The 115,343-nt window shown below is 52.3% G+C and carries 91 protein-coding genes (2 of these 91 cut by a window edge); 52 read left to right on the top strand and 39 right to left on the bottom strand.

Going from position 1 to position 115,343, the window contains the following annotated elements:
* Together tsgA (CWS43_RS05865) and xapA are read right to left on the bottom strand one after the other, a co-directional pair.
* A protein-coding gene (gene tsgA, locus CWS43_RS05865) for an MFS transporter TsgA (RefSeq protein ID WP_101075985.1) crosses the window boundary here: on the bottom strand, positions 1-284 show its 5' end (the start). It extends 913 nt beyond the left edge of the window; only the first 284 of its 1,197 coding nucleotides appear in the window; it begins with the start codon at positions 282-284; its stop codon lies off the left edge, out of view.
* Positions 285-293: 9 nt separating this feature from the next.
* Positions 294-1,127, bottom strand: coding sequence for a xanthosine phosphorylase (gene xapA / locus CWS43_RS05860; RefSeq protein WP_101075984.1), 834 nt, complete (start codon positions 1,125-1,127; stop codon positions 294-296).
* Positions 1,128-1,286: 159 nt separating this feature from the next.
* On the opposite strand from xapA, the gene CWS43_RS05855 reads away from it, so the two are divergent.
* On the top strand, positions 1,287-2,195 hold the full coding sequence (locus CWS43_RS05855; protein WP_101075983.1) for a LysR family transcriptional regulator: 909 nt from the start codon (positions 1,287-1,289) through the stop codon (positions 2,193-2,195).
* A gap of 83 nt (positions 2,196-2,278) precedes the next feature.
* Here the strand turns inward: CWS43_RS05855 and tsgA (CWS43_RS05850) are convergent, their stop codons facing one another.
* Positions 2,279-3,478, bottom strand: coding sequence for an MFS transporter TsgA (tsgA, locus tag CWS43_RS05850; RefSeq protein ID WP_101075982.1), 1,200 nt, complete (start codon positions 3,476-3,478; stop codon positions 2,279-2,281).
* A gap of 282 nt (positions 3,479-3,760) precedes the next feature.
* Between tsgA (CWS43_RS05850) and CWS43_RS05845 the strand changes: the two genes are divergently transcribed.
* The 6 genes from CWS43_RS05845 (at position 3,761) to CWS43_RS05820 (ending at position 11,150) form a co-directional block, all read left to right on the top strand.
* The gene (locus CWS43_RS05845; RefSeq protein WP_101075981.1) at positions 3,761-4,771 is read left to right on the top strand and encodes an isoaspartyl peptidase/L-asparaginase family protein; all 1,011 of its coding nucleotides are present in this window, start codon (positions 3,761-3,763) and stop codon (positions 4,769-4,771) included.
* The gene (gene gsiA, locus CWS43_RS05840; RefSeq protein WP_101075980.1) at positions 4,768-6,624 is read left to right on the top strand and encodes a glutathione ABC transporter ATP-binding protein GsiA; all 1,857 of its coding nucleotides are present in this window, start codon (positions 4,768-4,770) and stop codon (positions 6,622-6,624) included. The genes CWS43_RS05845 and gsiA overlap by 4 nt, the downstream gene beginning before the upstream one ends.
* 73 nt (positions 6,625-6,697) lie before the next feature.
* On the top strand, positions 6,698-8,254 hold the full coding sequence (gsiB, locus tag CWS43_RS05835) for a glutathione ABC transporter substrate-binding protein GsiB (RefSeq protein WP_101075979.1): 1,557 nt from the start codon (positions 6,698-6,700) through the stop codon (positions 8,252-8,254).
* Between the two features lie 109 nt (positions 8,255-8,363).
* On the top strand, positions 8,364-9,284 hold the full coding sequence (gene gsiC, locus CWS43_RS05830; RefSeq protein ID WP_101075978.1) for a glutathione ABC transporter permease GsiC: 921 nt from the start codon (positions 8,364-8,366) through the stop codon (positions 9,282-9,284).
* A gap of 8 nt (positions 9,285-9,292) precedes the next feature.
* Positions 9,293-10,207: a glutathione ABC transporter permease GsiD gene (gene gsiD / locus CWS43_RS05825; RefSeq protein ID WP_101075977.1), complete on the top strand. Its 915-nt coding sequence runs from the start codon at positions 9,293-9,295 to the stop codon at positions 10,205-10,207.
* Positions 10,208-10,697: 490 nt separating this feature from the next.
* On the top strand, positions 10,698-11,150 hold the full coding sequence (locus CWS43_RS05820; protein WP_101075976.1) for a type II toxin-antitoxin system PemK/MazF family toxin: 453 nt from the start codon (positions 10,698-10,700) through the stop codon (positions 11,148-11,150).
* Between the two features lie 491 nt (positions 11,151-11,641).
* Here CWS43_RS05820 and fghA read toward each other — a convergent pair whose 3' ends face one another.
* From fghA to CWS43_RS05805, 3 genes are read right to left on the bottom strand one after another with little or no spacing between them, the layout of a single operon-like run.
* A complete protein-coding gene (fghA, locus tag CWS43_RS05815; protein WP_101075975.1) occupies positions 11,642-12,499 on the bottom strand; it encodes an S-formylglutathione hydrolase in 858 nt (285 codons plus the stop codon).
* Between the two features lie 12 nt (positions 12,500-12,511).
* Complete coding sequence (locus tag CWS43_RS05810; RefSeq protein ID WP_101075974.1) at positions 12,512-13,636, bottom strand: S-(hydroxymethyl)glutathione dehydrogenase/class III alcohol dehydrogenase; 1,125 nt, start codon at positions 13,634-13,636, stop codon at positions 12,512-12,514.
* Between the two features lie 28 nt (positions 13,637-13,664).
* On the bottom strand, positions 13,665-14,594 hold the full coding sequence (locus tag CWS43_RS05805) for a LysR family transcriptional regulator (protein WP_101075973.1): 930 nt from the start codon (positions 14,592-14,594) through the stop codon (positions 13,665-13,667).
* A 200-nt stretch (positions 14,595-14,794) separates the two neighbouring features.
* Here CWS43_RS05805 and CWS43_RS05800 point away from each other — a divergent pair, with 200 nt between their 5' ends.
* From CWS43_RS05800 to mglC, 7 genes are all read left to right on the top strand, one after another.
* Positions 14,795-15,922, top strand: coding sequence for a YbfB/YjiJ family MFS transporter (locus CWS43_RS05800; protein ID WP_101075972.1), 1,128 nt, complete (start codon positions 14,795-14,797; stop codon positions 15,920-15,922).
* A 142-nt stretch (positions 15,923-16,064) separates the two neighbouring features.
* Positions 16,065-16,730, top strand: coding sequence for a GTP cyclohydrolase I FolE (gene folE, locus CWS43_RS05795; protein WP_101075971.1), 666 nt, complete (start codon positions 16,065-16,067; stop codon positions 16,728-16,730).
* Between the two features lie 112 nt (positions 16,731-16,842).
* Positions 16,843-17,997, top strand: a complete 1,155-nt coding sequence (yeiB, locus tag CWS43_RS05790; protein ID WP_101075970.1) for a DUF418 domain-containing protein YeiB — start codon at positions 16,843-16,845, stop codon at positions 17,995-17,997.
* Between the two features lie 270 nt (positions 17,998-18,267).
* Positions 18,268-19,299 carry an HTH-type transcriptional regulator GalS gene (gene galS / locus CWS43_RS05785; protein ID WP_101075969.1) on the top strand — a complete coding sequence of 344 codons (1,032 nt, stop codon included), beginning with the start codon at positions 18,268-18,270 and terminating at the stop codon, positions 19,297-19,299.
* A gap of 249 nt (positions 19,300-19,548) precedes the next feature.
* The gene (gene mglB, locus CWS43_RS05780) at positions 19,549-20,547 is read left to right on the top strand and encodes a galactose/glucose ABC transporter substrate-binding protein MglB (RefSeq protein WP_101075968.1); all 999 of its coding nucleotides are present in this window, start codon (positions 19,549-19,551) and stop codon (positions 20,545-20,547) included.
* Positions 20,548-20,771: 224 nt separating this feature from the next.
* Complete coding sequence (mglA, locus tag CWS43_RS05775) at positions 20,772-22,307, top strand: galactose/methyl galactoside ABC transporter ATP-binding protein MglA (RefSeq protein ID WP_101075967.1); 1,536 nt, start codon at positions 20,772-20,774, stop codon at positions 22,305-22,307.
* A gap of 18 nt (positions 22,308-22,325) precedes the next feature.
* Positions 22,326-23,336 (top strand): galactose/methyl galactoside ABC transporter permease MglC, encoded by a 1,011-nt coding sequence (gene mglC, locus CWS43_RS05770; protein WP_101075966.1) that lies wholly within the window; start codon positions 22,326-22,328, stop codon positions 23,334-23,336.
* A 65-nt stretch (positions 23,337-23,401) separates the two neighbouring features.
* Here mglC and sanA read toward each other — a convergent pair whose 3' ends face one another.
* The 9 genes from sanA to CWS43_RS05725 all read right to left on the bottom strand — a co-directional run bounded on the left by sanA (position 23,402) and on the right by CWS43_RS05725 (position 32,230).
* A complete protein-coding gene (gene sanA / locus CWS43_RS05765; RefSeq protein WP_101075965.1) occupies positions 23,402-24,331 on the bottom strand; it encodes an outer membrane permeability protein SanA in 930 nt (309 codons plus the stop codon).
* Between the two features lie 230 nt (positions 24,332-24,561).
* Positions 24,562-26,259 (bottom strand): NAD-dependent malic enzyme, encoded by a 1,698-nt coding sequence (locus tag CWS43_RS05760; protein WP_101075964.1) that lies wholly within the window; start codon positions 26,257-26,259, stop codon positions 24,562-24,564.
* Positions 26,260-26,418: 159 nt separating this feature from the next.
* Complete coding sequence (gene cdd, locus CWS43_RS05755) at positions 26,419-27,303, bottom strand: cytidine deaminase (RefSeq protein WP_101076458.1); 885 nt, start codon at positions 27,301-27,303, stop codon at positions 26,419-26,421.
* Positions 27,304-27,572: 269 nt separating this feature from the next.
* Positions 27,573-28,307 carry an arginine ABC transporter substrate-binding protein gene (locus CWS43_RS05750; RefSeq protein ID WP_101075963.1) on the bottom strand — a complete coding sequence of 245 codons (735 nt, stop codon included), beginning with the start codon at positions 28,305-28,307 and terminating at the stop codon, positions 27,573-27,575.
* Between the two features lie 224 nt (positions 28,308-28,531).
* Positions 28,532-29,200 carry an arginine ABC transporter permease ArtM gene (artM, locus tag CWS43_RS05745; RefSeq protein ID WP_101075962.1) on the bottom strand — a complete coding sequence of 223 codons (669 nt, stop codon included), beginning with the start codon at positions 29,198-29,200 and terminating at the stop codon, positions 28,532-28,534.
* Positions 29,200-29,916: an arginine ABC transporter permease ArtQ gene (gene artQ / locus CWS43_RS05740; RefSeq protein WP_101075961.1), complete on the bottom strand. Its 717-nt coding sequence runs from the start codon at positions 29,914-29,916 to the stop codon at positions 29,200-29,202. The genes artM and artQ overlap by 1 nt, the downstream gene beginning before the upstream one ends.
* 12 nt (positions 29,917-29,928) lie before the next feature.
* The gene (artJ, locus tag CWS43_RS05735) at positions 29,929-30,660 is read right to left on the bottom strand and encodes an arginine ABC transporter substrate-binding protein (protein WP_101075960.1); all 732 of its coding nucleotides are present in this window, start codon (positions 30,658-30,660) and stop codon (positions 29,929-29,931) included.
* A gap of 48 nt (positions 30,661-30,708) precedes the next feature.
* A complete protein-coding gene (artP, locus tag CWS43_RS05730) occupies positions 30,709-31,437 on the bottom strand; it encodes an arginine ABC transporter ATP-binding protein ArtP (RefSeq protein ID WP_101076457.1) in 729 nt (242 codons plus the stop codon).
* Positions 31,438-31,648: 211 nt separating this feature from the next.
* Complete coding sequence (locus CWS43_RS05725) at positions 31,649-32,230, bottom strand: lipoprotein (RefSeq protein WP_101075959.1); 582 nt, start codon at positions 32,228-32,230, stop codon at positions 31,649-31,651.
* A 177-nt stretch (positions 32,231-32,407) separates the two neighbouring features.
* On the opposite strand from CWS43_RS05725, the gene CWS43_RS05720 reads away from it, so the two are divergent.
* Positions 32,408-32,734 carry a heavy metal-binding domain-containing protein gene (locus tag CWS43_RS05720; protein ID WP_013574757.1) on the top strand — a complete coding sequence of 109 codons (327 nt, stop codon included), beginning with the start codon at positions 32,408-32,410 and terminating at the stop codon, positions 32,732-32,734.
* On the top strand, positions 32,731-33,579 hold the full coding sequence (locus tag CWS43_RS05715; protein WP_101075958.1) for an N-acetylmuramoyl-L-alanine amidase: 849 nt from the start codon (positions 32,731-32,733) through the stop codon (positions 33,577-33,579). The genes CWS43_RS05720 and CWS43_RS05715 overlap by 4 nt, the downstream gene beginning before the upstream one ends.
* A 20-nt stretch (positions 33,580-33,599) precedes the next feature.
* On the opposite strand, the gene CWS43_RS05710 is transcribed toward CWS43_RS05715, so the two are convergent.
* The 7 genes from CWS43_RS05710 to CWS43_RS05680 form a co-directional block, all read right to left on the bottom strand.
* The gene (locus tag CWS43_RS05710; RefSeq protein WP_101075957.1) at positions 33,600-34,634 is read right to left on the bottom strand and encodes an NAD(P)-dependent oxidoreductase; all 1,035 of its coding nucleotides are present in this window, start codon (positions 34,632-34,634) and stop codon (positions 33,600-33,602) included.
* Between the two features lie 267 nt (positions 34,635-34,901).
* Complete coding sequence (locus CWS43_RS05705) at positions 34,902-36,338, bottom strand: DUF2867 domain-containing protein (RefSeq protein WP_101075956.1); 1,437 nt, start codon at positions 36,336-36,338, stop codon at positions 34,902-34,904.
* Between the two features lie 79 nt (positions 36,339-36,417).
* Positions 36,418-37,431, bottom strand: a complete 1,014-nt coding sequence (ltaE, locus tag CWS43_RS05700; protein ID WP_101075955.1) for a low-specificity L-threonine aldolase — start codon at positions 37,429-37,431, stop codon at positions 36,418-36,420.
* An 89-nt stretch (positions 37,432-37,520) separates the two neighbouring features.
* Positions 37,521-39,242: a ubiquinone-dependent pyruvate dehydrogenase gene (gene poxB, locus CWS43_RS05695; protein ID WP_101075954.1), complete on the bottom strand. Its 1,722-nt coding sequence runs from the start codon at positions 39,240-39,242 to the stop codon at positions 37,521-37,523.
* Between the two features lie 180 nt (positions 39,243-39,422).
* Positions 39,423-40,436, bottom strand: a complete 1,014-nt coding sequence (gene hcr, locus CWS43_RS05690) for an NADH oxidoreductase (RefSeq protein ID WP_101075953.1) — start codon at positions 40,434-40,436, stop codon at positions 39,423-39,425.
* Positions 40,437-40,443: 7 nt separating this feature from the next.
* Positions 40,444-42,096, bottom strand: coding sequence for a hydroxylamine reductase (gene hcp / locus CWS43_RS05685; RefSeq protein ID WP_101075952.1), 1,653 nt, complete (start codon positions 42,094-42,096; stop codon positions 40,444-40,446).
* Positions 42,097-42,263: 167 nt separating this feature from the next.
* Positions 42,264-43,163 (bottom strand): lysine exporter LysO family protein, encoded by a 900-nt coding sequence (locus CWS43_RS05680; protein ID WP_101075951.1) that lies wholly within the window; start codon positions 43,161-43,163, stop codon positions 42,264-42,266.
* A gap of 189 nt (positions 43,164-43,352) precedes the next feature.
* On the opposite strand from CWS43_RS05680, the gene CWS43_RS05675 reads away from it, so the two are divergent.
* Complete coding sequence (locus CWS43_RS05675; protein ID WP_101075950.1) at positions 43,353-45,086, top strand: ATP-dependent endonuclease; 1,734 nt, start codon at positions 43,353-43,355, stop codon at positions 45,084-45,086.
* On the opposite strand, the gene CWS43_RS05670 is transcribed toward CWS43_RS05675, so the two are convergent.
* Positions 45,083-46,072 (bottom strand): VirK/YbjX family protein, encoded by a 990-nt coding sequence (locus tag CWS43_RS05670; RefSeq protein WP_101075949.1) that lies wholly within the window; start codon positions 46,070-46,072, stop codon positions 45,083-45,085. The two genes, CWS43_RS05675 and CWS43_RS05670, sit on opposite strands and share 4 nt — an antisense overlap.
* Before the next feature lie 292 nt (positions 46,073-46,364).
* Positions 46,365-46,586, bottom strand: a complete 222-nt coding sequence (gene cspD / locus CWS43_RS05665) for a cold shock-like protein CspD (RefSeq protein WP_015696601.1) — start codon at positions 46,584-46,586, stop codon at positions 46,365-46,367.
* A 395-nt stretch (positions 46,587-46,981) separates the two neighbouring features.
* Between cspD and clpS the strand changes: the two genes are divergently transcribed.
* Together clpS and clpA are read left to right on the top strand one after the other, a co-directional pair.
* Entirely contained in the window at positions 46,982-47,302 is a 321-nt protein-coding gene (gene clpS / locus CWS43_RS05660; protein ID WP_101075948.1) for an ATP-dependent Clp protease adapter ClpS, read from the top strand.
* A gap of 27 nt (positions 47,303-47,329) precedes the next feature.
* Positions 47,330-49,612, top strand: coding sequence for an ATP-dependent Clp protease ATP-binding subunit ClpA (gene clpA, locus CWS43_RS05655; protein WP_101075947.1), 2,283 nt, complete (start codon positions 47,330-47,332; stop codon positions 49,610-49,612).
* Positions 49,613-49,831: 219 nt separating this feature from the next.
* On the opposite strand, the gene infA is transcribed toward clpA, so the two are convergent.
* The 5 genes from infA to trxB form a co-directional block, all read right to left on the bottom strand.
* Positions 49,832-50,050, bottom strand: coding sequence for a translation initiation factor IF-1 (gene infA / locus CWS43_RS05650; protein ID WP_002211347.1), 219 nt, complete (start codon positions 50,048-50,050; stop codon positions 49,832-49,834).
* Between the two features lie 93 nt (positions 50,051-50,143).
* The gene (gene aat, locus CWS43_RS05645) at positions 50,144-50,878 is read right to left on the bottom strand and encodes a leucyl/phenylalanyl-tRNA--protein transferase (RefSeq protein ID WP_101075946.1); all 735 of its coding nucleotides are present in this window, start codon (positions 50,876-50,878) and stop codon (positions 50,144-50,146) included.
* A 50-nt stretch (positions 50,879-50,928) separates the two neighbouring features.
* Positions 50,929-52,650, bottom strand: a complete 1,722-nt coding sequence (cydC, locus tag CWS43_RS05640; protein WP_101075945.1) for a cysteine/glutathione ABC transporter ATP-binding protein/permease CydC — start codon at positions 52,648-52,650, stop codon at positions 50,929-50,931.
* A gap of 2 nt (positions 52,651-52,652) precedes the next feature.
* Positions 52,653-54,419 carry a cysteine/glutathione ABC transporter permease/ATP-binding protein CydD gene (cydD, locus tag CWS43_RS05635; protein ID WP_101075944.1) on the bottom strand — a complete coding sequence of 589 codons (1,767 nt, stop codon included), beginning with the start codon at positions 54,417-54,419 and terminating at the stop codon, positions 52,653-52,655.
* Between the two features lie 148 nt (positions 54,420-54,567).
* Entirely contained in the window at positions 54,568-55,536 is a 969-nt protein-coding gene (trxB, locus tag CWS43_RS05630; protein WP_015689578.1) for a thioredoxin-disulfide reductase, read from the bottom strand.
* Between the two features lie 732 nt (positions 55,537-56,268).
* On the opposite strand from trxB, the gene lrp reads away from it, so the two are divergent.
* The 12 genes from lrp to CWS43_RS05570 all read left to right on the top strand — a co-directional run bounded on the left by lrp (position 56,269) and on the right by CWS43_RS05570 (position 73,222).
* Positions 56,269-56,763 (top strand): leucine-responsive transcriptional regulator Lrp, encoded by a 495-nt coding sequence (lrp, locus tag CWS43_RS05625; protein WP_013574775.1) that lies wholly within the window; start codon positions 56,269-56,271, stop codon positions 56,761-56,763.
* Positions 56,764-56,883: 120 nt separating this feature from the next.
* Complete coding sequence (locus CWS43_RS05620; RefSeq protein WP_101075943.1) at positions 56,884-60,375, top strand: DNA translocase FtsK 4TM domain-containing protein; 3,492 nt, start codon at positions 56,884-56,886, stop codon at positions 60,373-60,375.
* Positions 60,376-60,571: 196 nt separating this feature from the next.
* Positions 60,572-61,183 carry an outer membrane lipoprotein chaperone LolA gene (gene lolA / locus CWS43_RS05615; protein WP_101075942.1) on the top strand — a complete coding sequence of 204 codons (612 nt, stop codon included), beginning with the start codon at positions 60,572-60,574 and terminating at the stop codon, positions 61,181-61,183.
* A 7-nt stretch (positions 61,184-61,190) separates the two neighbouring features.
* Positions 61,191-62,534, top strand: coding sequence for a replication-associated recombination protein A (locus CWS43_RS05610; RefSeq protein ID WP_101075941.1), 1,344 nt, complete (start codon positions 61,191-61,193; stop codon positions 62,532-62,534).
* 107 nt (positions 62,535-62,641) lie between these two features.
* Positions 62,642-63,934 (top strand): serine--tRNA ligase, encoded by a 1,293-nt coding sequence (gene serS, locus CWS43_RS05605; RefSeq protein ID WP_101075940.1) that lies wholly within the window; start codon positions 62,642-62,644, stop codon positions 63,932-63,934.
* Positions 63,935-64,224: 290 nt separating this feature from the next.
* Positions 64,225-66,681, top strand: coding sequence for a selenate/tellurate reductase subunit YnfE (gene ynfE / locus CWS43_RS05600; protein ID WP_101075939.1), 2,457 nt, complete (start codon positions 64,225-64,227; stop codon positions 66,679-66,681).
* 83 nt (positions 66,682-66,764) lie between these two features.
* Complete coding sequence (gene dmsA / locus CWS43_RS05595; protein WP_101075938.1) at positions 66,765-69,212, top strand: dimethylsulfoxide reductase subunit A; 2,448 nt, start codon at positions 66,765-66,767, stop codon at positions 69,210-69,212.
* Positions 69,213-69,223: 11 nt separating this feature from the next.
* Positions 69,224-69,841, top strand: a complete 618-nt coding sequence (locus tag CWS43_RS05590) for a DMSO/selenate family reductase complex B subunit (RefSeq protein ID WP_101075937.1) — start codon at positions 69,224-69,226, stop codon at positions 69,839-69,841.
* 1 nt (position 69,842) lies between these two features.
* Complete coding sequence (locus CWS43_RS05585; protein ID WP_101075936.1) at positions 69,843-70,700, top strand: dimethyl sulfoxide reductase anchor subunit family protein; 858 nt, start codon at positions 69,843-69,845, stop codon at positions 70,698-70,700.
* Between the two features lie 62 nt (positions 70,701-70,762).
* The gene (gene dmsD, locus CWS43_RS05580) at positions 70,763-71,374 is read left to right on the top strand and encodes a Tat proofreading chaperone DmsD (RefSeq protein ID WP_101075935.1); all 612 of its coding nucleotides are present in this window, start codon (positions 70,763-70,765) and stop codon (positions 71,372-71,374) included.
* Positions 71,374-71,943 (top strand): ferredoxin-type protein NapF, encoded by a 570-nt coding sequence (gene napF / locus CWS43_RS05575; RefSeq protein ID WP_101075934.1) that lies wholly within the window; start codon positions 71,374-71,376, stop codon positions 71,941-71,943. Before dmsD ends, napF begins: the two co-directional genes overlap by 1 nt.
* A gap of 133 nt (positions 71,944-72,076) precedes the next feature.
* On the top strand, positions 72,077-73,222 hold the full coding sequence (locus CWS43_RS05570; protein WP_101075933.1) for an MFS transporter: 1,146 nt from the start codon (positions 72,077-72,079) through the stop codon (positions 73,220-73,222).
* A 94-nt stretch (positions 73,223-73,316) separates the two neighbouring features.
* Here the strand turns inward: CWS43_RS05570 and pflA are convergent, their stop codons facing one another.
* The 4 genes from pflA to ycaO all read right to left on the bottom strand — a co-directional run bounded on the left by pflA (position 73,317) and on the right by ycaO (position 79,781).
* Positions 73,317-74,057 carry a pyruvate formate lyase 1-activating protein gene (pflA, locus tag CWS43_RS05565; RefSeq protein WP_101075932.1) on the bottom strand — a complete coding sequence of 247 codons (741 nt, stop codon included), beginning with the start codon at positions 74,055-74,057 and terminating at the stop codon, positions 73,317-73,319.
* Positions 74,058-74,325: 268 nt separating this feature from the next.
* Complete coding sequence (gene pflB, locus CWS43_RS05560) at positions 74,326-76,608, bottom strand: formate C-acetyltransferase (protein WP_101075931.1); 2,283 nt, start codon at positions 76,606-76,608, stop codon at positions 74,326-74,328.
* 75 nt (positions 76,609-76,683) lie between these two features.
* Positions 76,684-77,541 carry a formate transporter FocA gene (gene focA / locus CWS43_RS05555; protein ID WP_101075930.1) on the bottom strand — a complete coding sequence of 286 codons (858 nt, stop codon included), beginning with the start codon at positions 77,539-77,541 and terminating at the stop codon, positions 76,684-76,686.
* Between the two features lie 476 nt (positions 77,542-78,017).
* On the bottom strand, positions 78,018-79,781 hold the full coding sequence (ycaO, locus tag CWS43_RS05550; RefSeq protein WP_101076456.1) for a 30S ribosomal protein S12 methylthiotransferase accessory factor YcaO: 1,764 nt from the start codon (positions 79,779-79,781) through the stop codon (positions 78,018-78,020).
* Positions 79,782-80,133: 352 nt separating this feature from the next.
* Between ycaO and serC the strand changes: the two genes are divergently transcribed.
* From serC to CWS43_RS05480, 13 genes are all read left to right on the top strand, one after another.
* Positions 80,134-81,219 (top strand): 3-phosphoserine/phosphohydroxythreonine transaminase, encoded by a 1,086-nt coding sequence (gene serC / locus CWS43_RS05545; protein WP_101075929.1) that lies wholly within the window; start codon positions 80,134-80,136, stop codon positions 81,217-81,219.
* A 104-nt stretch (positions 81,220-81,323) separates the two neighbouring features.
* Positions 81,324-82,607 carry a 3-phosphoshikimate 1-carboxyvinyltransferase gene (aroA, locus tag CWS43_RS05540; RefSeq protein WP_101075928.1) on the top strand — a complete coding sequence of 428 codons (1,284 nt, stop codon included), beginning with the start codon at positions 81,324-81,326 and terminating at the stop codon, positions 82,605-82,607.
* 195 nt (positions 82,608-82,802) lie between these two features.
* Complete coding sequence (gene cmk, locus CWS43_RS05535) at positions 82,803-83,501, top strand: (d)CMP kinase (protein ID WP_101075927.1); 699 nt, start codon at positions 82,803-82,805, stop codon at positions 83,499-83,501.
* Positions 83,502-83,657: 156 nt separating this feature from the next.
* Positions 83,658-85,334 carry a 30S ribosomal protein S1 gene (gene rpsA, locus CWS43_RS05530; protein ID WP_101076455.1) on the top strand — a complete coding sequence of 559 codons (1,677 nt, stop codon included), beginning with the start codon at positions 83,658-83,660 and terminating at the stop codon, positions 85,332-85,334.
* A 60-nt stretch (positions 85,335-85,394) separates the two neighbouring features.
* Entirely contained in the window at positions 85,395-85,679 is a 285-nt protein-coding gene (ihfB, locus tag CWS43_RS05525) for an integration host factor subunit beta (protein ID WP_013574835.1), read from the top strand.
* A gap of 251 nt (positions 85,680-85,930) precedes the next feature.
* Complete coding sequence (locus CWS43_RS05515) at positions 85,931-88,204, top strand: DNA internalization-related competence protein ComEC/Rec2 (RefSeq protein ID WP_232776705.1); 2,274 nt, start codon at positions 85,931-85,933, stop codon at positions 88,202-88,204.
* A 38-nt stretch (positions 88,205-88,242) separates the two neighbouring features.
* A complete protein-coding gene (msbA, locus tag CWS43_RS05510) occupies positions 88,243-89,991 on the top strand; it encodes a lipid A ABC transporter ATP-binding protein/permease MsbA (RefSeq protein WP_101075925.1) in 1,749 nt (582 codons plus the stop codon).
* A complete protein-coding gene (lpxK, locus tag CWS43_RS05505; protein WP_101075924.1) occupies positions 89,988-90,977 on the top strand; it encodes a tetraacyldisaccharide 4'-kinase in 990 nt (329 codons plus the stop codon). Before msbA ends, lpxK begins: the two co-directional genes overlap by 4 nt.
* Positions 90,978-91,420: 443 nt before the next feature.
* Complete coding sequence (locus CWS43_RS05500; RefSeq protein WP_101075923.1) at positions 91,421-91,633, top strand: cold-shock protein; 213 nt, start codon at positions 91,421-91,423, stop codon at positions 91,631-91,633.
* A gap of 95 nt (positions 91,634-91,728) precedes the next feature.
* On the top strand, positions 91,729-92,952 hold the full coding sequence (locus CWS43_RS05495; RefSeq protein ID WP_101075922.1) for a winged helix-turn-helix domain-containing protein: 1,224 nt from the start codon (positions 91,729-91,731) through the stop codon (positions 92,950-92,952).
* A gap of 383 nt (positions 92,953-93,335) precedes the next feature.
* The gene (locus CWS43_RS05490) at positions 93,336-93,518 is read left to right on the top strand and encodes a Trm112 family protein (protein WP_056771818.1); all 183 of its coding nucleotides are present in this window, start codon (positions 93,336-93,338) and stop codon (positions 93,516-93,518) included.
* Positions 93,515-94,273 carry a 3-deoxy-manno-octulosonate cytidylyltransferase gene (gene kdsB, locus CWS43_RS05485; protein ID WP_101075921.1) on the top strand — a complete coding sequence of 253 codons (759 nt, stop codon included), beginning with the start codon at positions 93,515-93,517 and terminating at the stop codon, positions 94,271-94,273. The genes CWS43_RS05490 and kdsB overlap by 4 nt, the downstream gene beginning before the upstream one ends.
* Before the next feature lie 173 nt (positions 94,274-94,446).
* Positions 94,447-95,340: a YcbJ family phosphotransferase gene (locus CWS43_RS05480; RefSeq protein WP_101075920.1), complete on the top strand. Its 894-nt coding sequence runs from the start codon at positions 94,447-94,449 to the stop codon at positions 95,338-95,340.
* Position 95,341: 1 nt separating this feature from the next.
* On the opposite strand, the gene elyC is transcribed toward CWS43_RS05480, so the two are convergent.
* Complete coding sequence (gene elyC, locus CWS43_RS05475) at positions 95,342-96,121, bottom strand: envelope biogenesis factor ElyC (protein WP_101075919.1); 780 nt, start codon at positions 96,119-96,121, stop codon at positions 95,342-95,344.
* A 156-nt stretch (positions 96,122-96,277) separates the two neighbouring features.
* On the opposite strand from elyC, the gene cmoM reads away from it, so the two are divergent.
* The 7 genes from cmoM (at position 96,278) to CWS43_RS05440 (ending at position 107,222) form a co-directional block, all read left to right on the top strand.
* On the top strand, positions 96,278-97,063 hold the full coding sequence (gene cmoM / locus CWS43_RS05470; protein WP_101075918.1) for a tRNA uridine 5-oxyacetic acid(34) methyltransferase CmoM: 786 nt from the start codon (positions 96,278-96,280) through the stop codon (positions 97,061-97,063).
* Positions 97,060-98,382, top strand: coding sequence for a chromosome partition protein MukF (mukF, locus tag CWS43_RS05465; protein WP_101075917.1), 1,323 nt, complete (start codon positions 97,060-97,062; stop codon positions 98,380-98,382). Before cmoM ends, mukF begins: the two co-directional genes overlap by 4 nt.
* Entirely contained in the window at positions 98,363-99,094 is a 732-nt protein-coding gene (gene mukE / locus CWS43_RS05460) for a chromosome partition protein MukE (protein ID WP_101075916.1), read from the top strand. The genes mukF and mukE overlap by 20 nt, the downstream gene beginning before the upstream one ends.
* A complete protein-coding gene (mukB, locus tag CWS43_RS05455; protein WP_101075915.1) occupies positions 99,091-103,539 on the top strand; it encodes a chromosome partition protein MukB in 4,449 nt (1,482 codons plus the stop codon). The genes mukE and mukB overlap by 4 nt, the downstream gene beginning before the upstream one ends.
* Positions 103,540-103,942: 403 nt before the next feature.
* A complete protein-coding gene (ldtD, locus tag CWS43_RS05450; protein WP_101075914.1) occupies positions 103,943-105,793 on the top strand; it encodes a L,D-transpeptidase in 1,851 nt (616 codons plus the stop codon).
* Positions 105,794-105,971: 178 nt separating this feature from the next.
* Complete coding sequence (locus CWS43_RS05445) at positions 105,972-106,523, top strand: YcbK family protein (RefSeq protein ID WP_101075913.1); 552 nt, start codon at positions 105,972-105,974, stop codon at positions 106,521-106,523.
* A gap of 51 nt (positions 106,524-106,574) precedes the next feature.
* Complete coding sequence (locus CWS43_RS05440; RefSeq protein ID WP_101076453.1) at positions 106,575-107,222, top strand: MBL fold metallo-hydrolase; 648 nt, start codon at positions 106,575-106,577, stop codon at positions 107,220-107,222.
* Between the two features lie 80 nt (positions 107,223-107,302).
* On the opposite strand, the gene CWS43_RS05435 is transcribed toward CWS43_RS05440, so the two are convergent.
* The 5 genes from CWS43_RS05435 to CWS43_RS05415 form a co-directional block, all read right to left on the bottom strand.
* Complete coding sequence (locus CWS43_RS05435) at positions 107,303-108,493, bottom strand: amino acid aminotransferase (RefSeq protein ID WP_101075912.1); 1,191 nt, start codon at positions 108,491-108,493, stop codon at positions 107,303-107,305.
* Positions 108,494-108,734: 241 nt separating this feature from the next.
* Entirely contained in the window at positions 108,735-109,853 is a 1,119-nt protein-coding gene (ompC, locus tag CWS43_RS05430; protein WP_101075911.1) for a porin OmpC, read from the bottom strand.
* A 300-nt stretch (positions 109,854-110,153) separates the two neighbouring features.
* The gene (asnS, locus tag CWS43_RS05425; RefSeq protein WP_101075910.1) at positions 110,154-111,554 is read right to left on the bottom strand and encodes an asparagine--tRNA ligase; all 1,401 of its coding nucleotides are present in this window, start codon (positions 111,552-111,554) and stop codon (positions 110,154-110,156) included.
* Between the two features lie 257 nt (positions 111,555-111,811).
* Positions 111,812-113,017: a nicotinate phosphoribosyltransferase gene (gene pncB, locus CWS43_RS05420; RefSeq protein ID WP_101075909.1), complete on the bottom strand. Its 1,206-nt coding sequence runs from the start codon at positions 113,015-113,017 to the stop codon at positions 111,812-111,814.
* A 336-nt stretch (positions 113,018-113,353) separates the two neighbouring features.
* Positions 113,354-114,736, bottom strand: coding sequence for an MFS transporter (locus tag CWS43_RS05415; RefSeq protein ID WP_101075908.1), 1,383 nt, complete (start codon positions 114,734-114,736; stop codon positions 113,354-113,356).
* Positions 114,737-115,175: 439 nt separating this feature from the next.
* Between CWS43_RS05415 and pepN the strand changes: the two genes are divergently transcribed.
* Positions 115,176-115,343 carry the beginning of an aminopeptidase N gene (gene pepN / locus CWS43_RS05410; RefSeq protein ID WP_101075907.1) on the top strand. The gene runs 2,448 nt beyond the window's last position, so only the first 168 of its 2,616 coding nucleotides appear in the window; its start codon is at positions 115,176-115,178; its stop codon lies off the right edge, out of view.

Here is a 115,343-nt window from a genome sequence, read left to right as displayed (position 1 = left end):
GGCATCAGGAACAGCGCGATGCAGGTTAGCACTGACACCGTTGAGCCAGTAATCAGCTGCTTACCCAGATTGAATTTGCGCATCAGCACGCCGCTTATCATGATCGGCAGGAACAGGCCGATGTTCATCAGCGTAAACATCTGCCCGATAAATGCGGGGTCTTTGCCAAATGCCTGTGACACGGGGCCGATCACGATACCCAGCGTTGAAACCAGCGCGCCGGTGAAGAAATAGCTCAGCCAGGAAATCATATTGATTCGCTGGCGGTTGAATGCCTGTTCCATAGACGTCCCTTATTTTGCAGTCGCTGAAAGGTCAGCGAAGAAGGCGCGGATCAGCCGCGTGAAATCGCCCACCGCCAGTTTTGCGCAGCTCAGGGTTTGTTCGTGGGAAAGCGGTGTGTCGGATAAACCTTCAGCAAAGTTAGTCATGGCAGAAACCGCCAGCACTTTGAGGCCGCAGTGACGCGCTGAAATCACTTCCGGCACGATAGACATGCCGACGACGTCGCAGCCGAGAGTTTGCATCATGCGGATTTCCGCAGGTGTCTCGAAGTTCGGGCCGGTGTAGGCGGCGAATACGCCTTCTGCCACGTCGATGCCCAGTTTGCCGGCGACAGCGTGAAGCTGTGCGCGCAAATCTTTGTCATAAGCGTTTGCCAGGCTGAAAAAGCGCGGGCCGAAACGGTCGTCATTCGGGCCTGCCAGCGGGGATTCCGGCATAAAGCTGACGTGGTCGGTGAGCGCAACCAAACGGCCTGGTGCGACTTCTTTGCGCATGGAGCCGGCGGCGTTGGTTGCCAGCAGGAATTCACAGCCCAGCAGTTTGAAGGTGCGCACCGCACTGGTCATCACTGACATACCGTGGCCTTCATACATATGCCCCCGGCCTTTCATACACATCACCGGCACGCCTTCGAGATGGCCCAGAACCAGTTCACCGGCGTGGCCGACGACGCTGCTTTGCGGGAAGCCCGGCAGGTCGTGGTAAGGAAGGGTAATCGCGCCCTCCATATCGTCACACAGCGTGCCAAGGCCGGAACCTAAGATAAGCGCGGCGCGCGGAATAAAGCCCGGAGCACGCTGGCGGATAATTGCTGCACAGTCAAACGCGTTGTTATTGAGCATGATCACTTCTCTCATTATTGACAGTAGGGTTGAGTTGAAGGCAATGCTAGGGTGAGCGGCCTGTGGCGTCTAATACCGTTCGCCGCGGGGATTTATAGTCAAAATCTATAAATCCAATACGCTAATATTTAAGGGGAAATAAATGTTTCCGGAGAAAATGTGACGCGACCATTCACCGATTCAGTTTTCGATCTTGGCCAGATTAACCTCCGCCTGCTGCATTACTTCCGTGTCGTGGCCGAAGAACTGAGTTTCAGTAAAGCCGCGGTGCGGCTCAATATGTCGCAGCCGCCGCTGAGTCTGCATATCAAAGAGCTGGAATATCTGCTCGGTACGCCGCTGTTTCTGCGAACCACGCGTTCCGTGTCACTGACACCCGCCGGCGCGGCGCTGATGCGCGAAGCAGGGCTGATGCTCGACAGCATCAACCGTTCCTTGCATCAGGTGCGCAAAATCGGCCGGGGGGAAATCGGGCATATTCAGTTCGGTACGGTGGGCACCGCCGCCTGGGGGCCGCTGATGCCGGTGCTGAATAATTTCGGCAAACATGCGCCGGAAATCAGCTGGTCAATTACCGAACTGACGCCGGTTCAGCAAATTGACGCATTGCAGCTGCAAAGGATTGATATCGGTATCTGGCGCGAGGCAAAGCTGGCGCTGCCGCAGGGGTTATCGAGCAAGCTGATGGGGCGTGAGAACGTGGCCGTGGCACTGTCAGAAAACCATACGCTGGCGGCCAGAAATAGTGTGGCGCTCAGCCAGCTGGCGAATGAAGATTTCATTCTGATGCCGATGAACACGTCGAGTCTGGGCAGTTATTTGTATTCGATGTGCCGTCAGCACGGTTTTCTGCCGCAGGTGAAACAGCAGGTGAATGAGCCGCAGACCGCGCTGGCGCTGGTGGCGAACGGTTACGGGATTACGCTGTTGCCGGAAAGCTATGCGCGGATCCACTGGCCGGGAGTACGTTTTTGCGCACTGACGGAAATGCTGCCTGCCGATCTTTACGCCATTTATCAGGCGGATTCGGTGACACCGGCGGCGGCGCGTTTTCTTGATCTGCTCTGATCCATTTCGCTTCTGACAAATTACCGTCAATAAAAAAAGCCGCAGAAATTTTCCCGCGGCTTTTTAACAACTTAGTCTGGCATTCAGCCGGCAGACATTTCGCGATGAATCTTTTCTGCTTTGCTGCGGATACCGGCAATAATCACCGCCAGCACCAGAAGAACGTAAGAAACGGTAGCGATATTCAGCGCCCAGAACAGGCCGTATTCGCGGTAAATAAATGAAGAGAACGACGCGAAAATCAGCGTGCCAACTGACGCGGTGGTCAGCAGGGCAGAGGTCAGCGTTGGCGGTGAGTTTTTCACCTGCAGGCTGCCGTAACTCATCAGGCCGGAGAACATTCCGGAGTTACAGAAGCCGAACACGCCCACCGCGACCATGACCAGGCCCGCGTTTTCGCTGTGAGTTACCACGCACAGGCTGATTAAACCAATAACTGCAGAGACAAACAGGAACGTGCGCAGTTTGACGAAACGCACGGTGAACTGGTTGAGGAACAGGCCAATCGCTTTCACCATCCAGTAGGTGGTGATGTAAATCGCGGCGCGGTCAGTGTCCAGACCGAAGTGCTCATGCAGCCAGCTTGGCATCCACAGGGTGAAAACCAGTTCGCTGAAGACGAAGGCAAACAGCGCAAAACACAGTACATACGCGGCAAAGCCCCACGGCTCTTTCGCTTCACGATCCTGTTTTGCCACCGCTTCCGGTTTAGCGACAACCGGGAATTTCTGGCCCACGCACAGCAAAATCATCAGCACGCTCAGGGTGCCCATAATACCGTACATCGCCAGCCAGCTTGCGCCATGTTTGAACAGGAAACCGAGTACCAGCGACAGCGTCATGCCGGACAGCGCAAAGAAGAAGTCGGTGAAAATCAGGTTGGCAGAACGCTTTTTCGGATCATCGTTGATGCGCACAACCAGATAGCTGCCGATAGACATCATCAGGCCCGCCGTCGCACCAATCAGGAATACTCCGACGCCGAACAGTGTGATGGACGGCATCACGAACAGGGCGATACAGGTCAGAATGGTGATAATTGAACCGGTAATCAGCTGCTTACCGAGATCGAACTTACGCATCAGGATGCCGCTAATCATGATCGGCAGGAACAAACCGATGTTCATCAGTGAGAACATCAGGCCGATAAATGCAGGCTCTTTATTGAAAGCGGTCGCCACCGGGCCGATGACAATCCCTAAAGTGGAAACCAGCCCACCGGTAAAGAAGTAACTTAGCCACGAGATCACGTTGATCCGACGGCGGTTATAAACAGTTTCCATAACTGATTTCCTAAAAATAAAAAATATAAGAAGGCCACAGTAAGCTTTGCCAGAGGTGCTTATATCTGCGGTTAGGACGTTTATTATTCCTGTTCTTTAACGGTTTGTCTTGGACGTTTATTCAATCTTCGTATTTGATTTTCTTAAACAATCTAAGCAATTAGCGCGTTTTTGTAGTTTTACATTTCTGCTTTACATACTGTAGTGGGCTAAATATAGTCAAAAAACAGGGCAACATCACTTTCTGTATACATAAATACAACAACTCAGGGTGCAGTTCTAATGAGTTCTTCTACTGATAATTCAGCGAGTTCCGTTTCGGACAAGAAGCGTCCGGTCATTGCCATTCACGGTGGTGCCGGGGCGATTACCCGCGCAGCAATGAGTCGTGAAAAAGAACAACATTATTTAGCCGAGCTGGAACGTATTGTTGCCAGCGGGCAGGCCATTCTGGCGGCGGGCGGCAGCGCACTGGATGCGGTCACTGAAGCGGTGCGTTTACTGGAAGAATGCCCGTTATTTAATGCCGGAAAAGGTGCCGTTTTCACGCATCAGGGCACGCATGAGCTGGATGCCTGCATCATGGATGGCCGCACGCTGGATGCCGGTGCCATCAGCTGCGTTAATCATATCCGCAACCCGATTCTGACCGCGCGCAAGGTGCTGGAAAACAGCCCGCATGTCATGTTTACCGGCGCGGGTGCGGAAGCGTTTGCCCGCGAGCACGGGCAGGAAATGGTTGCGCCGGAATTCTTCTACACGCAGGAACGTTTCGAACAGTTGCAGCGCGCGATTGCGGCAGACGGCGGCGTGATGCTCGATCACGACGGGGCGTCCCTGAATGCTCAGCCGTCTGGCGACCCGATCGATCCGGAACATAAATTTGGTACCGTCGGTGCGGTGGCGATGGACGCGCAGGGCAACCTGGCAGCGGCGACATCCACCGGCGGCATGACCAACAAACAGGCCGGACGCGTCGGCGACAGCCCGATTATTGGCGCAGGCTGCTACGCCAGTAATAACTCCGTGGCGATTTCCAGCACCGGCACCGGCGAAGTCTTTATGCGCACGGTCGCGGCGTATGACGTCGCGGCATTGATTGAATATGCCGGTTTAACGCTCGAAGAAGCCACGCACAAAGTGGTGCAGGAAAAGCTGCTGCCGATGGGCGGGAGCGGCGGAATGATCGCCATCGACCGCTTTGGCAACGTCGTTTTGCCATTTAACAGCGAAGGCATGTACCGCGGATTTGCCCGCGTGGGTGACGCCCCCGTTGTCAGTATTTACCGATGAGCAGCCCGGTTATTTTGCCGCCCGACCATGTGCTGGCCGTCAGCCAGCTCAGCGTTCAGTTTTCGCATGAAGGGCAAATTATTCCGGCTGTGAATAATCTCAGCTTTCAGGTCAGGCGCGGCGAAACGCTGGCCATTGTCGGCGAGTCGGGTTCCGGTAAATCGGTGACGTCGCTGGCGCTGATGCGGCTGGTGGAGCAGGGCGGCGGGCAGATTTCTCAGGGCGACATGCTTTTTCGCCGCCGAAATGCCGAAGTTGTAGATTTAATGGCGGCGTCGCAATCGTCCATGCGCAGCCTGCGCGGTGCCGATATTGCGATGATTTTTCAGGAGCCGATGACCTCGCTCAATCCTGTGTTTCCGGTGGGCGAGCAAATCGCGGAATCCATCCGCCTGCATCAGAACAAAGACAGCCGGGCTGCGCGCGCCGAAGCGTTACGGATGCTGGATCTGGTGCGCATTCCTGAAGCCCGAAACATTCTCGACAGTTATCCGCATCAGCTTTCCGGCGGCATGCGCCAGCGGGTGATGATTGCGATGGCGCTGTCGTGCAAACCCGCGCTGCTGATTGCCGACGAACCGACAACGGCGCTGGATGTCACCATTCAGGCGCAGATTTTACAGCTCATCCGCGTTCTGCAAAAAGAGATGCAGATGGGCGTGATTTTTATCACTCACGATATGGGCGTGGTGGCTGAAATTGCCGACCGCGTGCTGGTCATGCATCAGGGCAATAGCGTGGAAACCGGCGACGTGGGCGCGATTTTCCGTGCGCCGCAACAGCCCTATACCCGCTCGCTGCTGGCGGCGGTGCCAAAATTAGGTTCGATGGCCGGTAAACCGTTGCCCGCGCGTTTCCCTGTGCAGGAGCAAAAAGAAAGTGACCCTGAACTGGTGCAGGACACCCTGACGCCGGGTGCGCCGCCGGTTTTGCAGGTTCGCGATCTCGTCACGCGTTTTGATCTGCGCAGTGGCATTTTCAACCGCGTGACACGCCGCGTTCATGCCGTGGAAAAAGTCAGCTTTGACTTACATCCGGGCGAAACGCTGGCGCTGGTGGGCGAGTCTGGCTGTGGGAAATCCACCACCGGTCGCTCGCTGCTGAAACTGGTGAAAAGTCAGGGCGGCACGATTACGTTTAACGGCCAGGTGCTGACCGATGTCAGCGGCAGTGCGCTGCAACACCTGCGGCGCGATATTCAGTTTATTTTTCAGGATCCGTATGCTTCGCTCGATCCGCGCCTGACGGTGGGTTATTCCATTATGGAACCGCTGCTGGTGCACAATGTGGCGAAAGGCGCAGAGGCCGAGGCGCGCGTCGCCTGGCTGCTGGAAAAAGTCGGGCTGCTGCCGGAACACGCGCAGCGCTATCCTCACGAATTTTCCGGCGGTCAGCGTCAGCGGATTTGTATTGCGCGCGCGCTCGCGCTCAATCCGAAAGTGGTGATTGCGGATGAATCCGTTTCCGCCCTCGATGTGTCTGTCCGCGCGCAAATCATTAATTTGCTGATGGATTTACAGAAAGAGTTCGGGCTGGCGTTTTTGTTTATTTCGCACGACATGGCGGTCGTCGAGCGTATCAGTCATCGCGTGGCGGTGATGTATCTCGGGCAAATCGTTGAAATCGGCACGCGGCGCGCGGTGTTTGAAAATCCGCAGCACGCGTATACCCGCAAACTGATGGCGGCGGTGCCCGTGGCCGATCCGGCGCATAAAAGAAAAGAACAGGCCTTGCTGGTGGATGAAATCCCCAGCCCGATCCGTGCGCTCAACGACGAGCCGCTGGTCGCCCCGCTGGTGCAGGTCGGCGAAGGGCATTTTGTCGCCCGGCACGCTATCGCGGGGCTTTACTGATTTTTGTGGTGGCTTGTTTTTTAAGCGCCAATTCTTTGTAAGACAAACGGGTAAGACAGGAAAAGGAACTGACATGAATCAGCAGAAACGTAAAGGTAAGAACGTGATCCGCCAGGCCGTGCTCGCTGCCGCTATTTTCGGTTCGCTGGCCTCAGCCTCCGCATGGGCGGCGAAAGACGTAGTCATCGCCGTAGGCTCTAATTTCACCTCGCTTGATCCTTATGATGCCAATGACACGTTGTCTCAGGCCGTGGCCAAATCCTTCTATCAGGGGCTGTTTGGCTTCGATAAAAACATGAAGCTGGAAAACGTGCTGGCAGACAGTTACACGGTCAGCAAGGACGGCCTGGTTTACACCATCAAGCTGCATCCTGGCGTGAAATTCCAGGACGGCACCGATTTCAACGCGGCGGCGGTCAAAGTTAACTTTGACCGCGCCAGCAATCCTGACAATCACCTCAAACGCTACAACCTGTTTAAAAATATCGCCAGCACGGAAGCGGTAGACGACACCACGGTGAAAATCACGCTGAAAGAACCGTTCTCGGCGTTCATTAATATTCTGGCGCACCCGTCGGCGGTGATTATTTCCCCTGCGGCGCTGACCAAATACGGCAAAGATATCGGTTTCCATCCGGTGGGCACCGGCCCGTATACGCTGGATCAGTGGAACCAGACCGATTTTGTGAAAGTGAAAAAATTCGACGGTTACTGGAAAAAAGGCGAACCTAAACTCGACACCATCACCTGGCGTCCGGTTGTCGATAACAACACCCGCGCTGCGATGCTGCAAACCGGTGAAGCCGATCTGGCGTTCCCGGTGCCGTACGAACAGGCAGCGCTGCTGGAGAAAAACCCGAAACTGGATCTGGTCGCCGCGCCGTCAATTTTGCATCGTTACATCAGCTTTAACGTCACGCAAAAACCGTTCGATAATGTGAAAGTGCGTGAGGCTATCAACTACGCCATCAACAAACAGGCGCTGATTAAAGTCGCGTTTGCCGGTTACGCCGTGCCTTCCGAAGGGCCATTGCCGCAGGGGATTGAGTACGCCGCGAAATTCAAACCATGGCCATACGATCCGGCAAAAGCCAAACAACTGCTGAAAGAAGTGGGTTATCCGGACGGCTTTACCACCACGCTGTGGTCTTCTCATAACAACAGCACCGCGCAGAAAGTGTTGCAGTTCACGCAACAGCAACTGGCGCAGGTGGGCATTAAAGTCACCGTAACCGCGATGGATGCCGCGCAGCGTGCGGCGCAGGTCGAAAACGTCGGGCAGAAAGACGCGGGGATCCGGATGTTCTATACCGGCTGGTCGGCGTCAACCGGCGAAGCTGACTGGGCGCTGTCGCCGCTGTTCTCAACCCAGGCTGCGCCACCGAAGCAGTTCAACACCGCGTTCTACAGCAATGCGCAGGTGGATAAAGATTTGTCCGACGCGCTGAAAACCACCGACAAAGCCGAGAAAGCCAAACTGTACGCCGATGCCCAGAAACAAATCTGGACCGACGCGCCGTGGGCATTCCTGGTGACTGAGCGTCTGGTTTCTGCCAACAACAAACGTCTGACAGGTTTCTATGTGATGCCGGATACGGCATTCAGCTTTGATGATGCAGATGTGAAATAATATGCGGTGAAGCTTTCAGGGCGCGGGGTTAACAGACTCCGCGCCCTGAACTCGTCTGTTCCGCCGCAGGAACAGGGATGTCATTCCGTGAAATCACAGACAGCGACTCATGCTTAATTATTTTCTGAAACGATTACTGGGGCTGATACCGACACTGCTGATTGTGGCGGTACTGGTGTTTTTATTTGTGCATCTTTTGCCGGGCGACCCGGCGCGGCTGATGGCCGGGCAGGACGCAGACGCCAGCGTCGTGGCGCTGGTTCGTCAGGATTTAGGGCTGGACAAGCCGCTCTATCAGCAATTCTTCACCTTTTTCGGCAACGCGCTGACCGGCGACTTCGGGCATTCGATGGTGTCGAAGCGTCCGGTGATCGACGAAATCAGCGCCCGTTTTATGCCGACGTTCTGGCTCACGTTAACCAGTATGTTGTGGTCGGTCATTTTCGGGCTGGTGATTGGCGTGGTGTCTGCCGTCTGGCGTAACCGCTGGCCGGATCGTCTGGGCATGGCGCTCGCCGTGTCCGGTATCTCCTTCCCGGCCTTTGCGCTGGGCATGTTGATGATGCAGGTTTTCTCCGTTGAGCTGGGCTGGTTGCCGACCGTCGGCGCTGACGGCTGGCGGCACTATATTCTGCCATCCATCACGCTGGGCGCGGCAGTGGCGGCTATTATGGCGCGCTTTACCCGGGCCTCTTTTGTCGAGGTCATGCAGGAAGATTACATGCGCACGGCGCGGGCGAAGGGCGTTCACGAAGCGGTTGTGGTGGTGAAACACGGGCTACGCAATGCCATGATCCCGGTTGTGACCATGATGGGATTACAGTTTGGTTTCCTGCTCGGAGGCTCGATTGTGGTCGAGAAAGTCTTCAACTGGCCGGGGTTAGGGCGGTTGCTGGTGGATTCCGTGGAGATGCGCGATTATCCGGTGATCCAGGCCGAAGTGCTGCTCTTCTCGCTCGAATTCATCCTCATCAATCTGCTGGTGGACATGCTGTACGCCGTGATTAACCCTTCTATCCGATACAAGTGAGCAAGCGCATGAAAAACTGGCGGAGAAATGCCGTACTGGCGAGCTTGCCGATAATCACATCCGAAACTCCGCAGGCGGTAAGAACCCCGTGGAAAGCGTTCTGGCGGCGTTTTCGCAGGCAACATATTGCGATGATTGCAGGCATTTTTATTCTTTTACTGATTGCCGCTGCGATCTTTGCGCCGTGGCTGGTGCCGTTTGATCCGGAAAATTACTTCGATTACGACCGTCTGAACGAAGGCCCGTCGCTGGTTCACTGGCTCGGCGTCGATTCGCTCGGGCGGGATATTTTTAGCCGTATCCTGACGGGCGCGCGCATTTCTCTCGCAGCCGGTGTGCTTTCCGTCGTTCTGGGTGCTGCTATCGGCACTGTTTTCGGCCTGTTAGCCGGATACTACGAAGGATGGTGGGATCGCATCACGATGCGCGTTTGCGACGTATTATTCGCTTTCCCCGGCATTTTGCTGGCGATTGCCGTGGTCGCCGTGATGGGCAACGGGATGTCGAACGTAATTATTGCCGTGGCGATATTCAGCATTCCGGCGTTCGCCCGTCTGGTGCGCGGCAACACGCTGGTGCTGAAACAGCAAACCTACATTGAGTCAGCGCGCAGCATCGGCGCATCGGACGCCACCATTTTGTTCCGCCACATTCTGCCCGGTACGCTGTCTTCCATCGTGGTGTATTTCACCATGCGCATAGGCACATCGATCATCACCGCCGCGAGTTTGTCATTCCTTGGCATGGGTGCGCAGCCCCCGACGCCGGAGTGGGGCGCGATGCTCAACGAAGCCCGCGCCGACATGGTGATGGCCCCGCACGTCGCGATATTCCCGAGCCTGGCGATATTCCTGACGGTGCTGGCATTTAATCTGCTGGGTGATGGGTTGAGAGATGCACTGGATCCGAAATTGAAAAATTAGTGTTTTTTTGGGGAGTATCCCCAAAGGCCCCTTTTTCGCTGATCGAGAAAATTTCGGTTTCTCAATGATGCTGGTCGCTCAGGTCAAGACCTTGGGTTGCCACCCAAACTGGCCTCAAGGAGCGCCTGTCGCCGCGCCCCTTGAGAATCCCGGGCTCTTTAACTGCGCGCTGCCGCTTGTTGGCCATGTTTCAGTTAACACTGTGACTGGCGCAAAAGCTTGCCGCTGCGCGGTGCCTTCTCTCGGTCTTCGAGCCCCAGGTCTCGAAGCCGCTCCGTTCAGCAAATTTTCTGATTGCGCCACATTGGGTTTTTAAAGATATTTTGTTTCGGAATTTTCATTATCTCTATTGTTTTTTTATTGAATGCAAATTCGATGTAATTTTTATATTTTTACTGGAATACGTCTCGTAATAAAAAGAACGCGTAATTGGAATGCGTTTTGGTGTGCAGTATGTTCTTTGTTTGTGAATGTAAACAAAGGAACTGTGATGTCGATTAATTTTAAACCCAAAGTCGGGCAGGTTCTTGACTGTAATTACGGGCATTATCCAAGAGATCTTCAGGGAGGTATTATTCCTGATAGAGTGGATGCACATATGCCACCGGAAATGATTAAGCATAGGTTGGTGATCGTTCTTAATGGCAAGCTTAACGATAATTCCTCAATCGTTGTTCCATTATCCACAACGAAGAATGAATTGAAAATCAGTAAGGGAATACATATTCAGCTGGACTCAGGCGTGATTGCCGATCTCAAACACTTTCACCCAAAAACATGCTGGGCGAAATGCGACCTGGTGCAGACGGTCAGTAATAACCGGCTGAACAGACCTATGTTAGTTGAACGAGGAAGATTAACTCAGCGAATTCCTAATCAAATAGTTACATTAATCCAGATTGCAATTATTCGTTCTATCAATGCGACAAACTTTTTAGTTTAATAATCATTCTTGGCTTGATTAACGCATTATTTTTGATAATATCCTCGCGTTGCCCATTGAGGCCTTTAAGATTCACCCTTTCCCTTCGTGGGACCGCGAAGCCTGATTAGTAATAATCAGGCTTCTGCCATTTTTAATATCCCAGAATATATATTTTATCTATTAATCTGTAAGCGATATAAAACGAAAACGCTTATTTAAGAATGCCCCTAAGGCGCAATCAGAAAGTTTGCTGAACGAAGCGGGCTGGAGACCTGAGGCTCCAGCACCGAGAGAAGGTACCGCGCAGCGGCAAGCTTTCGCGCCATACGCTGTAGCAACAGAACATGTCCGTCGACCCAGCGATAGCGCGCAGTAAAAAAGCGAAGAGGAGTCCAGAGGAGGGAAAGCACTTCCCTCCTCTGGTCGGTTTCTGCGTGAAAGTCTGAGTGATAACAGCTATTAAGAAACCGAAATATCCTCGATCAGACTTCAATACGGCATTCCTGCACTCATGCCTTCGGGTGCAAGTACCCCGCATGAAACCGCAGGTGATCTTCCACAAACGAGGCAATCGTAAAGTAGCTGTGATCGTACCCTGGCTGCACGCGAAGCTGTAACGGCCAGCCGCGCTGGCGGGCGATTTCCGCCAGTTTTGCCGGTTGCAGCTGATCTGCGAGGAACTGATCGCCATCACCCTGATCGACTAAAATCGGGAATGGCGTCTGATCCGCAGGCAGTGAGCTCAGCAGGTGGCAACTGTCGTACTGCAACCACTGGTTTTCATCATTGCCCAGATAGGCGCTGAACGCTTTACGTCCCCACGGAACCTGCGCCGGGTTCACAATCGGAGCGAACGCGGATACCGAGTGGAAACGCTGCGGATTGCGTAATGCCAGCATCAGCGCACCGTGACCGCCCATGGAATGACCGAAAATCGACTGGCGCTCACCGACGTTGAAATGTCCGCTGATTAACGCAGGCAGTTCATCAAGCAGATAATCGTACATCCGGTAATGCTTGGCCCACGGCACCTGCGTGGCGTTCAGGTAAAAACCTGCACCCTGACCGAGATCGTAACCGTCGTCATTGGCGACATCCTCACCGCGCGGGCTGGTATCCGGCATCACCAGAACCACGCCAAGCTCTGCCGCGACGCGCTGCGCCCCGGCTTTGAGCGTGAAGTTATCATCATTGCAGGTCAGGCCCGACAGCCAGTACAGCACCGGCGGCGGTGTGTCATCTTTCGCCGGTGGCAGATAGATGCTGAACGTCATGCCGCAATTCAGGCTCGCCGATGTGTGGCGGTAGCGCTGCTGCCAGCCGCCAAACATCCGGTGTTCTTCGAGTAGTTCAATCGAGCTGCTCATCGGAAACATTCCTTACTTGTTAAAATGAATCACCGTACGGATAGATTTGCCTTCATGCATTAAATCGAACGCTTCGTTGATTTCTTCCAGCGGCATGGTGTGGGTGATGAAATCGTTCAGGGCGAATTCGCCGTCCAGATAACGTTGCACAATCCCCGGCAACTGGCTGCGGCCTTTTACGCCACCGAATGCAGAACCGCGCCATACGCGGCCAGTCACCAGCTGGAACGGACGGGTAGAGATTTCTTCACCGGCACCGGCAACGCCGATAATGACCGATTCGCCCCAGCCTTTGTGACAGCATTCCAGCGCGGAACGCATGACGTTCACGTTGCCGATACATTCGAAGGAGAAGTCTACGCCGCCGTCGGTCATTTCGACGATTACGTCCTGGATCGGTTTGTCGTAATCTTTTGGATTGATGAGGTCCGTTGCGCCAAGCTTACGCGCCAGATCGAACTTGCTGGTGTTCAGATCGATACCGATGATGCGGCCTGCGCCTGCCATCACTGCGCCGATAATGGCAGAAAGACCGATGCCGCCGAGACCGAAAATCGCCACGGTGTCGCCTTTTTTCACTTTTGCAGTGTTAATGACAGCACCCATACCGGTAGTCACGCCGCAACCGAGCAGACACACTTCTTCCAGCGGCGCTTCTTTGTTGATTTTCGCCAGTGAAATTTCAGGAACCACGGTGTATTCGGAGAAAGTCGACGTGCCCATGTAATGGAAAATCGGCTTGCCGTCTTTAAAGAAACGCGTGGTGCCGTCCGGCATCAGGCCTTTACCCTGTGTGGTGCGGATTGCCTGACACAAGTTGGTTTTGCCCGATTTACAGAACTTACATTCACCACATTCCGGGGTGTACAACGGGATCACGTGGTCGCCAACGGCAACGCTGGTGACGCCTTCGCCGACGGCTTCCACAACGCCGCCGCCTTCATGGCCGAGGATCGCCGGGAAAACGCCTTCCGGATCTTTGCCTGACAGGGTGTAGGCATCAGTATGGCAAACGCCGGTCGCGACGATACGCACCAGCACTTCGCCTTTTTGTGGTGGCATCAGATCCACTTCTTCAATGGACAGGGGTTGGTTCGGGCCCCAGGCGACGGCGGCACGTGTTTTGATCATTTCCATTATATAGCTCCAGTCAGGTGTTTTTAACTTAATAGGTTGGATGCATCGCCGGGTCATGTTCGCCGGCAAGAGGGTGTTTCAGCAGCGGGATCGCACCGCCATTCTGTTCGATAATCAGTTCTTTCAGCGCCCGTACATTCGGGCTGAATGCGTCCCGCCGCCAGATAAGCCAGGTGGCGGTATCGGCGAATTCATCGGGAATTTCGTGAATGTCTACCCGCTCATGTCCGGGCAATTGTTCCAGCACAGAGCGTGGGATCATGGCAATGCCTGCGCCGCTGGCGACACAGGCCATCATGGAATGGTAGGACTGAATCTCCATCGTGTTCGCCACCGGGACATTTAACTCTTTGATCCACCGCTGCAAGCGCTGGCGGTAAGAACAGCTCGGGCGGAACGCAAATACCGTATGGCCACTGCGACCGGCGGGCGCTTCAAGCGGTGATTCCTCAGGCGGGGTGATCACGACCATGCGTTCGCGAAAAGAAATACAGCCGTTGATATCGTCAAAATCTATCGGGCCATCCACCAGCGCGGCAGCAAGACGCCCGGCACGAACGCTGTCGATGGTTTCTCCGGATGTCGCGGTGACAAGTGAAAGCGCCACTTGCGGAAACTTCTGGTGATAGGCCGCCAGCAGCGAAGGCAGGCGGGTGGCCGCCGTACTTTCCATTGAACCGAGCGCAAAATTCCCGGCCGGTTCGCCGGCATGGGTAATGCTCATGGCTTCATCACTCAGCGCCAGAATTCTTTCGGCGTAATTGAGAAAATTGTGCCCCATCGCAGAGAGGCGGATGCGCTGCTTCTCACGGATGAATAAATCTGTGCCCAGTTCGAGCTCGAGCTGGCGCAGACGGGTCGTCAGGTTCGACGGAACGCGGTGCAACTGCTCGGCCGCGCGCGCCAGCGAACCGGTTTCCGCGACGCAGCAAAACATTCGTAACTGGGTGAGATCCATGATGGGTTCCTGTGTTCTTTTATCGTAAACAACTTGGTCTGTATTATTCACTTTTCGTGATTGTACTCATAAGGCATCCTGACTGACAACTTCCAATTTACTTTCTTTTAATAAATCCGCTGTTTTCAGTGTCAGGCTTTGAGTATGTTTACTCAGTGTTTCTGGTATGTTGCATCGCGGTTTATTTTGACGGAGCAGTTATGGCTTTTCGTATTGCGCTAAGTGGTTTTCTGGCTTTTGTCGTCGCGATGGGTATCGGACGTTTTGCCTTTACGCCCCAGGTTCCTTTAATGATAGCTGAACATCAGTTCACGCTGACCGGCGCCGGGCTGGTCGCGGCATTCAACTATCTGGGTTATTTGTGTGGCGCATTTGATGGCATGCGCGCCAGCAAACATCTCGAACGTCGCCTGTGGCTGGGCGTGTGGGGCGGTGTGGTGCTGACGTTGCTGTCGGCGGTGATTTCCGGCGAAGTGTTGCACAGCATTGTGCGCTTTCTGATCGGCTGGACCAGCGGCTGGGCGATGGTGATGGTGTCGGCATGGTGTAATGAGCGGCTGGCGCATTATGGTCGTCCGGCGCTGAGCGCGGCGGTGTTTGCCGGGCCGGGCGTCGGGATTTTCCTCAGCGGCATGCTGGCCGTGGGGATCCACAGTCTGCAACTGACGTCCGCGCAGGCCTGGTCGGTGTACGGCGTGCTGGCGCTGATTTTTGTGGCGATTATCACGCCGAATTTACCGCGCAAAGGCGATTTGCACCGCTCGCATGTGGCGGCTGAGCCGCTGGTGATGACACCGGCTTTGAAACGTCTGGTGTGGAGTTACAGTCTGGCAGGTTTCGGCTACATCCTGCCTGCCACGTTTTTATCGCAGATGGCGACGGCACGTTTTCCTGACAGCCTGTTTGCGCAGTTTGTCTGGCCGGTGTTTGGTGGCGCGGCGGTTATCGGCATCGTCATCGGCATTCTGACCCGCCACTATCTGACGACGCACACCCGTATGGCGCTGACAATGTGGGCGCAGGGGATCGGGATTTTGTGTGCGGAAGTGGTGCCGGGTGTCACCGGCCTGGTGTTGGGCGCGCTGCTGACCGGGGGAGGGTTCCTCAGCGTGGTTCAGCTGGCATTGCAATACAGCCGTGAGCTGGCGCCTAATCACAGCCGCTATATGGCGGGGTTACTGACCACCGGGTACGCCGTCGGGCAGTTGTTCGGGCCGGTGCTATCGGCGATATCCACCGCGCTGACGCATCATCTTGAACCGGCGTTGTATGTTGCGCTGGCCGGTTTTCTCATCGCGGGTGCGCTGGTTATCAGGGACAATCGATAACTTGCAGCTATTGCATCCATCATGGCTTTTTCATCCTTCAGGAAAGCAATCACTGGATTCTGAACCGGCTCTCTACTACAGTAAGCCACCTCACTTTGGCGTGATCTGCGTCAAAGTGATTACATCTGCCGGAGAAGAAAGAATGCCAACCCTGAGTAAAGAAGCCATTTTGGTTCATGAGGCCTTGTTAGCCCGTGGTCTGGAAACCCCTCTGCGTGAAGCTTTGCCGATCGACAATGAAACGCGCAAAAAGCAGATCCAGGAACATATGACCGGGATTATGCAGCTTCTCAATCTGGATCTCTCCGACGACAGCCTGGCGGAAACGCCGCATCGCATCGCCAAGATGTATGTAGATGAAATCTTCTCCGGGCTGGATTACGCCAACTTCCCGAAAATCACCGTCATTGAAAATAAGATGAAAGTGGATGAAATGGTGACCGTGCGCGACATCACGCTGACCAGCACCTGCGAGCATCATTTTGTGACGATTGATGGCAAAGCCACCGTGGCGTATATCCCGAAAGAAACCGTGATCGGTTTGTCGAAAATAAACCGCATTGTGCAGTTTTTCTCGCAGCGTCCGCAGGTTCAGGAACGCCTGACCCAGCAGATTCTGGTTGCATTGCAGACCTTGCTCGGCACGACTAACGTGGCTGTCTCAATTGATGCCGTGCATTACTGCGTGAAAGCGCGCGGCGTACGTGACGCGACCAGCGCAACGACCACCACTTCTCTGGGCGGCCTGTTCAAGTCGAGCCAGAATACGCGGCAAGAATTCTTAAGAACGGTGAGACACGCCAGCTAAACGCGGGCGTTTTAAGCGGTCAGGCAGTTTGATATTGCGGCACCTTACGGGTGCCGTTAGTCTGTCTGGAGCCCGCGACTTTCTATCCCTACCGTTAACAGGAATGTTTGGTATGCGCTCACGTATTGCCACGCTCGACTTTGCCCGTGGTCTCGCTATTTTTGGCATTCTTCTGCTCAATATCAGCGCCTTCGGCCTGCCGAAAGCGGCTTATCTCAACCCGGCCTATGCCGGTCTTCCTTCTGCCTCTGATGCCTGGATCTGGGCGGTGCTTGACGCCGTGGCGCAGGGAAAATTCCTGATGATGTTTGCCATGCTGTTTGGCGGCGGTTTGTATTTGCTGCTGCCGCGCGGCAAACACTGGATCCAGTCGCGTCTTTCCATTTTGGTACTGTGTGGATTGCTGCATGCCTCTTTACTGTGGGATGGCGATATTTTGTTGTCCTACGGGCTTATCGGCCTGGCGTGCTGGCGTATGGTGAGGGAAGGGCGCAGCAGTCAGTCACTGGTTCTGACGGGAATAATTTTGTATCTCATCGGTGTGGCCGTTCTGGCAATACTGGGGGTTATCTCATCGCCGAAGCCCGGGAGTTTCTGGCTTCCCGGCCCGGCTGAGATTCAGTATGAGCAATACTGGAAGCTGAAAGGTGGCTGGGAGGCCATTCAGAACCGTCTGGATCTCTTATCTTCGAGTTTGCTGGCCATTGGTGCGCAATACGGCTGGGAGCTGGCGGGCGCAATGTTAATCGGCTCGGGGATGATGCGCAGCGGCTGGCTAAAAGGGGAATTCAGCGAGCGGCATTACCGCAACGTGGCGGCGGCACTGTTACCGCTTTCATTGCTGATACAAATCCCGGCTATTTACCTGCAATGGAAGAGTGGCTGGGACTACCGCTGGAGCGGCTTTTTGTTGCAGGTGCCGCGTGAAATCGGCTCGCTGATGCAGGCAGTCAGCTATCTGGCGCTGTGTTACGGCTTCTGGTCGGTGATTTCCCGCTGGCGTCTGACCCTGTGGATTTCTCAAATCGGGCGAATGGCGCTGACTAACTACCTGTTGCAGACGCTCGTTTGCACGACGTTCTTCAATATTTTCGGCTTCTTCCTGCATTTCGACCGGCTGCAATTACTGGCGCTGGTGCCGCTGGTCTGGGCGTGTAATCTGCTGATGACGCTGCTGTGGCTGCGGTATTTCCGTCAGGGGCCGCTGGAATGGTTATGGCGCAAACTGACGGTTAAAGCCTCGGGTGTTGAGGTGAAAACGGCATAGTCTGCGCGTTAATACATCACCCTAAATTATAGATTTGGGACGGACGTTGCAGAATTGTATGTAAACGTTTTCTTTCCTGTGACGTGATTCACGCAGGCGGTTTCGCAAAATGTTTAGGATAGCGGTCGTGCCACTCTGACGACCACTACACTAAAAAAGGAAACGCCATGAGCACCTCACCTCGCTTCTCTTTGTCTGCTTTTTTTACCTCCTGGGTCAAAAACTTCCGTATTCCCCCGTACCACTCTCTGGCTGATCACGGAGCGACGCATGGTCACAATTCGTGATGTCGCCCGGCTGGCGGGGGTTTCTGTCGCCACCGTTTCACGTGTTCTGAACAATCCGTCTATCGCCAGTAAAGAAGCACGCGAGCAGGTTTTACAGGCCGTTGCAACCCTGGGATACCGGCCTAATGCCAATGCCCAGGCGCTGGCAACGCAAAGCAGCGATACCATCGGCGTGGTGGTGATGGATGTTTCAGATCCTTTTTTTGGTGCGCTGGTGAAAGCGGTGGATACCGTCGCTCAGCAGCATCAGAAATATGTCCTGATAGGTAACAGCTATCACATTGCCGAAAAAGAAAGGCACGCCATTGAAGTTTTGATCCGCCAGCGATGTAACGCACTGATCGTGCATTCCAAAGCGCTCGGTGATGACGAGCTTTCGCGCTTTATGGACCAGGTTTCTGGCATGGTGCTGATTAACCGTGTGATCCCGGGCTACGAGCATCGCTGCGTCTGGCTCAATAACGTCAGCGGGGCAGAAATGGCGACGCGTTTGTTGCTGTCACAGGGGCATCAGCGCATCGGCTACATTGGCTCAAGCCACGGCATTGAAGATGATTTGCAGCGCTATCAGGGGTATTTACAGGCCATGACGCAGGCACATCATTCAGCCATTGCGCCACCGGCGGCCTGGCGTGCGCAGAGCTCGCCAGATTTGCAGGGCGGGGAAGCCGCGATGGTCGAACTGCTCGGGCGCAATCTGCATCTGAGCGCGGTCTTCACGTATAACGATTCGATGGCGGCGGGGGCGATGGCAGTGTTGAAAGAAAACGGAATTAACATTCCTGACGATTTCTCACTGGTGGGTTTCGACGATATTCCGATTGCCCGGTACACCAGCCCGAAAATGACGACGGTGCGTTACCCGATTGTCTCAATGGCGACACTTGCCACCGAACTGGCCTTAAAAGGTGCGGCAGAACAGTTAGCTACGGGTGTTTCGCATTGTTTTATGCCGACGCTGGTCAGACGCCATTCTGTGGCACCGTGGCAAAATGTGGCACCCGTCACTTATTGATTAAATAACGCGATGTAACCGTTTTCAATCTGTGAGAACTTTCACAGTTTATTAACATCGCCGCCTTTATGATGCATTCGTTTTCAATATGATTCACTTTGTGTCCGGCGTTACCGGACTGGTTTCACAGCGAGTCAGGATGTTGTAGGTCAAGGATGGCAGGCACCCGCGATAATGACGTGGAGCTGTACTGCTCCCGCATGGATTGCCGGTTCCACCCTGTACCCCTCATATAAACCGGAGATACAAATGAATAAAAAGGTTTTCACACTGGCTACTCTGGCTGCCAGCATGATGTTTGGTTTTGCCGCACATGCTGCTGATACTAAAATCGGCGTCACCATCTACAAATATGATGACAACTTCATGTCTGAAGTCCGCAAAGCCATTGAGAAAGATGCTAAAGCTTCTCCAGATGTGCAACTGCTGATGAATGACTCGCAAAACAGCCAGTCCACCCAGAACGACCAGGTTGACGTTATGCTGGCGAAAGGCGTTAAAGCACTGGCCATCAACCTGGTTGACCCGGCTGCTGCTCCGGTCATTATTGAGAAGGCCCGCGGTGCTGGCATTCCTGTTGTTTTCTATAATAAAGAACCTTCCCGTAAAGCTTTAGACAGCTACGACAAAGCGTATTATGTCGGGACTGACTCTAAAGAGTCTGGCGTTATCCAGGGTGAGCTGATTGCTAAACACTGGAAAGCAAACCCGGCCTGGGATCTGAACAAAGACGGCGTGATCCAATATGTACTGATTAAAGGTGAACCAGGCCATCCGGATGCTGAAGCGCGTACCAAATACGTCATCAGTACTTTGAATGGTAAAGAAGGCCTGAAAACTGATCAGCTGCAACTCGACACGGCAATGTGGGATACCGCTCAGGCAAAAGACAAAATGGACGCATGGCTGTCCGGCCCTAACGCTAACAAAATCGAAGTGGTTATCGCCAACAACGATGCAATGGCAATGGGTGCTGTAGAAGCTCTGAAATCTCATAACAAATCCAGCATTCCGGTATTTGGTGTGGATGCCCTGGCAGAAGCGCTGGCTCTGGTGAAATCAGGTGCAATGGCCGGTACCGTGCTCAACGATGCAAACAACCAGGCGAAAGCTACGTTTGATCTGGCAAAAAATCTGGCAGCGGGTAAACCAGCCGCCGATGGTACTAACTGGAAAATTGAAAACAAAGTCGTTCGTATACCTTACGTTGCAGTAGACAAAGACAACTTGTCTGAGTTTGTGAAATAAGAATACGCGGACAGCAGTCAATACAGACAGCAATAAAAACAAAGCTAAGCAGTGGCAAAAATAATTGCGGTTAAGCCGTAAATAAAGATTAAGTGTGATTAGACGTTAATACTTGTCTGACAGGACGTCATGTCGTGATGCAACCGGTGGGTTTGCTTACCGGTTGCATTACTGACATCAGGTATTAATAACCCGTTTATTTTTATCTTTAGCCAGGTACAACTATGGCCGATATTTCGCTCTCTGACACAAAAACAGAAAAGCCAGGTGAATTCCTGCTGGAAATGAGCGGTATTAATAAATCATTCCCAGGCGTTAAGGCGTTAGATAATGTGAATTTAAAAGTGCGCCCGCATTCCATCCATGCATTAATGGGTGAAAATGGCGCGGGTAAATCCACATTATTAAAATGTCTTTTCGGAATTTACAGTAAAGACTCCGGAACTATTCTTTTTCAGGGACAAGAAGTTAATTTTAAAAGCTCAAAAGAAGCGCTTGAGCAAGGCGTGTCGATGGTACATCAGGAATTAAACCTGGTGTTACAACGTACTGTCATGGACAACATGTGGCTGGGTCGTTATCCGACCAAAGGCATTTTTGTCGATCAGGACAAGATGTACAAAGACACCAAAGCGATTTTTGACGAACTGGACATTGATATCGACCCGCGCGACAAGGTGGGTAAGCTGTCCGTTTCGCAGATGCAGATGATCGAAATCGCCAAGGCGTTTTCCTATAACGCAAAAATCGTCATCATGGACGAACCGACCTCTTCCCTGACGGAAAAAGAAGTGAACCATTTGTTCACTATTATCCGTAAGCTGAAAGATCGCGGCTGCGGGATTGTGTATATCTCTCATAAGATGGAAGAAATTTTCCAGCTGTGCGATGAAATCACCATTCTGCGCGACGGCCAGTGGATTGCCACTCAGTCGCTGGAAGGCCTCGACATGGACAGAATCATCTCCATGATGGTGGGCCGTTCGCTGAGCCAGCGTTTCCCTGACCGCCTGAATAAACCGGGTGAAGTCATTCTCGAAGTGCGTAATCTGACGTCGCTGCGCCAGCCTTCCATTCGCGATATCTCCTTTGATTTGCATAAAGGTGAAATTCTCGGGATCGCCGGTCTGGTCGGTGCGAAGCGTACCGACATTGTCGAAACGCTGTTTGGTATCCGTGAGAAAGTCGCCGGAACCATTAAGCTCCACGGCAAAAAAATTAATAATCACAGTGCGAATGAAGCCATTAACCATGGTTTTGCGCTGGTGACGGAAGAGCGCCGCTCTACCGGTATTTATGCATATCTGGATATCGGCTTTAACTCGCTGATTTCCAATATTCGTCAATATAAAAATAAAGCCGGTTTACTGGATACCTCGCGCATGAAAAGCGATACCCAATGGGTTATCGATTCTATGCGCGTGAAGACGCCGGGGCATAAAACCAGTATTGGTTCATTGTCTGGCGGGAATCAGCAAAAAGTTATTATCGGGCGCTGGTTATTAACCAACCCTGAAATATTAATGCTGGATGAGCCAACTCGCGGGATTGACGTTGGCGCTAAGTTTGAAATTTACCAGTTAATCACCGAGTTGGCTAAAAAAGAGAAGGGGATCATTATTATCTCCTCTGAAATGCCTGAGTTGCTGGGTATTACTGACAGAATTTTGGTTATGAGTAATGGACAGGTTGCGGGCATCGTTGATACAAAAACGACTTCGCAGAATGAAATATTACGCCTGGCTTCCTTGCATCTCTAATTTTTAAGGGTTCTTATTATGAAAGCATTAAATAAGAAAAGTGTGCTCACTTATTTAAAAGAGGGCGGGATTTATGTGGTATTGCTGGTCTTACTGGCGATTATTATCATCCAGGATCCCAGCTTCCTCAGTCTGGTCAACTTAAGTAATATTCTGACCCAGTCTTCCGTGCGCGTTATTATCGCACTGGGCGTGGCGGGGCTTATCGTCACGCAGGGGACAGACCTGTCAGCCGGGCGTCAGGTGGGCTTAGCGGCAGTTGTTGCGGCCACCATGCTGCAGGCGATGGATAACGTCAACAAAGTCTTCCCGCATCTGGAAGTGGTGCCAATTCCACTGGTTATTCTGACCGTGTGTATTGTTGGTGCGTTAATTGGTTTGCTCAACGGTATTATCATTGCTTACCTGAACGTAACGCCGTTTATCACCACGCTGGGTACGATGATTATCGTCTACGGGATTAACTCCCTGTATTACGACTACGTCGGCTCATCACCGGTAGCGGGTTTTGACCCTGGCTTCTCACAATTCGCACAGGGCTTTATTCATCTGGGCGGCCTGAAGCTTTCTTACATCACATTCTATGCGCTGATTGCTATCGCCTTTGTCTGGGTACTGTGGAACAAAACCCGCTTCGGCAAAAACATCTTTGCTATCGGTGGTAACCCGGAAGCTGCGAAAGTTTCTGGCGTAAACGTTCCGTTAAACCTGATCATGATCTATGCGTTGTCCGGTGTGTTCTACGCGTTCGGTGGTTTGCTGGAAGCAGGGCGTATCGGCAGTGCGACGAACAACCTCGGATTTATGTACGAACTTGATGCCATCGCGGCCTGTGTGGTCGGCGGCGTGTCATTCGCTGGTGGCGTAGGTTCTGTGGCCGGTGTGGTGACCGGTGTACTGATCTTCACCGTTATCAACTACGGCCTGACCTACATCGGCGTGAACCCTTACTGGCAGTACATCATCAAAGGCAGCATCATCATCTTCGCGGTGGCGCTGGACTCTTTGAAATACGCTAAGAAGAAGTAAAGCTGGCAGCAGTAAACGAAAAGGGCGCTCCGGCGCCCTTTTTGCATTTGTTGTTCAGATAAAAATTACTGCTGGAACGGATTTCTTCCCACCGGTTTTACCGGTTCGGGCGCAGGCTTGGGTGCCGGTTCTGCATCTTCAGTTTCAGCCTGCGCCGCTTCATTAGCCTCCTGCACGGCTTTGATTCGTGCGGCTTCGTCGGCGGCAGCCTTATCCGCTGCGGCTTTTTCTGCGGCTGCTTTATCGGCGGCGGCTTTGGCGATAGCGGCTTTTTTCTCGGCTTCGAGCTGCTGCTGTAATGCAAGCAGTTGTTCTGGCGTCACGGCCGGGTAACCCTGGGCATCGTCAGGAATATTATGGATGGCCGGAATCGGGATCAGCGGGCCAAGGAAGCGCGGCTCGCGTTTGAGCAGATACAAATCCGTCAGTGCGCCGAGGCGGGCGAAGATCTCACGGCTGCGCACGCTGAGCATATCCTTGGGGGAGGGCACCGCGAAACACTGCGCCTGAATGCCCATGTGCAGCGCGATAAACAGTGCGCGTTCGCAGTGGAAACGCTGGGTGATGATGATGAAATCATTGGTATCAAAGACTTTGCGGGTACGCACGATGGAATCCAGTGTCCGGAAACCAGCGTAATCGAGCACGATATCGCTGGCGGGAATACCGGCGGCGATCAAATCCCGACGCATGGTGCTTGGTTCGTTGTAACTTTGCTGCGCATTATCCCCGCTCAGCAGCAGATATTTCACTTTGCCGCTGTTGTACGCGTTAATCGCGCCCTGGATCCGGTACAGATAATACTGGTTGATTACGCCTGTCCGGTAATATTTCGCAGTGCCAAGCACTACGCCAACTTGCCGGTGAGGCAGGGTTTGCACTTCGTCATAAATGTACGGCTGAGTCCGCAGACTGATCCACTGATCAAGCCCAATAGCGACAGCCAGCATCAGAATAATGATGCCAAAAACGCCAGCTATAAGTCGCTTAATCATAGGTATCCCTGTTATGACCAGATGGAAATCGGATCCAAGGCTACTTTACCTGTTTAGGGGACGCAATACGTTGAACTCCGTATCCGCAGGCATCGCGGGTTTTTTCAGCACTTTTCAGTGAATTACTGTCTGATTTGTGTGAAAGGCTGCAATTAAAGTGAAAAAAAGACCAGTGCACAGGCACTGGTCCGGATCCGCGTCAGTCTGGCTTCCTTGAATTAAAGAAGGGATCAGAATGACGTGCGTTTATAGGAGCGGTATTGCGGTGCCCAGAAGTTGTGCTCAATCGCTTTGGACAGCGAATCTTCTGAAGTCACCATCGCCACGCCCTGCAACTGTGCGGCTTTACCCACTTCCATCGCGATGCATTTAGAAACGCCCTGAATATCATTCACATCCGGCAGCAGTGAACCCTTGCCTTCGGTGGCCAGCGGTGAACATTCTGCCAGTGTCCGGCTGGCGGCCATCAGCATGCCGTCCGTGACGCGGGTTGCACCTGAGGCAATGACGCCCAGCCCGATACCTGGGAAGATAAAGGAGTTGTTGCACTGCGCGATAGGGTACAGCGTGCCTTTATGGCTTACCGGTGCAAACGGGCTGCCGGTGGCGACCAGCGCAGCGCCATCTGTCCAGTTCAGGATATCTGCCGGTGTCGCTTCCACGCGCGATGTCGGGTTACTCAGTGGCATGACCACCGGGCGGGCGCAGTGTTTATGCATTTCACGGATGATTTCTTCCGTGAACAGACCCGGCTGGCCGGAGACACCGATCAGTACCGTAGGTTTGGCGTTACGCACCACATCAAGCAGGGAGATACTGTCGCTGCTCATGCCCCAGCCAGTAAGCTGGCTGCTTTTTTGCACCAGGCGGCTCTGGAAATCGAGCAGGTTTGGCAGTTTGTCGGTCAGCAGGCCAAAGCGGTCAACCATGAAGACTTTCGCGCGCGCTTCTTCTTCGCTAAGACCTTCGGACTTCATCTGTGCGACGATTTGTTCTGCGATACCACAACCGGCAGAACCGGCGCCGAGGAAGGCGACCGTCTGGTCACTCAGTTTGCCACCGGCGGCTTTGCTGGCGGCAATCAGGCTGCCCAGCGCCACGGACGCAGTGCCCTGAATATCATCGTTAAAGCAGCACAACTCGTCGCGGTAGCGTTCGAGGATTGGCATAGCGTTCTTCTGAGCGAAATCTTCGAACTGCAACAGCACGTTAGGCCAGCGTATTTTTACCGCCTGAATGAACTGGTCGACAAAGGCTTCGTACTCTTCGCCGGTGATACGCGGGTGACGCCAGCCCATGTACAGCGGATCATTAAGCAGTTGCGGGTTGTTGGTGCCGGCATCCAGCACAACCGGCAGGGTATACGCCGGGCTGATACCGCCGCACGCGGTATACAAAGACAATTTGCCGATAGGAATGCCCATGCCGCCGATGCCCTGGTCGCCCAGGCCCAGAATTCGCTCGCCGTCAGTGACCACCACCACTTTGACGTGTTGCTTGGTAGCGTTTTGCAGCATGTCGTCGATGTGCGCGCGGTTAGGGTAGGAGATAAAAAGACCACGGGCGCGGCGGTAGATATCAGAGAAATGCTCGCAGGCTTCGCCTACGGTCGGGGTATAAATCACCGGCATCATTTCGCTGAGATGGTTGTCCAGGAGGCGGTAAAACAGCGTCTCGTTGGTGTCCTGAATGTTACGCAGATAGATATGTTTATCGATGTCAGTTTTGAAATTCTGGAACTGGCGATAGGCGCGATCGGCCTGTTCTTCGATCGTTTCAACGGCTTCAGGCAGCAGGCCGTGGAGGTTAAAATTGCTGCGTTCTTCTTCCGTAAAAGCGCTGCCTTTATTCAGTAACGGAAACTCCAGCAGGATCGGGCCAGCGTGAGGGATATACAGGGGGCGTTTGCTTTCGTATTCAAGTTCCATCGTTTTACTCTTCCGGGGGTCAGAATATCGTTTTTTTATATTTCGGAGCGGTGAGGGTAACAGAGAGGAAATGAAGAATTCAAATGACAAATGTAATGGGAATGTTATGTAACTAAAGACTCCGGAAAGGGAGTCTTTAGTGTTATCCGGCTCACATTTTCAGCAGGTCAGCGTGGTCATCTCTTCGCAACCCAGCGCGTTAAGCGTGGCTCGCGTGGCATCATTTTGGGTGATCAGCGCACCGTTTTGCTCGACCAGCACGGCACGACGAACCTTCAGGCAATCCTCGCCAGACATATTCAGCAGAATTAAGGCAGCCTGCAAAGGCGGAAGGCTCGGGTTGAAGGCCGCATTTTCAGCATAGCGCCCGGCGAACTGTTTGCCGGTGTGCGTTTCCAGCGCCACGCCGCTGTGTGATTTGCTGTAAGGCGCATGGCTTTGGTTGCAGGCATCCAGCGCAAGCGTTGCCAGTGCGTCAGTGGCTTCCAGCGCGTAGCCGTGATCGACTTTATCCATCAGCAGCGTGGTGATATCCAGATCCTTCGGCCCGAAGGAATGCGGCAGATAATCGCCGAGCGTGGCGACGTCGCGATCCGGCAGGTGAATATCCAGCGCCGTACCGCTGGTCAGTTCATTCATAAACTGGCGGCAATGGCCGCAAGGCGTGTAATTAACCGTGATTGATGCCAGACGGGTTTCGCCACGCAGCCAGGCGTGTGTGACCGCAGATTGTTCGGCGTGAACGGTTTGCTGCATCGGCGCACCGGCAAATTCCATGTTGGCACCGAAATACAGATTACCTGAGGTTCCGCGGGCAATCGCACCCACGTTGAAATGCGAAATCGGCGTCACGGAACAGGCTGCTGCCAGAGGGAGCAGGGCAAATGCCAGCGCATCGTCGTCCAGACCGGTAGCCTGTTTTACCTGCGCAACCTCGGCGGCCGTGAACATTGCCGGGAAGTCATCATGTCGCAGAAACGGCTTCAGCGCTGAGGATAAATTTTCAGGGAGTGCCGCAAAGGCGGTATGAAAACGTGCGTGCATAAACATTCGATCTCGACTGTGATTACGGTTAAACAGTGTAAAAGTCATTACGTGAAGTAAGTGTGACAGAGGTCACTTTTTTGATGAAACAGATTAGCTGGAGTTGCAGTTTTGAGAGATGTTACGCAAAAAAAAATGCCTTTCACAGCGTTCCCAAAATCATTCGGGCTAAATCAAGGCGGCAACTGCCCCGCGGGAGCATACATAAGTATGTGACCGGGGGGCGCGAGGGCGGCCAACGCAGAGTTGGCCTGAATGATGAAGGGGAATCAGTGAGCGGGGAACCACTTGTCGTTGATCTTTTTGAATTCGCCGTTGGCTTTAATGCCTTCCAGCGCCGCATTCAACTTCGCCAGCAATTCTTTATTCTCAGGACGCACGGCCATCCCGACACCGGTACCGAAGTATTGCGGATCTTTAATCAGTCCGCCCACTTCGCCCAGGTTAGGGTTGGATTTCAGCCAGCCATTCAGCACGGCGGTATCGCCGAGCAGGCCGTCCAGGCGACCGCTTTTCAGATCCAGAATCGCATTCTGATAGCTGTCATAACCGACGGTGGTGATCTCAGGGTGTTTTTCCATCAGGTATTTCTGGTGCGTGGTGCCGTTTTCCAGGCCGACACGTTTACCTTTCAGATCCGCAATAGAAGAGAATTTACCCTTCGGCCCGATAATCATGGCGGTATTGGCGTAGTAAGGCTGGGTAAAAGTGACCTGCTTGCTGCGCTCTTCGGTGATGTCCATGCCGGAAATGATGACGTCAAAACGACGGAATTTCAGCGCCGGGATCAGCCCGTCAAACGGCTGGTTGGTGAACGTGCAGGTCTCCTGCATCTGTTTACAAACAGCGTTCGCCAGATCCATGTCAAACCCGACGATCTGGTTGTTGGCGTCCATCGATTCGAACGGCGGATAGGTCGCGGAAGTCCCGAAACGAATGGTCTCAGCAGCGGTAGCGGCGAAAGCGGTGGCAGATAAAACGGCAGCGAGGATCAGCTTTTTCATGCAATACATTCCTGTTCAAAAAATGACATTCCCTTCATGGTTCAGTTTACTGATTTTATTAATGTAATCGGGCAACTGGCAGGAAGTGAAACCTGCGATTAAATTGCCATTAAATGAATTTATATGCAATTAATTCGATTAAAAAATTAAATTTAGATGTGTGTACTATTTCGGGGGCATAAAAAAAGGGACGATTTCTCGTCCCTTCAGCTGTCCGGTGTCCATTAATTACGGCGTTCAAACGCCAGCGCACGGCGTTCTATCAGGCGCATCATCAGGGTCAGTAACCCGTTCACACACAGATAAACCAGACCGGCAGCGCCAAATACCATCACGTCATAGGTGCGGCCATACATCAGCTGGCTGTGCCCCATAACGTCCATCAGCGTAATGGTGTACGCCAGAGAGGTACTTTTAAAGACCAGCACCACTTCGTTGGAGTAGGACGACAGTGCGCGCTTAAACGCATACGGCAGCAGAATTCGCAGGGTCTGCGGTTTCGACATGCCCAGCGCTTCGCAGGATTGCCACTGGCCGGAAGGAATTGCGCGCACCGCACCGGTAAACAGTTGCGTGGTGTAAGCGGCACTGTTCAGCGCCAGCGCAAACATCGCACACAGCCACGGCTGCGACAGCACTTCCCACAACCAGGGGATTTCACGAATTGACGGAAACTGGCCCGGGCCGTAATAAATCAGGAAGATTTGCACCAGCAGCGGCGTACCGGTAAACAGCGTGATATAGCCTTTCACTATGTGGCTGGCAACGGGCACTTTCAGCGTCAGGATCACGGTGAAAATCATCGCCAGCAGCAGCGCAACAATCAGCGCCGCCACGGTCAGTGTCAGGCTGGTGTGCAATCCTTTCAGGACTTCAGGTAAATATTCCCACATCAGGAAGCACTCCGTTCAAAGCGGGTGGTACGCAGTTCGATGCGTTTAATCACGAACTGGCTGAACAGGGTGACAATCAGATAAATGCAGGCCGCAATCACGTACCAGGTAAAAGGTTCCTGCGTCCGCGTGGCGATACTTTTGGTTTGCAGCATCAAATCATTCACGCTGATAAGCGACACCAGCGCGGTATCTTTTAGCAGCACCAGCCACTGATTGCTCAGGCCCGGCAGTGCGTGACGCCACATTTGCGGCATGATCAGGCGAAAGAAAATCGCCGATTTCTTCATGCCCAGCACCTGACCGGATTCCCACTGACCTTGCGGAACGGCTTTCAGCGCGCCGCGTAATGTCTGCGAAGCATAAGCGGAATACAGCAGCGAAAGGGCAATGACGCCACAGACAAACGGGCTGACTTCGAAGTTTTCGATGGGCAGCTTTATAGGCACTGAGAATAGCCCGAGATTGAGGCTAAAGCCGTCCGCCAGCACCATCAGTACCTGTGAGGAACCGAAGTAGATGAACAGCACCACCAGGATTTCTGGCAGACCGCGCAGCACAGTAACCCACGCGGTGCCCAGCCAGCTAAGCGGCTTCCACGGCGCGGACTCCCAGACGGCGAAGATCATCGCCAGCACCAGGCCGAGGATCAGCGCACAAACGGCAAGGCCGACGGTCATCCCGGCGGCGCTTGCTAAAGGTTGGAATTCAGTCATTGATAGGCAAACTTATTGCTGGAACCATTTTGAATACAGCGTTTTGTAAGTGCCGTCTGCTTTCACTTTTGCCAGAGCATCATTGAGTTTAGTCAGCAGTTCGGTGTTGTTCTGACGAACAGCGACACCCAGACCGGTACCAAAGTAAGTAGGATCGGTGATTTTGTCACCCACGGCGGCCAGGTTTTTATTCTGCTTCAGCCATTCGTTCACTACGGCGGTATCACCGAACACGGCGTCCAGACGACCATTTTTCAGATCCAACACGGCGTTCTGATAGCTGTCGTAAGGCACGGCAGTAATTTCCGGGTGTTTATCCATCAGGAATTTCTGGTGCGTGGTGCCGTTTTGCATACCGACGCGTTTGCCTTTCAGCGCCGCAACGTCAGCAAACTGCCCGGCGTGAGCGATGAAAATAGCGGAGTTATCATAGTAAGCGTTGGTGAAAGAAACTTGTTTTTCACGCTCAGGGGTGATGTCCATGCCGGAAATGACCGCATCAAAGCGACGGAATTTCAGGCTTGGGATCAGACTGTCGAAGGCCTGGTTTGTGAATGTGCAGGTAGCCTGCATCTCTTTACACATGGCATTAGCCAGATCGACGTCGAAGCCCTGAATCTGATTGCTGGAGTCTACAAACTCAAACGGAGGATAAGACGCTTCCATTGCGAAACGGATGGTATCAGCAGCACTGGCGGACAAACTGACGGTAGCCAGAACTGCGGCAATTACTAATTTTTTCATCGCTTACTCCGTAGAAAACATCAATCAATATGTTGATAGGAAAAAATTTTAATGGGAAAGGTAGCTCGCAAATTCTTTGGTTTTCGGCTGAGCGAAAATTGACGCGTCACCTTGTTCGACAATGCGGCCGTTTTCCATGTACACCACGCGGCTGGCGGTTTTACGTGCCACTTCCACCTCGTGGGTCACAATCACCTGAGTAATCCCGGTGCCGGCCAGTTCGCGGATAATGCTGACGATCTGCGCGGTAATTTCCGGGTCAAGCGCGGCAGTCGGTTCGTCAAACAGTAAAACCTGAGGCTCCATCATCAGTGCACGGGCAATCGCCACACGCTGCTGCTGACCACCGGAGAGATGCAACGGGAAACGATCGGCGTAATCGGTCAGGCGCAGACGGGTCAGCAATTTCTGTGCGCGTTGCAGCGCGACCTCTTTTGTCAGACCCAGAACACGCATCGGGGCTTCCAGTAAGTTGTCGAGCACGGTGCGGTGCGGCCACAGATTGTATTGCTGGAAAACCATGCCGACGTTCTGACGCAGTTCGCGAACTGCTTTTTCATCGGGTTTGCGGGTGAAATCGAAGGTGTTACCGGCGATTTGCAGGGTGCCTGAACGGGGCATTTCCAGCAGGTTCAGAACACGTAACAGAGAGCTTTTGCCTGCACCACTTGGGCCCAGTAAAACGAGGGTTTCACCGGCAGGGCAGTCGAGCTGGATGTCAAAAAGCGCCTGATGCACGCCATAGAAGCAGTTGATGCTATTAAGTTGAATACTCATGCGCAAATAGTGAATAGCCATTGATGCCGCAGATGGTAACTTCCACAGCATAGTTATGCAACGATCGCGGCTTAAAAATTATGTGTTGCCGCAGTAAGGCTAAAGTGTAGCACAACATATTGTTAATCATCTGTAATGGAGGTGTTGGTCAATGACGGTATTCATCACCGACCAACCTTTTTCGGGCGGTTTTTTTAGAGAAAGAACCGGGTTATTGGTTTTCCAAAACCTGGCGTAATGTGCCGCTGGAGGCAAAATCAAGATTTGCCATGTATCGGACATCATCAACCGTCCAGCACTTCCCTTCGCGGACCATCAGCACTTCATCTTTCCACGTGGCTGAAGCGCCCTTATCTTTTTCGTGTGTGAAGGTGACACGCAGGGGGATGTTGCGGGCGTCAGTGTTAGGAATGGTGGATGCACTGTCCACGGAGGCGGATGTCGGGCCGTCAAACTGGCTGGAGAAAATATCGCCATCGCCGGAGCCTGCGCCGGCTTTCTCATTTGGCGAGGCGGCGATATCCACTTTCGGCTGTGACTGTGCTTTCTGCAGCGCTGCGTAAAGAGCGGTGCTCAGATAAGGCCGGTAAGCGGCGAGCTGGCTGGCGTTAGGGATCCCGCTGCCGCCTTGTTTGATACGAAAATCATAGAATTGCTGGGCAACGCTGTCAGGGCCACCGTCAACACATGGCGCGGTCCGGCTGCCGATATCCTTATACGCAGGTTCTACCGTCGTGCACGCACTTAACACCAATATCAGGGGGATTGCGGCGACAAGAGTTTTCTTTTTCATCGTATTCCTTACTGAAAGATTGAACATTTTCACCATGACCTTCTTTAACCATAGAGTATAAAACCGATTTGGCTTAATGCATGGCGCAGAGAAATGATACGTGCTGGCGGAGCACATCGTTTATGCTATCCGGGTGATTTTCTCCGACATGTGGACGACAACTGATAAGGAATACTCATGCAAATTTCAACCACTCCGACCCTGGAAGGTTTTACCATCGCGGAATATTGCGGCGTGGTCACGGGCGAAGCGATTTTGGGGGCGAACATTTTTCGTGATTTCTTCGCAGGCGTGCGCGATATCGTCGGTGGCCGTTCCGGCGCGTATGAAAAAGAACTGCGCAAAGCACGTGAAATTGCCTTTCGCGAGCTGGAAGAACAGGCGAAAGAACGCGGTGCTAACGCCGTGGTCGGCATTGATATCGATTATGAAACGGTAGGCAAAGACAGCAGCATGCTGATGGTCAGCGTCTCCGGCACCGCTGTTATTGTGCACCGAAAATGATGTGGCGAAAGATCAACATCGGCATCATTCTCGCGTGTCTGCTGGCCCTGACGGGCTGCCAGAACGGCGCTGAACAGGCGAAAAATTTACCTTACCGGCTGGAAACAACGCGGCAGGCACAGGGAATGGATCAGCGGGTGCGTTTTCTGGTCATCCATTACACGGCGGAAGATTTCCACAACGCATTAAATACGCTTACGGATGAACACGTCAGCGCACATTACCTGATCCCGGCGCATCCGCCGCGTGAAAACGGGAAACCGGTCGCGTGGCAGCTGGTGCCGGAAAACATGCGCGCATGGCATGCGGGAGCCAGCGGCTGGCGCGGACGCACCAATCTGAACGATACGTCCATCGGTATTGAGCTGGAAAACAAAGGCTACAGCACGACGCTGCTGGGCAAAAAATTCTATCCTTTCCCGCCCGCGCAAATCGATTTGCTGGCAGACCTGAGCAAAGGCATTGTTGCGCGTTATCAGATTGAGCCGCGCAACGTGGTGGCGCACAGCGATATTGCGCCGCAGCGTAAAGACGATCCGGGGCCATTATTCCCGTGGCAACAGATGGCGGAGCGGGGGATTGGTGCCTGGCCGGACGCGGCGCGGGTCAGCCATTTTCTGGCGGGCAGGGATCCGCAGCAACCGGTGGATCAGGCGCATCAGCTGACATTGCTGAAACAGTACGGTTATACCGTGACGGAAAACATGACGGCGGAGCAGGCACGCCGTGTGATTTCGGCGTTCCAGATGCATTTCAGGCAGAGTGATTATCGCGGGAATGCTGATGCGCAGTCAGAGGCCATTGTTCTGGCACTGTTACAGCAATTCCCGGATTCGAATAACTGAGGAAGCGGCTGACCCGGCGGTCAGTCGCGTTTCGGGCCGATGCCGTGCAGGCCCTGAAGTTTGCCGTGGTCGCGCAGCCAGGCGGCGGTGCGGATGATCCCCTGATCCAGCGAAATCACCGGCACATATCCCAGCTCTTTCTGCGCGCGCTGCGTGTCGAGCGTGAGATCGAAATTCAGTTTCGCAACGCTGTAATGCGTCAGTACCGGCTCTTTGTGTGAGCTTTTGCTGATGTGCTCCATACCACGCGCCATCATATCCAGCAGCGGATAAGGCACGGAGCGGATGCGGTATTTGATGTCCAGGCTTTCCATCAGCTGTTTCACCAGCGTGCGCAGTGGCCGGGGTTGCTGATTGGTGATGTTAAACGCGCGTCCGGATTCTGTGGATTCCGACTGCGTCGCCAGCCACATCGCGTGAACCGCGTTCTCCACGTACGTCATGTCGACCAGTGCTTCGCCACCGCGCGGCAGCATCAGCGTGCCGCCATATTTCAGCATTTGCATCAGGCGGGGAAGCAGCACGTTATCGTGTGGCCCGAAAATGCCCTGCGGACGTAAAATCGTGAAATGCGTTTGCGGATTGGACATCGCCAGCGTGTGAATCACCTGTTCACCGGCGGCTTTGCTGCGGGCGAAGGAATTGGCGAAACGATGCGGGCGGAAGTCTTCCTGAATATCACGATGATGATGAAAGTCGAAGTAAATGGCGGGTGATGAAATATGCACGAAGTTTTCAACGCCGTAAGCTGCAGACCATTCCCCCAGACGGCGCGTCGCGCGGACGTTCGCCAGTTCGAACTCCTGTTCGCTGCCCCACGGCGACATCAGCCCGGAACAGTGCCAGACGGTATCCACATCGGCAAGCAACGCTTTAGCCTGCGCCGATACCAGCGTGGTGAGATCGGCATGAATAAATTCTGCGCCCATTTTTTGCAAAAGTGAGCCCATAGCGGCATTGCGACCCGTCGCCCGGACTTTAATCCCTTTATTTCGCAAAAACTCGACCGCATTGCGCCCTAAACCGCTGCTGGCGCCGGTAACCAAAACTCTCATAACTACTCTTCATCCTTCACGTTGCAGCGGTGTTCGCTGCTCTCATTCACCCGAATCACTGACTCCAGTCAGCTCATCGGGATTCATTCGTTTGCTGCCTTGCTGCAACCCGAATGATTTTGAGTACATCCCAATGAGTGAAATTACTAAGGCTGGGGCGCCTCTCAGCAATAAGCGCGCCATTCTTTCGTGAAATTGTGCGGGTTGCAATGGGAAAGGGGTGCAGCAATGTCTGAAACTGTGCGATTGTGCTTTAAATAAACCCTTTCAGCTTCCGCAGCGGTCTTTCTGACGGGCCAGGCTGGCGATGCGTTTCGCCATGCCTCGAAAAATAAACTGATGAGCGGGCATCATACTGAACCAGTAGAGCAGGCCGCTGAATCCGGCCGGATGCCACCACGCGCGAACGTCCAGACTGCGGCTTTCGCCGTGATCGGTGATCGTGAACGTCAGCCGTCCGAGCCCCGGCGCTTTCATCCCGAATAGCAACGCCAGTTCGCGCTGCGGTTTCAGGTTGATCACTTTCCATCCGTCAATTTTATCGCCGATTTTCAGGGTGTCCCGGTCAGGGCGGCCATACTGCACGCCACCGCCGAGCAGATCGTCGATGCGTGCCCGCGTCTTCCATAATCCGTTGGCGTAAAAATAGCCTTCTGCGCCGCCCAGTTTCTGCACGACTTTCCACAGTGACGCTTTTGACGCCGACGTTTCCAGCGTGAAGCCCGCCTGTTTCGGGTAATAGCCGTAGCCTGGCCGCCAGCGTGCACGGGCGTCCGGGTCATAGCCCCAGTCGGGTGAATCCATCACCTGTTGTTGTTCCTTTTCCAGCGTGTAGCTAATCGCCTCATTGATCGAAATCAGCTCCTGCGGGATCAGCGCCTGAAGTTCTGCACTGTCAGCGGGCAAATCGTGATTCAGCCCCTGAATCAGCGCCTTGGCGAGCGATGTGGGCACCGAAGTGATCAGGCTGAGAAAATAAACTGAAACAAAAGAGGTCGGCAGCGGGACGGGGATCAGCCAGCGGCGTTTCCCGCTCATTGCAATAAAGCGTTCGAACAACGTCTGATAGCTGATGTATTCCGGCCCGGCGGCGTCAAAAATACGATTCCCGCTGGCGGGCAAGGTCACCAGACCCTGCAAATAATTCAGCAGATTCTCCAGAGCGATGGGCGACGATTTCGAACGAACCCAGCGTGGTGGCGTTAAAACAGGCAGGTTATAAACCATGTCGCGCATGACTTCAAAAGCCGCCGAACCTGCGCCAATTACAATGCCGGTGCGCAGTTCTGTCACCGGAATATTGCTCATGCGCAGCAAATCGCCGGTCAGCTTACGCGCCTGCAGATGGGGTGAATAGTTGCCTTCCGGCTGCATGGATCCGAGATAAACAATGTGTCTGATGGAGGAGTCGCGCAGCGCCAGCAGGGTGTGTTGCGCCGCCTGTCGCTCTTTTTCCAGCAGGTCATCGTCTTCTGCCATCGCGTGGACCAGATATACCAGCACGTCTGCGTCTTCAAAGGCTGCTGCCAGCGTTTTGCTCTGATAGACATCCGCAAAACAGCAACGGACGTGAGGCCATTTCTGTTGTTGCAGCCATTCGATGCGACGCGCAGCCGCGGTAACCTGAAAACCGTGCTGGCTCAGGTGGGCAGTCAGATGTTGTCCGATATATCCGCTGGCTCCGAGAACGACAATTCTAGGCATAGTCCGTTTGCTCTGATAGTGGGGAGGATTTTAGATGAGCGGCGATAACCCGGGGTTACCGCCGCAAACGGAAGGGCCGTCAGGCGTGCTGGTGCAGGAACTCCTGCCACAGGGCGACGACTTTTTGCAGGTCCTCACGGCTGATGTTGATGTGAGTCAGCACACGGGTCAGCGGGCCTGCGCTGATAATCACGCCGCGCTCACGCATCCACGGGCCCATTTTTTCGGCCAGTTCAGCGCTCTGTTTGATGTAAAGAACGTTGGTCTGCGGGCCGGGTTCTGCGATTTCCACGCCAATATGGCTTAGCTGTTCGGCCAGCCACTGCGCATTGTCATGGTCATCTTTCAGTCGTGCCACGTTGTTTTCCAGCGCATAAATGGCCGCTGCGGCCAGAATGCCGGACTGGCGCATACCGCCTCCGGTCATCTTGCGCCAGCGGTTCGCGCGGTGGATGTAATCTTTGCTGCCAACCAGCAGGGAACCCACCGGCGCGCCCAGACCCTTCGACAGGCAAATGGTCAGGGTGTCGCAATATTGGGTGATTTCGCTCAGCTCAACGTTCAGCGCCACAGCGGCATTCATGATGCGCGCCCCATCGATATGTAGCGCCAGCCCTTTTTCGCGGGTAAACGCGTAGGCTTTTTGCAAATAATCGAGCGGAAGCACTTTGCCGCTGTGCGTGTTTTCCAGGCTCAGCAGGCGGGTGCGGGCAAAGTGAATGTCATCGGGTTTGATGGCGGCGGCGACTTTATCCAGCGGAATGGAGCCGTCGGCGGCCATATCGAGCGGCTGCGGCTGAATGCTGCCGAGAACGGCGGCACCGCCCGCTTCATACATATAGTTGTGGGCTTTCTGGCCGACAATATATTCTTCGCCACGCTGGCAGTGCGTCAGCAGGGCGACCAGATTGGCCTGTGTGCCGGTCGGTAAAAACAGCGCGGCTTCTTTGCCACACAGTTTTGCGGCCATATCCTGCAAAGCATTTACCGTTGGGTCATCGCCGTAGACATCATCGCCGACTTCAGCGTTGGTCATCGCCTGACGCATAGCTTCGCTGGGGCGGGTTACGGTATCACTGCGTAAATCGATCAACGTAATAATCCTTCTACCAGGTGAATGTTAAGTGGAGAAAAAGCGGGCAACCCGTGCCCGCCTGACTCTCCACTATATCCCTGTCGGGGTTACCGCAGCCAGTTGGTTTTTGCCAGTTCGATGACTTCGTCACCCCGGCCGCTGATCACTGCCCGCAGCATGTAGAGGCTGAAGCCTTTTGCCTGCTCAAATTTAATCTGCGGAGGCATCGCCAGCTCTTCCGTGGCGGTGATGACATCCACCAGTACCGGGCCTTCATAGGCAAACGCATCCTGCAACGCGGTGTCCACGTCTGAGGCTTTTTCCACGCGGATCCCTTTGATGCCCGCCGCTTCGGCAATGGCCGCGAAATCCGGGTTTTTCAGCTCGGTGCCGTCGGTCAGATAGCCGCCGGCTTTCATTTCCATCGCCACAAACCCGAGCACACTGTTGTTGAATATGACGATTTTTACCGGCAGTTTTTGCTGTGCCAGCGTCAGGAAATCGCCCATCAGCATGGCAAAACCGCCGTCGCCGCACAGCGCCACTACCTGGCGCGTGCGGTCAATCGCCTGCGCCCCGATGGCCTGTGGCATGGCGTTGGCCATCGAGCCGTGGTTAAACGACCCGAGCAGCCGGCGCTGGCCGTTCATTTGCAGGTAACGACACGCCCAGACGGTAGGCGTACCGACGTCACAGGTAAAGACGGCGTTGGCATCGGCGAAACGGCTGATTTGCTGTGCCAGATATTGCGGGTGAATGGCCTGTTTGTCGTTCGGCGTTGCCAGCGCATCGAGATCTTTACGCGCTTCTTCGTAATGTTTAAGCGCTTTGTCGAGGAACTTACGCTCGGTTTTCACCTGTAATTGCGGCAGGACGGCCGTCAGGGTGGACTTGATATCGCCGACCAGCGCCATATCAACGTGGCAGTGCGCACCGATGCTGCCCGGATTGATGTCTATCTGAATGATTTTTGCGTCCGTCGGATAAAACGCGCGGTACGGGAATTGCGTGCCGAGCAGGATCAGCGTGTCGGCATTCATCATGGCGTGGAAACCGGAGGAAAAACCGATCAGCCCGGTCATGCCGACGCTGTAAGGGTTATCCCATTCAATATGTTCTTTGCCGCGCAGGGCATGCACCACCGGCGCTTTCAGGGTTTCTGCCAGCTTAATTACTTCATCGTGTGCCCCGGCACAACCGCTGCCGCACATCAGGGTAATGTTGGTTGCGCCATTGAGCAGTTCGGCCAGCTTATCCAGCTCGGTCTGCTGCGGCTGCACTTTCGGCAGTTTTGGCGGATACCAGCTGACTTTGGCGTCTTCCGGTGCCGGTTTCAGCGCAACGTCGCCGGGCAAAACAATCACTGAAACACCCCGGTTGAGGATTGCCTTGCGCATGGCGATGGCCAGCACCTGCGGGAGCTGCTCCGGGTTGGTGACGAGTTCGCAATAGTGGCTGCATTCGCGGAATAATTCGGTCGGATGGGTTTCCTGAAAATAGCCGCTGCCGATTTCGCTGGAGGGAATATGCGCCGCGATGGCGAGTACCGGAACATGGTTACGGTGGCAGTCGAACAGGCCGTTGATCAGATGTAAATTACCGGGGCCGCAGGAACCGGCGCAGACCGCCAGTTCGCCGGTGATTTGTGCCTCTGCCCCGGCGGCAAATGCGGCGACTTCCTCATGACGCGTGCCGAGCCATTCGATGGTGCCCATGCGGTTCAGGCTGTCGCTCAGACCGTTGAGCGAATCGCCGGTCACGCCCCAGATTCTTTTGACGCCAGCCGCTTCAAGAGTTTTTGCCAGATATGACGCTACGCTTTGTTTCATTTATTGAATCCCTCCGACAGATGCTGAAAAAATAACTGCGTTAAGCATAGTCCACTGATTACATCCATGAATGCAAAGCCTTAAACCATACAAAATTACGCGGGGAGGGAAGGTGAAGTTTTGTAAATCTGCCCGCGCAGACTGTAAAAAGTCATGAGCGGGCAGCGGGAGGCGCGGGGATCAGGCGAGCGTGACGTCGCCCTGAAGCTGACAGCTACACGCCAGAACGTAGCCCTGCGCGACTTCCTCGTCGGTGAGCGTCATGCGGCTGGTGGTCGTGTAATCACCGGACAGAACGCGGGTTTTGCAACTTCCGCAAACGCCCGCGCGGCAGGCTGCCGTGACCGGCAGTTTGTGCTGCTCCATGGCCGACAGCAGCGTTGAACCGACCGGCACGCGGTAGTTTCCGAGCGGCGTCAGACGGGTCAGCGTCAGTTGCTGGTCAGCCGAAACAACTGCTTCAGTGGCCTGGAACTGTTCCTTAACGATATTTTGCGCCGGAACGCCCAGCCCGGCCGCCCATTTCCCGGCCAGTTCCATATAAGGCGCGGGCCCGCAAATCATCACCCGGCGCGCAGCGATATCCGCCACCTGGCTTTGCAGTAAGTCCTGACTCAGGCGCCCTGCAATCTGGCCCGGTGCTGCGTCATTTTCTGCCAGAACAGTCAGACGAAGTTGCGGATATTGCGCCGCCATACGCTGCCATTCTTGCGCAAAAATGACGTCCTGCGGGCTGCGGACGCTGTAAAACACCTGTACGCTTTGCGCCGTGGAATGCGCCAGAACCTGGCGCGCAATCGACATCACCGGTGTGACGCCGCAACCGGCGGCCAGCAGTAATAAAGGTTGCGGCGTGTCACAGGTGAATTCGCCCTGCGCGTCCGAAAGCCACAGGTAATCGCCAGGTTTAACCTGCTGTGTCAGCCAGCCTGAGCCTTTACCACCGTCAATCCGGCGCACCGTTAGCTGGATAAACCGGCTCAAACCCGGCGTGGAAGACAGGGTATACGCGCGCTGCACGTCACCGCTCTGGCCGATATTCACCAGCGCAAACTGGCCCGGCTGATACGGATAAACGTCGTGATTGATCAGCGACAGCGTCCAGACATCTGGCGTTTCCTGCGTGACGGAATACACCTGCATGCGGTTCTGGCACAACGCCGTCGGTTGATCAGGAAATAAAGGAAAGTTCATCTCTGATTTACTCCGCCAGCATGGTTTTCAGATCCTGCTCAACCGACGTAATCGAACGCAGGCCGAACTGTTCGTTAAGCACCGCCAGCAGATTGTCGGTCAGGAAGGCCGGTGCCGTCGGGCCGGTGGCGATGTTTTTCACGCCCAGCGACAACAGCGTCAGCAGGATCACAATCGCTTTCTGCTCGAACCACGAAAGCACCAGGCTCAGCGGCAAATCATTCACGCCACAACCGAGTTTTTCGGCCAGATTGACCGCCAGAATAATCGCAGAGTAAGCATCGTTACACTGGCCGACGTCCAGTAAACGCGGCAGGCCTTCGATGGTGCCGAAGTCCAGCTTATTGAAACGGTATTTCCCGCAGGCCAGCGTCATGATCGCGCAGTCTTGCGGCACGCTGCGCGCCAGATCGGTGAAGTAGCTGCGCTCGCCGCGGCTGCCGTCACAACCGCCAATCAGGAAGATATGGCGCAATTTTTTGGCAGCGACTAAATCAATCACGGTATCGGCCGCGCTGAGCAGCGTCTGACGACCAAAGCCGACGGTAATTTCCTGTTCAATCTCACTGTACGGGAAACCGGCCAGTTGCAGCGCCTGACTGATCACCGGCGCGAAATCTTCGCCTTCCAGATGCTGCACGCCCGGCCAGCCGACAATGCTGCGGGTCCAGATGCGGTCGCCGTAGTTGCCGACGTTAGGGTCAATAATACAATTGGAGGTCATCACTACAGGGCCGGGGAATTTGGCAAACTCAACCTGCTGATTCTGCCAGCCGCTGCCGTAGTTACCGGCCAGATGCGGGAATTTTTTCAGTTCCGGGTAACCGTGTGCAGGCAGCATTTCGCCGTGGGTATAAATGTTAATGCCGGTGCCGGCGGTCTGTTCGAGCAGCATCTGCAAATCTTTCAGGTCATGGCCTGAAATCAGAATCGCTTTACCTGCCAGCGGACGCACGTTGACGGACGTCGGGCGCGGATGGCCGTAAGCGTCGGTTTCGCCTTTATCCAGAATCGCCATCACGCCGAAATTCATTTTGCCGATGGCCATCGCATTTTCGAGCAGCACGCCCATGTCTGAAGGTTGCGTACCGAGCCACGCCATCAGGCGGTGATACTCCGCATAAATCGCGGTGTCCGACTGGCCGAGAACGTGCGCGTGTTCCATATAGGCCGCCGCACCTTTCAGGCCGTACAGACACAACATGCGCAACCCGTGAATATCATCGCCGATCTGCGCTTTGTCGCCGTTAAGCGCAAATTGCTGCGCCTGTTGTTGCAGGTCATTCAGGTTATCGCTGACCAGCTCCAGCGCAGCCAGAGGATGGCTGACGGTGACTTCCGGATCCATCAGACGGCAGCGAACCGCCAGTGCTTCACGATGAATAATCGCTTCGCGCGCGTAGCCGACGATGCGGTCAGAGTCGAAGTTGACGTTGGTCAGCGTGGAGAAAAATGCCCGTGGTGCGAAGCTGTCAATTTCCTCATCGGCAATACCGTAACCGCGAGCCGTTAATGCCCAGGCCGATAAGCCCTCAAGAACGGCCACCAGCAGATCCTGTAAATCGGAGGTTTCCGCCGTTTTGCCACACATACCCTGCGCATAAGCACAGCCATTGCCCGCTGGGGTGCGGACTGTTTGTTCACATTGCACACAAAACATAATGAGGTCCTTTTTAAAGTTGCATTTTAAATGCTTGTTTTGATGCAAGCCTAAAACTGGCCGGAACAGAAATGAAGATGTTTTTAAGATTAAGTGAAGTGGAGTTGATTTAACGCAAGTTTTGGCAAGGAGATACCGCTGCCGGGAAGCAGCGGGAAGGGCAGATATCAGGCGGAGAAAAAGGCCATCAGGACAGGAGCAATAAGGCTTAATACAAAACCGTGAACGACAGCGGGGGGCACCATGTCCAGCCCGCCACTACGTTGCAGAACCGGCAGGGTGAAGTCCATCGACGTTGCGCCGCACAGGCCCAGCGCGGTCGAACGGCTGCTGCGCACCAGCGTCGGGATCAGCATAATCGCGCAAAGCTCACGCGCCAGATCGTTAAAGAACGCGGCGCTGCCAATGACCGGCCCGAACGAATCCGTCAGAACGATACCGGAAAGTGAATACCAGCCGTAACCCGAGGCCAGCGCCAGACCGGTTTTCAGTGGCAGGCCGAGCAGTAAAGCGGCAATCGCACCGCCGATTAACGCACTGACTGCCACCACGAGCGCGACCATCATGCCGCGACGATTGAGGATAATCTGGCGCAGCGTCATGCTGCTGTTACGCAGTTGCAAACCCACCAGCGCCAGCAAGAACAACAGCGCAATTTCGCTGGCCTGCGAGGCGAAGGTCAGCCAGTGCCATTGTGTCAGGCCAAGGGCAAAACCGCCGATAACCACGCCACACAGCTTCAGCGATTCCAGCGCCATGTGTATACGTGAAGGCAGTTTTTCTTGTTTGTGCTGATTCTTCCAGGGTTTACGGCGTTCAAGCAACCATAATGCCGCGTAGTTCATCACAAAAATGCACAGGAAACAGACGGCGGCATATTTGAAAATCAGCAGCAAATTAGTACTGAGATTGTCGAGGAAAGCCAGACTGACGCCCATAATGAACAAGATGACGTACACCATCCAGCTCAGTAGCTGATTAACAAGATGCAGCAGGGACCGGTTTTTGAGCGGAATGAGATAACCGGCAATCAGCGGCAGGAGAATAATTAACAACCCGGAATACATGATGCAAAAGTCCCTGAAAAGTGAGATCCCATGAGTGGTGCGCGACACAAAAAATGTCGCCCGCCACGCTAACGAAAAGTTATCTGGCTGTAAAGCAGCTTCGGCGCGCAGAGATATCTTCGCGGGCTTGACCCGAACCGATTTTTAACGCCATTCTCAGGAAAGCTCTGAGCGCACAGGAGGCGTCTGATGTATCTGGAACATATTGATATTGTCGGTTTTCGCGGAATAAACCGGCTGTCTTTGACTCTGACACAGCCCGCACAACGTGGCGCATCGATTACCGGTTCTGCACATCAGGGGCAGACGGAGTCCTTTCTGACCAATACCGTTCTGATTGGTGAAAATGCCTGGGGCAAATCAAGCCTTCTGGATGCCCTGACGCTGTTACTTTCTCCCGAACCCAAACTTTACTGCTTTAAAGAAGAAGATTTCTATTTCCCGGCTGGCGAAGAGGAATCCAAATCACAGTATCTGCACGTGGTATTTACGTTTTGTGAAAACCAGGCAGGTCATCATATGTCACCGCGTTTTAATCCTCTCTCACCACTTTGGGTGAAATGTGCGGATAAAATGAACCGTATCTATTACCGGCTGGAGGGGGAACTGGACGACGACGGCAGTGTGATGACATTACGCAGCTTTTTGTCCTCTAACGGGCAGCCTCTGAATCTGACGACGATTGATCCGCTGGCGCAGGCGCTGATCCGTCTCAATCCGGTTCTGCGGCTGCGTGATGCGCGCTTTATCCGCCGCCTGCGCAGTGAAACGCTGGCCCCAAGGTTAGCGGCCAATAATGAGGAACTGGCAAAACAGCTTGATGAGCTCACGCGGGAATTGGTGCACAGCCCGCAGACGCTGAAAAACAGTGAATTACGCAGCGGGCTATCGGCGATGCGGCAATTGCTTGAACATTATTTTGCCGAGCAAGGGACATCCAACAGTGCGCCCTGGCAGCAAAAACGCCATGGACGGGCTGAAAGCCGCCGCGCGTGGCGTTCGCTGGACAACATCAACCGCATGATTGCCGAGCCGAACAGCCGCAGCATGCGCGTGATGCTGCTGGGCATGTTTTCCACTTTATTGCAGGCGAAGGGATCAGTGGTGTTGCATCCGGACGCTCGGCCTTTATTGCTGATTGAAGACCCCGAAACCCGTCTGCATCCGATCATGCTGTCGGTGGCGTGGGGATTACTGGATCAACTGCCGTTACAACGGATCACGACAACCAATTCCGGTGATTTGCTTTCTCTGGTGCCGGTTGAGCAGATTTGCCGGCTGGTGCGTGAATCCGGACGCGTGGCGGCTTACGGTATCGGGCCGGAAGGGCTGAGCATGGAAGACAGCCGCCGGATTGCTTTCCATATCCGCTTTAACCGGCCTTCATCTTTATTTGCGCGCTGCTGGCTGCTGGTAGAAGGCGAAACGGAAGTGTGGTTGCTCAATCAGCTGGCGCGACAGTGCGGTTATCATTTCGAATCTGAAGGCATTAAGGTGATTGAGTTTGCGCAGTGCGGCCTGAAACCGTTGCTGCGTTTCGCCCGGCAGATGGGCATCGAGTGGCATGCGCTGGTCGACGGTGACGAAGCCGGGCGCAAATACGCGGCGACGGTCATTGCTAACGTGGAGAGTCATGACGATACGCTGCGTTACCGCCTGACGGCGTTACCGGCGCAGGACATCGAGTATTTTCTGTATCGCGAAGGGTTTGAGGACGTGTATCGCAAGAATTCAGCGATAGCGGCGAATGTGCCGATGGCGCCGCGACGAATTATCGATAAAGCGATTCACCGCAGCTCGAAGCCGGATCTGGCCATTGATGTGGCGCTGGCGGCGTCTTTGCGGGGAACCGCATCGATTCCTCCGCTGCTGCGGCAAATGTTTTCCCGCGTGGCCTGGCTGGCGCGCGGCAGGGCGGATTAAGCCGCCCGTGTTTCCGGCAACGTGACGGGATTGCCGTGTCCGCGGGTGAAGGTCTGGCGGATCTGGCTTTCCAGGTCATCGAGCAACTGATAGCGACGGCGGTATTCGGAACGACGTTTGCTGGCGATTTCTTCCAGCGGCCGGTGGGCAATCTGGCGTGGCAGATGGAAATATCCGTCTTCGCCCGGCTTTGCCTCCATCGTTTCCCAGAAGCTGTCGTAATCGGCAAACACCATGCCTTTGCGCTTTTTATAGCGCGGATTTTCATAAATGTGCGTGTGGTTGCCAACCGCCACAATCTGCGTCATGCCGGTGACATCCGCGAGCGTCGTCAGCGCTTCAATCACCAGACGTTTTGGAAATAACCCGTGGCAGGCTTTGGTCGCGCGCTGAATTTCCTGATGATCCACATTCGCCTTTGGTCCCTGCAACGCGCCAATAAACAGCGTCGGTTTCCCCTGATATTCGATAAACGAGAACGTCACGATGGCAATGGAAACCCCTTCGGCATTATGGAATGTCAGCGTGGCTTCACCTTCTTTATCCAGGCGGGCAATGGCGTTGAAGGTGATGGCATAACGTTGCTCTTCTTTACCGGTCAGCGTGGCGATCGCCATCTCTTTTTTGCTGAGATAACCGTGATTAATCGCATCCGGCAGGCAGTGGCCGATCATGTCGTAGTGATCGGTAATGCGCTTCATCGCCTGTTCCGGCGTGATATTGGCGGCCTGATAAATACGGTGCAATTTGCACGGCAGGCTCGGCATCGCCGCCAGAATTTCATCGCGCTGCGGATGATGCGCGAGATAATCGAGCATTGCGAAGGTCCGACGCGGATGTAGCAGCGCACGGTACAGGAATTTGAACCGGTAACGTGGCAATTTCCATGACGGACCTGGCACCGTGCGGCAGGAGAGTAACGCCGTCATCAACTGAAGGCCGGAAAGCGGAGCCTTTTCTGCGGAAGGGTAGCTGAAAGTGGTCATGGGATTACCTGTCAAAGTGAACCGGATATCGGTAACGGTTATTTCAACAGGGGGAGAATAAACAGGTGTGCAACGGGGTAAATTATGGAGAAATTGAACGTGATTTGTTGAGATTGTGTTTAGACTTAATTTGTTTTATGTCCTGTCTTAGCAATCAGTGTCTAAAAAATGTACTTTTTTTCGCGTAAAGGGCTTGAAGCCGGAGGCATTCTCCCCCATAAATGAAAATGCCAGTCAATGAGTGACCGGCATTTGCAGTTGAAGCGTAACTTGATGTGTGATGCTGAACCGGTCAGGCGACCGCTTCACTTTCCACCGGGATAATAAGGCTGGCATGATTCCCCTTTGGGCCTTCATGAACGTCGAAGTTGACCTGCTGCCCGGCCTTAAGTGTCCGGTAACCCTCCATCTGGATTGTGGAGTAGTGAGCGAAGATGTCTTCACCGCCATTTTGTGGGCAAATGAAGCCAAAGCCTTTAGCATTATTGAACCATTTAACAGTACCCGTCTGCATGCTTCTACATCCCTCTCATGACTAGTCTGGTAGTAAATAGATAAAGCCAGTTGAGTGAGCACGAAGGCCAGAACGCAGCGGATAAGCGCCTGTTCGAGCCGGTTTCATACCTTGTTCAGCTCACGAATTTACACTCTAGTGGAATAGAGATAGACGTCAAGGAAACGGCATTTGTCCTTAGGGAGCAGATAACCAAAGTTTGAAGCAGGTAACGCTATTGACATATTTTGTTAAAATTTCATACGCGTTGCCTGATGCACGGAAAACATTTTGTGCAGCGGCAAGGTGGGGACAGAGATGGTAAAATACGGTAATGAAAGTGTGAAGCTTTGCAGACAGCTTCCACGCTTGTGTATTTGGCTTCCAATACGATCTTCACAGGTGATGAACAGGCAATGGGCAAGAATCAAGACTGGTTAAATTTCGAACATTTGACGGCGGATAAGCAAAAGGATGAGGTAAAACCGCCATCTATGTATAAAGTTATATTAAACAACGACGATTACACTCCAATGGAATTTGTGATTGACGTTCTGCAAAAGTTCTTTTCTTATGATATTGAACGTGCAACGCAACTGATGCTCCAGGTGCACTATAGAGGTAAAGCGATTTGCGGCGTTTATACGGCCGAAGTCGCGGAAACCAAAGTCGCACATGTGAATGAGTACGCCAAGGAGAATGAGCATCCGTTGCTGTGTACGCTGGAAAAAGCCTGATTAAGGCAATCTATTTGGGAGGTGCCTATGCTCAATCAAGAACTTGAACTCAGTCTCAACATGGCTTTCGCAAGAGCCCGTGAGCACCGGCATGAGTTTATGACCGTGGAGCACCTGTTGCTGGCGTTGCTCAGCAACCCTGCTGCCCGTGAAGCGCTTGAAGCTTGTACAGTAGATCTCGTGGCCTTGCGCCAGGAACTGGAAGCCTTCATCGAGCAAACCACACCCACCTTACCTGCCAGTGAAGAAGAACGTGATACCCAGCCAACGCTGAGTTTCCAGCGCGTTCTGCAACGTGCGGTATTCCACGTTCAATCTTCCGGTCGCAGCGAAGTGTCTGGTGCCAATGTTCTGGTCGCGATTTTCAGCGAACAGGAATCACAGGCTGCCTACCTTCTGCGCAAACATGATGTCAGCCGCCTTGATGTGGTGAACTTTATTTCGCACGGTACCCGTAAAGATGAAACGGGCGGCCAGGCGCAAAACAATGCGGAAAACCCAGTTAACGAAGAGCAGTCGGCGGGGGAAGATCGTATGGAGAACTTCACCACTAATCTTAACCAGTTGGCGCGTGTGGGTGGCATCGATCCGCTGATTGGTCGTGACAAAGAACTTGAGCGTGCTATTCAGGTGCTCTGCCGTCGTCGTAAAAACAACCCGCTTCTGGTGGGCGAATCCGGTGTCGGTAAAACCGCCATTGCTGAAGGGCTGGCGTGGAGAATCGAGCAGGGTGATGTGCCGGAAGTCATGGCCGACTGCACCCTGTATTCTCTGGATATTGGTTCCTTGCTGGCGGGTACTAAATACCGCGGTGATTTTGAAAAACGTTTCAAATCCCTGCTGAAACAGCTCGAACAGGATAAGAACAGCATTCTGTTTATTGATGAAATCCACACGATCATCGGTGCCGGTGCGGCGTCGGGTGGTCAGGTGGATGCGGCTAACCTGATTAAACCGCTGCTGTCGAGCGGCAAAATCAGAGTGATCGGTTCAACAACGTATCAGGAATTCAGCAATATCTTCGAGAAAGACCGTGCTCTGGCGCGTCGCTTCCAGAAAATTGATATTACTGAGCCAAGCGTTGAAGAAACCGTTCAGATCATCAATGGCCTGAAAACCAAATACGAAGCGCATCACGACGTGCGTTATACCGCGAAAGCGGTGCGTGCAGCGGTTGAGCTGTCGGTTAAATACATCAATGACCGTCATCTGCCGGACAAAGCTATCGACGTTATCGACGAAGCGGGCGCACGCAGCCGGTTAATGCCGGTCAGCAAACGCAAGAAAACCGTTAACGTCAGTGATATCGAAAGCGTGGTGGCACGTATTGCCCGTATCCCGGAAAAAACCGTCTCGGCCACTGACCGCGATGTGCTGAAAAACCTGGGCGATCGCCTGAAAATGCTGGTCTTCGGGCAGGATCCTGCTATTGAAGCACTGACTGAAGCGATCAAAATGAGCCGCGCCGGTTTGGGTCAGGATCATAAGCCTGTCGGTTCATTCCTGTTCGCCGGGCCTACGGGTGTCGGTAAAACAGAGGTCACGGTTCAGTTGGCCAAAGCGCTGGATATCGAACTGCTGCGCTTTGACATGTCGGAATACATGGAACGCCACACGGTCAGTCGTCTGATTGGTGCACCTCCGGGATATGTCGGGTTCGATCAGGGCGGTTTGCTGACGGATGCGGTCATTAAACATCCTCACGCCGTGGTGCTGCTCGATGAAATCGAGAAAGCCCATCCGGACGTCTTTAACCTGCTGTTGCAGGTGATGGACAACGGGACGCTGACGGATAACAACGGACGTAAAGCGGACTTCCGCAACGTCATCCTGGTGATGACCACCAACGCCGGCGTGCGCGAAACGGAACGTAAATCGATTGGTCTGGTTCATCAGGATAACAGCCCTGATGCAATGGAAGAGATCAAACGCACCTTTACGCCGGAATTCCGTAACCGCCTGGACAACGTAATCTGGTTTAACCATCTGTCCACTGAGGTTATTCAGCAGGTTGTTGATAAGTTTATTGTTGAGCTGCAGGCGCAACTGGATGCGAAAGGCGTTTCACTGGAAGTCAGTGATGAAGCCCGCGACTGGCTGACGGTGAAAGGTTATGACCGTGCCATGGGTGCGCGCCCGATGACCCGTACCGTTCAGGAAAACCTGAAGAAACCTCTCGCCAACGAGCTGCTGTTTGGTTCATTGGTGGATGGCGGTTCTGTCTCTGTGGCACTCGATAAAGCTGCTGACAAGCTGACTTATCACTTTATGAGTGCGCAGAAGAAAAAACCGGAAGGTGCGGTGCACTGATTTTCATCAGTGATGAAAAAACAAAAGGCGATGTGAAAACATCGCCTTTTTTCTTTCTGAGATTCTTTATTTAATTGCAGGAATTAGTGAGGGATTTCAGAAAGGATAATGAAAAAAATGCCGAATTGCGGATACCACAAAACGCCCTTGCAAAAGCAGGAAGGGCGAAGAGGGTATCCTCAGGGATCGCCGGAAAATCAGCGATGAGTGAGCCGCTTATTAACGGCTACGGAAGACAATGCGGCCTTTGCTCAGGTCGTACGGGGTCAGCTCTACAGTGACTTTGTCGCCCGTCAGGATGCGGATGTAGTTCTTACGCATTTTACCGGAGATGTGAGCGGTAACTACGTGTCCGTTTTCTAATTCTACGCGGAACATAGTGTTTGGCAGCGTATCAAGTACGGTGCCTTGCATTTCAATGTTGTCTTCTTTGGCCATCGAATCCTCTAGGTCTAACTACCATAGTTTTTAACCGGCAAGATAATGCCGAAAAACCCACATTATGTAAAGAAGTATGGTCCATGACCGCACCTATTCCCTATCCTTCGGGAACACCGGCAGGTCTTCGTCATGTGGGGATAAGTCTTGTGGCAGCCAGCAATCCGGTGCTAACGCGCGTTGCGAAAGTTCGGATAACTGCTGCAAAAATTGGCGGCGGGGGATCTCTCTCGCACCCAGCGACGCAGTGTGAGGGTTGAGCACCTGACAGTCAATCAGTTCTCCACCATTGCGGGAAAAATGTTGGCAAAAAACCATGAGCGCGCACTTCGATGCATTTTCCCGACGGGTAAACATCGACTCGCCGCAGAATAATTTGCCGACAGAAACGCCATATAACCCACCAACCAGTTCATCGCCTTCCCAGACCTCGACCGAGTGAGCCCGCCCGGCTTCGTGCAGCTCCTGATATCCTCGCTGAACCAGCGGCCCGATCCAGGTGCCGTCCTCACGCTGCATGGCGCAGGCGCGGATAACCTGCTCAAACTGCTGGTTGAGCGTGAAACGAAACGGCATTCTCCGCATAAAGCGTTTCAGGCTGCGGCTGGCATGCCGTTCTTCAGGGATGAGGACGGCGCGGGGATCGGGAGACCACCAAAGAATCATCTCTCCAGGCTCGAACCAGGGAAAGATGCCCGTTTGATAAGCAGAAAGCAGACGAGGGGCGGTGAGATCCCCGCCAATAGCCAAAAGGCCATTCGGTTCCAGGAGTGCAGTCTCAGGATCCGGGAAAGTGACGGAATTGGCCTCAAGCTTAACTAACCGCATAGATCTCCTTATCCGGCGACCTAAAGGCCGCCGTTAAAACGGGAACAACATCAGCCTCGCGTCAGAAATCGTGCGTAACGTCCCTGTGCAGCGGCCAGCGTCGGGTGATCACCTTGTTCTACGATCTGACCTTCTTCCATCACACAAATTCTGTCAAGAGTCTCCAGACCGTGCAAACGGTGCGTCACTAAGAGTAGCGTCTTATTCTGACAATGCTTGCGCAGCAGTGCCAAAATATGTTGTTCCGTTTCGGCGTCCAGCCCTTCAGTCGGTTCATCAAGCAACCACAATGGTGCATCGTGCAAAAGGGCACGAGCAAGGCCTAAACGGCGTTGCTCGCCACCAGAAAGCTGGCGGCCGCCTTCGCCCAGCCAGGCATTCAGCCCTTCGTTTTCCAGAAGAACGTGCAAATCAACCTGCTTCAGAACGTCGGCGATTTGTTCATCAGAACATTCTGGCGACGCCATCCGCAGGTTTTCACGCAGTGTGGTATTGAAAACGTGTACACGCTGGCTGACAACGGTGATCGTCCGGCGCAACGTGGCTTCATCGTATTCAGTGATTTCGTGGCCGTTAAGCTTCAGTGAACCGCTGCTGATGTTCCAGCCGCGCGTCAGCAACTGCAACAGCGTGGATTTACCACAACCGGTCTGGCCGAGCAGGGCGATATGTTCACCTGCGCGGACGTCCAGCGTGATATTTTTCAGCACCGGCAACGGCTGGCCCGGATAGGTAAAATTAACGTCTTTCAGCGAAAGGCTGACCTGTTCACCGGCTGCCGGGCCTTGTGGTGGAAATGCCACGTCGGCAGGCTGGCTGATGATCTGGCTTACGCACTGCGCCGATGCAATAACCTGCCCGAGATGCTGGAAAGCCGCAGCAACCGGCCCGAGTGCTTCAAACGCAGCTAACGGCGTAAAGACAAACAAGGCAATCAGCGCGCCGGGTTGTGGAAAGGCGCTGATGCCGCCCGATGCCAGCCACAACATCAGCGTGACCGTCAGGCCTGCTGCCGCAATAATCATTGCCTGCGAAAGGCCGGTCAGTTTTGCCTGCTGCTGCTGGCGTAACATCCAGCGGCGCTCAATGTCATCCAGCTGTTGGCGAAATTGCGGTTGTGCGCCAAAAACTACCAGCTCGGCCTGACCCTGTAACCATGCGGTCAACTGCGTACGATAATCGCTCCGCAGCGCCGTGAGTTCGCGGCCCGCAGGTTTTCCTGCGCGGTAGAAAATCACCGGCAGAAGTACCATCAGCGCCAGCATGATGGCACCCAGCGTCAGGGCCAGCGTGACATCGAGGAAACTTAGCCCAAACGTCACCAGTACAATCACCACCAGCGCGCTGATCAGCGGCGATATTACACGCAGATAAAGGTGGTCCAGCGTATCAACGTCGGCGACGAGGCGGTTGAGCAAATCAGCCTGACGGAAACGTGCAATACCGCCTGGCGTCAGTGGCATGATTCTGGTGAATGTGAACACGCGAAGATGTGCCAGTACGCGGAAAGTCGCATCATGGCTGACCAGTCGCTCGGCGTAACGTCCTGCCGTACGCGTAATGGCCGCGCCGCGAACTCCTGCCGCAGGCAGCATATAGTTAAACGTATAAAGCCCGGCCAGCCCGGCCACGGCAGATGCTGCCAGGAACCAGCCGGAAAGCGTGAGCAGCCCGATGCTTGCCATCAGCGTGACAATCGCAAGAATGACGCCCAGCGACAGGCGGAACCAGTGACGGCGATATAACGCGAGATAAGGCAGAAGAATTCTCATGATTACAGCTCCTTACTACGCTGAGATAACAAGCTCGCGAACAATCCGCCCTGAGCAACCAGCTGTGCGAATGTGCCGCGTTCAGCGATTTTCCCCTTATCCATAACCCAGATTTCGTCGTAGTCGCGTGTATCTTCCAACTGATGCGTAATCAGCAGCGCGGTCTGCGTTCGGGACGCCTCGTTCAAAGCGCTCATCACGCGCTTTTCGCTGTGCGCATCGAGGCTGGCGGTCGGTTCATCGAGCAGCAATAACCGGCAGGGAGAAAGCAGGGCGCGCGCGACAGCAACACGTTGTGCCTGACCTACTGACAGCCGCGCCGCGCTGTCACCCAGCTCAGTCTCCAGGCCATCAGGCAGCAGCGGCAGGAATTCATTCACATAAGCCCGGTCAATAGCGGTTTGGAGTTGTGCGTCGCTGATATCCGGCTGATTCAGCAGAATATTCTCGCGCAGCGTTTGTTCAGGCAGATGTGGATTTTGGCCCACCCAACTGAGTTGTTTGCGCCATTCATCATTGCGTAACGTTTTCAGCTCAAGACCGCTTGCGGTGAGGGTACCCTGATAGGGCAGAAAACCAAGCAGCGCATTGAGCAGGGAGCTTTTGCCCGCGCCGCTCAGCCCGACGATGGCAATACGTTGCCCGGCAGGAACGGTAAAGGTCAGCGGGCCTGCCAGCGTTTTCCCCTGCGGCGATCGAACAAACAGGTCACGCGCCTCAAGTGTAACGTCCTGATCTTGTGGCCAGCTTTTATCACCGTCACCCATCTCCGCTTCTTCGGCTCCGAGGAACGTCAGCAGGCTTTCTGCCGCGCCGACCGCCTGCGCTTTAGCGTGATAGAACGCGCCTAAATCACGCAGAGGCTGGAAGAACTCAGGCGCGAGGATAAGGACCAGGAAACCGGCGAAGAGCGTAACCGGCGTGCCGTAGCTGCCGAAATTCAGTTCGCCAAGATAAGAAAAACCAAAATAAACGGCAACAACGGCGATGGAAATCGAAGCGAAAAACTCCAGTACCGCCGAGGACAAAAATGCCAGACGTAAGACGTCCATAGTGCGTGCGCGGAAGTTCTCTGTGGAGCGTTTGATTTTCTCCACTTCAGCGTTGCTACGGTTGAAGAGGCGCAGGGTATCCAGACCGCGCAGGCTGTCGAGGAAGTTACCGCTAAGACGCGCCAGCGCAACAAAGTTACGCCGGTTGGCATCCGCAGCGCCCATGCCGACCAGCGCCATAAACAGCGGAATAAGCGGGGCAGTCAGCAACAGAATTAATCCGGCAGCCCAGTTAATCGGGAATACGCTGACCAGAATCAGAAGGGGAATAATCCCTGCCAGCGCAATTTGCGGAAGGTAGCGGGCATAGTAATCCTGCATATCTTCGATTTGTTCAAGAATGATGCTGGCCCAGCTGCCGGCTGGTTTTCCGTGGATCCACGCGGGTCCCAGTTTTTCCAGACGATCTAAAACCAGTTTGCGCATTTCCTGGCGAATAACCCGTCCACAGATAAAGCCCACCTGTTCGCGCAGCCAGGTCACGACAGCGCGCAGAACAAACGTCAGGGCCATCAGCAGGAAGCTTTGCAAGAGGGTTCCGCGAGGGGCATGTTCGATAATCAGAGCGTGCAACAGTCCTGCCATCAGCCAGGCCTGTGCGAGGATCAGTAAACCAGATAACAAACCCAGCATCATGGAAAGGCGGATCCAGCCTTTGGCGCGTGAGCTTTGTTGTTTTAACCAGCGGATAAGTTCTTGTTGTCGTGTTTTATTCATCAGGCATCAGTCTGCGCAGCAATCCGGGTGGGAGGCCGCTCATGTTACATGCTTGGGTCAATACTGAAAACAAGAAGGCGGCAATTAAGCCGCCCAATTCGTTACTCTTTATGTGGACTCTGGGTCCGGTAATTACCCCGGAGAGTAATTATAAATCCGGCGCTTGCGATAAACCGTCCAGATAACGCTCGGCGTCGAGTGCTGCCATACAGCCGGTTCCGGCAGAGGTAATCGCCTGACGATAGATGTGGTCCATCACGTCGCCTGCGGCGAAAACGCCCGGAATGCTGGTCTGCGTGGCATTACCATGCGAACCGGACTGCACTTTGATGTAGCCGTCTTTCAGTTCCAGCTGGCCTTCGAAAATGCCGGTGTTCGGGCTGTGGCCGATTGCGATGAACACGCCAGCAACGTCAACTTGTGATTTTTCGTCAGTACGGACATCAAGCAGGCTCGCACCGGTGACACCCATTTGATCGCCGACCACTTCATTCAGCGTTTTGTGCGTGTGCAGTACGATGTTGCCACTGGCTACTTTATCGTTCAGGCGGTCAACCAGGATTTTTTCCGCACGGAAGTTGTCACGGCGGTGAATCAGGTGAACTTCAGAGGCAATGTTTGCCAGATAAAGGGCTTCTTCCACCGCCGTGTTACCGCCGCCGACAACCGCAACTTTCTGATTGCGATAGAAGAAACCGTCACAGGTGGCGCAGGCAGAAACGCCACGGCCTTTGAACGCCTCTTCAGAAGGCAGGCCGATGTAACGTGCGGAGGCCCCGGTGGCGATAATCAGCGCGTCGCAGGTGTATTCGCCGCTGTCACCAGTCAGGCGGAACGGACGGTTTTGCAAATCAACCTTGTTGATGTGGTCGAAAATAATTTCGGTATTAAATTTGGTCGCGTGCTCATGCATGCGTTCCATTAAGCCCGGACCGGTCAGACCTTCCGGATCGCCCGGCCAGTTTTCTACTTCCGTGGTGGTGGTCAGCTGACCGCCTTTTTCCACACCGGTGATTAAAACCGGGTTCAGGTTTGCGCGTGCTGCATAAACCGCAGCGGTATAACCTGCCGGGCCAGAGCCCAAGATCAATAATTTACTGTGTTTAACCGTACTCATGCGTAATTCATCTCCGCGATGGTGACTAGCGATGAACCGATTGTAGGGAAAATAACGCGTTAAAAAAAGCAAACTCAGATGTTGTTAACGATTTGTCTGATAGTTTTTATTGCGCAACCCGCGTAGAAAGAGGTTTCCAACTTTCAGTAAAAAAGATAACTGTTTGATGGTTAGGGCGAAAAAACAGCATGAGGGACATGCGTTGAAGTGAGCGTTGTTGATGAGAACGCGTTAATTAAGTCACAATTCACGACAGTTCGTGTGGTTTTGGCTGAAGTAAGCGGCGCGCTGAGTTGTTATTGTTCAAAGGTAAAAGATAGCTAAAAAGGGGGTGTCGGCTTTTCAATCTGGCACGTTCTTCTGATTTTGCTTCTTTTACTTTGACAATCCGCTGTGCATTTGCGAAAACATCAGGGGAAGAAGAAATTAACTGCCTGTCTGTGACTTGAATTTATGCAATTGGCTGCTACCCGATCCGTTCTGGTATTGCTTTTTGGTGTTTTAGTTGCGGCAGAATTTAGTGAATCAGGTTGGCTGTTTTCAACCTATTAATTTCACAATGTTATTTCTTTTGAGTATCCGTTTTAGGGCCGTGTTCCTTTTGACAGGGGATTAACGCGGTTCAGGATGCGTAAACCTTAATAATCGGGTCTTCGCTTGGGACAACCCTTAGACATTGAAGTTGGCTGGGGTATGGCAGGTGCAGGGAAGGACAGCAGAGAGACAATAATAATGGTAGACAACAAAAAACGTCCGGGAAAAGATCTCGACCGTATTGACCGTAACATCCTCAACGAATTGCAAAAGGATGGCCGGATTTCAAACGTCGAGCTTTCCAAACGTGTGGGCTTATCTCCAACTCCATGTCTGGAGCGCGTTCGTCGTCTGGAACGTCAGGGCTTCATTAATGGTTATACCGCATTGCTCAACCCGCATTATCTGGATGCATCGTTGCTGGTATTCGTTGAGATTACCCTCAACCGCGGCGCGCCTGATGTGTTTGAGCAGTTTAATGCGGCAGTACAAAAACTCGAAGATATTCAGGAGTGTCATCTGGTTTCAGGGGACTTCGACTACCTGTTGAAAACCCGCGTACCTGATATGTCTGCTTACCGTAAGCTCCTTGGTGAGACTTTACTTCGTCTGCCGGGCGTGAACGACACCCGTACCTATGTGGTAATGGAAGAAGTGAAGCAGACGAATCGCCTGGTCATTAAGACCCGGTAATTGTTCAGGTGCAAAACCTTGTAATTTTAGCTACACTCCTGTGTATCTATACAGCTATGGCGCCGGGGAGTCTCGGCGCTGTTGCTTTTTCTCAGTTCACAGGAACCTGGAGAGCCTTTCTTGAGCCAGGAATATACAGAAGATAAAGACGTTACCTTGAAAAAACTGAGCAACAGCCGCCGTGTTCTGGAGGCTTTGCTAGTTGTGGTAGCTATTTTTGCTGCTTATCTGATGGCGGCATTGGTGAGTTTTAACCCGTCGGATCCAAGCTGGTCGCAAACAGCGTGGCACGGGCCTATTCATAACTGGGGCGGTGGTGTAGGTGCCTGGATGGCCGACACGCTGTTCTTCATCTTTGGCGTATTTGGTTACGCTATTCCCCCTATTATTCTGTGTCTTTGTTGGGTGGCCTTTCGCCAGCGGGATAAACAGGATTTCGTCGATTATTTTGCTCTGTCGCTGCGCCTTATCGGGACGCTGGCGCTTATTGTTACGTCTTGTGGCCTGGCATCCGTCAACGTGGATGATCTCTATTACTTTGCTTCCGGTGGAGTGATCGGCAGTTTGCTGAGTACGGCGATGACGCCGCATTTTAATAATGTCGGTGCGACGCTGGTTCTGCTGTGCGTATGGGCTGCCGGGCTGACGCTGTTCACCGGCTGGTCATGGCTGACGATCGCTGAGAAAATCGGTGGTGCTGTTCTCGGCGTCACTAATGTTGTGACCAACCGCTCGCGTCGTGATGATGATTACGAATACGACGAACAGGACGATCCGCTGCTGGAAGACGACGAAAAACCGCTAGCAAAAGTCGCACCAGCCGCAGTTGCTGCTGCAGCGGGCGCTGTGCCTGCTACTGTCGCCGCTTCACAAGCTGACGAAGACGATGTTCTTTTCTCTGCGCCTTCCGTGACAGACCCGGCTGAACAAGCCCCACAGGTTCCGCCTGCAACTGCGGCTGAACCGGCTCCAGCTATAGCGGCAGAAACGGTAGATCCTTACGCGGCAGAACCACCGGTGGCAGATATTGCACCGTCTCCGCAAGCGCCTCAAACGGCAATGCCGCCGCTATATAATTTCGAAATCCCGGAAGAGACACCGGTACCGCGTCACCCGCAGCCGGTACAGCAATCACCTTCTCCGGCACCCGTTCAGCGCAATGATGACGATGGCCCGAGTATGGGCAACTGGCAAACTGCGGTTGAGCATTCACGTTCTCCGTTTGATTTTAGCTCCGCGCCACCAGATGCCGCGCAGATTGCGAGCGTTGCGGCCACCGCAGCACTGGCTACCGGCCTCGCACAGGCGGGGCAGTCCGCGGCAACGTCTGCCGGCACTACGTTTATGCCTGCTTTCAGCGCCGTGAGCGATGAAAACCCACAGGTGAAAAAAGGCTTCGGGCCGGAGTTGCCACGTCCAAATCCGGTACGTATCCCGACGCGTCGTGAACTGGCCTCTTACGGTATTAAATTGCCTTCGCAGCGTATGGCCGAACAGCAGGAACACGCACAAGCCGCCGCGCAAAAAGAGGCAGAACACGTTGACTGGCATAATGATCCTCTGGTTCAGGCTGACGAGGAAGCCCGACAGGAAGCCGCGTTGCAGGAAGCTTTTGCTGCTCAACAGCAGGAACGCTATGGCGAGTCTGTGACTGAAGATGAATCTGCTGATGACGAAGCGGCGCTGCAGGAAGCGGAATTACGCAATGCGTTTGCGGCGCGTGAAACTGCCCGTTACCAACAGGACGTCGAGCCGCAAAGCGGTGTGGTCCAGCATCATCACTCGCAGAATTTGCTCCCGGAAACGGCAAATACTGTGGCGGATGATTTCGCTGCTGCAGCGATGAAACTGAGCCAGCACGACGCATTCAGCTTCTCGCCAATGGCCGATCTGGTTGATGATGCGCCGTCAGAACCGTTATTCACATTACCGGCTCAGGCAGAAGAAGAACCGCAGCCTGTGACGTTTGCACAACAACCGCCTTATCAGCGTCAGGCCACGTCAGAACCCGTGCAACATGCGCAGGAATATGAAGCGCCAAGGCAGTCTTCACCGTCGCCGCAGCCTGATATGGACAGCCTGATCCACCCGTTCCTGATGCGTAATGAGCAGCCGCTGGTCAAGCCCACCACGCCGTTGCCGTCTCTGGATTTGCTGACCTCGCCACCGGCAGAAGCAGAGCCCGTTGATGAGTTTGCGCTCGAGCAAATGGGTAATCTGATTGAAGCGCGCCTGAATGATTACCGTATTAAAGCGGATGTCGTCGGTAAGTTGCCGGGGCCGGTCATCACACGTTTTGAGCTGGATCTGGCGCCGGGTGTGAAAGCGGCACGTATTTCCAACCTGTCGCGTGACCTTGCCCGTTCATTATCAGCCGTCGCCGTACGTGTTGTGGAAGTGATCCCCGGCAAGCCGTACGTTGGCCTCGAACTGCCAAATAAAAAGCGCCAGACCGTGTATCTGCGTGAAGTGCTGGACTGCGCGAAATTCAAAGAAAGCACATCGCCGCTGACGATTGTGCTGGGTAAAGATATTTCAGGCGAACCCGTTATTGCCGATCTGGCAAAAATGCCGCACTTACTGGTAGCCGGTACAACCGGTTCCGGTAAGTCTGTGGGTGTTAACGCCATGATCCTCAGCATGTTGTATAAATCCAAACCAGAAGATGTGCGCTTCATCATGATTGACCCGAAAATGCTCGAGTTGTCCGTGTATGAAGGGATACCGCATTTACTGACCGAAGTGGTTACCGACATGAAAGATGCAGCTAACGCGCTGCGCTGGTGTGTGGGTGAAATGGAACGTCGCTATAAACTGATGTCCGCGCTGGGTGTGCGTAATCTGGCCGGCTATAACGAACGTATTCTTGAAGCTGAAGCGATGGGCCGGCCGATCCCGGATCCCTTCTGGAAGCCGGGAGACGGTATGGCCGCAGAACCGCCGTACCTGCAAAAAGAACCGTTTATCGTTGTGATGGTCGACGAATTTGCTGACCTGATGATGACCGTCGGTAAAAAAGTAGAAGAACTGATCGCACGTCTGGCTCAGAAAGCTCGTGCAGCTGGTATCCATTTGGTGCTGGCAACGCAGCGTCCTTCCGTCGACGTCATTACCGGTTTGATCAAGGCGAACATCCCGACCCGTATTGCATTTACCGTATCGAGTAAAATAGACTCCCGCACCATCCTCGATCAGGGCGGTGCAGAATCTCTGCTGGGTATGGGTGACATGCTGTATATGGCGCCAAACTCGTCGATTCCGGTGCGTGTCCACGGCGCATTTGTTCGCGACCAGGAAGTTCATGCGGTGGTGCAGGACTGGAAAGCGCGCGGGCGTCCTAAGTATATCGAAAGCATTGTTTCCGGTGGGGACGATGGCGAAGGTGGGAGCCTGGGCTTAGACGGCGACGAGGAGCTTGACGCGTTATTTGATCAGGCTGTTGCGTTTGTCGTCGACAAGCGCCGTGCGTCCATTTCAGGGGTTCAGCGTCAGTTCCGCATCGGCTATAACCGTGCGGCGCGCATTGTTGAACAGATGGAAGCACAGGGGATAGTCAGCGCGCCGGGCCATAATGGGAACCGTGAGGTGCTGGCTCCTCCGTCGCACGAATAAATCATCTCCGATTTGTTCGTATTTTGTTAAGAAGGGCCGCGAAAGCGGCCCTTGTGCAAAGATGCGTAAAACACAAGTTTTTCAGATGATTGAGCTACCACCGGGGCGCTGCCTCGGATAAAGTTCGCACCATACGTCTTTTGCCTGTGTGAAAGGCATCGTCTGAAGTTTATGGATTTCTGAGGTAAGTATAAGAATGAAAAAATTGTTAATGGTAGGGTGTTTACTGACCGCATTTACCTCCGCTTCCGTTTTGGCGGACGCCAGCAGCGATCTCAAATCCCGCCTGGGTAAACTCAATACTTTCCACGCCAGTTTTACGCAGACTGTCACCAGTGATGACGGTGCTGCCGTTCAGCAGGGTGAAGGCGAACTGTGGGTGAAACGTCCAAACCTGTTTAACTGGCATATGACGACGCCGGATGAAAGCATTCTGGTTTCCGATGGTAAAACACTCTGGTTCTACAACCCGTTTGTTGAGCAGGTCACTGCAACCTGGCTGAAAAATGCTACCGGCAACACGCCGTTCATGCTGATTACCCGTAATGACAGCAGCGACTGGTCGAAATATAACGTAAAACAGCAGGGCGATGACTTCCAGCTGACACCTAAAACGGCTACCGGAAATCTGAAGCAATTTGCTATCACCGTGACGCCGTCGGGTACCATTAAAAGCTTCACTGCGGTTGAGCAGGATGGTCAAAAAAGTGCTTACACCCTGAAGGGCGAGCAAAACGCGTCGGTAGATGATGCTAAATTTAAATTTACTCCGCCGAAAGGTGTGACGGTGGACGACCAGCGTCAGTGAGGTAAGCTTGAGTAATCTGTCACTCGATTTTTCCCAGAATGAATTCCAGCCACTGGCCGCCAGAATGCGGCCAGTAACACTTGCAGAATACATTGGCCAGCAGCATCTTCTCGCGCCGGGCAAACCCTTGCCGCGGGCCATCGAGGCGGGTCAGCTGCACTCGATGATTTTGTGGGGGCCTCCGGGAACCGGGAAAACCACGCTGGCAGAGCTCATTGGCCGCTATGCAAATGCCGATGTTGAGCGCATTTCAGCGGTCACCTCAGGGGTGAAAGATATCCGCGAGGCTATCGAGCGCGCCCGGCAAAACCGCGATGCCGGGCGTCGCACCATTCTGTTTGTTGATGAAGTCCACCGTTTCAACAAAAGTCAGCAGGATGCTTTTTTGCCGCATATTGAAGACGGCACGATTACGTTTATTGGTGCGACAACGGAAAACCCGTCATTCGAACTTAATTCCGCCTTATTATCCCGCGCCCGTGTTTATCTCCTTAAATCGCTGACGGCTGAAGATATCGAAAAAGTCATCGATCAGGCGCTGACGAACGCTGAGCGTGGCTATGCTAATGAAAAAATTCGTGTTCCGCCTGAAACGCGCCGCATGCTTTCTGAACTGGTCAATGGCGACGCCCGTCGTGCGCTTAACAGCATCGAAATGATGGCCGATATGGCTGAGGTTGATGCTAAAGGTTATCGCACGCTGACGCCGGAATTGCTTACCGAGATTGCCGGTGAACGCAGCGCGCGTTTCGATAATAAAGGTGATCGCTTTTACGATCTGATTTCAGCGTTACATAAATCCGTGCGCGGATCCTCGCCGGATGCGGCGCTTTACTGGTATGCCCGCATTATCACCGCCGGTGGCGACCCGCTGTATGTCGCACGGCGTTTACTGGCGATTGCGTCAGAAGACGTCGGCAATGCGGATCCGCGTGGTATGCAGGTGGCTATTTCTGCCTGGGATTGCTTTACCCGCGTCGGCCCGGCGGAAGGCGAACGTGCCATTGCGCAGGCGATTGTTTATCTGGCGTGTGCGCCGAAAAGTAACGCGGTCTATATCGCCTTCAAAGCAGCAATGCGCGATGCGCGTGAAATGGCCGATTATGATGTGCCGGAACATCTGCGTAATGCACCGACCAAACTGATGAAAGAAATGGGGCTAGGCGCTGAATACCGTTACGCGCATGATGAGCCTCATGCCTACGCCGCTGGTGAGGATTATTTCCCACCCGAAATGGCCCGCACTCAGTATTATTACCCGACTTCACGCGGGCTCGAAGGCAAGATTGGTGAAAAGCTGGCATGGCTCGCTGAACAAGATCAAAATAGCCCGACAAAACGCTACCGCTAATTTTATCGTTGCGGTAAGGTTACCGGTGATAACTCTTTGACACGCTGCTATTTCAGGCAGCGTGCATCATCAAATTAACATTCAATAACGACACGTACAGGATTAGCATGCTGGATCCCAATCTGCTGCGTAATGAGCTAGACGCAGTTGCAGAAAAACTCGCTCGCAGAGGTTTTAAACTCGATGTGGAAAAGCTGCGTTCTCAGGAAGAGCGCCGCAAAGTCTTGCAGGTAGAAACGGAAACTCTCCAGGCTGAACGTAACGCACGATCGAAATCTATCGGTCAGGCAAAAGCCCGTGGCGAAGACATCGAACCCCTGCGTCTGGAAGTGAATACGCTGGGTGAGAAGCTGGACGCTGCGAAAGCTGAGCTGGACGCATTGCAAAACGATATCCGCGATATCGCTTCCGCTATTCCGAACCTGCCAGATGATTCCGTACCTGCCGGTAAAGACGAGAACGATAACCTGGAAGTCAGCCGCTGGGGCACACCGCGCCAGTACGATTTCGCCGTCCGCGATCACGTATCGCTGGGTGAAATGGCCGGCGGTCTGGATTTCGCTGCCGCAGTGAAACTGACCGGCGCTCGTTTTGTGGTCATGAAAGGGCAAATCGCCCGCATGCACCGCGCGCTGTCCCAGTTCATGCTGGACCTGCACACCGAACAACACGGTTATCTGGAAGCCTACGTGCCGTATCTTGTTAACCACGAGACGCTGTACGGTACAGGCCAGTTGCCGAAGTTTGGCGAAGACCTGTTCCATACTAAGCCTTTGGATGAAGAAGCCGGCAGCAGCAACTATGCGTTGATCCCAACCGCAGAAGTGCCGTTGACGAACCTGGTTCGTGACGAAATTCTGGAAGAAGAATCTCTGCCACTGAAAATGACCGCCCATACACCTTGCTTCCGTTCAGAAGCCGGTTCTTATGGTCGTGATACCCGTGGCCTGATTCGTATGCACCAGTTCGATAAAGTCGAAATGGTTCAGATTGTTCGTCCGGAAGATTCCATGCAGGCGCTCGAAGAACTGACCGGTCATGCGGAAAAAGTGCTTCAGTTACTGAATCTGCCATACCGTAAAATGTTGCTGTGTACCGGCGATATGGGCTTCGGTTCAAGCAAAACTTACGATCTGGAAGTGTGGCTGCCAGCGCAGGACACTTACCGCGAAATCTCATCATGTTCAAACATGTGGGATTTCCAGGCGCGTCGTATGCAGGCTCGCTTCCGCAATAAAACTGACAAAAAACCACGTCTCGTTCATACACTGAACGGCTCGGGTCTGGCAGTCGGTCGTACGCTGGTGGCTGTGCTGGAAAACTATCAGCAAGCCGATGGCCGCATTGAAGTACCGGAAGTATTACGTCCTTACATGGGCGGTTTAGAATATATCGGCTAACCCCGTTATATTCTGAATAATATAGCGAAAAAGCGCCTTCGGGCGCTTTTTTTATGCCGAAAATAGTGCGTTACGTTAAATATCCGGCAATTTGCCTGAGCCAACCCGACGTTTTTTGATAGCAGACAAAGTTTACTAACCCTTAATAAGTAATATCCCCGCTATCTGAGTGGGTACTTTTCTAATCTGAGAATATAAACTTCACGACCCGCTCATTTTCTTGCCAGGATTTTAGACACCTGATTTTATAACCGGTGCGCTATGGCGAGGCAACTTAGCGGAGCGCGAAAATGTCGGTAATCAAATCAGATAAGATCACGGAAAAGAACGGTATCAGCCGCCGTACGCTGATGAAAACTTCTACGCTGGCCGGTTTAGCCATCGCGGCAGGGGGTGTTTCACTTCCTTTCAGCCGCAAGGTTTTAGCCGACGTGACCGGTGGTAAAGTTGTTTCAGCACCCGAGGATAAAGTGGTATGGGGCGCGTGCTCAGTTAACTGCGGCAGCCGGTGTGCGCTGCGTCTTCATGTCCGTGATGACGAAGTTTACTGGGTCGAAACTGACAACACGGGTAACGATATTTACGGTGATCATCAGGTTCGGGCCTGCCTGCGGGGGCGTTCGATCCGCCGCCGCATGAATCATCCTGAGCGCCTGAATTACCCGATGAAACGCGTCGGTAAGCGCGGTGAAGGGAAATTCAAACGCATCAGCTGGGAAGAAGCCTTCGACGAAATTGCCAATAACCTGAAGCGAATTGTCGCCAAATACGGCAATGAAGCGGTGTATATCAATTACACTTCCGGCGTTGTGGGCGGCAACATTACCCGCTCATCACCTTACGCCTCGCTGGTCGCCCGTCTGATGAACTGCTATGGCGGTTTCCTCAGCCATTACGGGACTTACAGCACCGCGCAAATTGCCTGCGCCATGCCTTACACCTATGGCAGTAACGACGGTAACAGCACGTCCGACATCGAAAACAGCAAACTGGTGGTACTGTTCGGCAATAATCCGGCTGAAACACGCATGAGCGGCGGCGGGATTACCTACTATCTCGAGCAGGCGCATCAGCGCTCAAACGCCAGAATGATCGTGATCGACCCGCGTTATACCGACACCGCAGCAGGGCGTGAAGATGAATGGATCCCGATCCGTCCCGGAACCGACGCTGCTCTGGTCGCCGGTCTTGCGTATGTGCTGATCACCGAAAATATGGTCGATCAGGCTTTCCTTGATTCGTATTGCGTAGGTTACGACGAAAAAACCTTACCGGCAGACGCCCCCGCTAACAGCCATTACAAAGCTTATATTCTCGGGCAGGGCGCGGACGGCACGGCTAAAACACCGCAATGGTCTTCACGCATCACTGGCATTCCGGCAGACAAAATCGTGAAACTGGCGAGGGAAATTGGTCAGGCTAAACCGGCCTATATTTCTCAGGGTTGGGGGCCACAACGTCAGGCCAATGGTGAACTGACGTCGCGCGCGATCGCCATGCTGCCGATTCTGACTGGTAACGTCGGGATTAACGGCGGTAACAGCGGGGCGCGGGAATCCACGTATACCATCACCATTGAACGTATGCCGGTGCTGGACAATCCGGTTCAGACGCAGATTTCCTGTTTCAGCTGGACCGATGCGATTGCGCGTGGCCCGGAAATGACGGCTAAAGCAGACGGCGTTCGCGGTAAAGACAAGCTGGACGTGCCGATCAAGTTCATCTGGAACTATGCCGGTAACACCATCACCAATCAGCATTCAGACATCAATAAAACCCACGATATTTTGCAGGACGATTCACAGTGCGAAATGATCGTCGTGCTCGAAAACTTCATGACCTCCTCGGCCAGATACGCCGATATCCTGCTCCCGGATTTAATGACCGTGGAGCAGGAAGACATTATTCCCAATGATTATGCGGGGAATATGGGGTATCTGATTTTCATTCAACCTGCGACATCCGCTAAGTTTGAACGAAAAGGTATCTACGAAATGATGAGCGAAGTCGCGCGGCGGCTTGGCCCGGATGTTTATCAGAAATTCACGGAAGGTCGTACACAACGGCAGTGGCTGCAGGCGCTCTACGCGAAAATGCTGGCAAAAGATCCGGCATTACCGGCCTATGAAGAACTGCGCGAAATGGGGATTTATAAGCGCAAAGATCCGGCCGGGCATTTCGTTGCCTACAAAAAATTCCGTCAGGATCCTCAGGCTAATCCGCTGAAAACCCCCTCCGGGAAAATTGAGATTTACTCCTCAGCGCTGGCAAAAATTGCCGGCGAATGGGAACTGCAAAAAGATGAAACCATCAGCCCGTTACCGGTTTATGCCTCAACCTTCGAAGGCTGGGATGACCCGAAACGCAGCCAGTTCCCGCTACAGATGTTCGGTTTCCATTACAAAGCGCGCACCCATTCAACGTACGGCAATATTGATGTCTTGCAGGCCGCGTGCCGTCAGGAAGTCTGGATCAATCCGATGGATGCGCAAACCCGTGGCATCCAAAACGGCGACAAAGTGAAGGTCTTCAATGACCGTGGCGAAGTCCGCGTGGCCGCGAAAGTCACGCCCCGCATCATGCCCGGCGTTGTTGCTATGGGTCAGGGCGCATGGCATCAGGCCAATATGAGTGGTGATCGTATTGACCATGGTGCCTGCATGAACACGCTGACAACTCAGCGGCCTTCGCCTCTCGCGAAGGGGAATCCTCAACATACCAATCTGATTCAAATAGAAAAAGTCTAAAGAAGCGACGGACAAAGAGCCAGGCTCAGTGACACGGTTGTTAAATTTTCGCCCCTTAAACCGGGGCGTATGTGGAGTATGTAATGTCGGAACAAAACAGAATTAAATCCGGTTCAGGTAGCGGGATCAGCCGCCGCGAACTGGTCAAAGGAACTACGCTGGCCGGGATGGCCGCCGCAGTAGGGGGAATTTCGCTGCCGTTCAAATCTGTGCGAGCAGATTCAGCCCCCGCGACGACAAAAACGGCCGAAGAGAAAATCGTCTGGAGTGCGTGCACGGTAAACTGCGGCAGCCGTTGTCCGCTCAGAATGCACGTGGTGGATGACGAAATTCGTTACGTCGAAACCGACAATACCGGCGACGATGATTATGAGGCGTTGCATCAGGTGCGGGCCTGTTTGCGCGGGCGTTCAATGCGCCGTCGTGTTTACAATCCCGACCGCCTGAAATACCCGATGAAGCGCGTCGGTAAACGCGGTGAAGGCAAATTTAAGCCAATCAGCTGGGATGAAGCGTTCGACACGCTGGCTGGCAGCCTGAAAGACATTATTCAGCGTTTTGGCAATGAAGCAATTTATCTCAACTACGGCACCGGCACGCTGGGCGGCACCATGACGCGTTCATGGCCGCCGGGTAAAACCCTGATTGCGCGCCTGATGAACTGCTGTGGCGGTTATCTCAATCATTACGGCGATTACAGCTCCGCACAGATTGCCGCCGGTCTGAATTATACCTACGGCGGCTGGGCGGACGGCAACAGCCCTTCAGATATTGAAAACAGTAAACTGGTGGTGCTGTTCGGGAATAATCCGGGCGAAACCCGCATGAGCGGCGGTGGCGTGACATATTACCTCGAACAGGCCCGTCAGAAATCCAACGCCCGCATGATCATTGTCGATCCGCGTTATACCGATACCGGCGCGGGTCGTGAAGATGAATGGATTCCGATTCGTCCTGGTACCGACGGTGCGCTGGCGGCGGCGCTGGCTCACGTGATGATTACTGAAAATCTGGTTGATCAGCCGTTCCTCGATAAGTATTGCGTCGGTTACGATGAGAAAACCCTACCGGCCGGTGTCCCGCAGAATGCGCATTATAAAGCCTATATTCTCGGCGATGGTCCGGATGGTATTGCGAAAACGCCTGCGTGGGCAGCAAAAATTACCGGCATTTCTGTCGATAAAATCGTCAAGCTGGGGCGTGAAATCGGTCAGGCAAAACCGGCCTTTATTACTCAGGGCTGGGGGCCACAGCGCCATGCAAACGGCGAAATTGCAACCCGTGCCATTGCGATGCTGGCGATTCTGACCGGCAACGTGGGCGTTCACGGCGGGAATTCCGGCGCGCGCGAAGGTTCGTATGAAATCCCGTTTGTACGTATGCCGACGTTTGAAAATCCAATTCAGACCAGCATCTCCATGTTCCTCTGGACCGACGCTATCATCCGCGGCCCGGAAATGACGGCCACCAAAGACGGCGTGCGCGGAAAGGCCCGGCTGGATGTGCCTATTAAGTTTATCTGGAACTACGCCGGTAACTGTCTGATCAATCAGCATTCTGATATCAACCGTACGCATGACATTCTGCAGGATGATACGCAGTGCGAGATGATTGTGGTGATTGATAACCACATGACGTCGTCTGCGAAATATGCAGATATTATCCTCCCGGACTGCACGGCGTCTGAGCAGATGGATTTTTGCCTGGATGCTTCCTGCGGCAACATGGACTACGTCATTTTTGCCGACCAGGCGATCAAGCCACGTTTCCAGTGCAAAAATATTTATGAAATGACCTCTGAGCTGGCGCGCCATATGGGCGTTGAACAGAAGTTTACGGAAGGACGCACGCAGGAAGAGTGGATGCGTCATCTGTATCAGCAATCCCGCGAAGCGCTGCCGGAACTGCCGGATTTCGACACGTTTCGCAAACAGGGCATGTTCAAGAAACGCGATCCTGAGCAACATCACGTGGCGTATAAAGCGTTCCGTGAAAATCCTGCCTCCAGTCCGCTGGATACACCTTCCGGCAAAATCGAAATCTACTCGGCTGAACTGGCAAAAATTGCTGCCGAATGGGAACTCGCTAAAGACGATGTAATTGATCCGTTACCGGTTTATGCCGCTGGTTTTGAGAACTATGACGATCCGCTGGCCAGCAAATATCCCCTGCAACTGACCGGGTTCCATTACAAAGCGCGTACCCATTCAACCTACGGCAACGTCGACGTACTGAAAGCCGCCTGTCGTCAGGAAATGTGGATTAACCCGATGGATGCTTCACAACGCGGTATCACGAACGGCGACATGATCCGCATCTACAACGATCGCGGTGAAGTGCGTATTGCCGCCAAAGTGACGCCACGCATGATGCCGGGTGTTGTCGCGCTCAGCGAAGGTGCCTGGTATTCCCCCGACAGTAAAAAAATCGACCGCGCGGGCAGCATTAACGTACTGACGTCTCAAAGGCCTTCACCGCTGGCGAAAGGTAACCCCTCTCATACCAACCTTGTGCAAGTGGCTAAGGTTTAACGGAGCAATACATGACAACTCAATATGGATTTTATATTGATTCAAGCCGCTGCACAGGCTGTAAAACCTGCGAACTGGCATGCAAGGATTTCAAAAATCTGACGCCGGATGTCAGTTTCCGCCGGGTATACGAATATGCCGGTGGCGACTGGCAGCAGGACGGTGATGGCTGGCATCAGAACGTCTTCGCCTATTATCTGTCGATTTCCTGCAACCATTGCGCGGATCCGGCCTGCACGAAAGTTTGCCCAAGCGGCGCCATGCATAAACGGGAAGATGGTTTCGTCGTGGTCAACGAAGACGTGTGCATCGGTTGCCGTTATTGCCATATGGCGTGTCCGTACGGTGCACCGCAGTACAACGAAGCCAAAGGGCATATGACCAAATGTGATGGGTGTTACGAGCGGATCGCGGAAGGTAAGAAGCCTATTTGCGTCGAATCTTGCCCGTTGCGCGCGCTGGATATGGCACCGATCGAAGAGCTGCGTGCGAAATACGGCGAACTGGCTGAAGTCGCGCCTTTGCCCGCGGCACATTTTACTCACCCTAGTATCGTCATCAAACCCAATGCGAATTGCCGTCCTGTAGGCGATACCACGGGTTATCTGGCTAACCCGAAGGAGGTTTGAGATGGGAAACGGATGGCATGAATGGCCTTTAATGGTCTTTACGGTTCTCGGGCAATGTGTGGTTGGCACGTTTATCGTGCTGGCAATTGCGCTGCTGGCCCAACCTGGCAAAGAAGAATATCGCCGGATCCACCTGTCGATGTTTTTCCTCTGGGTGCTGATGGCGGTGGCTTTTATCGCCTCGGTTCTGCACCTTGGCTCACCGCTGCGCGCTTTCAATTCTCTCAATCGTCTGGGCGCTTCGCCGCTCAGTAATGAGATCGGCAGTGGCTCACTCTTCTTTGCCTTAGGCGGGATTTACTGGTTGCTGGCTGTCCTCAACAAAATGCCCCGCGCATTGGGGAAAGTCTGGCTGCTTGTGACCATGGTGGCCGGTGTTGGTTTCGTTTATGCCATGTGTCGCGTCTACGAAATTAATACAGTACCAACGTGGGATAATGCTTATACCGCGTTCCACTTCGGGCTGACGGTGCTGATTGGCGGCCCGGTTCTGGGTTATCTGCTGCTGTGCGGCGCTGATATTAACGGCTGTGCGCTCCGCCTGCTGCCGGTTGTCAGCGTCGCGGCACTGGTCGTCAGTATGTCTGCCGTAGTGATGCAAAGTGCCAGCCTGGCCTCGATCAACAGCTCAGTTCAGTCGGCTTCAGCGCTGATTCCGCAATACGGCATGTTGTCAGTTTCGCGGCTGGTGCTGGTTGTTTTAGGGCTGGGCTGCTGGATTTGCCCGCTGATACTGCGCAAGCGTCCTGCGATCGCTACGATGGTTTTAGCTTTCGTGCTGGTCTTTGCCGGTGAGCTGATTGGACGTGCGATTTTCTATGGTTTGCATATGACTGTGGGTATGGCCGTTAGCGGCTGATTTCAGTTCATCAAGGGGACATGCCGCCGGAAGCAGTGTGTCCCCGAAAGAAAGAGTTAACTATGTCTGCAGAATCAATAAGTTTAACCGCGAAGGTATTGGGCGCGATGCTGTTTTATCCCCCGGATTCAGAACAAGTTCAGCCTCTGATTATATTGCTGAAAGACAGTGACTGGGTGGCGATGTGGCCCTGCGCAACGCCTGAGGCGAAAGCCCGTGCCGCTGAGTTGTTCGCTCAGGTGGATGGTTCAGCGGAAGAGTTAAATGACGCCTGGCAGCGCCTGTTTGTCGGCCCCTACGCTTTACCGGCACCGCCTTGGGGCTCGGTTTATCTCGATAAAGAATCGGTCATTTTTGGTGATTCCACACTGGCATTACGCCAGTGGATGCGCTGTAACCATATTGAACCACATCTGACGCAGGCCGAACCGGAAGATCACATCGGGCTGATGCTGATGATGTCCGCCTGGTTGGCCGAAAATTCGCCGCAACTGCTTGGTGAGTTTCTGACGGCACATTTGCTGCCATGGGCAGGGCGCTATTTCGAACTGCTGGGAATGAAAGCTGAGCATCCATGGTATGAAGGCGTAGCCGTTCTGGCGGAATCAACGCTGAACGGATGGCGAGAGGCACTGGCGCTGGAAGTCATCCCAGCGAAGGAATTGTATTTCTGATGAGTGACCCACGGGATGCCCGCTATTACCACGCCTGGATGAGCAGCCGGGTTGTCAGCCGCCGGGGGTTATTCCGTGGATTATTGTCATCCGCAAAGCCGCCCGCAGAAGAAAATACGGTCGCCAGAGATTTGCTCCAGCGGGCTGTGCCGCGTCCACCGCAGGCGGTTTCAGAACCACTTTTCATGAAACAATGCAACGGGTGCGGGCATTGCGCTGATGCGTGTCCGGTAGGATTACTCAGCGTTGAGTACGGTAAAGTTGTACTCAGCATTGATTATGCGGAATGCGATTTTTGCGGTGCCTGCACTGAGGCCTGTGATAACGATGCCCTCGACCTGAGCATCCCGATGGATACGGGTCTGCGTCCGGTGATTCTGCCGCAGTGTTTAGGGCGTATGGATGATTTGTGCAGGATGTGCGAGATTGCGTGTCCGCGCACGGCAATATTTTTTAATCAACAGAATCAACCCTCCGCAGATAATCAGAAGTGTGACGGTTGCGGGAAATGCAAACTTGTTTGTTATCATGGTGATATTCAATTGTCATTGAAGCGTCATAATTCCTGAACTCCTGACTTGATTAGCGATTTCAATCATCACCCCGCAGTTTGTGCGCAGGCCTCTTTTTGCCAGATTGACTTTCTGTTGGCTGGTGGCATGATGCGCGCAATTTCCCCGATTTTGTGGTCGTCAACAACCTATGTCCGCCTATTCCCGTCCCGTCGCTCTGCTGTTGTGCGGACTTCTCCTTCTGACGATTTCTATCGCCGCTTTAAACACGCTGGTGCCGTTGTGGCTCAGTCACGAACAACTGCCAACCTGGCAGGTCGGGCTTGTCAGTTCATCATATTTCACCGGCAATTTGCTGGGTACGCTGATTGCAGGCAGCCTGATCAAACGTATTGGTTTTAACCGCAGCTATTATCTTTCCTGCATCATGTTTGCTGTCGCAACCGCGGGTCTGGCGCTTTCCATGGACTTCTGGAGCTGGGTTACTGCACGCTTTGTTGCCGGTGTTGGCTGCGCGCTGATCTGGGTTGTAGTGGAAAGTGCCTTGCTGCGAAGCGGTACGGTGAAGAACCGTGGTCAGCTGCTGGCGGCCTATATGATCATGTATTACATCGGTACCGTCGTCGGGCAACTGCTGGTCGGCACGGTTCCAACGGCGTTGCTGAGCGTGTTGCCGTGGGTTACCGCGCTGATCGTTATTGCCATTCTGCCGATAGTGATGACACATATTGAGGATCAGGACAGCGACCAGCCGCGGCATGCGGTGATGCCGATGTTCAGACGCCGCAACGCCCGCCTCGGGATCAACGGCTGTATCATTTCTGGCATTGTGCTGGGTTCTTTGTATGGCCTGATGCCGTTGTTCCTTGCGCATCAGGGCATGAGCGATGGCGATGTCGGATACTGGATGGCGCTTCTGGTCAGCGCCGGGATTATCGGGCAATGGCCGGTAGGGCGTCTGGCCGATCGATACGGACGTCTGATGGTGCTGCGTATACAGATTTTCGCCGTGATCCTCGGCAGTATTGCCATGCTGAGTGGTTATGCGATGGCACCAACGCTGTTCATTCTCGGATGCGCAGGCTTTACGTTGTATCCGGTGGCGATGTCATGGGCTTGCGAAAAAGTAAATGCTGAAGAGCTGGTTGCAATGAATCAGGCATTACTGATGAGTTACACCATCGGCAGCCTGGCGGGCCCGACGATGACCGCGATACTGATGCAGAGCTATTCCGACCGTTTGCTGTTTGTGATGATCGCGGTGGTTTCACTGGTTTATCTGGTGATGCTGATGCGCAAAGCCGACCATCATCATAATCCGGTGGCAACTGCCTGATCTGAGCCATTCGGTACGAATGTTTTAAAAGTAAAAAAGACGCCATCAGGCGTCTTTTTTATGGGCAACGATTTTATGGGGAACAGCCAGCTCATCAATAAATAACTTTGTGTCCGTAGCTGGAAAGAATGTTCTTCACCCGTTCCATGATTTCTTTGGTTGGTGGGTTCACGCCGTCGAGGCCATATTTTTCGCCCATCGCGGTCCATTTATGTTTGCCCAGCTCGTGATAAGGCAACAGTTCAATCTTCTCGATGTTCGTCATGTCTTTGGTGAACTCACCGAGTTTGTGCGCGGAATCATCATCATCCGACCAGCCCGGCACAACTACATAACGGATCCAGGTCCGCTGATTACGTTTAGCCAGATAGCGGGCAAAATCCAGGGTACGGTGGTTAGAGACGCCGACCAGATTCTGGTGGATATCGTCGTTCATCTGTTTCAGATCGAGCATTACCAGATCTGAGACATCCAGTAATTCGTCGATCACCGGATCATAACGGCGGACAAAACCGTTGGTATCCAGACAGGTGTTAATGCCTTCTTTCTGGCACGCGCGGAACCAGTCACGCACGAATTCAGCCTGAAGGATTGCCTCACCGCCAGAAGCCGTCACGCCGCCGCCAGAAGCATTCATAAAGTGGCGGTAGGTCACCACTTCTTTCATTAAGTCATCGACATTGATCTCTTTCCCGCCATGTGTGTCCCAGGTATCGCGATTGTGGCAATACATGCAACGCATCAGGCAACCCTGAAAAAATACAATGAAACGGATACCTGGGCCGTCAACGGTGCCACAGGATTCATATGAGTGGATGCGACCTTGAACTGACATTGCGGGTTATTCTCCATATTGACCAATGAATAGCAGTCTAAATGTGCGGATGCTGGCCTGGCAGAGATAAACTGGAAACCACGTGTTTATGATACCAGACAATCAATAAGGTTGATTGTCAGCAATGGCGGTACTGCTTTGCCAGAGGTCCACATCGTATAGCGCTCTGGCAAAACAGACTGTCGTGAAGACAGTGTCGGGCAGTGGATGAAACAAAGGCTCCACGTTGTGGAGCCTTTTTATATCACGTTAAATCATCAGCAGATTATTACAGGGACTTGGTGAAAGTACGGGTAATAACGTCTTGTTGCTGTTCTTTAGTCAGTGAGTTGAAGCGTACTGCATAACCAGAAACACGGATGGTCAGCTGAGGATAGTTTTCAGGATGTTCCATCGCGTCTAACAGCATTTCGCGGTTCATGACGTTAACATTCAGGTGTTGACCACCTTCGATGGACGCTTCGTGGTGGAAGTAACCATCCATCAGACCTGCGAGGTTCGCTTTACGAACATCATCATCTTTACCCAGCGCGTTTGGAACGATAGAGAAGGTATAAGAAATACCATCTTTGGCGTAAGCAAACGGCAGTTTAGCAACAGAAGTCAGAGAGGCAACAGCACCTTTCTGGTCACGACCGTGCATTGGGTTAGCGCCTGGACCGAATGGAGCACCAGCACGACGACCGTCTGGGGTGTTACCTGTTTTCTTACCATAAACCACGTTAGAGGTGATGGTCAGAACAGACTGAGTTGCTACAGCGCCACGGTAGGTACGCAGTTTCTGAATTTTCTTCATGAAACGTTCTACCAGGTCACAAGCAATGTCATCTACGCGAGAATCGTTGTTACCGAACTGTGGATATTCGCCTTCAATTTTGAAGTCTACAGCCAGGCCGTCTTCGTCACGGATGGTGCTAACTTTTGCATATTTGATAGCAGACAGGGAGTCAGCAGCAACTGACAGACCTGCGATACCACATGCCATGGTGCGATAAACGTCACGGTCATGCAGTGCCATCAGCGATGCTTCGTAGCTGTATTTGTCGTGCATGTAGTGAATGATGTTCAGAGCAGTCACGTACTGTTTAGCCAGCCAATCCATGAAGTGATCCATACGATCCATCACTTTATCGAAGGTCAGGACTTCATCCATCATTGGTGCTTCTTTAGGACCAACCTGGATTTTCAGCTTTTCATCAACGCCACCGTTGATTGCGTACAGCATGGTTTTCGCCAGGTTTGCACGAGCACCGAAGAACTGCATTTGTTTACCCACAACCATTGGGCTAACACAACAAGCGATAGCATAGTCATCGTTGTTGAAGTCAGGACGCATCAGGTCATCATTCTCATACTGTACAGATGAGGTATCGATAGACACTTTCGCTGCGTACTTTTTGAAGTTCATTGGCAGCTTTTCAGACCACAGGATGGTCATGTTTGGCTCTGGTGAAGGACCCATGGTGTACAGGGTATTCAGGAAGCGGAAGCTGTTTTTAGTGACCAGAGTACGACCATCAACACCCATACCTGCCAGGGATTCAGTCGCCCAGATTGGGTCACCGGAGAACAGTTCATCATACTCAGGAGTACGCAGGAAACGGACCATACGCAGTTTCATGACCAGGTGGTCAATCAGTTCCTGAGCTTGTTCTTCGTTCAGCTTGCCAGCTTTGATATCACGATCGATGAACACGTCAAGGAAGGTAGATACGCGGCCGAAGGACATTGCTGCGCCGTTCTGAGATTTAACCGCAGCCAGGTAGCCGAAGTAAGTCCATTGAACCGCTTCTTGCGCGTTGGTCGCAGGACCAGAAATGTCGCAACCATATTTGGCCGCCATTTCTTTGATCTGGCCCAGAGCACGATGTTGTTCAGAGATTTCTTCACGCAGCTGGATGGTCATTTCCAGATTCACGCCGTTTTCCAGGTCGCTTTGCAGAGACTGGAATTGAGCGTATTTGTCAGCCATCAGGAAGTCGATACCGTACAGCGCAACACGACGGTAGTCACCGATGATACGGCCACGGCCATATGCATCTGGCAGACCTGTCAGAACGCCAGATTTACGGCAGTTCAGAATGTCTTTGGTGTAAACATCGAAAACACCCTGGTTGTGTGTTTTACGGTAGTCGGTGAAAACTTTTTTTAGCGCTGGATCCAGTTCACGGCCATAAACTTTGCATGAACCTTCAACCATTTTGATGCCGCCGAATGGGATCAGAGCACGTTTCAATGGCGCGTCAGTCTGCAGACCAACGATAGTTTCCAGAGATTTGTTGATGTAGCCAGCGTCGTGAGAAGTGATGGTAGCCGCAACGTCAGTATCAAAATCAACAGGAGCCTTAGTGCGGTTCTCCAGTTTGATACCTTCCATTACTTTATCCCACAAGGTGGTGGTCGCTTGGGTCGCGCCAGCCAGGAAGGACTCATCACCTTCATACGGTGTGTAGTTTTTCTGAATGAAGTCGCGGACGTTTACGCCGTTCTGCCATTCACCAGCACTAAAACCTTCCCATGCGTTGATCAATTTTTCATTGAGCTTGGACATTTTGCACCTACCTTCTAATTTGGATTTCTTTAAAAATCGCGTGTAAAACTGTCGTAACAAGAGTGCCACGTTCTATCAGTGGTGCTTCTCATCGCGAAGATATATAACCCAATACGTTAACCCTACCAGCAAACCACCCCCGATGATGTTACCAATGGTCACAGGGATAAGATTGTCGATGATAAAGTTTGGGATGTTCAGTTCTGCGAACTGCGCCGGAGTTGCGCCGACGGCCTGCCAGAATTCTGGTGTCGCAAAATTCTTCACTACGATGCCTAAAGGGATCATGAACATGTTGGCAATACTGTGCTCGAAACCGCTGGCGACAAACATGCCAACGGGGAGGATCATTGCGAACATTTTGTCCATCAGACTACGGCCGGAGTAACTCATCCATACCGCCAGGCAAACCATCAGGTTAGCCAGAATCCCCAGACATACGGCTTCAATAAACGTGTGATGCATTTTATGGTCAGCCGTTTGCAGAACGTTCAGTCCCCACAAACCATTATCGACCATATACTCGCCTGAGAACCAAATCAGTGCCACAAAGAACAGACAGCCGACCAGGTTACCAATATAGACATTGACCCAGTTACGTGCCAATTGCCCCCAGGTGATTCGGCCACTGGCTTTCGCAATCACGATAAGCACAGTAGAGGTGAACAGGTCAGCACCACACACTACGACCAGCATCAGACCCAGTGAGAAGCAGATGCCCCCAACGAGTTTTGCAAGACCATAAGGTACGGTTCCGGTGCCCGTTGTTGCGGTGATATAAAAAGCAAAGGCAATAGAAATAAAGACACCAGCAGTAATAGCTAAAAAGAATGTTTTTAACGGCTGTTTGGTGGCTTTATAAACGCCAGCATCTTCAGCAACTTTTGCTGTTGCGGCGGGTAAAATGAGATCGAAGGGGTTGTCAGCTTTCACATTAACTCTCTTATTCAGGGCTTATGCACTGCGCAACGAGATACTAGCAAAGCAGTATAACGTAAAAATTGACGTGGATCATACGAGGCGGTTTTTGGCGGTTTGGAACGAACTACTAAAGGGGTAGGTACAGGGTTAATTCATTGAAAATAATGAAATAAAAACATTTTAATTTTTACAAAAAAAGTTGATGTGACGTGAATGTATTTTCTTTTTTGAGTGAAATCCAATGCCTTATTGTTAATAAATATCGTTAATTTGAGTTTATGAATTTCACTTTCAATTAACGTCTAAAAATAAGTGTCATATTTTTGTCGTAAAAACGACAACCGGGCATTATTTCGCGCGAAATTACACGTCATTTTTAAGGCAGAGTCAAATTCTTGCAGATAAACAGATCGGCGAGAGCGTTTAGCTTGTAAATAAAAGCCGGCAGGAAATCCCGCCGGTTTTAGTGAATTAATCGTGCTTTGAACTCAGACTTTAGACCAGTGGCGACGTTTTGCTACTTGCAGCTTTTCGTATGCGCCAAGCAGTGCCTGATGAGCTGGCAATGCTTTGAGGTCGGCGTCTACGGCAAACAGACCGTGGAAACGTTCTTCGCCGCTGATGGCTGCTGAAGCATCATCAACCGCTTTCTGACCGTACATTTTCACGAATGCCGTGTAGTACTGAGCCGGATCACGTTCTTCTTCCAGGGACAGCTGAAGAAGAGTTTGCAGACAACGGTAATAGTTGTTGCGCTCATCGTTGTAAACCGACGCGTTGAATTCATGTGCCCATTCAGCCCAGGTCAGCGCCTGATCCAAATCGCCGCCCGCCAGTGCCAGCATAGATTTCAGCTCGCCAACGCGCAGGGTGTACCAGCCGTTGTCTTTGCCGCTGGCGATGCCCAGAAGTTCACGAACGCGGGTGAAGTCATCCAGACCTTCATCATCCAGCTGTGTGATCATTTCCAGATAAGCTTCTTTTGGCAAATCGCTGTCCGGCAGAGCCAGCAACTGATCGCGCAAATGAGCGCCCATGCTGTTGTTGGCCAGCAGCAAATCTTCTGCCGGATAAATGTCAGACATGCCCGGAACGATGATACGGCAGGCGTACACGTCAAGATGCTCGTAATCCGCGATGTAAACTTCAGCGTCTTCTTTATCAAAGATGGCCATCAGCGTGACGAACTCTTCTTCTGTCGTGCCGCTGAAGCTCCAGTCTGCAAACGGGTAGTCAGCGTCCTGCTTAAACATATCCCAGGAAATCAAACCGCTGGAATCGATGAAGTGAGTTTCCAGATTGGCATGCTCGGCCACTTCTTCATCATCGAAGGTCGGCGCGGTGAAGACGTCCAGATCTTTCAGGCTGCGGCCCTGCAGCAATTCAGTCACGGTACGCTCGAGTGCAACACCGAAATCAGGGTGTGCGCCGAAGGAAGCAAAGCAGGTACCGTTTGCCGGGTTAAACAACACCACGCAAATGACCGGGTAGTTGCCGCCCAGAGAGGCGTCGTAAGACAGGATTGGGAAACCTTCTTCTTCGAGTTTGGCGATGGCCTCAACGACACCCGGATAGCGCGCCAGCACGTCAGCAGGAATCTCTGGCAGGCTGATAGATTCCGCGATGATACGGTTTTTTACATAACGCTCGAAGACTTCAGACAGGCCCTGAACGCGGGCTTCATTTGCGGTATTCCCTGCAGACATGCCGTTAGATACATACAGATTGCCAATGATATTCATCGGAATATATACGGTTTCCAGGTCAGACTGACGGGTGAACGGCAATGCGCAAATCCCGCGATCCGGGTTGCCGGATTGCAGATCAATCAGATCGCTGGCGACCAGTTCTTTATCTGCATCGTAAAATGCGTGCAGACGCTCATCCAGAATACCTTCCGGCAGAAGGTTGTCTTCCGGCAGCGGGAACCATTTCTCGTTCGGATAATGCACGAAATCGCCGTTGGCAATTTCTTTACCCAGATAAAAATCGGCGAAGAAATAGTTAGTCGACAGACGCTCAAAATATTCACCCAGAGCAGAAGCCAGAGCGGCTTTTTTGCTGGCGCCTTTACCGTTGGTGAAGCACAGCGGGCAGTCGCGGTCGCGAATGTGCACTGACCAGACGTGGGGAACCGGATTCAGCCAGGAAGCTTCTTCGATATTAAAGCCGAGGTCGGTGAGTTTTTGTTGGAAGCGGGAAATGGAGTCTTCCAGCGCCGCGTCTTTACCAGGAATAAAAGTTTGCGTCATTGAGTTCACTTTTGAGCGTGCTAAAAACGCGCAATGATACGGGGTTTTGCGCATTACCTCCATGTATTCGTGTTAACAATGTAATCGCGTTGTGAACTCAAAGGCTTGTAGGTAAAACGGGTGTAAGCAGCGCGGCGGCAGAAGAGAATAATCATAATTTGCGCGTTCTCTGCTCATGCAAACATAATCCCGCAAAATCAGTATTAAAAGGAGGAAAGAACCTTGCGTTCAGCCTCTCATCGCTGTTTATCAGGTCGTGATGAATAACCGTTGCAGACTGCTTGTCTGGGATGATAAAACCGGTAAATTAGTTGTTACTTTGTGGCTGTCTCAGAAGAAGTGGTGAGGGGAAATGACTCAGGTTTATAATTTTAGTGCAGGCCCGGCAATGATCCCGGCTGAAGTATTGCGTCGTGCAGAGCAGGAATTGTGTAACTGGCACGGACTGGGCACCTCGGTGATGGAAATCAGTCACCGTAGTAAGGAATTTATCCAGGTAGCCGAAGAATCCGAAAAGGATATTCGTGACCTGCTGAATATCCCCCCGAACTACAAAGTGCTGTTCTGCCACGGTGGCGCACGTGCGCAATTCGCCGCAGTGCCGATGAACCTGCTGGGCGATAAAGCGTCTGCTGATTATATTGATGGTGGTTACTGGGCACACAGCGCTGTTAAAGAAGCGCAAAAATACTGCACACCTAACGTTATTGACGTCACCACGACTATTGACGGCAAACGCGGCATTCTGCCAATGAGCGAGTGGAAGCTGAATGCAGATTCCGCTTATGTGCATTACTGTCCGAATGAAACCATCGATGGTATTGCTATCGATGAAATGCCTGATTTCGGCGATAAAATTGTTGTTGCTGACTACTCATCTTGCATCCTTTCGCGTCCTATTGATGTCAGCCGCTTTGGCGTAATTTATGCCGGTGCGCAGAAAAATATCGGCCCGGCTGGCCTGACGCTGGTTATCGTACGCGAAGATTTATTAGGTAAAGCGCGCACTGAGCTGCCTTCTATCCTTGATTACACCGTATTGGCCGAGAACGATTCCATGTTCAATACTCCGCCAACGTTCGCCTGGTATCTGTCAGGTATGGTCTTCAAATGGCTGAAAGAACAGGGCGGTTTGCGTGAAATGGAAAAACGCAATCAGGCCAAAGCTGAACTGCTGTACGGTTCCATCGATCGCACCGGTTTCTACCGTAACCCGGTTGCGGCAGCCAACCGTTCGTGGATGAACGTTCCGTTCCAGATGGCCGATGCATCACTGGATAAGTTGTTCCTGGATCAGGCTCAGGACGCGGGTCTGCATGCGCTGAAAGGCCACCGTGTGGCCGGTGGGATGCGTGCATCCATTTATAATGCAATGCCGATTGAAGGTGTCAAAGCGCTGACCGACTTTATGGCGGAATTCGAAAAACGCCATGGCTAAGCGCGCTGGCTTTCGGGCCGGTACAATGCTTTAGTAAGAAGCCTTAAAAATGACCCCGGCTCGCTGTCCGGGGTCATTTTATGAAATGAAGAATTGGAGAAAGAGTGGAATCCCTGACATTACAACCCGTTGCATTGGTTAACGGCAGCATCAACTTACCTGGCTCAAAAAGTGTTTCTAACCGTGCGCTTTTACTGGCTGCTTTTGCACAGGGCACTACCCGCCTGACTAACCTGCTCGACAGTGACGATGTGCGTCACATGCTGAATGCGCTGACTGAACTCGGTGTTACGCATCGCTTATCGGCAGCCCGCACTGAATGCGAAATTGACGGGCTGGGCCACGCTTTTTCCAATGCTAAAGGGACTGAACTGTTCCTCGGGAATGCAGGTACGGCCATGCGTCCGCTGGCGGCTGCATTATGTCTGGGTGAACAGGATGTCGTGCTGACGGGCGAACCACGGATGAAAGAGCGCCCGATCGGACATCTGGTTGATGCCTTGCGCCAGGGTGGCGCGCAGATTGATTATCTCGAGCAGGAAAATTATCCTCCCCTGCGCCTGCGCGGTGGTTTTTGCGGTGGCAATGTCAGCGTGGATGGCAGCGTATCAAGCCAGTTTCTGACGGCATTATTAATGACCGCACCGCTGGCAGAAAATGACACCACGATTCAGATTAAAGGTGATTTGGTGTCGAAACCGTATATCGATATCACGCTTAACCTGATGAAAACGTTTGGCATTGAAGTTGAGAACAACCAATACCAGCAGTTCCGCATCACAGGAAAACAGCAATACGTTTCACCAGGGGCTTATCTGGTGGAAGGTGATGCGTCATCCGCTTCTTATTTCCTTGCAGCGGCTGCCATCAAAGGCGGTACCGTGCGTGTTACCGGCATCGGTAAAAACAGCATGCAGGGCGATATTCGTTTTGCCGATGTACTGGAAAAAATGGGCGCAACCATCCAGTGGGCTGATGATTACATTGAATGTACGCGCGGTGAGCTGAAAGGCATCGATATGGACATGAACCATATCCCGGATGCGGCGATGACTATCGCCACGGCTGCACTTTTTGCCGAAGGCCCGACCACTTTACGTAATATCTATAACTGGCGCGTTAAAGAAACCGACCGCCTGGCTGCGATGGCGACTGAACTGCGTAAAGTCGGCGCGACGGTAGAAGAGGGCGAGGATTACATCCGCATTGAACCACCCAAAGCGCTGAAATTTGCTGAAATCGGTACATATAACGATCACCGTATGGCGATGTGTTTCTCGCTCGTGGCGCTGTCTGATACGCCGGTAACCATCCTTGATCCAAAATGCACAGCGAAAACTTTCCCTGACTATTTTGAACGGTTGGCTGCAATTAGTACTCTGGCATAAACTCTTTTGGGATGTATGAAGACGGCGGACATCTTTGATGTCCGCTTTTTGCTTTAACGGTGTCAGAAACGTCCGCTTTTTAGGCAACTGATAAATGTGGGGTAACAGTTGCCATCAAGGCAGCGTATAATGCCGCTCCTGAATTAGTCCTCTGAGGCTAATGAAGCGGGTATACCCCACCGAAAGGAGACAAAAATGACGGCTTTCGCCCCGGTAATCACCGTTGATGGGCCAAGTGGTGCAGGTAAAGGTACGTTGTGTAAAGCGTTGGCTGAAGCTTTCAACTGGCGACTGCTGGATTCCGGTGCTATTTACCGCGTTCTGGCTCTGGCGGCTTTGCATCACCAGGTTGATATTGTCTCAGAAGAAGCGTTAGTTCCGCTGGCCGCTCATCTTGATGTACGTTTTGTCGCCCGGGATGGTCAGTTGCAAGTCATTTTAGAAGGTGAGGATGTAACCAATGAAATCCGCACCGAAACGGTAGGCAATACGGCCTCCCAGGCGGCGGCATTCCCCCGTGTGCGTGAGGCATTATTACGCCGTCAGCGAGCATTTCGTGAAGCGCCGGGTCTGATTGCCGACGGTCGTGATATGGGCACTGTGGTTTTCCCTGATGCGCCTGTGAAGATTTTCCTGGACGCAAGTTCAGAAGAACGTGCAAACAGAAGAATGCTACAGTTGCAGGAAAAAGGCTTTAGTGTTAACTTTGAACGGCTTTTAGCCGAGATCAAAGAACGTGATGACCGTGATCGTAACAGGCCTATCGCGCCCTTAGTGGCTGCTCCCGATGCGTTATTGCTGGATTCGACCAGTATGTCCATCGAGGAAGTCATCGAAAAAGCACTGGCTTATGCCACAGAAATTCTAGGATTGCCGCAAAAACAAACCCGGTAATCGAGCCGTAATCTGGTGCTGAAGAATATTCAGTGCCAGTTTTGGCTATAGTTTTTTTTAACCTCGCCGCAAGGATCTGTAGCGGGGCATTTGAAACAACCCCATCCTGCAGGAAGCCAGATGGACGTTAAACTTAAGAACCTAAAGATTATCAACATGACTGAATCTTTTGCTCAACTCTTTGAAGAATCCTTAAAAACAATCGAAACCCGTCCTGGTTCCATCGTTCGTGGTGTTGTTGTGTCTATCGACAAAGATATCGTACTGGTTGACGCCGGTCTGAAATCTGAGTCTGCAATCCCGGCAGAACAATTCAAAAACGCACAGGGCGAACTGGAAATCCAGGTTGGCGACGAAGTTGATGTTGCGCTGGACGCTGTTGAAGACGGCTTCGGTGAAACTCTGCTGTCCCGTGAAAAAGCTAAACGTCATGAAGCTTGGATCACGCTGGAAAAAGCTTACGAAGAATCTGCAACTGTTACCGGTGTTATCAACGGTAAAGTTAAAGGCGGCTTCACCGTTGAGCTGAACGGTATTCGTGCGTTCCTGCCAGGTTCACTGGTAGACGTTCGTCCTGTTCGCGACACGCTGCATCTCGAAGGCAAAGATCTTGAGTTCAAAGTCATCAAACTGGACCAGAAACGCAACAACGTTGTTGTTTCCCGTCGTGCAGTAATTGAGTCTGAGAACAGCGCAGAGCGCGATCAACTGCTGGAAAACCTGCAGGAAGGCATGGAAGTTAAAGGTATCGTTAAGAACCTCACTGACTACGGTGCATTCGTTGATCTGGGCGGCGTTGACGGCCTGCTGCACATCACTGACATGGCTTGGAAACGTGTTAAACACCCAAGCGAAATCGTCAATGTTGGCGATGAAATCACTGTTAAAGTTCTTAAATTTGACCGTGAACGTACCCGTGTGTCACTGGGTCTGAAACAACTGGGCGAAGATCCTTGGGTCGCTATCGCTAAACGTTACCCAGAAGGTACTAAACTGACTGGTCGCGTTACCAACCTGACTGATTACGGCTGCTTCGTAGAAATCGAAGAAGGCGTTGAAGGTCTGGTTCACGTTTCTGAAATGGATTGGACTAACAAAAACATCCACCCATCTAAAGTTGTTAACGTGGGTGATGTTGTTGAAGTTATGGTTCTTGATATCGACGAAGAACGTCGTCGTATCTCCCTGGGCCTGAAACAATGCAAAAACAACCCATGGCAGCAATTTGCAGAAACCCACAACAAGAACGACCGTGTTGAAGGTAAAATCAAGTCAATCACTGACTTCGGTATCTTCATTGGTCTGGACGGCGGCATCGACGGCCTGGTTCACCTGTCTGACATCTCCTGGAACGTTGCAGGCGAAGAAGCAGTTCGTGAATACAAGAAAGGCGACGAAATCGCAGCTGTGGTCCTGCAAGTTGACGCAGAACGTGAACGCATCTCCCTGGGCGTGAAACAACTGGCTGAAGATCCATTCAATAACTACCTGTCTGTTAACAAGAAAGGTACTATTGTTACTGGTAAAGTCACTGCAGTTGACGCCAAAGGTGCTACAGTTGAATTAGCTGGCGGCGTAGAAGGTTACCTGCGCGCTTCAGAAGCTTCTCGCGACCGTATTGAAGATGCAACTCTGGTTCTGAGCGTTGGTGATGAAGTTGAAGCTAAATTCACCGGTGTTGACCGTAAGAACCGTGTAGTAAGCCTGTCCGTCCGTGCTAAGGACGAAGCAGACGAGAAAGATGCAATCGCTGTTGTTAACAACAAACCAGCAGAAGAAAGCAACTTCTCTAACGCTATGGCTGAAGCATTCAAAGCGGCAAAAGGCGAGTAATGACGGGGGGCGGCTCTGCCGCCCCGATACGGTAGTTTAGCTGCAAAGCTTGGAGGTACTATGACCAAGTCTGAACTTATTGAAAGACTTGCTGGCCAGCACTCTCATATCCCGGCGAAAGCTGTTGAGGATGCAGTGAAAGAGATGCTTGAGCATATGGCTGCAACCTTGGCTGATGGTGAACGCATCGAAATCCGTGGGTTTGGCAGTTTTTCTCTTCACTACCGTGCTCCGCGTGTGGGGCGCAACCCTAAAACGGGCGATAAAGTTGAGCTGGACGGCAAGTACGTTCCTCACTTTAAGCCAGGTAAAGAGTTGCGTGATCGCGCGAACATTTATGGCTAAGGCTTATTCCTGAAACATAAATGACTGCCTATAGCGAATGTAAAACGGTGCCTTTAAGGTGCCGTTTTTTTTTGCTATTTTCGACCTGAAGACTGTCTTCATTATCTCTATTCTGCTGATTATTTGCGTAATGCTTCGCACCGATCCCTTCTGATACTTGTTCCTTTTCTGCTCAAAAACCATACTCCAGCCCTGACGTTGATCTGAATTTCGGGCCATTTAACGCTGAGGGTAAAAACATCAAAATCTCAATGGATGAGGTCGCAGTTGCCATTATCACCGGCATGATGCCACTGATTTTTCTTCCCAAAATCCCTCCGAATGCTCAGCTTATTGCGTTACTTTTTGCTGGCTGTTTGTTGCTCCTTCCTGACCGGAAAATACTCAGACTTACAGGTGTCATATTCTTAAGCTTTTGTTGGGCTGCCTATCAGGGGGCAGTACAGCTTCAGCAAATTTCTGCTTTACAAGGTGCTAAACGTGAAGTCATTGCCGAAGTTCAAACAGTGAATTTGGGTATGGAAGGGGCTTCCCGGTTTTTCAGGATAGAAAAGGTGGATGGTAAACGCGTGTTCCCCCCGGTGTCATTCCGGGCTAAATGGGGAGAGCAAGGCGAGCTACCGATGGCCGGGCAACGATGGAAAATGCTTGTCAGCCTGCGTCCGGTTCATAGCCTGCTTAATGAAGGCGGCTTCGATGCACAGCGCTGGGCATTGTCTCAACATGCGCCGCTGACCGGGACAATCTACAACAGCCAGTCTCTTGACGCCGGCGCAGGCTGGCGTCAGCAATTTATTCAACGAGTCCGGCAGACAATGCCAGAACTTACGAATACGCCGGTATTAATTGCATTAGCATTTGGTGAGAAGGGGCTTATACAAAAGTCGGAAATGCTGCTGTTGAAGCGAACGGGGATTGCTCATTTGGTTGCAATCTCAGGCCTGCACATCGGTATTGCCGCATTATTCGGCGGCTGTCTGGCGCGGATTTGTCAGTGGTTTATGCCTGTCAGATTTATCGATTATCGCTTTCCTCTGGTGGTCAGTGAGATTTTCTTATTGGCTTACACGTGGCTTGCCGGTTGCAATGCACCCGCGCTGCGAACAGCCATGGCATTCTCATTATGGCTCCTGCTGCGTTACTTTCGGGTCCGTTGCCATCCCTGGCAAATCTGGTTATGGGGCGTGGCGCTTTTGCTGATGACAGACCCGATGAATTTACTCTCGGACAGCTTTTGGTTATCGTGTCTTGTGGTGGCTTCGCTGGTTTTCTGGTTCCAGTGGGTGCCATTATCGCCGCAGTTTCAGCAGCACTGGTACTGGAGCGTTGTGCGTTGGGGACACTTACAGGCAGGGATCACATTGCTCCTGCTGCCCCTGCAAACAGGTATTTTTCACGGTATCAATATCGCCTCATTTCTTGCAAATATATGGGCGGTGCCGATTGTGTCACTTCTCACGGTTCCCAGTATCCTCTTGATCTTGTTTTTAAATATTTTTCCTGCCGACTGGGTGGCAGCCATGCAGATATTGCTCTGGAGAGTGGCGGATTCTACGCTGAGCCTGGCAATGTGGGGCGTAAGGCCTTTCAGCGGTGGCTGGTTTACGCTTGGGGAAAACTGTCTGGCTATCAGCGCCCTGGGATGGCTGGGTATTATCTTTTGTCGTATCGGACATGTGAAACAATGGCTTTCGATACTGCTGTCGTTTTGCGCGGTATCGGTTGTGTGGTTCTTGCGGGTCCCCCCAGAGCGATGGCGCGTTGACATGCTTGATGTCGGGCATGGTTTATCCGTGCTGATCAGCCGAAATGGAAAAGGCGTTCTCTATGATACGGGGAATAAATGGGAAGGCGGGTCTGCGGCGGAACAAAATATTCTGCCATTTTTGAATTGGCGCGATATTGAATTAGAACAGATAATTATCAGCCACAACGATATGGATCACAGGGGTGGCCTGGAATTCATCCAGTCGGGATATCCTCAGGCAAGCTTGCGAGATAGCTCCATGTCAGCGGACCATCTGGCGTGTGTGGCCGGAGAACACTGGCAGTGGCAGGGGCTAAATTTCAACGTTTTATGGCCAAGGGCAAAAGTTGCAGATGCCCGGAATGATGACAGCTGCGTCATCCGTATTGATGATGGTTCATTCAGCCTGCTGCTGACAGGGGATATTGAGGCGGGCACGGAAAAAGCCTTAATCAGGAAATGGCAGCAGACGTTGCAGTCCACGGTGCTTCAGGTTCCTCATCACGGGAGTAATACGTCTTCTTCCCCTACTTTTTTGCGCGCAGTTGCGCCGGAAGTGGCACTGGCTTCGGCAGCGCGTTTCAATAAATGGCATCTGCCTGCGCATAAAGTTGTTAGCAGATACAACAAAGCCCGTTATGACTGGCATTCCACGTCGGATTCCGGGCAATTGAGCTTGTTCATTTACGGTGATTATTGGGCAATTAAAGGCTTACGGGAGCAATTAAACCCACGTTGGTATCACCGCCGGTTTGGAGTATCAGCAGATAATGAGTAGAATAGGCCGCTATTTCTTTCGATGCTGGTTGATATTGCATGATGAACGATAAAGATCTCTCCACGTGGCAGACATTCCGTCGCCTATGGCCGATGATCACACCTTTTAAGGCCGGGCTGATTGCTGCGGCTATTGCGCTGGTCGCCAACGCCGCCAGTGATACCTTCATGCTGTCTTTGCTGAAACCGCTTTTAGATGACGGATTCGGAAAAGCAGACCGCTCAATTTTACTCTGGATGCCACTGGTCGTTATCGGTCTGATGATTGTTCGCGGTGTGAGCGGGTACATTTCGAGCTACTGCATTTCCTGGGTATCGGGCAAAGTGGTTATGCATATGCGCCGCCGCTTGTTTGGTCACATGATGAGAATGCCGGTTGCATTCTTTGACCAGCAATCCACTGGCACCTTGCTTTCCCGTATTACCTATGACTCTGAGCAGGTGGCTTCATCGTCTTCCAGCGCTCTGGTCACCGTCGTGCGTGAAGGGGCCTCAATCATTGGCCTGTTTATCATGATGTTTTACTACAGCTGGCAGCTTTCGGTGATCTTACTGGTCATCGCACCGATCGTTTCGGTTGTTATCCGCGTGGTGTCCAAGCGTTTCCGTAACATCAGTAAAACGATGCAAAACACAATGGGACAAGTGACGACCAGCGCAGAGCAGATGCTGAAAGGGCACAAAGAAGTTCTGATCTTTGGTGGTCAGAAAGTGGAAACTGAGCGGTTTGATAAAGTCAGTAACCGTATGCGCCAGCAGGGTATGCGTATGGTTTCTGCTTCCTCAATTTCTGACCCGATCATTCAGCTGATTGCTTCTCTGGCACTGGCTTTCGTGCTGTATGCAGCAAGCTTCCCGTCTGTTATGGAAACGCTGAGCGCCGGTACGATCACCGTGGTCTTTTCCTCGATGATTGCACTGATGCGCCCGCTTAAGTCCCTGACTAACGTAAACTCTCAGTTCCAGCGCGGTATGGCGGCCTGTCAGACGTTGTTCTCTATCCTGGATATGGAGCAGGAAAAAGACGAAGGTAAGCTGGAAGTCAAACGTGTTAAAGGTGAGGTTGAGTTCCAGAAAGTGACCTTCACTTATCCTGGTCGCGATGTCCCTGCGTTACGCGATATTTCTTTCGCGCTGCCTGAAGGGAAAACTGTCGCACTGGTGGGTCGCTCTGGCTCTGGTAAATCTACTATTGCCAACCTGTTGACGCGTTTCTATGACATTCAGGAAGGCAAAATCCTGATGGACGGTCATGACCTGCGGGAATATACCCTGTCATCATTGCGCGATCAGGTTGCACTCGTATCGCAGAATGTTCATTTGTTTAACGACACGATTGCCAACAACATTGCGTATGCCCGCACTGATCTCTATTCCCGTGAAGAAATCGAAAAAGCCGCAACAATGGCTTATGCGATGGATTTCATCGGTAAGATGGATAAAGGTCTGGACACAGTGATTGGCGAGAATGGTGTCCTGCTTTCTGGTGGTCAGCGCCAGCGCATCGCGATTGCGCGTGCTTTGTTGCGTGACTCGCCGATTCTGATCCTCGATGAAGCGACTTCTGCACTCGATACCGAGTCAGAACGTGCAATTCAGGCCGCTCTGGATGAATTGCAGAAAAACCGTACCTCTCTGGTGATAGCGCACCGTTTGTCGACCATAGAAAAAGCCGATGAGATTCTGGTGATTGAAGATGGTTGTATTGTGGAACGTGGCTCACACACCGCATTGCTGGAAGAACGTGGTGTTTATTCGCAGCTTTATCGGATGCAGTTTGGCCAATGATCGAACGTATCTGGTCAGGTAAATCTCCGCTCTATCTCTTGCTTTTGCCTTTGTCATGGCTGTACGGATTAATCTCGAATTTAATCCGTTACAGCTATAAATCAGGGCTTAAAAAAAGCTGGCGGGCCCCTGTGCCTGTGGTGGTGGTTGGGAATCTCACTGCCGGGGGCAATGGCAAAACGCCGGTGGTTATCTGGCTGGTCGAAACGTTACAACAACATGGTTTTCGCGTGGGTGTGGTTTCACGGGGGTACGGCGGTAAAGCTGAAAGCTATCCGCTGGTATTAACTGCGGAGACGAAGCCAGCTCAGGCAGGTGATGAACCCGTGTTGATCTTCCAGAGAACCGGAGCGCCCGTTGCTGTATCGCCGGTGCGTTCCGGTGCAGTTAAAGCGTTACTGGCCGCGCATGAGCTGGACGTTATCATTACGGATGATGGCCTTCAACATTACGCGCTTGAGCGTGATGTCGAAATTGTTGTTATTGACGGTGTGCGGCGTTTTGGCAACGGGCACTGGCTCCCTGCCGGGCCGATGCGTGAACGTCAGTCACGCCTGCTTTCCGTTGATGCGGTGATAACTAACGGTGGTACCGCGCATGCCGGTGAGCTGTCTATGGTTTTACAGCCGGGCAAAGCGGTGAATCTGGTAACGGGTGAACAGCGTGATGCTGCAACGTTGCATAATGTGGTAGCTATGGCCGGCATCGGGCATCCGCCACGTTTTTTTGCGACACTCAAACAGCTGGGAGTGGATTTGCAAAAGGAAATCGCTTTTGCTGATCATCAGGCATATTCGCGTGAGCAGATCTCTGGCACAGTACAATCCGGTCAGCAGCTTCTGATGACTGAAAAAGATGCAGTGAAATGTCGCGCTTTTGCTCAGCAGGATTGGTGGTATTTGCCTGTTGAGGCAAAAATCCGGGGAGGGCTGGCTGAGAAATTACTGCAAAAAATAACCGATCTGATTTTGAAAACCCATCTTTAAACGGTCTGAGGTGCTGTGTTTTTAAAAATTTACGTAAATTTTAAATTGTAATGCTCCTGATTTAGAAGGTTAATTTACGGGAGTAGCATTCCTGGTGAAAATTATCACATAGCATGACTTGCTATTGCCTGTGGGTTATGAGTAAATGCGTGCAGCCTGTGTTGCAGCGCTATTTATGTATGAGTGTAAAGTAAAGCAGTTCCTCCCAGACGTTATCTCTTTCCCGATAATTCCTCAAAGACGAACCTTCTAAGTCCTCCCATAAGTAATTGTCTGTACTGTTGGCTAATATTGCCGTATGGCACAATATTAAATAAAAAAAACGTTAAACAAATTCGCTCATTAGAGGTTTTTTATAAAAAAATAACTTAGATATGGGCAAACGCATCCGAACAATAATAAAAAAGTGTGTTCATGGATGCCCAAAAGAAAGGATAGAAATTATGATGTTAAAAATGGGTTTAGTTAAATGGTACAATCAGGCCAAAGGTTACGGTTTTATTTGCCCTCTGGATGGTTCTTCTGAAATTTATGTTCAGCGTACCTCTATTGCTAATACCGGTAATAAATCACTAAGCGCCGGTCAGCGGGTTGAATTCACCACTTACCACAGCGTAGCACATGGCCCTTCTGCGGCTGATGTTATTGCGTTCTGAGTCTGGCTGTTAGCATTCTCCGTTGAGCTGAATTTTACGCTCCGGCAAAAATATGTTATCGGTATCCACAGTTTATCGCTGCCACGGATACCGATATGTCTTACCCGGTTATATCTCTCAGTTCGGCCCGCACACTGCATTTATCTGCACAAAATCTTCTTAAACCACTGACCCGAAAACCGTCCGCCGGTGATGTTGTCGATTCCATCCAGAACATGGGATTGCTACAAATCGATACGATAAGCGTGGTCGCCAGAAGCCCTTATCTCGTGTTGTTCAGCCGCCTTGGGAATTACTCACCGCAATGGCTGGAGGATGCGTTATCAGCGGGGGAAATTTTTGAATATTGGGCGCATGAAGCCTGTTTTATCCCCCGTGAAGATTACGGGTTGCTAAGGCATAAAATGCTGAATCCGCAGGGTATGGGGTGGAAATTTTCTCAGGACTGGTTTGAGGAGCACCATGTGGATATCCATGATTTGCTCAGCCATATCGCTAAAAATGGCCCGGTGCGTTCTGCCGATTTCAGCACAGAAAAGAAATCAAACAGCGGCTGGTGGGACTGGAAACCGCATAAAAAACATCTTGAAACGCTGTTTACAGCCGGAAAGCTGATGGTATCCGAACGGCGTAATTTTCATCGGGTTTATGACCTGGCAGAGCGCGTTATGCCAGGTTGGGATGATGCAACGCAGGCACTGAGCCGGGAAGCAGCGGAATATCAAATGTTGTGCCGTTCGGCACAGTATCTGGGGATTTTCAAAGCGGAATGGCTGGCGGATTACTATCGCCTTAAACGTGCAGATACGCGGAGAGTGATAGAGGATCTGCTGGAAAGCGGAGACATCACGCCGGTTGAGGTCAGTGGTCTGGAGGGCAATTATTATGTCCACCGGCGACAATTCCCTTTGCTGCAAAAAGCGCTTGAGTCACAGATTCGTTCAACGGTGACGACATTGCTTTCTCCCTTCGACCCGGTGGTGTGGGATCGCAAGCGTGCTGCCATGTTGTTTAATTTTGATTACCGGATTGAATGCTACACACCCGAAGCGAAACGTCAGTACGGATACTTCACATTGCCCATACTACAGCGGGGCGAGCTTATCGGGCGTGTCGATGCAAAAATGCACCGCAAGGAAAAAAGACTGGAGGTCAAAAGTCTGCATCTTGAGACAGGCATAAAGGTAACAGCCCGGCGTGCGCAGGATATTCATGGCGCGATTACGCGCTTTGCCGCGTGGCAGGGGGCAGAGGACGTATTGCTGACGAAAGTACCGGAAGCGTTAACCGTTCTATGGAAAACCGGCTGGCGGGTTTGATTCCGCAAAATAAAACGGCTGCTTCAGGCAGCCGTTATTTCACGATGATTGCAGGTGTTTCATCAGTCTTAGTGACTGAAATTAGCGAACATTGCGATGATTTTGTTAATGGTTTTCATTTTTAGTGCTCTTGTCTAAGGTTGATAGTGTGATGTTCATCACAAAAAAATTGTACTCCCAGTGAATCTGCAACGCAATCACCCTTTGCCGATATTTTTTATTTACAACAATGTAACGTTGGCATGAACTGTCAGAGGGTGACGGAGGATTAACGGAGGGCAGGGCAATATGCTATTCTCTGGGACCGCTGTTTTGTGTTTTCTAATGCTTTTTTGCGCTGCGCCCTGTTGAAATTACGGCGTATTCGCCTCCGGGAGGAACTGATGGACCATCGTTTACTTGAGATCGTTGCGTGCCCTGTATGTAACGGGAAGCTTTACTTCAATAAAGAGTCACAGGAACTGGTGTGTAAGGCGGACAGCCTGGCTTACCCGGTTCGTGATGGTATCCCTGTATTATTAGAAAATGAGGCCCGCCCGCTTTCTGTTGATGAGACGCATCCATGAGTTTTATTGCAATTATTCCTGCCCGTTATGGTTCAAGCCGTTTGCCGGGTAAACCTCTGGCGGATATCAACGGCAAACCTATGGTTGTGCACGTAATGGAGCGTGCGCTTGAGTCCGGGGCTAAGCGGGTGATCGTAGCGACTGACCATCCCGATGTTGTCACTGCGGTAGAAGCCGCGGGTGGTGAAGTTTGTCTCACCAGCCCTGATCATCAGTCCGGCACGGAGCGCCTGGCCGAAGTCATTGAATTATGCCAATTTGAAGATGATGAAATCATCGTGAACGTTCAGGGCGATGAGCCTTTAATTCCGCCGGTGATTGTCAGTCAGGTGGCAGAAAATCTGGCGAATAGTGAAGCAGGTATGGCAACGCTGGCTGTGCCGATTGAGTCAGCCGAAGAGGCTTTCAATCCGAATGCGGTGAAAGTGGTCCGGGATGCCAAAGGTTACGCGATGTATTTTTCCCGCGCGGCTATTCCCTGGGAACGTGAGCGGTTTGCCGTTTCGAAAGATTCAATTGGAGACGTTTTCCTGCGCCATATCGGTATTTACGCATACCGCGCCGGTTTTATTCGCCAGTATGTGCAGTGGGAACCGAGCAAGCTTGAACATATTGAATTGCTCGAACAACTTCGTGTGCTTTGGTACGGTGAAAAAATCCACGTTGACGTCGCGAAGGCCATCCCTTCGGTTGGCGTCGACACGCCAGAAGATCTGGAGCGTGTCCGTGTGATCTTAGGCCACAAAAAGGCCTGACCAAAAACAGGCGGAATGCACTGTATTTCGTCTGTTTTCCCTTATCTTCGCTTTTGCGCGACATCTTCCTTTATCTGCTCAGACTATCCGGTTTTTATTTGATCTGAAACGGGGTATTCACTGCCCGAAGCTTTCATCATAAACGTTAATCTTTTTGTCACTGCGAACACGTTATGGAACAGCTAAAAGCCGAATTAAGTATTGTGTTGGGCGAGCGTTTGTCTCGTCTTGAATGCGTCAGTGAACAGCCTTATGCCCATCTTTTTTCACTGTATGATGAGCAGGGATACGCCATGCCGTTGCTGGCGAAAAGCTTTGTCTGTCTGGGGATTGCCGGGCAGGAAGCTTACAAATTATCCATGCTGGCGAGAGAGGGTGTGGTTCGGGTGCCGACGGTTTACGGTATGGTTACGACACACCAGAAACCCTATCAGGAAATTTTGCTGATTGAGCGTCTTCGCGGCGTATCTGCGGAAGCACCAACGAGAACGCCGGAACGCTGGCAGATATTACAAGAACAAATCGTTGAAGCGATGCTCGCCTGGCACCGGATCGACAGCCACGGGTGTGTCGGATCGGTCGACAGTACTCAGGATAATCGCTGGGAAAACTGGTATCCGCAACGCGTTGAAGTGCTGTGGGCAACATTGTCAAATTTACAAGCACCTGAACTGACGGCTGAAGATCGAACATTGCTTTTTCGCTCCCGGGCTTGCATACCCGCTTTGTTTGAAGGATTTGACGATACCCCTGTGTTAGTGCATGGCAATTTATCATTACGCAGCATGCTAAAGGATCCGCGAAGCGATCAACTGCTGGCGATGATCAACCCCGGCACTGTGCTCTGGGCTCCACGTGAGTTTGACCTTTTCCGCCTGTGGGAAAAAGGCATGAGTGAGCAACTGCTGTTCAGCTATTTACAAAAAGCGCCAGTATCTGAAACTTTCCTTGCCCGCCGCTGGCTATACCTGGTGTGGGAATCCGTTGCGCATTTAATCCATACCGGAAAGCTTGATCGCCGGCAGTTCGATTACGCCAGGCAACAGTTAATGCCGTGGCTTAACTGAATCATTTTGTTACGGGCGCAGGCAGAGTCATCCATTGCAAGATTCGCCCGAGCGTTTCATACCATGCCCGTTCGCTATGAGATAAGAATAGTGCCTGCGGCAAAGCTTTTTCCCACGGATTGAGCGGGGAATCGATAGCCAGCTGATTGGCCGGTGCCGGGATGGGATTCAATCCCTGCTGGTGAAAGAAAATAAGTGCACGCGGCAAATGGTTGGCTGATGTGACCAGCACGAAGGGCTGTTCTCCGATCAGTGTTTTGACTTGTTGTGCTTCCTGCTGTGTATCCCTGGGTTTGTCGAGCAAAATGATATCGCTTTCAGGCACACCCAGGCTTTCGGCTACTTTCCCTGCGACCGCCGCGCTGCTCACTGGATTACTCATGGCTTGCGCACCGGTAAAAATCATTTTTGAACCAGGATTCGAGCGATAGATCCGGATGCCTTCTGTCACGCGCGGCAGGCTGTTGCTGATCAAGTTTGAACTCGGTGCCCAGTCAGGGTTGTAGGTATAGCCTCCCCCCAGCACTACCACAAATTTCACCGGCGTATGTCCTTCAACCTGATAAGTATGATATTCAGATTCAAGGGGACGAAGCAGATGATCCGCGACCGGTTGCAGGCTGAGCAGGAGCAACAACAACCAACTCAGTGAAAAAAACACTTTTCCTGTTTTCTGCCAGCGAGTCATCCACAGTAACACCAGCGCTATAGCCATTAAGATAAGAATAAAAGGCAGAGGAAGCAGCAGGCCGCCAAAAGTCTTTTTGAGGATAAATAGCATCTGAAACCGGTCCTTTTGGGTGAAAAAACGACATCCGGGCGTGAATCCGCGTCAGGATGATTTATTCTATGCCAGCCTGTGCCAAAATAGCACCTCGCGCGGCGATGCCGCACAGAGATAACCCGGCAAAACGTTTTCAGGAACAAGGTTCAATTCATGCAGGATCGTAATTTTGACGATATGGCCGAAAAGTTTTCGCGCAATATCTACGGCACAACGAAAGGACGTATCCGTCAGGCCGTGCTGGGTCAGGATCTGCAGGAGTTGATGAAGACTTTGCCCCAGCGGCCTTTGCGCATTCTTGATGCAGGCGGTGGCGAAGGGCAAATGGCCTGCGAGCTGGCCGCTTTAGGACATAAGGTCTTGTTGTGCGATCTCTCCGGTGAGATGATCCGTCGCGCACAGGCCGCAGCGATTGAAAAAGGTGTGAGCGGCAACATGCAATTTGTACATTGTCCAGCACAGCACATCGCTGAACATTTGGAAGCGCCGGTTGATCTGATATTGTTTCACGCGGTCATTGAATGGCTTGCGGAACCCCGGGATGCACTGGCCGCACTGACCGATTGCCTGGTGCCGGGTGGCGCAATCTCGCTGATGTTTTACAATATCCACGGTCTTGTCATGCGGCACATGATCCTGGGAAATTTCGGCCATGTCGAAGCCGGTGTGCCAAAAATCAAAAAAAGCTCCCTGTTGCCCGATCATCCACTGGAACCTGCGCAGGTCTATCAGTGGCTGGAAGAGCTTGGGATGCAGATAAGCGGCAAGACCGGTGTTAGAGTGTTCCACGATTATTTGCGAAACAGACAACAACATAAACAGGATTTTGACGAGCTTCTGGCGCTGGAACAGCGTTATTGCCGGCAGGAACCTTTTGTTAGTTTGGGACGTTACATCCATGTGATGGCGCATAAACCCATTCTGAAGGACGAATTATGAGTGAATTTTCCCAGACTGTACCCGAACTGGTCGCCTGGGCGCGGAAAAATGATTTCTCAATTTCGCTGCCAACGGAGCGGCTGGCTTTTCTTCTGGCGATTGCCACGTTAAACAGTGAGCGTCTTGATGGGGAAATGAGTGAGGGTGAACTGGTCGATGCGTTCCGCCATGTCAGCAAAGGGTTTGAGCAGACCAACGAAACCATCACCGTTCGTGCCAATAACGCCATCAATGATATGGTGCGTCAGCGTCTGCTCAACCGGTTTGTCAGCGAACTGGCGGATGGCAACGCCATTTATCGCCTGACTCCGCTGGCCATCGGTATTTCTGATTATTACATCCGGCAGCGTGAATTCTCCACGTTGCGTTTGTCCATGCAGTTGTCGATCGTTGCCCAGGAACTGAAGCGCGCAGCTGATGCGGCCGAAGAGGGTGGCGACGATTTCCACTGGCATCGCAACGTCTACGCGCCGCTGAAGTATTCCGTTGCTGAGATTTTCGACAGTATTGACATGACTCAGCGGATTATGGACGAGCAGCAGCAGGGTGTGAAAGATGATATCGCGGCATTGCTCAATAAAGACTGGCGTGCGGCAATTTCCAGCTGTGAAATCCTTTTGTCAGAAACCTCGGGCACGCTGCGTGAATTGCAGGATACGCTGGAAGCCGCAGGTGACCTGTTGCAGGCGCATCTTATGCGCATTCAGGATGCCACGATGGTGGAAATGGATCTGAGCTTTGTCGATAAACTGGTGTTCGATTTACAAAACAAACTCGACCGGATTACCAGCTGGGGCCAGCAGGCGATTGACCTGTGGATTGGTTATGACCGGCATGTGCATAAATTTATCCGTACCGCGATCGACATGGATAAAAATCGCGTGTTTGCCCAGCGTCTGCGCCAGTCGGTACAAAATTACTTTGATCAGCCGTGGACGCTGACTTTTGCCAATGCGGATCGTCTGCTGGATATGCGTGATGAAGAACTGGCATTGCGCAGTGAAGAAGTCACCGGTGAACTCCCCCCTGATCTTGAGTTTGAAGAATTTAACGAAATCCGCGAACAACTTGCGGCATTGATTGAACAGGCATTACAGGTTTATCAACAACAGAAAACGCCGCTCAATCTGGGCATGGTAATGCGCGAATACCTCAAACAGTATCCGCGTGCCCGACATTTTGATGTCGCGCGAATTGTGGTCGACCAGGCTGTACGCCTTGGTGTGGCTGAAGCAGATTTTTCAGGGTTGCATGCCCAATGGCAGGCAATCAATGATTACGGAGCCAAGGTGCAGGCCCATGTCATCGACAAATATTGAACACATTATGCCAGCTAAGCTGGCGCAGGCACTGGCAAATTCAGTGTTTCCTGCCCTTGACAGTCAGCTGCGTTCTGGCCGCCATATCGGCATTGACGAACTGGATAACCATGCTTTCCTGATGGATTATCAGGAAGAAATGGAACTGTTTTACAGCCGCTATAGCGTGGAATTAATCAGGGCACCAGAAGGTTTCTTCTATTTACGTCCCCGTTCCACCACGCTCATTCCTCGTTCGGTTTTATCCGAGCTGGATATGATGGTCGGGAAAATTCTCTGCTATCTGTATCTCAGCCCGGAACGCCTGGCGCATGAGGGGATCTTCACGCAACAGGAACTTTACGATGAATTGCTGAGCCTGGCTGACGAAAACAAACTGCTGAAATATGTCAATCAGCGCTCAACGGGGTCGGATTTAGACCGTCAGAAATTACAGGATAAAGTCCGTACATCTTTGAACCGCCTGCGCCGCCTGGGCATGGTGTATTTCATGGGTGTCGACAGCAGCAAATTCCGTATCACCGAAGCGGTATTCCGTTTCGGTGCGGATGTCCGCAGCGGCGATGATGCCCGTGAAGCACAGTTACGGATGATCCGTGACGGCGAAGCGATGCCCGTTGACAGTGCGTTGTCACTGAATGACGAAAGCGAAGAGACCGAATTGCAGGCAGGGCAGCAAGGGCATGAGAGCGCAGAGGATGAACAGGAATGATTGAACGCGGTAAATTTCGCTCACTGACGCTGGTTAACTGGAACGGTTTTTTCGCCCGTACATTTGACCTCGATTCATTGGTCACCACGCTTTCCGGCGGTAACGGGGCGGGTAAGTCTACGACCATGGCTGCCTTCGTGACGGCGCTGATCCCCGATCTGACGTTGCTGCATTTTCGTAACACGACGGAAGCGGGGGCAACTTCCGGTTCACGTGACAAAGGTTTGCACGGGAAATTGCGTGCGGGCGTTTGCTACTCGGTGTTGGACGTTGTCAACTCGCGCCATCAGCGCATTGTGGTTGGCGTACGTCTGCAACAGGTAGCAGGCCGGGATCGTAAAGTTGACATCAAACCTTTCACCATTCAGGGCTTACCGGTTGCGGTGAATCCGACAGAAATGCTGACTGAAACGGTGGGTGAACGCCAGGCACGGGTCCTGTCTTTGCAGGAACTGAAAGATCGCGTCGAAGCCATGGAAGGTGTCCAGTTTAAGCAGTTCAACTCGATCACTGATTACCACGCGCTAATGTTCGATCTGGGGGTCATACCGCGTCGTTTACGTTCTGCATCTGACCGTAGCAAGTTCTACCGTTTGATTGAAGCATCGCTGTATGGCGGTATTTCGAGTGCGATCACCCGCTCCCTGCGCGACTATCTGTTGCCGGAAAACAGCGGTGTGCGCAAGGCCTTCCAGGATATGGAAGCGGCGCTGCGTGAAAACCGGATGACGCTTGAGGCCATCCGTGTAACGCAGTCTGATCGTGATTTGTTCAAACATCTGATTTCTGAGGCGACGTCTTACGTTGCCGCAGACTATATGCGCCACGCGAACGAACGGCGAATTCATCTCGATGGCGCGTTAGTGCTGCGTAATGACTTGCTCTCCAGCCGTAAACAATTGTCCGGCGAGCAATATCGCCACGTCGAAATGGCGCGTGAACTGGCTGAGCAGAGCGGCTCGCAAAGTGATCTGGAAACCGATTATCAGGCGGCCAGCGATCATCTCAGCCTGGTGCAGACAGCAATGCGTCAGCAGGAAAAAATCGAGCGTTACGAAGGTGATCTCGAAGAGCTGACATACCGTCTGGAAGAACAAAACGAAGTGGTGGCGGAAGCCAGCGAATTGCATGCTGAGCATGAAGCACGGGCTGAGGCGGCCGAACTGGAAGTGGATGAACTGAAAAGCCAGCTGGCAGATTATCAGCAGGCACTGGATGTTCAGCAAACCCGTGCGATTCAGTACCAGCAGGCATTGCAGGCGATTGAACGTGCACGCAATTTATGCCAAATCCCGGATCTGAGCACTCAGAACAGTGAGGAATGGCTGGAAACGTTCCAAAGTAAGGAACAGGAAGCGACTGAAATCCTGCTGATGCTCGAACAGAAGATGAGCGTGGCTTCAGCTGCGCACAGTCAGTTCGAAAATGCATATCAGCTGGTGGTGAAAATTGCCGGTGAAGTCAGCCGCAGTGAGGCCTGGCAGACGGCGCGTGAATTGCTGCGCGACTGGTCTTCTCAGCAACATCAGGCTGAGCGTGTCGAGCCTCTGCGCATGCGTTTGTCTGAGCTCGAAGGCCGCCTGCGTGAGCAACAGGATGCTGAACGTCAGTTGCAGGAATTCTGCAAACGTACAGGCCAGGATGTTCATCCGGAAGATTTGGACGAAATGCAGCGTGAGCTGGAAGTACAAATCGAAGAATTGCAGATTGTGGTATCGCAGGCCGGTGAACGTCGCATGGAAATGCGTCAGGAACTTGAGCAGGTGCAGTCGCGTATTCGTGAACTCACAGCTCGTGCACCGGTATGGCTGGCCGCACAGGAAGCCCTTAGCCAGTTAAGCGAACAGAGCAAAGAGCCGCTGGAAAACAGCCAGCAGGTCACCGAGTACATGCAGCAGTTGCTGGAAAGCGAACGTGAAACTACGGTTGAGCGTGACGAAGTCGCAGCCCGCAAACGCCGCATTGAAGGGCAGATCACCCGTCTGAGCCAGCCAAGTGGCGCAGAAGATCCTCGTATGATTGCGCTGGCTGAACGTTTCGGCGGTGTGCTGCTGTCTGAAATTTATGACGACGTCACCATCGATGATGCACCTTACTTCTCCGCTTTGTATGGCCCTTCACGTCACGCGATTGTTGTTCCTGATTTATCCCTTATCCGCGAGCAACTGGAAGGTCTGGACGATTGCCCTGAAGACCTCTATCTCATTGAAGGGGACCCGCAATCTTTCGATGACAACGTTTTCGAAGTTGACGAAATGGAAGGCGCGGTCCTGGTAAAAACGGGTGACCGTCAGTGGCGTTATTCTCACTTCCCGCAGGTGCCTCTTTTTGGCCGCGCTGCGCGTGAAAATCGTCTGGAAACCTTGCAAAAAGAACGTGAAAGTTTGTCTGAGCGTTACGCGACACTGTCGTTTGATGTGCAGAAAATTCAACGGGCACACCAGGCGTTCAGCCGTTTTATCGGCAGCCATCTGGCTGTCGCTTTTGACGCAGATCCTGAAGCGGAAATCCGTACCTTAAACGGGCGCCGTGGCGAACTGGAACGTGCTTTTAATGCACATGAAGGTCAGAATCAGCAGCAGCGCCAGCAATACGAGCAGTCGAAAGATGCGATTGGCATGCTCAACAAATTGCAACCGCGTGTGGGGTTGTTGTGTGATGAAACGCTGATTGATCGCGTTGAAGAAATCCGTGAAGAAATGGAAGAGGCGCAGGATTCTGCCCGCTTCATCCAGCAGCACGGCATTTCACTGGGCAAGCTGGAACCTCTGGCCTCAGTGCTGCAGAGCGATCCGGAGCAGCATGAGCAACTGAAAGAAGATTATGCTCAGGCCCAGCACGCTCAGCGTCTGGCCAAGCAGCAGGCTTTCGCCCTGACCGAAGTGGTGCAACGTCGTGCTCACTTCAGCTATACCGATTCTGCCGGCATGCTGAATGAAAATACCGATCTCAATGACAAGTTGCGTCAGCGCCTTGAGCATGCGGAAGCCGAGCGTACCCGCGCCCGTGAGCAGATGCGTCAGCATCAGGCTCAACTGACGCAATACAGTCAGGTTCTGGCTTCACTGAAAAGTTCGTTTGATGCCAAACGGGATATGCTTAAAGAGTTAGGGCAGGAGCTACAGGATATCGGCGTTAAGGCCGATCCTGATGCAGAAGCGCGTGCTAAAACTCGTCGTGACGAGTTGCATACCGCACTGAGCACTAACCGCGCCCGTTGTAACCAGCTGGAAAAACAGATCACTTTCTGCGAAGCGGAAATGGATAACCTGCAGAAGAAATTGCGCAAACTTGAGCGCGATTATCACCAGAGCCGTGAGCAGGTAGTCACGTCGAAGGCGGGCTGGTGTGCGGTAATGCGTCTGGTGAAAGACAACGGCGTTGAGCGCCGCCTGCACCGCCGTGAGCTGGCTTATATGGATGGCGACGAACTGCGCTCCATGTCGGATAAATCGCTTGGGGCGTTGCGCCTTGCGGTATCTGACAACGAGCATCTGCGCGATGTGCTGCGTCTTTCCGAAGATCCAAAACGGCCGGAACGTAAAATTCAGTTCTACATTGCGGTCTATCAGCATCTGCGCGAACGTATTCGTCAGGATATTATCCGCACTGATGATCCGGTTGAAGCCATTGAACAGATGGAAATCGAGCTCGGGCGTCTGACCGAAGAGCTGACTGCACGTGAACAACAGCTGGCCATCAGCTCGAAGAGTGTGGCGAATATTATTCGCAAGACGATTCAGCGCGAGCAAAACCGTATCCGCCAATTGAACCAGGGCCTGCAGGCTGTGGCCTTTGGTCAGGTGAAAAGCGTTCGTCTGAACGTGAACGTGCGTGAAGCCCACGCTGGTTTGCTGGATGTGCTCTCTGAGCAACAAGAACAGCATCAGGACTTGTTTAGCAGCAACCGCCTGACCTTCTCGGAAGCACTGGCGAAACTGTATCAGCGCCTGAATCCGCAAATCGATATGGGCCAGCGCACACCGCAAACCATTGGTGAGGAATTGCTCGATTACCGCAACTACCTTGAGATGGAAGTGGAGGTTAACCGCGGGTCTGACGGCTGGTTACGTGCAGAAAGTGGCGCGTTATCGACTGGTGAAGCGATCGGTACCGGTATGTCGATTCTGGTGATGGTCGTGCAGAGCTGGGAAGATGAATCGAGCCGTATGCGCGGAAAAGATATTTCACCGTGCCGTCTGTTATTCCTCGATGAAGCCGCCCGTCTGGATGCCAAATCTATCGCCACGCTGTTTGAGCTTTGCGACCGTTTGGAAATGCAGCTGATTATCGCTGCCCCGGAAAACATCAGCCCTGAAAAAGGGACGACCTATAAGCTGGTGCGTAAAGTGTTTGGTAACAACGAGCATGTTCACGTTGTTGGCCTGCGGGGTTTTGCACAAGACTTACCCGTTCTGGCAACTACGGACGCTGATGTTTCCTGATAATTTTTAAAGTGATTCTGAGCCCCGGTTTTTCCGGGGCCTGTTTCTGAGTCATTCTGCCCGGCTCTGCTTCGACACGACTTCTCTTAAACCCCTTCGTCACGGCATATATTTATTCACGCCAGAGATGCTTTTGAGCGAATCTATCGCCGTCCTAAATTAAAGATAAAGCTCCCCCAAAATCATTGGTTGAATTATGAGCTAATGCTCGGTTGCCGGAGGGAAAGTACGTAATGAAGTCTTTATTTCGGCTGACGGCTGGCTTAGAGTCTTTACGTTACACGCGGACTCTATTTCATTGAGTTCCTGCGCAAAAAAAGAATTCTCTTTATATACTTAATCCAAGAGCTGCTGGCTTAATTTTGGGGATGAAATTGGGCACTTTATCGGGAGGCAAGGGAAGATGTTAACGAATCAAAGGTCTCTCAAGTTTTTAGTCGCCAGCTGTCTGCTGGCGAGTGGCCTGTCGCCATGGTTTGCTGCCTGGGCCGCAATACCCTCCATGCCGGTAGGAAAAACAACGTTATCAAGCGTACAAAGTATGAGCCAGCTGCAGGCAGAATTACTGCCAAGAGGCATCAGGCCGCTTTACCTGCCGACGTTGTCCTCACTTTATGCCGCAAACCATATGCAGCCAATGTGGAAGGATCGGGAAACAGTCCAGATATTCCAACAACAACTGGCGGAACTGGCTATTTCGGGGATTCAGCCTCAGTTCACTCAATGGGTGAAATGGCTGACGGATCCGCAAGTCACGGGTATGGCCCGGGATGTTGTGCTGTCTGATGCGATGTTAGGTTATTTACAGTTTACCAGCAGCGTGGAGGCCAATGGGGATACCTGGCTGTACAGCAACACCCCGTATAAGATGACAACACCATCACTGACGGTGATCAATCAGTGGCAACTGGCCGTGCGTCAGGGAAATACCTCACATTATCTGTCGACTCTGGCACCGCAGCACCCCTATTATCCTAAAATGCATGAAGCGCTGAAAATGATGTTGGCGGATAACCATCCGTGGCCTGCCATGACTGGTTCAGCCAGCTTGCGCCCGGATCAAATCAGTGATGACATCCCGGCGTTACGGGAGATTCTGACCCGGACCGGTATGATGGTCGCAACGCCGCAGGAGAGCCAATCCCCGAAACCGACAGATGAAACCATTGCACCGAACACCCCGGGAAGTGCGGCAAATGACGATCTTTCCGTCGATGAAACCGCAGATAAAGCTCAGCCCGCAACACCTGCGGTAAGCCCTTCTGCGACGTCAGTACAGGACGTTCTGCCATCCGTTCAGTCCGCAGAGAACACCGCGCCAGCGGCGCCAGTTGCTGTTGCAAACAACCAGTACACGCCAGATTTGGTGGCTGCGGTGAAACGCTTTCAGAAATGGCAAGGGCTTGAGGCTGATGGCATTATCGGCGGGCGTACACGCCAGTGGCTAAATGCTTCTCCACAATTACGTGCCACCTTGCTGGCACTTAATATTCAGCGTTTGCGTATTCTGCCGGGCAATGTCAGCACCGGTATTATGGTGAACATTCCTAACTACCAGCTTACCTACTACCTCAATGGCAGCGAAGTATTGTCGTCACGGGTGATCGTCGGGCGCCCAAGCAGAAAAACGCCATTAATGAGCAGTGCGCTTAATAACGTGGTGGTGAATCCACCGTGGAATGTGCCCACGACGCTGGTACGTGAAGACATCATGCCTAAGGCCATGAACAATCCGACTTACTTCCAGCAACATGGTTATCAGGTGTTGTCAGGATGGAGTAATGATGCCGAGGTGATCGACCCGACGATGATTGACTGGGCAATGGTTTCACCGAGCCATTTCCCGTATCGCATCCGCCAGGCACCGGGAGCGAACAACTCTCTGGGGCGTTATAAATTTAATATGCCAAGTTCTGATGCTATTTATCTGCACGACACGCCGAACCACAATCTTTTTAGTAAAGATATTCGTGCGTTGAGTTCAGGCTGTGTGAGGGTGAATAAAGCTTCCGAGCTGGCGAATATGCTGTTGCAGGATGCGGGCTGGAATGACACGCGCATTTCTACTGCGCTGCAGGGGGGCAATACGACCTATGTGGCGATACGCCATCATATACCGGTAAAACTGTTTTATCTGACGGCGTGGGTTGCCGATGATGGTAAGCCGCAATTCCGTACAGATATTTACAATTATGATGCAACCGTGAGATCGGGTGCACAAATTTTGCCTCAGGCAGAAAAATTGCTTCAATAAATGCAGTAAAACTAATCTGATAAGGGTCAAAGGTTTTGTCTGTAAAACGAGCGTGAGCTACTGGCACGCTCGTTTTGCTTATTTGGGTCCCTTGACTCGCAGAAATTTGGCGGTTATGGTTCAAAACGGTTCAGATCGGGACCTATTTTTGACTCTCTTACCGGATAGTAAACTGTTCATGAATGAAATCGACAAACATCGCCGTAAATGGCTGGCATTAAGCAGTGCCGCTATGGGGATTGCATTGCTTCCAGGTCGTGTATTCGCCACTCTTTCCACACCTCGTCCGCGTATTTTAGTGGTTAATAATATAAATACCGGCGAAACCCTCAAAACCGAGTTTTTTGATGGAAAGCGTTATAACAAGGATGAGTTGGCCCGGTTGAATCATCTGTTCAGGGACTATCGCGCGGAAAAGGTAAAATCTATCGATCCCGCGTTATTCGATCATCTCTATCGTCTGCAGGTGATGCTCGGTGGCGTGAACAGACCGGTTCAGCTTATTTCCGGCTACCGTTCTCTGGCGACCAATAACAGCATGCGTGAACCGGGAAGTGGTGTAGCAAAACACAGTTACCACACGCTTGGGCAGGCCATGGATTTCCATATCCAGGGCATCGAACTGAGCAATATCCGCAAAGCAGCATTAAAAATGCGGATGGGTGGTGTAGGATATTATCCACGAAGTAACTTTGTGCACATCGATACCGGGCCGGCACGGACCTGGTAATGTGCGTAATTAATGGCCTGCCTGAATGTGCAGGCCATTTTGTGGAGCCCTATGAAAATCCATCTTATTACCGTCACGGCGTTCAGCCAGAATTGTTCACTGATCTGGTGTGCTAAAACCAATCAGGCCGCGCTTGTCGATCCGGGCGGTGAAGCAGAAAAAATCATTCACGAAGTTTCCGCTAAAGGCGTGCTGGTTACGCAAATTTTGCTGACTCACGGACACCTTGATCATGTTGGCGCGGCTGCACAACTGGCAGAACATTATCAGGTGCCTGTTATCGGGCCACAAAAAGAAGATCAGTTCCTGCTCGATGCACTGCCAACACAAAGCCAGATGTTTGGCCTTGATCATTGCGACCCTCTGACACCAGACACCTGGTTGGAGGAAGGGGATGTTGTGAGCGTCGGTGAGGAAACCTTGTCAGTATTGCATTGTCCAGGCCATACGCCGGGGCATATTGTCTTCATCAATGACAAAGCACGCATTGCCGTTTCCGGTGATGTGATTTTCAAAGGTGGCGTAGGGCGCAGTGATTTCCCACGTGGTGATCATCAGGCGCTGATTCATTCCATTAAAACGAAATTATTGCCGCTGGGCGATGATATCGTATTCATTCCCGGTCATGGCCCGATGTCTGATTTTGGCTATGAGCGTAAAACAAATCCCTTCCTGCAGGATGAAATGCCGGTCTGGTAAATATTTTTTCGGCTGCCAGAATACAAAAAGCCCGTCAGTCTCCTGACGGGCTTTTTAATGGAATTTAGAACTGAGAATTCTTACAGCACGGCGACGATGGCTTCGCACAACGGTGCCATGTTTTCCAGCGTGATACCCGCAACGTTGATACGACCAGAGTTCACCGCATAGACGCCGAATTCATCACGCAGACGCAGTACCTGATCTTTGGTCAGGCCGCTGAACGAGAACATTCCGTTCTGATTAATAATGAAGCTGAAATCCTGCTGCGCGCCTTTTTCCTGCAACGTGCTGACGAACAGCTGACGCATGCGGTGAATACGCTGACGCATATCGCTCAGTTCCTGCTCCCACAGTGTGCGCAGAGTTTCATTGCCCAGAATGGTGGCAACAACGGCCGCACCGTGTGACGGCGGGTTGGAATAGTTTGCACGGATAACCGATTTCACCTGGCTAAATGCGCGGTCCGCCGTTTCGGCATCTGCGGTCACTAATGTACAGGCACCCACACGTTCGTTATATAACCCGAAGTTTTTCGAGTAAGAGCTGGCGACCAGCAACTCTTTATGTTTTTCCACGAAAAGACGCAAGCCGGCGGCATCTTCTTCCAGGCCTTTTGCAAAACCCTGATAGGCGAAATCAAACAGTGGCAGCCAGCCCTTGCTGACAGACATCTCTGCCAGCTGTGCCCACTGTTCTTGTGTCGGATCAATCCCCGTCGGGTTGTGGCAGCAGCCGTGGAATAGCACCACATCGCCAGCTTGTGCTGCGTTCAGGCTTTCCAGCATGCCATCGAAGTCCAGGCTGTGGTTTGCTGCGTCATAATAATTGTATTCGGCAACGTCCAGGCCGGAAGCCGAGAACACACCTTTGTGGTTTGGCCAGCTAGGATTGCTCACCCAGACACGTTTAGCGGTAGTTTGTGTGGCAATAAAATCAGCGGCGATGCGCAGGGCACCCGTGCCGCCCGGGGTTTGCGCAGTGCGGGCACGTTTATCAGCAATCACCGTGCTGTTTTTACCAAACAGCAGTTCTTGCGTGCAATGTGCAAAATCAGGTAACCCGTCGATACTCAGGTAGGTTTTTGTTATTTCATTTTCCAACAGGAACTGTTCGGCTTTTTTCACGCTGGCCAGAACCGGTGTTTTACCCGTTTCGTCTTTATAAACGCCAATCCCCAGATTGATTTTATTCGAGCGATCGTCAGCGCGGAAAAGATCGGTAAGACCCAGAATAGGGTCGGCAGGTGCTGCAGTGATTTTTTCAAACATGTCGGAAACTTCCATAACCTGATATTGCGAAAGAGGGCATCAGGGTAACGCCAGCGCCCTCATTTGCCAACCGTTTGCGGCAAAAAGAAAACAGAGTTGTGAGAAGGCGTGGGAGATTAAAATATTTTATGGGAGAGGGTGGAAAAGATTATTTTTTGAAATATATAAATGCAAAAGGCAGAGCCGAAGCTCTGCCTTGATATCCACTTTGACACGCCCGTAAGCGTGTCGTTAAGCGATATTAGAACTGGTATTGCAGGCCAACACCAACGGTGTCGTCGGTAGAAACACCAGCTGCGCGGGTGTAGTTGTTGTCATCCAACAGGTTGATTTTGTAGTCAACATAGGTAGACATGTTTTTGTTGAAGTAGTAGTAAGTACCAACTTCGACGTATTTAACCAAGTCAGCATCGCCACCAGCGTAGCCGGTACCCACTGCGTTCAGGTCTTTACCTTTAGACTGCAGGTAAGCAACAGATGGGCGCAGACCGAAATCGAATTGGTATTGAGCTACGATTTCAATGTTCTGAGTTTTGTTAGCAACCTGGCCATCGCCATATCCGGTAGTGTTACGGGTTTCACCGTACATTGCAGCCAGATACACATTGTTAGCATCGTATTTTGCACCGAATGCATACGCGTCAGCTTTATCGCCGTTACCATCTTCTTTCTGAGTGGTAGTACGATTTGATGAGGAGTAGGCGCCAGTTACGCTAACACCAGCACCGATGTCATAAGCTGCAGAAGTACCCCAGCCGTCACCGTTTTGTTTGGAAACATCACGGCTATCGTTCTCGTTTTTGCCCTGGTACTGAACGGCGAAGCTCAGGCCATCAACCAGACCGAAGAAGTTGCTGTTACGGTAAGTTGCCAGGCCGTTTGAACGACCAGTCATGAAGTTATCGTTACCGTAGAAGGTATCATCACCGAATACTGGCAATTGGTCAGTGTATGACTCAACGTCGTACAGAACGCCGTAGTTACGACCGTAGTCGAAAGAACCAGCATCGCCAAATTTCAGACCTGCGAAGCCCAGACGAGTTTTGTTACCTTCATCGCCGCCATGGCTCACGCCTTTGCTGTCGAGGTTAGTGCCTTCAGCATGGTTAGCTTGAACGTTGTATTCCCACTGGCCGTAACCGGTCAGTTGGTCAGTAATTTTGGTTTCGCCTTTGAAGCCGAAACGAACGTAAGTCTGATCACCATCATCGCCAGTGTTATCAGAGAATTGGTGACGTGCGTCAACTTTACCGTACAGATCCAGTTTGTTGCCGTCTTTGTTATAAACTTCTGCAGCATTAGCCGCGCCAGCAGCTAACAGAGCAGGGATTACCACTGCAAGAATATTGCGCTTCATCATTATTATTACCCTCATTGGTTTTATATGGACACCTGCCACTGCCTTAAATAATTCCTTACGGAACTATTTATGAGAGTTTGGTGTCTCCTGTGTCTGAAGGCACTATTCCATCCGTGATGAGCTTAATCCATAGCGAAAATGCTACTAAATTACTAAATATGTTTCATATGGAAAAAATGTATTACAAAATGTAATTTTTACGGAACTTTGTGACAGGGATCTATCTTTGAAAATGACTAAGGCCAGCGAAGCTGGCCTTAGTTTTGTAACGATTCTGTTAATTAAAAATAGTTTAATTAATTAGAAGGTTGCATTACGTGGTGTGCGGGGGAACGGGATGACATCACGTACGTTTTGAACGCCGGTCACATAGGCGACTAAACGTTCAAAGCCTAAACCGAAGCCTGAATGTGGCACTGTGCCGTAACGACGAAGATCGCGATACCACCAATAATCTTCTTTATTAAGTCCCATTTCAGCCATACGTGCGTCCAATACATCCAGACGTTCTTCACGCTGAGAGCCCCCGATGATTTCGCCTATACCCGGTGCCAGAACATCCATTGCAGCGACGGTTTTGCCATCTTCATTCATGCGCATGTAGAAGGCTTTGATATCTTTAGGGTAGTTTTTAACCACAACCGGCGCTTTGAAATGCTGTTCTGCCAGGTAACGTTCGTGCTCAGAAGAGAGATCGACACCCCAGGAAACCGGGTTTTCGAATTTCTGATCACAATTCATTAATATTTCTACTGCGTCGGTATAATCCACCTGTGCGAAATCCGATGTTACAAATCGCTCAAGGCGTGCAACAGCATCTTTGTCTACGCGATCGGCAAAAAAGGCCATATCGTCTGCACGTTCGTCTAAAACGGCTTTGAAAACATATTTCAACATGCTTTCAGCCAGTGAGGCGATATCATCAAGCGTTGCAAAAGCGACTTCCGGTTCAACCATCCAGAACTCAGCCAGATGGCGGCTGGTGTTGGAGTTTTCCGCACGGAAGGTTGGGCCGAAGGTATAAACTTTAGATAACGCACACGCATAGGTTTCGCCGTTAAGCTGACCAGATACAGTAAGGAAAGCTTCTTTGCCGAAGAAATCTTCGCTAAAGTCGATCTCGCCTTTATCAGTGCGTGGCAGGTTTTGCAGATCCAGTGTCGAAACACGGAACATCTCGCCGGCACCTTCGGTATCGGATGCCGTGATGAGCGGAGTCGATACCCAGAAATAACCATTTTCATGGTAGAAACGGTGAATTGCCTGAGAAAGGGTATTACGCACACGGGCAACTGCGCCGATCAGGTTGGTGCGGGGGCGCAGGTGAGCCACTTCACGCAGGTACTCGATGCTATGGCGTTTAGCCGCCATTGGGTAGGTATCCGGATCATCCACCCAGCCAACAACTTTCACCGCCGTTGCCTGCAACTCGAAACTCTGGCCTTCGCCAGGGGAGGCAACGACAGTCCCAGTGACTTCCACAGAGCAGCCTGTCGTCAGGCGCAGAACGTCTTCCTGATAATTGGGCAGAGAATTATTGATGACGGCCTGTAAAGGATTAAAGCAGGAGCCGTCATAAACGGCGACGAATGAGATACCAGCTTTAGAATCTCTCCGGGTACGTACCCAACCGCGTACGGTGACTTCACTGTCAACCGCAGCACGGCCTTGCAGTACGTCGACTACAGGCACAACGCTCATAGATTTCTCTCTTTCTTTATATATGTTGACTAAGAAATATTGGACACCCTGTAAATAGGGATTTTGCTATGTTACTTAGCCTTTCTCAGGACACAAGCAGAAATCATCGTCGGCAGATAAGAATTGTAGGGCAAATGAAAGGAAAGACGGGAAACAGGGAAAGAATGAATAAAAGCCAAGCACAATTAAATGGCAACTCTATAAAGGAAAGAGAAAAACGAAAGCGCCAGAGTGTACTTCCGGCGCTTTGGTGCCTGTCAGGAGGCTTTTTTGACCAGAGGAAGATCGAAGGCCTTACGCAGCGCTTTGACAAATGCCTTGTCCTGACAGATGGTTTTGCCCGGGCTGTCAGACAGTTTTGCTACCGGCTTGCCATTGCACTGAACCAATTTAATCACGATATTCAGCGGTTTGACGTCCGGGATATTACAGGTCAGACGCGTCCCGATACCAAAGACCAGATTTACCCGCTGATGGAAGTGCCGGTATAAATGCAGCGCTTTATCCAGATCAAGATTGTCTGAAAACACCAGTGTTTTGGTCATCGGGTCAATACCGAGCGCCTGATAATGTGCGATCGCTTTTTCACCCCATTCAACCGGATCCCCGGAATCGTGACGTAATCCCTGATAGGCATTGGCGAATTTCGTTCCGAAGTCACGCAGGAAGGCATCCATCGTGATGCAATCGGTGAGGGCAATGCCCAGTTGATCCGGATATTCATCCAGCCAGGCCTGCAGTGCGGCGCGCTGGCTGTTCGCCAGAACCGGGCTGATTTGCTGATGTGCCTGGAACCATTCGTGAGCCTGCGTGCCAACCGGCGTCAGCTGCAATTTGTGGGCTAAATCGTAGTTACTGGTGCCGACCAGATACGGGAACTCATTTTTCAGCGTGGTGACAATCGCTTCCTGAACTTCACCGGAGAAACGGCGACGCGTGCCGAAATCCATCAGACGGAAACCTGAAAGGTCAATATCAACAGCCTGTGCTTTGAAACTGGCGAGGTTCCTGCGAAGCTGATCGACGGCCATTTGTGCTGTTGCCTGCGGTGAACGCTGGCGATGAACCACTTCACTGATGACCGCCAGCAGCGGTACTTCCCACATAATCACTTCGCGCCACGGGCCTTCAATGCGGACGTGCAAATGCCCGTTGCGATCGGAGACGGCGACATGTTCAGGATTGTAGCGGAACGTTTTTAGCCAGTTCAGATAATCCGGCGTGAAGAAGGGCAGCCCGGAAAGGTAAGTGAATTCATCGTCGGTCAGCGCCAGGTGACTCATCATCTGGATTTGCTGACGAATTTCGCTGGCGTATTCGCCCAACAGTTCATCACCACGGCAACGGAACTCGGCCACGACGCTAATATTGCGATAGCGATGGTAGACCGCTTGCTGCATGTGGAGCTTGTAGGCATCGGTATCTAACAGCGAAGTCAAAATCGGGGAGGCGTATGGAGTCATAGCGCGTTTACAGCATCCTCGTCAGAAACTGAGTGTTTGAACACAAACAACCGTTCCGTAAAAAAAACGTTCTGGATAAAACAGCAAAGTCTGTGAAGTATACCGTAATATCCTGTCAAAGAACCCTCATCACACCATAATTGTCTGCCGGTGGTCGAGGCTTAAATGTGCTCAAAGGCAGGCCGCATGCGGGAACATGGGACTTTCCAAAAAAAATACAGCACAAAATGATTACACAAATTTAATTAACCTGACACCCGTTAAGGACAAAACCGGGGCATTTAGCCCCGGTTCAGGTCAGTTTCTTTCACAGAAACTGTTCATGATAATAAACGATCAGATGTTTTCCAGATTGATCCCGCGCGTCTTAGGGCCAAAAATCCCGATCACCAGCATGACGATCAGCATACTCACCACGATGAAGGCAATTACGCCCTGCGTGCCGGCGTACTGAAGGATCATACCAATCAGGATGCTGCTGAAAACAGTAGACAAACGGCTGAAGGAATAACAGAAACCTACCGCACGGGCGCGGATGTGTGTCGGAAATACCTCGGTCTGATACGCGTGATAGCTGAATGTCAGCCACGCGTTGGAATAGGTGATCAGGAAGCCACAAATGACCAGCATGACCGGATGGGTCTGAAACGCGAAGAGGGTGCCGAAAACCACGGTCATCAGGGAAGAAAGGACGATTTGCCATTTGTTTTCGATCTTGTCGGCATAACGGCTGCAAATCAGTGAACCCAGCGGATACGCCAGCGTAATAAAGAAGGCGTACAGCAAACTGTGGGTCACGGTGGTGCCTTTGCCGGAAAGCAGGGCGGGCAGCCAGTTGCCAAAACCAAAGAAACCGATGGCCTGGAAGAAGTTCATTACCGTCAGCATCAGCGTGCGTTTCCGGTATTGAGCTGACCAGATTTCCCTGAACGTGCCTTTGCGCGGTAATGCGCTGGTCTGTTCAGGCGCGACATACGCCGGGCTTTCAGCCACGCCGCAGCGTTTTTCCATCGCCGATACGACATTGTGCGCTTCTTCGTTTCTTCCCTGTTGTGCCAGCCACCGGGCGGATTCAGGCAGGTTTTTACGCACAAACCAGATAATCAGCGAGCACAATGCCCCGGCAATGACCACATAACGCCAGCCGGTGAGGCCGAAAAAGGTCTGCGGAACCAGCCACCAGGACATCAGGGCAACAGCCGGAACCGAGAGGAACTGTATAAAAAACGCGAATGCAAAGGCGCGGCTTCGCAGATGGCTGGGAACCCATTCGGTCAGATAGGTATCAATCGTGACCAGTTCCAGGCCGAGGCCGATACCCACCAGAAAGCGGCAAAGAATGATCCCCTCCGCGCTGTTCTGGAACGCCATCAACAATGAAAAACAGCCGTACCACGCCAGCGCAAACATAAATGTCATGCGGCGGCCAAACCGGTCAGCGTTGGGTGCCAGCAGGCTTGCGCCGAAAAAAAGGCCCAAAAATGTCGAAGATGCGAAGGCGGCCTGATCGGAAATACCGAAAACACCGGCGCTGCCAATATGAAATATGTTTTCCGCGATCAAACCAGAACTAATGTATCCCGTCTGGAAAAGGTCGTAGAGTTCGAAGAATCCACCCAGCGAGAGCAAAATAATAAAACGCCATAGCCCGGCGGAAGCGGGGAGTGCGTCAATTCTGGCTGATAATGTATTGTTATGTAATGGTTTTTGTTTTTCCATCCCCAGTTCTGGGGCGCAGGTGTGACTCATCTTATTATTAGCCTCAGTGATTCATCGTATTCATGATCATGCTAATGACTCCTGATTGGATTTAAATATTGAATTTATGTAACGAATAAGAAAATAGAGCATAAAAAACTGCGAAACAGACCGTTCCGGAAAGTACAGTATTATCGCATCAGGATGTGATCCCGGTCTGATTTGTGAGTGCCGCGAAAAACAGGGGCCTTTGGCGATATTTCTGTGTTTTGGTTGAAAGGTGCGCACACGCACTCACAAACTGGCAACAATCTGGGATTTCCTGACGCCTGTGTTAGAGTTTAGAGATAAAAAGATTGAAGGCTGTCAGGGCTGTACAGCGAATCGCTGGGACATGCGCCCGCTTCATCTTCCATAAATCGTCATCACCCTAAACAATGAAAACGCCAAAAGGTTTTTTATGACTCAACTGCCACAAGCCAAGTTCCGCCACGACTATCGTGCGCCGGACTACACCATCACGGATATCGACCTGAATTTCGAGCTTGATGCACAGAAGACCCTGGTGACCGCCGTCAGCCAGATCAAACGACAGGGCGCAGAAGGCGCTCCGCTGGTGCTCAACGGG

It is taken from the genome of Rahnella sp. AA, assembly GCF_002834385.1.
In the GTDB taxonomy this organism is placed as follows: Bacteria; Pseudomonadota; Gammaproteobacteria; order Enterobacterales; family Enterobacteriaceae; genus Rahnella.
Note: the sequence above shows the minus strand (reverse complement) of the source record. Positions and strands in the feature narration are given on the sequence as shown.

Coding starts and splice junctions, on each gene's coding strand:
- ycaO (WP_101076456.1), bottom strand. CDS start 79,781: ATGACGCAAACTTTTATTCCTGGTAAAGACGCGGCGCTGGAAGACTCC.
- lolA (WP_101075942.1), top strand. CDS start 60,572: ATGAAAAAATTGTTAATGGTAGGGTGTTTACTGACCGCATTTACCTCC.
- CWS43_RS05845 (WP_101075981.1), top strand. CDS start 3,761: ATGAGTTCTTCTACTGATAATTCAGCGAGTTCCGTTTCGGACAAGAAG.
- serS (WP_101075940.1), top strand. CDS start 62,642: ATGCTGGATCCCAATCTGCTGCGTAATGAGCTAGACGCAGTTGCAGAA.
- pflA (WP_101075932.1), bottom strand. CDS start 74,057: ATGTCAGTTCAAGGTCGCATCCACTCATATGAATCCTGTGGCACCGTT.
- cmk (WP_101075927.1), top strand. CDS start 82,803: ATGACGGCTTTCGCCCCGGTAATCACCGTTGATGGGCCAAGTGGTGCA.
- CWS43_RS05495 (WP_101075922.1), top strand. CDS start 91,729: ATGTCTTACCCGGTTATATCTCTCAGTTCGGCCCGCACACTGCATTTA.
- CWS43_RS05725 (WP_101075959.1), bottom strand. CDS start 32,230: ATGAAAAAGAAAACTCTTGTCGCCGCAATCCCCCTGATATTGGTGTTA.
- dmsA (WP_101075938.1), top strand. CDS start 66,765: ATGTCGGAACAAAACAGAATTAAATCCGGTTCAGGTAGCGGGATCAGC.
- CWS43_RS05490 (WP_056771818.1), top strand. CDS start 93,336: ATGGACCATCGTTTACTTGAGATCGTTGCGTGCCCTGTATGTAACGGG.
- elyC (WP_101075919.1), bottom strand. CDS start 96,121: ATGCTATTTATCCTCAAAAAGACTTTTGGCGGCCTGCTGCTTCCTCTG.
- CWS43_RS05480 (WP_101075920.1), top strand. CDS start 94,447: ATGGAACAGCTAAAAGCCGAATTAAGTATTGTGTTGGGCGAGCGTTTG.
- tsgA (WP_101075982.1), bottom strand. CDS start 3,478: ATGGAAACTGTTTATAACCGCCGTCGGATCAACGTGATCTCGTGGCTA.
- pflB (WP_101075931.1), bottom strand. CDS start 76,608: ATGTCCAAGCTCAATGAAAAATTGATCAACGCATGGGAAGGTTTTAGT.
- mglB (WP_101075968.1), top strand. CDS start 19,549: ATGAATAAAAAGGTTTTCACACTGGCTACTCTGGCTGCCAGCATGATG.
- CWS43_RS05710 (WP_101075957.1), bottom strand. CDS start 34,634: ATGAGAGTTTTGGTTACCGGCGCCAGCAGCGGTTTAGGGCGCAATGCG.
- CWS43_RS05800 (WP_101075972.1), top strand. CDS start 14,795: ATGGCTTTTCGTATTGCGCTAAGTGGTTTTCTGGCTTTTGTCGTCGCG.
- artJ (WP_101075960.1), bottom strand. CDS start 30,660: ATGAAAAAATTAGTAATTGCCGCAGTTCTGGCTACCGTCAGTTTGTCC.
- ldtD (WP_101075914.1), top strand. CDS start 103,943: ATGTTAACGAATCAAAGGTCTCTCAAGTTTTTAGTCGCCAGCTGTCTG.
- lpxK (WP_101075924.1), top strand. CDS start 89,988: ATGATCGAACGTATCTGGTCAGGTAAATCTCCGCTCTATCTCTTGCTT.
- poxB (WP_101075954.1), bottom strand. CDS start 39,242: ATGAAACAAAGCGTAGCGTCATATCTGGCAAAAACTCTTGAAGCGGCT.
- CWS43_RS05675 (WP_101075950.1), top strand. CDS start 43,353: ATGTATCTGGAACATATTGATATTGTCGGTTTTCGCGGAATAAACCGG.
- CWS43_RS05590 (WP_101075937.1), top strand. CDS start 69,224: ATGACAACTCAATATGGATTTTATATTGATTCAAGCCGCTGCACAGGC.
- serC (WP_101075929.1), top strand. CDS start 80,134: ATGACTCAGGTTTATAATTTTAGTGCAGGCCCGGCAATGATCCCGGCT.
- asnS (WP_101075910.1), bottom strand. CDS start 111,554: ATGAGCGTTGTGCCTGTAGTCGACGTACTGCAAGGCCGTGCTGCGGTT.
- clpA (WP_101075947.1), top strand. CDS start 47,330: ATGCTCAATCAAGAACTTGAACTCAGTCTCAACATGGCTTTCGCAAGA.
- sanA (WP_101075965.1), bottom strand. CDS start 24,331: ATGATTAAGCGACTTATAGCTGGCGTTTTTGGCATCATTATTCTGATG.
- CWS43_RS05585 (WP_101075936.1), top strand. CDS start 69,843: ATGGGAAACGGATGGCATGAATGGCCTTTAATGGTCTTTACGGTTCTC.
- clpS (WP_101075948.1), top strand. CDS start 46,982: ATGGGCAAGAATCAAGACTGGTTAAATTTCGAACATTTGACGGCGGAT.
- mglA (WP_101075967.1), top strand. CDS start 20,772: ATGGCCGATATTTCGCTCTCTGACACAAAAACAGAAAAGCCAGGTGAA.
- CWS43_RS05415 (WP_101075908.1), bottom strand. CDS start 114,736: ATGGAAAAACAAAAACCATTACATAACAATACATTATCAGCCAGAATT.
- gsiC (WP_101075978.1), top strand. CDS start 8,364: ATGCTTAATTATTTTCTGAAACGATTACTGGGGCTGATACCGACACTG.
- napF (WP_101075934.1), top strand. CDS start 71,374: ATGAGTGACCCACGGGATGCCCGCTATTACCACGCCTGGATGAGCAGC.
- fghA (WP_101075975.1), bottom strand. CDS start 12,499: ATGAGCAGCTCGATTGAACTACTCGAAGAACACCGGATGTTTGGCGGC.
- CWS43_RS05500 (WP_101075923.1), top strand. CDS start 91,421: ATGATGTTAAAAATGGGTTTAGTTAAATGGTACAATCAGGCCAAAGGT.
- gsiB (WP_101075979.1), top strand. CDS start 6,698: ATGAATCAGCAGAAACGTAAAGGTAAGAACGTGATCCGCCAGGCCGTG.
- CWS43_RS05715 (WP_101075958.1), top strand. CDS start 32,731: ATGATGTGGCGAAAGATCAACATCGGCATCATTCTCGCGTGTCTGCTG.
- cmoM (WP_101075918.1), top strand. CDS start 96,278: ATGCAGGATCGTAATTTTGACGATATGGCCGAAAAGTTTTCGCGCAAT.
- hcp (WP_101075952.1), bottom strand. CDS start 42,096: ATGTTTTGTGTGCAATGTGAACAAACAGTCCGCACCCCAGCGGGCAAT.
- CWS43_RS05705 (WP_101075956.1), bottom strand. CDS start 36,338: ATGCCTAGAATTGTCGTTCTCGGAGCCAGCGGATATATCGGACAACAT.
- hcr (WP_101075953.1), bottom strand. CDS start 40,436: ATGAACTTTCCTTTATTTCCTGATCAACCGACGGCGTTGTGCCAGAAC.
- xapA (WP_101075984.1), bottom strand. CDS start 1,127: ATGCTCAATAACAACGCGTTTGACTGTGCAGCAATTATCCGCCAGCGT.
- cspD (WP_015696601.1), bottom strand. CDS start 46,586: ATGCAGACGGGTACTGTTAAATGGTTCAATAATGCTAAAGGCTTTGGC.
- CWS43_RS05750 (WP_101075963.1), bottom strand. CDS start 28,307: ATGAAAAAGCTGATCCTCGCTGCCGTTTTATCTGCCACCGCTTTCGCC.
- CWS43_RS05820 (WP_101075976.1), top strand. CDS start 10,698: ATGTCGATTAATTTTAAACCCAAAGTCGGGCAGGTTCTTGACTGTAAT.
- mukE (WP_101075916.1), top strand. CDS start 98,363: ATGTCATCGACAAATATTGAACACATTATGCCAGCTAAGCTGGCGCAG.
- CWS43_RS05440 (WP_101076453.1), top strand. CDS start 106,575: ATGAAAATCCATCTTATTACCGTCACGGCGTTCAGCCAGAATTGTTCA.
- ompC (WP_101075911.1), bottom strand. CDS start 109,853: ATGATGAAGCGCAATATTCTTGCAGTGGTAATCCCTGCTCTGTTAGCT.
- infA (WP_002211347.1), bottom strand. CDS start 50,050: ATGGCCAAAGAAGACAACATTGAAATGCAAGGCACCGTACTTGATACG.
- CWS43_RS05445 (WP_101075913.1), top strand. CDS start 105,972: ATGAATGAAATCGACAAACATCGCCGTAAATGGCTGGCATTAAGCAGT.
- mukF (WP_101075917.1), top strand. CDS start 97,060: ATGAGTGAATTTTCCCAGACTGTACCCGAACTGGTCGCCTGGGCGCGG.
- gsiA (WP_101075980.1), top strand. CDS start 4,768: ATGAGCAGCCCGGTTATTTTGCCGCCCGACCATGTGCTGGCCGTCAGC.
- CWS43_RS05680 (WP_101075951.1), bottom strand. CDS start 43,163: ATGTATTCCGGGTTGTTAATTATTCTCCTGCCGCTGATTGCCGGTTAT.
- CWS43_RS05760 (WP_101075964.1), bottom strand. CDS start 26,259: ATGGAACTTGAATACGAAAGCAAACGCCCCCTGTATATCCCTCACGCT.
- ihfB (WP_013574835.1), top strand. CDS start 85,395: ATGACCAAGTCTGAACTTATTGAAAGACTTGCTGGCCAGCACTCTCAT.
- galS (WP_101075969.1), top strand. CDS start 18,268: ATGGTCACAATTCGTGATGTCGCCCGGCTGGCGGGGGTTTCTGTCGCC.
- rpsA (WP_101076455.1), top strand. CDS start 83,658: ATGACTGAATCTTTTGCTCAACTCTTTGAAGAATCCTTAAAAACAATC.
- dmsD (WP_101075935.1), top strand. CDS start 70,763: ATGTCTGCAGAATCAATAAGTTTAACCGCGAAGGTATTGGGCGCGATG.
- yeiB (WP_101075970.1), top strand. CDS start 16,843: ATGCGCTCACGTATTGCCACGCTCGACTTTGCCCGTGGTCTCGCTATT.
- CWS43_RS05720 (WP_013574757.1), top strand. CDS start 32,408: ATGCAAATTTCAACCACTCCGACCCTGGAAGGTTTTACCATCGCGGAA.
- lrp (WP_013574775.1), top strand. CDS start 56,269: ATGGTAGACAACAAAAAACGTCCGGGAAAAGATCTCGACCGTATTGAC.
- trxB (WP_015689578.1), bottom strand. CDS start 55,536: ATGAGTACGGTTAAACACAGTAAATTATTGATCTTGGGCTCTGGCCCG.
- aat (WP_101075946.1), bottom strand. CDS start 50,878: ATGCGGTTAGTTAAGCTTGAGGCCAATTCCGTCACTTTCCCGGATCCT.
- cydD (WP_101075944.1), bottom strand. CDS start 54,419: ATGAATAAAACACGACAACAAGAACTTATCCGCTGGTTAAAACAACAA.
- artM (WP_101075962.1), bottom strand. CDS start 29,200: ATGTGGGAATATTTACCTGAAGTCCTGAAAGGATTGCACACCAGCCTG.
- CWS43_RS05435 (WP_101075912.1), bottom strand. CDS start 108,493: ATGTTTGAAAAAATCACTGCAGCACCTGCCGACCCTATTCTGGGTCTT.
- kdsB (WP_101075921.1), top strand. CDS start 93,515: ATGAGTTTTATTGCAATTATTCCTGCCCGTTATGGTTCAAGCCGTTTG.
- CWS43_RS05515 (WP_232776705.1), top strand. CDS start 85,931: ATGGATGAGGTCGCAGTTGCCATTATCACCGGCATGATGCCACTGATT.
- CWS43_RS05805 (WP_101075973.1), bottom strand. CDS start 14,594: ATGGATCTCACCCAGTTACGAATGTTTTGCTGCGTCGCGGAAACCGGT.
- pncB (WP_101075909.1), bottom strand. CDS start 113,017: ATGACTCCATACGCCTCCCCGATTTTGACTTCGCTGTTAGATACCGAT.
- gsiD (WP_101075977.1), top strand. CDS start 9,293: ATGAAAAACTGGCGGAGAAATGCCGTACTGGCGAGCTTGCCGATAATC.
- ynfE (WP_101075939.1), top strand. CDS start 64,225: ATGTCGGTAATCAAATCAGATAAGATCACGGAAAAGAACGGTATCAGC.
- CWS43_RS05670 (WP_101075949.1), bottom strand. CDS start 46,072: ATGACCACTTTCAGCTACCCTTCCGCAGAAAAGGCTCCGCTTTCCGGC.
- CWS43_RS05810 (WP_101075974.1), bottom strand. CDS start 13,636: ATGGAAATGATCAAAACACGTGCCGCCGTCGCCTGGGGCCCGAACCAA.
- msbA (WP_101075925.1), top strand. CDS start 88,243: ATGATGAACGATAAAGATCTCTCCACGTGGCAGACATTCCGTCGCCTA.
- cydC (WP_101075945.1), bottom strand. CDS start 52,650: ATGAGAATTCTTCTGCCTTATCTCGCGTTATATCGCCGTCACTGGTTC.
- mglC (WP_101075966.1), top strand. CDS start 22,326: ATGAAAGCATTAAATAAGAAAAGTGTGCTCACTTATTTAAAAGAGGGC.
- CWS43_RS05570 (WP_101075933.1), top strand. CDS start 72,077: ATGTCCGCCTATTCCCGTCCCGTCGCTCTGCTGTTGTGCGGACTTCTC.
- folE (WP_101075971.1), top strand. CDS start 16,065: ATGCCAACCCTGAGTAAAGAAGCCATTTTGGTTCATGAGGCCTTGTTA.
- cdd (WP_101076458.1), bottom strand. CDS start 27,303: ATGCACGCACGTTTTCATACCGCCTTTGCGGCACTCCCTGAAAATTTA.
- mukB (WP_101075915.1), top strand. CDS start 99,091: ATGATTGAACGCGGTAAATTTCGCTCACTGACGCTGGTTAACTGGAAC.
- artQ (WP_101075961.1), bottom strand. CDS start 29,916: ATGACTGAATTCCAACCTTTAGCAAGCGCCGCCGGGATGACCGTCGGC.
- artP (WP_101076457.1), bottom strand. CDS start 31,437: ATGAGTATTCAACTTAATAGCATCAACTGCTTCTATGGCGTGCATCAG.